Raw genomic sequence first — 110,786 nt, forward strand, 5'->3', positions numbered from 1 at the left:
TGTGGGGTCTCCCCATGTGAGAGTAGGTCATCGTCAAGCTTAAATTCCAAACCCCCTACTCGTGAAAACGGGTAGGGGGTTTGTTTTTGGGCCAAGAAAAGTGAGGCGAGGGCAGCGGTCTACATTAAATCTTCGCCTGAACAGCTCATCTATCTGTATTGAAAAGCTGTCCAAGCGAAATGCAGGGTTTAGCTAAGCCAGTTAACTTTGCTGAACTTGCCAAAGAAGTCTTCAGGCATCGAGACTACTTTCGAAACGCTGTAATCGAAGAACACAAACCCTGATTTTGCCATCGCTATCAAGCTGCCATCTGCTGGCCGAGTGATACGGAACGTGATATCGCCGCCGTATTTGTTGAAGTCCATTACCCCCACTTCAAACAGCAATTGATCGCGGGCGTGCGCTTCAGCTTTATAGGTTGTGGCGAGGTCGGTGACGATGATCCCGAGTCCCGTGCCATTGGTTTCTTGAATGCCGAAGTCAAACAAGAACCGCGCCCGCGCCTCCGAAATCATGGAAATCATTGAGTCGTTGCCCAAATGGTTTCCCGCATTGATATCGGTGACGCGAACGGTCAAATGTGTGCTGTAGCAGAACTGGTCTTCAGGGAATGCAAGGTGCAGGCGGGCCATTTCAGTCTCATAAGCGTTTGCGAAAGTAGAGCCAATTTTACGGCTGCATCGCGACCAATAGCAGCCTACCTGCAAATACAGCGATTATTGATGAACGCTGTTAAGCCAGTAAAACGTAACCCGGCCGCCTTCATCCGCAGGTCCATAGTTGTCCTGAATGTACGCGCCTGCCTTGAAATAAAAGCGCTGGTTGCCCCAGTAGCCGCTGAGTTGACGATAGTAGGAGCCGGTATCGTTATCTTTGCTTTGAACGCGTATAACGAGCTTTCCCGAAGGCGTGAGGCGTACGTCATAGCTGAACCGCTCATTCAGTTGCACATTCTCGGCAAGGAGGATGTTTTCCACCGTGCTGTCGCCAGGACGCTTACGCAGCAAAGCTTCCAGCCGGCCAACGCCTCTCAGATAGTGATACTGCAGTTTGAGCAGCGGATCATTCTGGGTGCCAGGCTGGTCGTCGCTATGAATTTGCCCAATCACTATTTTGCCTTTGCTAGGCACTTGGTTAACCGTGAGCACGGCACTGAGGTAGTTATCCGCAGTTTGGTACGGCCAATAGCTAAGCGTCCCGTCTGTCTGAGTTTCCCTCAGTTCGGCGCGGGGATAATGGGCGTCTTCGGTAGTCGATCCGGAAACCGGAACCCAGAAAGTGACGCTGCCATCGGAGTGGCGGCGAAAATACTGGCTTTGGTAACCGTTGTTGAGGCGGGCGGTGTCGATGGCTGTTGCAGATTCGGTGGCGGGTACGGCGAGGTTCCAGGTGGTCAGATCAATCATTAACTGTCCTTAACGCAAGGGAGGAAAGCCCCCCTTGGGTTACCCGCTCCAGGACAAGTTCAGCACAGCTGGATGAGCGGCTACGGTTATTCATCAGTAGCCGCTACGGGGTTTACGAATCGGCTTTCGCTTTGGCGAGCAGCCCATCAGCACGGAACATCGCTTTGATACCCCGCACAGCCTGGCGGATGCGGTCCTGGTTCTCGATCAGGGCGAAGCGCACATGATCGTCACCGTAATCGCCAAAACCCAGCCCAGGCGACACACACACCTTGGCCTCAGCCAACAGCTTTTTCGCAAACTCCAGCGAGCCGAGGCTGGCGTAGGGCTCCGGAATTTTTGCCCACACGTACATGGACGCCTTAGGGTTATCCACCATCCAGCCCGCCTCATGAAGGCCACGCACCAGTACATCGCGACGCTGCTGATAATTGGCGGTGATTTCGTGCACGCATGTCTGGTCGCCTTCCAGTGCAGCGATCGCCGCAACCTGCAGGGGTGTGAACGTGCCGTAGTCGTGGTAGCTCTTGATGCGGGCTAGGGCGTTCACCAATTCAGGATTGCCGACCATAAAGCCAATGCGCCAACCGGCCATGTTGTAGCTTTTGGACAGGGTGAAAAACTCCACGGCGATATCCTTAGCGCCGGGCACTTGCATGATCGATGGCGCTTTCCAGCCGTCATAGACGATGTCGGCGTAGGCCAGGTCGTGAACCACCAGCACGTTGTACTGCTTGGCCAGTGCGATGATGCGTTCGAAGAAGTCCAGCTCCACGCACTGCGCGGTAGGGTTAGAGGGGAATCCGATGATCAGCATTTTTGGTTTCGGAATACTTTCCCGAATGGCCCGCTCCACTTCAGCGAAGAAATCAACGCCGGGCACCAACGGTACCGAGCGCACCTGAGCGCCAGCGATCACCGCACCGTAAATATGAATCGGATAACTCGGGTTAGGCACCAACACCGTGTCGCCCTGATCCAGCGTGGCCAGCATCAGATGCGCCAAACCCTCTTTGGAACCAATGGTAACGATGGCTTCGTTTTCAGGGTCGATATCGACCTGATAACGGTCTTTGTACCAGCGCGAAATCGCCCGGCGCAGGCGCGGAATGCCGCGTGAAGTCGAGTAGCCATGCGTGTCTTCACGCTGAGCAACCTGTACGAGCTTCTCCACGATATGGGGCGGGGTGGCGCCATCCGGGTTGCCCATACTCAGGTCGATAATGTCTTCACCGCGGCGACGGGCCGCCATCTTCAGTTCAGCTGTGATGTTGAAAACATAAGGGGGGAGACGATCGATGCGCGCGAAACGGCGCGAAGCTTGTTCAGTCATGTGTTCCTCGAAGACGTAAGCGCCCGGAACCGTCCGAGCGACGTTGGCCAGTGCGCTGGCCAGTCGCGAAGATAAGTGGCGCCGTTACGCTTGTCGAGAGGGCTCGGGAAATTTCAACTGTCTGTACTGGAGCTCGGCTACGCGGAGGCGGAGATTTCTCAGCGTTCGAGCATCTGTTTTACCGAAGACTGCGGAATTTGCTGCATGCGTCCTTCGCTGTCCTCGAACTCCAGCATGCCAGTGTCCTCGTCCAGGTCTGGCTTGCCGTCGCTGGTGAGCATCTGGCCGTCAGTGGTGGTGATGATGTATTCGCTTGAGCAGCCGACCAGGCTGAGAACGCAAAACACGGCGAGAAACCAATGCTTCATGGTGATCCCCTTAGTAGGCGAGAGCGCGTCGCGGCGGCGCGCTACGGTTTTACCCTAGCAGCGCGAACGCGCCTCGCCAGCGCGGAGCCATAAAAAAGCCCCGCACTAGGCGGGGCTCTTTTTGAAGCGGCGTTTCGTTACGCTTGAACAACCGGAATCTGAGCGTTTGCGGCCGCATCGCGGAATTCCGCGATTTGGTCGAAGCTCAGGTAGCGGTAAACGTCGGCAGCCATGCTGTCGATGCTTGCGGCGTATTCCATGTACTCGGCAACGGTTGGCAACTTGCCGAGGATGGACGCCACAGCGGCCAATTCAGCGGATGCCAGGTACACGTTGGCGCCATCACCCAGGCGGTTCGGGAAGTTACGGGTCGAGGTCGACACAACGGTCGAGTTCGCCGCAACGCGTGCCTGGTTACCCATGCACAGCGAGCAACCCGGCATTTCCATGCGCGCGCCAGCCTTGCCGTAGATGCCGTAGTAGCCTTCTTCGGTGAGCTGATGAGCGTCCATCTTGGTCGGCGGCGACAGCCACAGACGAGTAGGAATCGAACCTTTGACCTTGTCGAGCAACTTGCCGGCAGCGCGGAAGTGGCCGATGTTGGTCATGCACGAACCGATGAACACTTCGTCGATCTTCTCGCCCTGAACGGTCGAGAGCAGACGGGCGTCGTCCGGGTCGTTTGGCGCGCAGAGCACAGGCTCTTTGATGTCGGCCAGGTCGATTTCGATGACTTCGGCGTACTCGGCATCGGCGTCGGCAGACAGCAATTCCGGGTTGGCCAGCCAGGCTTCCATCGCTTGAGCGCGACGTTCCATGGTGCGGGCATCGCCGTAGCCTTCGCTGATCATCCAGCGCAGCAGGGTGATGTTCGACTTCAGGTACTCAGCAATAGCTTTTTCCGGCAGCTTGATGGTGCAACCAGCAGCGGAGCGCTCGGCGGAGGCGTCGGACAGCTCGAAAGCCTGTTCAACGGTCAGCTCGTCCAGACCTTCGATTTCCAGGATGCGGCCGGAGAAGGCGTTGATCTTGCCCTTCTTCTCAACGGTCAGCAGACCTTTCTGGATGCCGTAGTAAGGAATCGCGTGTACCAGGTCACGCAGGGTGATGCCTGGTTGCAGCTTGCCCTTGAAACGAACCAGTACCGACTCCGGCATGTCCAGCGGCATTACGCCAGTGGCTGCGGCGAAGGCAACCAGGCCGGAACCGGCAGGGAACGAGATACCAATCGGGAAACGTGTGTGCGAGTCACCACCGGTGCCGACGGTGTCCGGCAGCAGCATACGGTTCAGCCAGCTGTGGATGATGCCGTCGCCAGGACGTAGCGACACGCCGCCACGGGTGCGGATGAAATCCGGCAGGGTGTGGTGGGTGGTGACGTCGATGGGTTTCGGGTAGGCAGCGGTGTGGCAGAAAGACTGCATCACCAGGTCAGCCGAGAAGCCAAGGCACGCCAGGTCTTTCAGTTCGTCACGGGTCATTGGACCGGTGGTGTCCTGAGAGCCGACGGTGGTCATTTTCGGTTCGCAGTAGGTGCCAGGACGGATGCCCTTGCCAACTGGCAGACCGCACGCCTTGCCGACCATTTTCTGCGCCAGGGTGTAACCCTTGCCGGTGTCGACCGGGGCTTCTGGCAGTTTGAACAGATCGGTTGGGCCCAGGCCCAGCTCGGCACGCGCTTTCTCGGTCAGGCCACGGCCCACGATCAGCGGAATACGGCCACCAGCGCGAACTTCATCCAGCAGAACCGGCGTTTTCAGTTCGAAGGTGGTCAGCACTTCATCGGTACCGTGCTTGCAGACTTTGCCAGCGTGCGGGTACAGGTCGATGACGTCGCCCATATGCATGTTCGATACGTCGAACTCGATAGGCAGTGCGCCGGCGTCTTCCATGGTGTTGTAGAAGATCGGAGCGATTTTCGAGCCGAAGCAGAAGCCACCGGCACGTTTGTTCGGTACGTACGGAATGTCGTCGCCGAAGAACCACAGCACCGAGTTGGTGGCGGATTTACGCGAAGAACCGGTACCCACCACGTCACCGACGTAGGCAATCGGGAAGCCTTCGCCGCGCATGGTTTCGATCTGCTTCATCGGGCCGATGGAGCCTTGCACGTCCGGAACGATGCCGTCACGAGCCATTTTCAGCATGGCCAGGGCGTGCAACGGAATGTCTGGACGAGACCAGGCATCAGGAGCAGGCGACAGGTCGTCGGTGTTGGTTTCGCCGGTTACTTTGAACACGCGCAGGCTGATTTTGTCAGCCAGGGTTGGGCGCTTCTGGAACCATTCGCCGTCAGCCCACGATTGCAGCACGCCTTTAGCGTGAGCGTTGCCGTTCTTGGCTTTTTCGGCCACGTCGTGGAACGCATCGAACATCAGCAGGGTGTGCTTGAGTTGTTCGGCAGCGGTAGGGGCGAGCTCGGCGTTATCCAGCAGCTCAACCATGGTGGCGATGTTGTAACCGCCTTGCATGGTGCCGAGCAGCTCAACGGCGCGTTGTTTGCTGATCAGCGGAGAAGTGGCTTCGCCTTTGGCGACAGCGGAGAGGAAACCGGCCTTCACGTAGGCAGCTTCGTCTACGCCTGGTGGTACGCGGTTGGTGATCAGGTCAACGAGGAATTCTTCCTCGCCTGCAGGCGGGTTTTTCAGCAGATCAACCAGGCCGGCAGTTTGTTCGGCGTTTAGCGGCTGGGGCACGATACCCTGAGCTGCACGCTCTGCAACGTGTTTGCGATAGGCTTCAAGCACAGTTATTACCCTCATCAGTGGTCCCATAGGGTTGTCCGGGACGCATCCAGAAGCTGCTTTCAAAGTTTTACGCCTGCAGGACGTTTAGATGAGGGCTGGCTGGACTACCGGCGAATCGTGGTAACCCAGCCAACTGCGTTCCTGCGGGATTAACTGTGCTCGTGACGCTTTGAAAACAGCTTCTAACGGACATCACGCCTAAGAATGGCCCGGCGATTCTACTGGAAAAGCGCAGTAAAGGTAAGACAAACCCCTACAACCTCCGGGGTGACCCCCTCTAGACAAAGGGCTAAGATGCCGGCCTGTTCCTGCCTTTCTGTCACCGTCTGCCTATGTCCAATCACCGCATAAAAACGCCCTGCGTCGGCCTGTGTTCCACCGTGTATGGGGATCTGGTCTGTCGCGGCTGTAAGCGTTTTCACCATGAAGTGGTGAATTGGAACCTGTATACCGATGAAGAAAAACGCGCCGTGTGGTTACGCCTGGAAATTCTTTTGGTTCAGGTGATGGCCGCCAAGGTCGACGTGTTTGACGCTGCGCGGTTGCGTCAGCAGCTTGAACAACGGCAGATCCGGTTTGTGCCTGAACAATCGGAATACTGCTGGGCCTACCAACTGATCGCCCGGGGCGCGCGAGTGATTAACCAGTTGGAGGCTTACGGCATGGTGCTGCTGCCCGAGTTTCGCGACTGGTCGCTGCCGGAACTGCGCGACGCCATCGACCGGGAATTCTTCCTTCTGTCCGAAGCCCACTACGACCGTTACATAGCGCCACGATTTCTACGCGAAGGCATCGAAAGCCGCGTGTGAAGGCGTAAAAAAAAGCCGTTAGCAGGCGGTTTCTGGCAGGGCGTCACTACTGGCGCGGTCAACGTTGCGCCACCAGCTCCTCCAAGTGCGCGATCACCGTGTCCGGTTTAAGTACCAGCACATCGCTCTCCAACTGATCCAGCACCACCTCGGCCGTGTTGCCAATCAGCGCGCCGGAAAGCCCGGTGCGTGCCACGGTGCCCATTACCGTAACGACGGCGCCGAGCTTTTTCGCCGTGAATGGAATCATCACATCGGCCGGCCCTTCCATGATGTGCAATTGCTCGTCACCGAAGCCGAATTCCTCTTGGAAGGTTTTGCACCGCTCGCGGTAGCGGGCTTCGATGGTTTCGCTCAGTTGAAACACCGGATCGGCCGAAGCCAGCATCGGCGAGGGGTGAGCATTGATGACGTGCAGGGTGGCTTTGGCCAGCCCGGCAATTTCAAAGGCGTGGTTGATGATGCTGGCATGCAACGCTCTGTGCTCACCGTCGCTATTCCCAACATCGACAGCGGCCAGGATGACTCCCTGTGTCCACGCCCGTTCGGTTTTCACCATCAGTACCGCGCAGGGCGCATACCGCAGCAGCTTCCAGTCTTCCGGCGTGAGAATGGCTTTTTTCAGCGGGCTGTCTGGGCGATGGTCTTTGATGATCAAGCCGCAGCCTTCGGCTTGCTGAACCTGGATAACCGTTTGGTGCAGGTTGTCATGCCAGGTTTGCTGGCTGGAGACGCTGTAACCCTCTTCACGCAAACCGTTGCCTAGAACGTCCAGCAAGCCGGAATGGTCGTGCTTCTTGTCGCATACCAATAGGTGCAGATGCGACTGGGTAACGCCGGCAATCAGCTTCGCGCGCTTCAGCGCGTGGCCTTCGGGATGGTCGGGTTCGATAATCACCAGAATGCTGCGAACGGCTTGCATGGTCGTGTCCTCACTGTCTATCGGCATGGTCGTGCGGCGGCACTATAGGTTTAGCTCAGCGCTGCGCTGAATGATGTGGATCAACCGTTTCCCACGCGCGTTACAGCGAACACCGCCGTATAATCCGCCGCCTGCCCAATTGCCCAGCCGTGATTTATGCCTGTTCTTCCTGAAATCGACGCCTTCCTGCTTTGCCCCACGCCCGCCAGTTGGGTGGAAGCGGCACTGAATAACCTCGATATTCTGTTGATCGACCACGCCAACAATGAAAAGAAGGCCGCCGGCTCGGCGTTCCAATTCATGTTCCAGTACAGCAACAAGCTGGACCTGCAGAACAAGATGTCCCGCCTGGCCCGCGAGGAGCTGCGTCATTTCGAGCAGGTGCTGGGCTTGATGAAAAAGCGCGGTATGCCGTGGTTCAACGTCGGCTCGGCGCGCTACGCCGGGGCACTGCGCAAGCTGATTCGAAACCACGAACCCTATCGCCTGACCGACTCGCTGCTGGTGGGCGCCATTGTAGAGGCCCGCTCCTGCGAGCGTTTCGCCGCCCTGGCGCCGCACTTGGACGAGGAGTTAGGCAAGTTCTACAGCAGCTTGCTCAAGTCCGAAGCGCGACATTTTCAGGACTACCTCAAGCTCGCCTACCAGTACGGCGACGAAGCGGACATTCAAGGCAAAATCGTTGAGATCGCAGAGAAAGAACGCGAGCTTATCGAAACTCCCGATCCTGACTTCCGCTTCCACAGCGGCGTTCCTGCTGCCGCTTAAGCGCGCCTTTTCCTCTCCGCTAATCAGAAGCCGCCCGAAAACCATCGGGCGCTTCGATGTTTCCTATCAGGAAATTCCGATAGTGGCCTAAGTATTTTCGTTGACTTTAACTGCCTAGGCAGTAAAGTGGACGCCACTACCTGCCTAGGCAGCTATCGGTGATTCCAATGTCCCATTACACCCCCGAAACTTTCGAATACGTGCGCATCGGCATGCTGGTGGGGCGCGCTGCGTTGCTCAAAGACCGCATTCTCGACAGCTACCTCGTGCCTCACGGCGTGACGGCCGCACAGTTCAAAGTGCTGATGATCATTTTGCAGGGCTACGACACCCCGGCCGAGTTGTGCCGCCATTTGTCCCTGGACAGCGGCTCGATGACGCGGATGCTTGACCGCCTTGAGCAGAAAAACCTGATCAGCCGCACCCGCAGCGAAAGCGACCGTCGCCAGGTGCGCTTGTCGTTGACGGATGAAGGCCGTGCCCTCAATGCGCTGCTACCGACCATTGGCGCCGCTGCCATGAACGACTTCACTGCCGCGCTGACGGCTGCCGAACTCGAAACGCTCGAAGGGCTGCTGAAAAAGATGTTGCTGGCAGCAGGCGACTCGATCGTGATTGAACGCCTCGGGGGTGACGCATGAACCGCTCCCTGAAAACCGGGTTCAGCCTGACGTTCGCCGCCCTGCTGTTGGCCGGCTGCGCTAACTATCGCGGTCTTAGCACCGAAGGCGAAAGCCTGGACGCGCAGACCTTGAAAGCGGGGCAGAGTCTGCAAGGCATCACCCTGTCACCGGCGGCCTGGCCGCAGCGCGATTGGTGGACGAGTCTTGGCGACAGCGAACTCGATGCGCTGATCAACGAGGCGCTTCGTGACAGCCCCGACATGCAAATCGCCAGCGCCCGGGCGCATCAGGCCAGTGCCGCCGCAATGGGCGCAGATGCCGCGCGCATGCCTAAAGTGAACGCCCAGGCCAGCGTCAGCCGTTCACGCCTGGCTCGCGACCAAGACCCGCTCGGGCAGGGCGGCGCTTACAGCACCTTGCGCAGCGCCCAGCTCGGCTTCGACTACAGCTTTGACCTGTGGGGCGGTGAGCGCGCCGCGTGGGAGTCGGCATTGGGCCAGGCCCGCGCTGCTGAAGTGGATCGCCAGGCCGCGTCGCTGACCCTCGCCGCCAACGTCGCCCGCGCCTACAGCGACTTGGGGCAGGCCTATATCGTTCGCGACCTCGCCCAGGAAGACGTGAAGCGCACGCAAGAAATGCTCGACCTCGGCCAGCGCCGCTTGCAGTCGGGTATCGACAGCGAATACCAGTACCAGCAAACCGAAAGCCTGGCGGCCAGCTCGCAAGAGCAACTGATCGACGCCGAAAAACGCCTACAAAGCGCCCGCGTGGCCATGGCCGTGTTGTTGGGCAAAGGGCCGGATCGGGGCAACGAGATCGCCCGTCCGGCGGTGCTGCAGCCCAGCGCCGTGGCGTTGCCGTCGTCGCTGCCGGCCGAGCTGCTGGGGCGGCGCCCCGACCTGGTCGCCGCGCGCTGGCGGGTTGAAGCGGCGAGCAAAAACATTGAGGCCGGCAAGGCGCAGTTCTACCCCAACCTGAACCTCACCGCGGCCGCTGGAACCCAGTCGTTGCTGGGCGACTCCCTGTTTGGCGCACCGAGTCGGTTCTTCAATATTGCCCCTGCCGTGTCCCTGCCGATTTTTGACGGTGGCCGTCTGCGCGCCGACCTGGACGGCCGCGACGCCGACTACGACCTGGCCGTCGCGCAGTACAACAAAAGCCTGATCGGTGCCCTCAACGATGTCAGCGACACCATCAATCAGCTTCAGGCCATTGCCCGCCAGATCGTCGCCCAGCAGCGCGCCACCGACGTGTCGCAGCAGTCGTACAACACGGCGGTACAGCGCTTCGGCTCGGGCATCGGCAATTACCTCGATGTATTGACCATCGAGCAGCAATTGCTCCAGTCGCAACGCCAGCTCGCCAGTCTGAATGCCGAGCAAATCGATTTGTCGATCCAACTGATGCAGGCCCTCGGCGGCGGTTACCAAGGCGAGCACCTCGCTGCGAGTACCGCCCCTCTGTCTGAACAAACAAGGTAATTGCCATGGCTACTCCTACCGCAACTTCCGAACAAACCAACGCCAATCCAGGCAAACGCAAAGCCCTGCTGTTGGGTTTGCTGGTCGTGGTTCTGGTGGCCTGCGCCGGCACGTGGGCCTGGTATCACTTGTATGGCCGTTTCAGCGTCGACACCGACGATGCCTACGTAAACGGCAACGTGGTCTCCGTTACGCCACTGGCCACTGGCACCGTGATTAGCATCGGTGCTGACGATGGCGACCTGGTGCAACAAGGCCAGGTGCTGGTCAAGTTCGACCCCAACGACGCCGAAGTCGCCCTGCAAAGTGCCGAAGCCAACCTGGCCCGCACCGTGCGCCAAGTGCGCGGTTTGTACAGCAATGTCGATGGCTTGAAAGCCCAGGTACTGGCGCAAAAAGCGGCGGTGCAAAAGGCTCAGGAGAACTTCAACCGCCGCAAAACCCTGGCAGCAAGCGGGGCGATTTCCCAGGAAGAACTGTCCCACGCCCGCGATGACCTGACCGCCGCACAAGGCTCCCTGAGCGATGCCCAGCAGCGCCTGAACACCAGCAGCGCCCTGGTCGACGACACCAGCGTGGCCTCGCACCCGGACGTTCAGGCCGCCGCCGCGCAGTTGCGCCAGGCGTTCCTGGAAAACGGGCGCACCACGCTGATCGCGCCGGTCACCGGTTATGTGGCCAAACGCACCGTGCAGCTGGGCCAGCGCGTGCAGCCGGGCACCGCGTTGATGGCCGTGATTCCGCTGGACCAGCTGTGGATCGACGCCAACTTCAAAGAAACCCAGTTGGCTGAGATGCGCATCGGCCAGGCCGTGCACATCACCTCCGACCTTTACGGCGACGACGTCACCTTCAGCGGCACCATCGACAGCCTCGGCGCCGGCACGGGCAGCGCGTTCGCCTTGCTGCCTGCGCAAAACGCCACCGGTAACTGGATCAAAATCGTGCAGCGCGTGCCGGTTCGTGTGGTGCTCAACCCCGAACAGCTGCGCGAGCATCCGCTGCGTATTGGTTTGTCGACACAAGTGGATGTCGATCTGCATGACCAAAGCGGCCCGGTGTTGGCGCAAAAAGCGCGGCAGCAGCCGGCCTTTGAAACGGACGTGTACCAGCAGCAACTGTCGCAGGCTGACGCGTTGATTCAGCAGCTGATTCAACAGAACAGCGCCGTGGCTAAAACCGCTCAGCGTTAATCGCCAGGCGTTGCGCCCGTCAGGAAAAGCCATGGATACCAAAGCGTCATTCACACCGCCCAGCCTGCTGCTCGCCACCATCGGCTTGTCGCTCGCCACCTTTATGCAGGTGCTCGACACCACTATCGCCAACGTGGCGTTGCCGACCATCTCCGGCAACCTGGGCGTCAGTGCGGAGCAGGGCACTTGGGTGATCACCTCGTTCGCGGTGAGCAACGCCATCGCGCTGCCGCTCACGGGCTGGCTGAGCCGGCGCTTTGGCGAGGTGAAGTTATTTCTGTGGGCCACGCTGCTGTTCGTGCTGGCCTCGTTTCTATGCGGTATTTCCCGCTCGATGCCTGAGCTGGTGGGTTTTCGCGTGCTGCAAGGCATCGTCGCCGGGCCGCTCTACCCAATGGCGCAGACGCTGCTGATCGCCATCTACCCGCCGTCTAAACGCGGCATGGCCATCGCTTTGCTGGCCATGGTCACGGTAGTGGCGCCAATTGCCGGGCCGATTCTGGGCGGCACCATTACCGACAGCTACAGCTGGCCGTGGATTTTCTTTATCAACGTGCCGATTGGTCTGTTCGCCGCGTTCGTGGTGCGTCAGCAACTGGCAGCGCGGCCGGTGGTTACCAGCCGCCAGCCCATGGACTATGTGGGCTTGATGGCGTTGATCGTGGGTGTCGGCGCCCTGCAAATCGTGCTCGACAAAGGCAACGACGCCGACTGGTTTGAATCGACTTTCATTATTGTCGGCACCGCGATTTCCGTGGTGGCGCTGGCCTTCTTTGTCATCTGGGAGATGACCGACGCCCATCCGGTGGTCAACCTGCGCTTGTTCGCCTACCGCAATTTTCGCTACGGCACGCTGGTATTGGTGCTCGGCTATGCCGCGTTCTTCGGCATCAACCTGATCTTGCCGCAGTGGTTGCAAACCCGGCTCGGCTACACCGCCACCTGGGCTGGCTTTGCCGCCGCGCCACTGGGAATACTGCCCGTGCTGCTGTCACCGTTCATAGGCAAGTACGGGCCGCGATTCGACATGCGCTTGCTGGCCGGTCTGGCATTTCTGGCCATGGGCTTGAGCTGCTTTATGCGTGCCGGCTTCAACACCGAGGTGGACTTCCAGCACATCGCTCTGGTGCAGCTGTTCATGGGCATAGGCGTTGCGCTGTTCTTTATGCCGACGTTGACGATTTTGCTGTCGGACTTGCCGCCGAATCAGATCGCCGACGGCTCGGGCTTGGCCACCTTTCTGCGCACGCTGGGCGGCAGCTTCGCGGCATCGCTCACCACGTGGATCTGGATCCGCCGCGCCGACCAGCACCATGCCTACATGACCGAAAGCATCAGCGTGTACGACCCCGCCACGCGTGAGGCCTTGCACAACCTCGGCGGCGCCGGTGCCCAGAGTTATGCGCAACTGGATCAGATGGTCACAAGCCAGGCGTACATGCTCTCGACCATCGACTACTTCACCTTGCTGGGCTGGATGTTCATGGGCCTGATTGTGATTGTCTGGCTGGCCAAGCCGCCGTTCACCGCTAAAGCCGGGCCAGAGGCCAGCGCCGGGCATTAACGGTATGTAGCGTGTAGGAGCGAGCTTGCTCGCGAAGCTGTTGATCTCAAGAGCTTCGCGAGCAAGCTCGCTCCTACGAGCGGTGGAAACGCTTCCGCTTGCCGCTGTCATCATTCATACATCAAAAATTAATTCCTCCGTCACGGAACTCGGGCAGTTTGCAAGCCTGCGTTTACCTCAGAGGAGTTGCCATGTTGTTTATCCAGTCGCGTTACATCAAACCCGTCGCCATTGCCTTGCTGGCCGCTGCCGTCAGCGCCTGCGCGAGCACCGCGCAGACGCCTGCCAAGCCTGCCGGCAAAGCGCCGGACGTAGCGCTGAACAACACCGATTGGTATCAGGTGCGTACCCAGAGCGAAGTCTATGTATTCGACGACTACGCGGTGTTCAGCCAGTTCTTGCAAACCGGCCAGGCTCCGGTGCTCAAGCCGTTGGAGAAGAAAGACAACTTCGGCCGCTCGGTCATTCTTGGCCTGAAAGCTGAAGACCAGAACCTGGCGCTCAAAGACGTCGCCGCTGCGCGTTTTCTCGACGTAAGCCTGGTGCCTGGCAACCCGTTCTACGGTGAAATTCGCAAGGACGGCATCATTTACGTGTTCGCCCGTTACGGCGACATGATGGACATGTACAAAACCGGCGAGCCAACCTTCAGCTACACCGAAATCGGTGGCGGCCCTAAAGGCGAGCGCGTGGTGTACGGCCTGATGAAAGAAGAAAGAAAGCCTGAGAAACAAATCGCTTTGTTCCACCAGAAATACCCGAAATAAGCGACGCGTTTAGCCACTAGGCGGCGTAAACAAAAACGGCAGCCCGAGGGCTGCCGTTTTTTATGGGCGCGGTAATTAACCGGCGACCAACACCCGAATGGCTTCCAGGCGCAGGGCCGCTTTGTCGAGCATGGCCAACCCTTGCTCGCACTGGCTGCGCAAGGTTTCCAGCTCGCTGTCGCGCACGTTGGGGTTCACTGCTTTCAGGGCGGTGAGGCGCGCCAGTTCTTCCTGGGTGTCGGCGGCCAGACGGCGTTTGGCTTCTTCAACGCGCTCAACGTGGCGGGGGCTGATTTTGCCTTCGGCCGAGTTGAGTTGCTGATTGAGGCTGTCGCGTTGCGCCTGCACAAACTTGTTGGCGCTGGCTCGCGGTACGGCTTCGAGTTGGTCGTTGAGTTTTTCAAACGAGACCTTGGCGGCCAGGTCGTTGCCACTGGCGTCGAGCAGGCAGCGCAGGGCGGCCGGCGGCAGGTAACGCCCAAGCTGCAGCACGCGCGGCGCCACGACTTCGCTCACATAGAGCAATTCGAGCAACACGGTGCCGGGCTTCAGCGCTTTGTTTTTGATCAGCGCGACGGCGGTGTTGCCCATCGAGCCGCTGCGCACCAGGTCCATACCGCCTTGCACCATCGGGTGTTCCCAGGTGAGGAACTGCATGTCTTCGCGGGACAACGCCTGGTTTCGGTCGTAGGTGATCGTCACGCCTTCGTCGTCGCCCAGGGGGAAGCTGGCGTCGAGCATTTTCTCGCTCGGGCGCAGTACCAAGGCGTTCTCGGAGTGGTCTTCGCTCTCGATGCCAAAGGCGTCGAACAGCTCTTCCATATAAATGGGCAGGGCGAATTCATCGTCTTGCTCGTGGATTGCTTCAACCAATGCCTGGCCTTCGCCGGAGCCGCTGGAGTTGAGTTCCAGCAGGCGGTCACGGCCGCTGTGCAGCTCGCTTTCAAGGCGAATGCGCTCGGCTTTGGCCTCGTCGACCAACACCTGCCAGTCGCCGTCGTCAGCGTTTTCCAGCATCGGCAGCAGGCGCGGTCCGAACTGATGTTGCAGGGCGTTGCCGGTGGGGCAGGTGGCCTGGAAGGCGTTCAGTGCCTGGTGGTACCACTGGAACAGACGCTCTTGAGGCGTGTTTTCCAGATACGGCACGTGCAGTTGAATGGTGTGTTTCTGGCCGATGCGGTCGAGGCGGCCGATGCGCTGCTCGAGCAGGTCCGGGTGGGCCGGCAGGTCGAACAGCACCAAGTGATGAGAGAACTGGAAGTTGCGGCCTTCACTGCCGATTTCCGAACAGATCAGCACCTGAGCGCCGAATTCTTCATCAGCGAAATAAGCCGCTGCCCGGTCGCGTTCCAGAATATTCATACCTTCATGGAACACCGTGGCCGGAATACCCGAGCGCACGCGCAGGGCGTCTTCGAGGTCCATGGCGGTTTCGGCGTGGGCGCAAATCACCAGCACCTTCACGCGCTTGAGCATTTTCAAGGTGTCGATCAGCCAATCGACGCGCGGGTCAAATTTCCACCAGCGCTCTTCTTCGCTCGCCTCAGGCTGGGCCTGGAAGCTGACTTCCGGATACAGGTCGGCGTGCTCGCCCACCGGCAGCTCCAGGTACAGATCCGGGCACGGCAGCGGGTACGGGTGCAGTTCGCGCTCCGGGAAACCTTGCACGGCAGCGCGGGTGTTGCGAAACAGCAAGCGGCCGGTGCCATGGCGGTCGAGCAGTTCACGCACCAGGCGGGCCGACGCTTCGATATCGCCGTCGGTGACAGCGGCGAGCAACGCTTCGCCTTCGGCACCGAGGAAGTCGCGGATGGTTTTGTGCGCAGCGGGCGACAGGCGACCCTGGTCGAGCAACTCCTGCACCGCTTCGGCAATCGGCTTGTAGTTGGCGCTTTCGGCGCGGAAAGCTTCCAGGTCGTGGAAGCGCGCCGGGTCGAGCAGGCGCAGGCGCGCGAAGTGGCTGTCCTGGCCGAGCTGTTCGGGCGTGGCGGTGAGCAGCAGTACGCCGGGAATCACTTCGGCCAATTGCTCAACAAGCCGGTACTGCGGGCTCGCTTGTTCCGGGTGCCAAACCAGGTGGTGCGCTTCGTCGACCACGAGCAAATCCCAGCCGGCAGCGAACAGCGCGTCTTGCGCTTTGTCGTCGTCGCACAGCCATTCCAGGGCGACCAGCGCCAACTGGCAATCTTCGAACGGGTTGCTGGCGTCGCTTTCAATAAAGCGCTCGGCATCGAACAGCGCGACGTCGAGGTTGAAGCGGCGGCGCATTTCCACCAGCCACTGATGCTGAAGGTTTTCCGGCACCAGAATCAGCACGCGGTTGGCGCGGCCAGACAGCAGCTGGCGGTGAATAACCAGGCCGGCTTCGATGGTTTTGCCCAGGCCCACTTCGTCGGCCAGCAATACGCGCGGGGCGATGCGGTCGGCCACTTCACGGGCGATATGCAACTGGTGCGCGATGGGTTGTGCACGCACGCCACCCAGGCCCCAGAGCGACGATTGCAGCTGGCGGCTGGTGTGTTCGAGCGTGTGGTAGCGCAGGGCGAACCAGGCGAGAGGGTCGATTTGGCCGGCAAACAGGCGGTCGCTGGCCAGACGGAATTGGATGAAGTTCGAGAGCTGCGTTTCCGGCAGCGTCACCGACTGATTCTGCGCATTTAGGCCGTGATAGACGAGTAGGCCGTCGACGTCGTCGACCTCCTGAACCGTCAGCTTCCAGCCTTCGAAATGGGTGATTTCATCGCCGGGCGAAAAACGTACGCGGGTCAGCGGCGCGTTGCGGGTGGCGTATTGGCGGGTCTCACCAGTGGCCGGGTAGAGCATGGTGAGCATGCGGCCGTCCTGCATCAGGACCGTGCCCAAGCCCAACTCCGCTTCGCTGTCACTAATCCAGCGTTGCCCCGGTTCATACTGCTGCGCCATGCCTGTCTCCCGCGGTGAAAAAGCCGGCTATGGTAACGGAACCCGGCGGCTCTGGCTAAAGGCGATCAACATCAACTGCTTACTGGCGCTTTGAACACCGCGCGCGGTACAGCGTCAAAAAGAGCATAAAGGCATATCTATATGCTAAAAGTGTAGCGATACGCCGCTAAAGTCGTCGATTTGATGGCCGAAAGCCTTGGTAAAGGCCCGCATTTTTTCCCGTGCCGAACCTGTCGGTCTTCAGAGGATAGCTAAACAATGCTTCCCCCGATTCCCCATAGCCTCGCTCCGGTTACCACCCAGCAGGATCCGGTCAAACCGGTTCCGGTGGTGCCTGCGGTAGCGCCCACCGAAAGCAGCGCCGAAGAAAGTCCGGTCGCGCTCGATAAGCGTCATCCGCAAGACGCCGAGGAGTTGCTGTGGGAAGAGCAGCGCCGGCGCCGTCAGCGTCGCGGCTACAGCGCCGCCGAGCTGGCCGAAGGGGAGGTGGCCGAGGAAGACCAGGACCTGATCGAGCAGTTGCCGCGTCAGGGTCTGTGGGTGGATGTGGAAGTGTAGCGGCACCAGCCTCTGCCGTTGCCCAACTGTTGCAGGACTGGTTTTGGACCTTTTCGATACCGCGCCGATTGCCCTTCCCAACGCCGATTTGCGTTACACGCCCGAGTGGGTCGACAAGCCCACGGCTGATCGCTGGCTCAACGAGTTGCTGACGCAAACGCCGTGGGAACAGCCGAGTGTGTTTATTCACGGTCAGCATTTTCCCGTGCCGCGCTTGCTCGCTTGGTATGGCGACAGCGATGCCCGTTACCGCTATTCCGGCATGACCCACGAGCCATTGCCGTGGACGCCGCTACTCGCCGACATTCGCGAGCGCGTGCAAACGGAAGTGGGCGAGCGCTTTAACGGGCTGCTCATCAACCATTACCGCGACGGCCAGGATTCAATGGGCTGGCACAGCGACAACGAAGCGGTGCTGGGGGTCAATCCCACCGTGGTGTCGCTGAACCTGGGCGGCGAGCGACGCTTTGACCTGCGCCGCGTCGGCAGCAGTCGTATCGAGCATTCGTTGATGCTTGAGCACGGTTCGCTACTGGTCATGGCCGGGCAGACGCAGCATTATTGGCAGCATCAGGTCGCCAAAACGCGCAAACCCTGCGCGCCGCGGCTTAACCTCACTTTTCGCCTTATTCGGTCCCAGCCATGAGCACTGACAGCAAGCTGATCGACTTTACCGCCGAGCGCGACAAACGCATCCACGACCTCAACGACAAGCGCTTGAACGAAGTGCGCCAGGCGTTCGAACAGGCGCTGCCGCTGACCCAGGCGAAAAAGAAAAAACCCAAGAACAAGCCAAAAAAGCCCTGATTGCTGCCCCCGCGTTGCTGTCGTCTGACAGCAACCACCGATTTTTCCCAACACGCCACGTTATTCGCCGTTGACCCAGATCAAGTTCGCTTCCGAATCGACTCCCTATCCTGTGTCTATTCTTTGCAGAACCTATGTTCAAACGAACATACCTGGAGGCTTCCATGTTTTTCGACGTAGCAGTATTCGCAGGTCTGGCCACAGTGGCGCTGATGTTCGCGTTTTTTGGTGGGATTGGTTGGTTCATCCGCAGTGACATCCGCAAGCACAAAGCACAGCAGTAAGCGGTCACTACGGTTTCACGGGCACGCAAGGCAATTTGGGCAACTTAGGTTGCCCTTTTTTTTGCCCGCGATTTGGTGTGCTGCGAATCCCGCTCGCACCATTCCCGTTTTCCAGCAGTCCCAGCTATGTTGAACCGTATCTCTTAAAAGGTTTTGCTTAGTGCGCGCTAATTTGCAGGCCTTTGTAGCGCCTGAAATCCCTGCGGTTAAATTTGCGATCAAAACGCTTCTGGGCGCCGGCCTGGCGTTGTGGTGCGCAATGCGTTTTGGTTTGGAGCAGCCGCAATGGGCGCTGATGACGGCGGTGATCGTCGCGCAGCCGTTGTCGGGCATGGTGGTTCAGAAAGGATTGGCGCGGTTGTGCGGCACGTTGGTGGGCACGGTGATGTCGGTGGTGGTGATGGCGCTTTTTGCGCAAACGCCCTGGCTGTTCCTGCTGGTGCTGGCGACCTGGCTGGGCATCTGCACGGCAGCGTCGACCTTGCTGCGCAGCGCGTGGGCGTATGCATTTGTGCTGGCCGGCTACACCGTGGTGATCATCGCGTTGCCCGCCATTGGCAACCCGCTGAATGTGTTCGACCAAGCCGTAGCGCGCTGCACGGAAATTTCGCTCGGCATTGTCTGCGCCACCGTAGTAAGCGCGCTGCTGTGGCCGCAGCGAGTCGAGCAGTTGTTGGCCAAGCAGGCGCGCGATGCCTGGCTCGCGGGGTTGCAGGCGTCAGGCGCGGCGCTCAATGGCGAGCGTCAGGAGCGGCAAGGGTTGCTGGGCGCGCTGGGTCGCATCGTTGCGGTAGACGCTCAGCGCGAGCACGCCTGGTTCGAGGGCAGTCGCGGGCGTCAACGGGCAGTGGCCTTGCGTGTGCTCAGCCGTGACTTACTCACCCAACTGCGCCTTGCACGCGGCGTGGCGCGGCAATGGCGGCAGCTGTCGCCAGCAGAAACCGAGCAGCTACGGCCGCTGTTGGATGAAGTGCAAGCGGCGCTGGCCGATCCGCACATACCGCAATTGCTTGAATTGCGCGAACGGCTGATTGCCGCCGCCGATGACGCCTCGCTGTCCACCGTTCAGCAATATTCCGTCGGCCGCCTGGCCTTGCTGGTGCGCCAAGTGCTGGCCGCGCATCAGGCGCTGGAGGCGGTTGAGCAGGGTGTAGCGCCGGATGATGCGCCGCGAGCCCTGTCCTGGCACCGCGACATTCAAATGGCGTCGTTGTATGGCTTTCGCAGCGGCGTGGCCTTTTTGCTCATCGCGGCGTTCTGGCTGGCCACTGGCTGGACCTCTGCCGCCGGTGGTCTGACCATGACCGCCGTGCTTTGCAGCCTGTTCGCCAACCGCGAAAACGCCACCCAAATCGGCCTCGGCTTTCTGCGCGGCGTGATCTATTCGTTGCCCGTGGCCTTTGTTGTCGGCCAACTGCTGCTGCCGGAATTAAGCGGTTTCCCACTGCTGTGCCTGGCCATGGGCGTGCCGCTGTTCTTCGCCTTGCTGGGCATGACCAAACCGGCCATCGCCGGCACCTGCACCTCGTTTGCGCTGCAATTTATCGTGCTGTGCGGGCCACAGAATCTGATGCGTTTTGACGTGTCGTCATTCCTCAATCAGGGCGTGGCCATCGTGCTGGGCGTGGGCTTTGCCGTGCAGATTTTCCGCGTGATCGACCTGCGCCATCCGGCCTGGCATGCGCAGCGGCTGTTGCGCGCCATGTTGGTGGACCTCAGCCGTTTGCCGCAGCGCCCGTTGGCCGGGGCCGAGAACTGGTTTGGTGGGCGCATGGCTGATCGTCTACTGCAATTGGCGCGGCATTATCCGGTGCTGCCGGCGCAATCGCGCAGCCGTTGGGATGACGGCATCAGTGGCTTGGATTTGGGTGATGAATTGCTGCACTTGCGGCGCTGCCTGGAAGTGGCCGCCGCGCCGGAGCTGCGCAAGGCCGAGCGGCGGTTTATGCGCGCCTTGGAGCCGGTGCTGCTTGAGGGGCCCGAAGCCCATTCGGTAACGGCGCTGGACGAACCGGCCGCCGAGCTGCAAGCAGCGCTGCGCGCGTCGGGCGCCAGCATCGACCGGCGCCTGGCGCAGGCGGCGTTATTGCAACTGCAATACAGCTGGCGCGTGTGGTGCGAACAGTCGGAACTCAACCCGTATACGCCGCCACAGGAGAGTGAACATGGGCTTGCGTGAGTGGGCGCTGGGCGGCGTATTGCTCAGCCCGTTTCTGTTGTATGCGCTGTTGGCGCTGTTGTGCACCGGGCTATTGCGCTTTGGCTTGCAGCGCATTGGCGCGGCGCGTTGGATTTGGCATGAGGCGTTGTTCGACACCGCCTTGTTTGTATGCGTACTGGCGGCCGTGGTTGCCGTAACCGGGCGCTGGTGAAGAGGAGGGCGGTATGCGTTCAACCCTGCGGGTGGTGATCACCCTGTGCCTGGTGGTGGTGGCGGTGTTCGCCGGCTACGACCTGTGGCGTTATTACATGCTCTCGCCCTGGACTCGCGATGCACGCGTGCGGGCAGACGTCGTGGTAATTGCCCCGGATGTGTCCGGTTGGGTGGTCGACCTCAAGGTGCACGACAACCAGTCGGTTAAAGCCGGCGACGTGTTGCTCAGCCTCGACCGTCAGCGCTACCAGGCGGCGCTGGATAAAGCGCAAGCCGTGGCCAACACCCGGCAACAACAATTGCGATTGCGCGAACATGAGGCCTCGCGTCGTGCTCAGCTTGGCCCACAAGCCATCAGCGCCGAGCTCAAGGAAAACGCCCTGATCACCGCCGACATTGCCCGGGGCTCGTACCGCGAAGCGCTGGCGGATGTGGCCGTCGCTGAGCTCAACCTGGCGCGCAGCGAATTGCGCGCACCGCGCACTGGGCAAATCACCAATTTGCGTCTGGCCCAAGGTAACTACGTTACCGCCGGGCAGCCAATGATGGCGCTGGTCGATGAGCAGTCGTTTTACGTTCAGGCCTACTTCGAAGAAACCAAGCTGCCGCGCATTCGCGTCGGCGCACCGGTGAAGGTGTGGTTGATGAGCGAGGGTCAGGCGCTGACCGGCCAGATTGAAAGCATCAGCCGCGGCATCACCGACCGCAACGCCATTCCCGATCAGCAGCTACTGGCCAATGTGGAGCCCACGTTCAACTGGGTGCGGCTGGCGCAGCGGATTCCCGTGCGCATCAAACTCGACCCGCTGCCCGCTGATGTTCAGCTGAGCGCCGGGATGACGGCGAGTGTGCGGGTGAGTGAGGAAGGGGAGGCGAGCGAGAAGCCTTAAAACGTGTGCCGGATTCGAGATTCTGGATCCCCGCCTGCGCGGGGATGACGGTGAAATTTGCGAAAACTCAGTCGTCCCCGCGCAGGCGGGGACCCAGAATCTCGCAGGAAACGCTTAACCGATCTGAATCGGCGGCAGCTCGGTCAATGTCACGGTCTGCTGCGAACGCGGCGCAAGAATCTCGGCCTCGCCGTCCACTACCAATTCATCACGCTGGTTGAACACACGAGTCGCCACGCGCACGCGGAATTTCGGCAGCTTTTCGAGAATTTCCAGGCGCACGGTCAGGGTGTCGCCTAGCTTCACCGGCAAGGTGAAGCGCATGGTCTGGCCCAGGTAGATAGTGCCCGGTCCAGGCAACTCGCACGCTACCGCCGCGCTGATCAGCGCACCGCTGAACATGCCATGGGCGATGCGCTCTTTGAACAGGGTGCCGGCTGCGTATTCAGCGTCCAGGTGCACCGGGTTGTGGTCGCCAGACACGGCGGCGAACAGTTGAATATCGCGCTCTTCGACCGTCTTGCTGTAGCTGGCGGTCTGGCCGACTGCGAGGGCTTCGTAGGGGGTATTGCTCATCTGGCTCATGCAGGCTCCTGGCTTTCGGGTTGGCTGCGGCGGCTATGGGTCAGGGTTTGATCCAGCCAACCGAGCAGGTCGGTTGTCACCTCGTCGCGGTTGGTCTCGTTGAGCAACTCGTGGCGGGCGTCCGGGTAAATTTTCAACAGCGTGTTCTTGTGGCCGGCTTCGCGCAGGGCGGCGGTCAGATGTTCCAGGCGCTTGCCTTCACTGACCGGGTCGCGGCTGCCGCCAATTACCAGCAAGGGCAAATCGGCGTCTATCTGCTTGAGTTGCGTCACCGGGGTGATCTGCTGCAAGCCTTCGAGCAGGTCGATCCAGAGTTGGTTGGTGCAACGAAAGCCGCACAGTGGATCGTTGATGTATTTGTCCACTTCCAACGGGTCGCGGCTCAGCCAATCGAATGAGGTGCGGTTGGGTTTGAACGCCTTGTTGAACGAGCCGAACGACAGGAAATCCAGCAGCGCGCTGCGCCCCGTCGCACCTTGGCGCCAGCGCTCGAAGCGGGCGATGGTCGCCGCCGCTTTGTAAAGGCCCACCGGCTGATAGTTCGAACCCGACAACACCGCGCCTTGCAGGCTGCAGCTGTGGTGCATGAGGTAGGCCTGGCCGATGTAACTGCCCATGCTGTGACCGAGCAGGAAAATCGGCACATTGGGGTGCTGTTGGCGAATGTGGTGGTTGAGGTTGGCCAGGTCGTTGACCACGCGCTGCCAGCCGTTGCTTTCCGCGTACATGCCCAACACGCCCCGCTGGGCCGTGCGGCCGTGGCCGCGTTGGTCGTGGGCATACAACTCGTAGCCGGCGGCTACCAATACTTCACCCAACCTTGCATAGCGCCCGCCATGCTCGGCCATGCCGTGCGACACCATGACCACCGCTTTGGGCGTGTGGTCGGCGTACCAACGGTTGACGAATAGCGGGGCGGCATCGCTGGCCGTAAGCCAGAAGTCGTCGTGAAGCATGGCAGTCCTCGTTCCTTGTCTGCATCCCTGGTCTGACCCTGACGGGCGTCCGGCCGGCGGTGACAAACGCGCTACATACGGTTACCGGGCGGTGGGGCATTGTAGAGCCAGCGTCAGGGCTTGTCCCAGCCCGGCGTCGTTTAGTCCGTCAGCACGAGTTGAGCAAGATTCACGTAATAAATGACGCTACCTCTGGTATTTGCGCTGTATGCCAGAACTGCTAAGTTCCCGTCAGCCCCAAATGCGCGGGCCAGACACTCTCAGGTAACGAGGATAAAAATAATGCAACCTGATTTCTGGAGCGACAAACGCCCGGCCGGCGTACCGAACGAGATTGACCTCGGCGCCTACAAGTCGGTCATCGAGGTGTTTGAGCGCTCCTGTAAGAAATACGCCGACCGGCCGGCGTTCTCCAACATGGGTGTAACGCTGACTTACGCTGAGCTGGATCGGTTGTCCGCCGCGTTCGCCGGCTACCTGCAAAAGCACACCGACCTCAAGCCTGGCGATCGCATCGCCGTGCAATTGCCCAACGTGCTGCATTACCCGATCGCCGTGTTTGGTGCCATGCGCGCCGGCCTCGTGGTGGTCAACACCAACCCGCTGTACACCGCGCGGGAAATGCGCCACCAGTTCAAAGACGCCGGCGTGCGCGCCCTGGTGTTCCTGAACATGTTCGGCAAGCTGGTGCAGGAAGTGCTGCCCGACACCGAAATCGAGTACCTGATCGAAGCCAAGATGGGCGACCTGCAACCGGCCCTCAAAGGCTGGCTGGTCAACACCGTGGTCAAGAACGTCAAGAAGCTGGTGCCTGACTACAACTTGCCGCAAGCCGTCGGTTTCAAAGAGGTGCTCAAGCAAGGCCGTGGCCAGCCGCTGAAACCGGTGAAGGTCGGTCTCGAAGACATCGCAGTGTTGCAATACACCGGCGGCACCACCGGTGTGGCCAAGGGCGCGATGCTCACCCACGGCAACCTGGTCGCCAACATGCAGCAAGTTGACGCCTGCCTGGCCCAGCATGGGCCGGATGGTCGTCCGCTGATGCAGCCAGGGCAGGAAGTGATGATCGCGCCGCTGCCGCTGTACCACATCTATGCCTTCACCGCGAACTGCATGTCGATGATGGTCAACGGCAACCACAACGTGCTGATCAGCAACCCGCGCGACATCGGTGCCTTTATTAAGGAACTGCAAAAGTGGCGCTTTTCGGCGCTGCTGGGGCTAAACACGTTGTTCGTGGCGCTGATGGATCACCCGGAATTCAAGAACGTCGACTTCTCGAATCTCAAAGTCACCAATTCCGGTGGTACCGCGCTGGTCAAAGCGACTGCCGAGCGCTGGCACGCCGTTACCGGTTGCACCGTGGTGGAAGGCTACGGTCTGACCGAAACCTCGCCGGTCGCCAGCACCAACCCCTACGGCGAAAAAGCGCGCCTGGGCACGGTCGGCATTCCGGTGCCAGGCACGGCGTTCAAAGTGGTGGATGACAACGGCGAAGAAGTGCCGTTGGGCGAACGTGGCGAGCTGTGCATCAAAGGCCCGCAAGTGATGAAAGGCTACTGGCAGCGCCCGGAAGCCACCGCCGAAGTGCTCGATGCCGAAGGCTGGTTGAAAACCGGCGACATCGCGGTCATCGACCCGGACGGCTTCACCCGCATCGTCGACCGCAAGAAGGACCTGATCATCGTCTCGGGCTTCAACGTGTACCCCAACGAGATCGAAGACGTGGTCATGGCTCATCCGAAAGTGCAGAGCTGCGCGGCCATTGGCGTGCCGGACGAGAAATCCGGCGAGGCGGTGAAGTTGTTTGTGGTGGCGCGTGAAGGTGGCTTGACCGCCGAAGAACTCAAGGCCTACTGCAAAGAGAACTTCACCGGCTACAAGATTCCCAAGCACATCGTGTTCAGAGAATCGCTGCCGATGACGCCGGTCGGCAAAATTCTGCGCCGCGAGCTGCGCGATATCGCCTGAAAACCTGAGCGTAAAGCCGCTAGTCGGCTTTAACCGGTTTTGTTTTAAACGTGACCGAAAGCCTGGCTTTCGGTCATTTTTTTGACCGGTGAGGCCATGTTTGGTGCTGTTCCCCTTCCTTTAAAGCTGCTAATCTCGGCGCGCTTTTTGGCCTGCCAGCACGGCTAAAACGTACGAAAATCACAAAAACATCCGTCATCGCGCGGTGAAGATTAGCTGTTGCTTAGGAGTGGGCTTCCATGATCGAAAATTTCTGGAAGGATAAGTACCCTGTTGGGGTTGCTGCCGAAATCAACCCCGATCAGTACCCGAATATTCAAACGGTGCTGAAACAGTCTTGCGAACGCTTCGCCAACAAGCTGGCCTTCAGCAACATGGGCAAGTCACTCACCTACGGTGAGATGTATGAGTTGTCAGGTGCTTTCGCCGCTTACCTGCAACAACACACCGACCTGCAGCCAGGCGACCGCATCGCCGTGCAGCTGCCCAACGTCTTGCAATACCCGGTGGTGGTTTTCGGCGCCATTCGTGCCGGCCTGGTGGTGGTTAACACCAACCCGCTTTACACCGCGCGGGAAATGGAACACCAATTCAACGACTCCGGCGCCAAAGCGCTGATCTGCCTGGCCAACATGGCGCACCTGGCGGAAACCGTGCTGCCAAAAACGGGCGTCAAGCACGTTATCGTTACGGAAGTCGGCGACATGCTTTCGCCGCTCAAACGCCTGCTGGTCAACAGCGTGGTCAAGTACGTGAAGAAGATGGTGCCGGCCTACAACCTGCCGAACGCCGTCAAACTCAACGACGCCCTGGCCAAAGGCCGTGGCCAGAAGGTCAACGAAGCCAACCCGCAAAGCAGCGACATCGCCGTGCTGCAGTACACCGGCGGCACTACCGGCGTGGCCAAAGGCGCGATGCTGACGCACCGCAACCTCATCGCCAACATGCTGCAAGTGAAGCAACTGATGGGCGCCAACCTCAATGAAGGTTGCGAGATCGTCATTGCACCGCTGCCGCTTTACCACATCTATGCGTTCACCTTTCACTGCATGGCCATGATGTTGCTGGGCGGCCATAACGTGCTGATCACCAACCCGCGCGACTTGCCGACCATGGTCAACGACCTGTCGAAATTCAAGTTCACTGGTTTTGTAGGCCTCAACACCTTGTTTGTTGCCCTGTGCCACAACGAAGGCTTCCGTCGCCTGAACTTCTCCTCGCTGAAACTCACCGTTTCCGGCGGCATGGCGCTGCAGCAAGCGGCGGCCGAGCGTTGGAAGGAAGTCACCGGTTGCGCCATTTGCGAAGGCTTCGGCATGACCGAAACCAGCCCGGTTGCCACCGTGAACCCGTTCAACGCCATTCAGTTGGGCACCATCGGCATTCCCTTGCCCTCCACCTTGTGCAAAGTCATCGACGATGAAGGCAAGGAGTTGGAAATCGGCGCGGTCGGCGAGCTGTGCGTCAAGGGCCCGCAAGTGATGAAAGGCTACTGGCAGCGCCAGGAAGCCACCGACGAAATTCTCGACAGCGAAGGCTGGCTGAAAACCGGTGACATCGGCCTGATTCAGGAAGACGGCTACCTGCGCATTGTCGACCGCAAGAAAGACATGATTCTGGTCTCGGGCTTCAACGTGTACCCCAATGAATTGGAAGATGTGCTCGCCACCTTGCCGGGTGTGATGCAGTGCGCCGCCATCGGCATTCCAGATGAGAAGTCGGGCGAAGCGATCAAGATTTTCGTGGTCGTGAAACCGGGCGCCAGCGTGACCAAAGAGCAAGTCATGGAGCACATGCGCGCTAACGTAACGGGCTACAAAGTGCCCAAGGCCGTTGAGTTCCGCGACGTGCTGCCGACCACCAACGTCGGCAAAATCCTGCGTCGTGAACTGCGCGATGAAGAGTTGAAAAAGCTCGGTAAAAAGTAAGTCCGCCGTGAATAAAAAAACGCCACCGCCCAGGTGGCGTTTTTGTTTGTGGCGGGTTTGTCCGGCTAAGGCGGGCTGGTGAGAAGGCATTGGGGTAGAAGGTAAATTCAGCAAGCCCCTGCCTACGATACTGTGTCGGCGTAGGAAATTTGCCTATCGCCTTGTTTGGATGTCATGGATCACTGGCGGACGTAGCGGGCATTCACCGATTGCTTTCGCGTTCAGGCTTGCGGCTTCGAATCTTTCGCGAGTTTGCCGATGAAAACGTTTCGTTTGCTCAAGGATGTGGCAGGGAGACTTTCCCGGCGTCAGGGACTTTCCAATCAGATTCTAGGGATCTGCACCGGACCGAAATTGGGACGACGAGACCTATGTGAACGCGCAGGAAAGCCCAGCCGCCGTTCGGCCAGGCGACGTCCATTCATGCCTGCGCTGGTGTTTTCCTTGCTTGGCTTCGGGGCTTGCTCTAATGCGCAGGCGGTTTGCAGTTATCCCGGCTTGGACGGGGGGTTTGGCGAAATAAAGTTGATGCAGGCGAGCGCGGACCTCTTGAACTACAAGTTCTGGTTTGAGGATTCAAAAAATCCGTACCCAAATGAAACCTTGATGATGTTGAAAGAAATACCCCTGAAGCCAAGCGGGTGCGACCAGGGAACATTTCCTGCCGAATTTACAAACAAAAGGCTGCGGATGGTGTATTTCCCACCCAGTAGCGCAACCGCGATCGGTAGCCGGTTTCGCATCCCGTCCACAAGCCAAGGGGTCGCATTCGATGTCGAGCTACTCGGAAAAGGGCCGTCTTTCGAAACGGGTGGCATCGAAATCGGGAGGAGCAAAGGAGCGGTGGTGGCGGGGGGCTCGCTCCCTATAACCAGAGCCTTCGATAACTTTGTGCTGAGAGTGTCGATGGTAAAAACGGGACCTTTCTCCGCGACGTCATCGAACCCGCACGGCCAATATCCCGTATCGATAAGGCTCGGCAGCGAACAGCTCGGTAGTTTTAAGTTTTATTCAGAAGATGGAACGACATCCACTCGGTACGAGGAAAGAATTGGCTTCCCTGACCAGCAGGTCGCTGCGGGACAACGGCTGCCCTGGATAGCCTATGCCGGAGCGCCAGCGTGCGGCTTTGTATCGGTTCCAAGCACTACTTCGACTATAAAACTGGCCGATGTAAGCCAGCAGCGGTTCAAAGCGGTTGGACCGATTGAGGACGGCGCCAAGACGCAGGACATGAAGTTTCGATGCTGGGGGGGACTTTCCACCAGGCCGATGGTCACGTTTGAGGCGACCTATCCGTTAGTCGGCGCCGTCGGTGTAGGCATGCAATCGGCTTCGAGCGATGTGGGCGTGCAGATATTCTTGGATGACCAGCCTGTGCCGCTAGGCAAAGAGCTGGGCATCGCTATTACCATGAACCCTTTTCCCAAAGATTTTGGAGTACCGGACCCGACTAGCAGCGGACACTTCTGTGTAACCAATTGCGGTTCCGATATGAGCGGGCCGCAGTGGCTGGATGGCAAGAGCGGGCTAGGCGAGGCGACGGCATCCTTTAGATTCAAGTACTACCAGACGACAACTAAAAAACCGGAGGTGCAGCAGGTGCTTGTGCCATTTTCGATCACGATTGATGTGCCGTAGGCGATAGGGCTGCTGGCAACCCAATGGGGCGCATCAATCGCGCACCAGCCCGCCTCATTCGCCTTTGCCAACAGACGGGGCAGATGTCGCTAACGCCGACCACCGGCAAAATCTGCGACAATCTGCCCCCGCCTTTTGACTGTTGCCGCCCCCCGATGACCGACGCCACGCCCTCCTTTGATGCCCTGCTGAAAAACCTTGATCAAGCCTTGGTCGCCGACCGTCATCGTTTGCGTCGCCAGCTGCATGAGTTGCGCAAAGCCGGGCACGCCGACGAAGGCAAGTTGGCGCACTGGCTGGAGCGCTTCCAGCAGAGCTGCGCCAAGGTCGAGGCGCGACGTCTTAGCGTGCCGGCGATGCGTTACGACGACAGCCTGCCCATCGCCGCCAAGCGCGATGAAATTAAAGCTGCGTTGGCCAAGCATCAGGTACTGATCATTGCCGGCGAGACCGGCTCGGGGAAAACCACGCAGTTGCCGAAAATCTGCCTGGAAATCGGTCGCGGGTTGCACGGCCTCATCGGCCACACCCAGCCACGGCGTTTGGCGGCGCGCAGCGTGGCGACGCGAGTGGCGGAAGAAATCGGAACACCGCTCGGTGAGCTGGTCGGTTATCAGGTGCGGTTTGAAGACCAGAGCAAAGACAGCTCACTGATCAAACTGATGACCGACGGTATCTTGTTGGCCGAAACCCAGCATGACCGGTACCTGGAAAAGTACGACACGCTGATCGTCGACGAAGCGCACGAACGCAGCCTGAACATCGACTTCCTGCTCGGCTACCTGAAAACGCTACTGCCGCGTCGTCCGGATCTGAAGGTGATCATCACCTCGGCGACCATCGACCTCGAACGCTTCTCCAAGCACTTCGACAACGCGCCGATTGTCGAGGTCTCGGGCCGCACCTTCCCGGTGGAAACCTGGTACCGGCCCTTGGTAGCAGAGGTTGACGAAGAGGGCGAGAGCCTGGTTGACGACCTAAGCGTCGACCAAGGCATTCTCGCCGCGCTGGACGAAATCGACGCGTTCGAGCGCAGCGAAGGCAAGCGCCCGGGCGATGTGCTGGTGTTCTTGCCGGGCGAGCGTGAAATTCGCGACTGCGCCGACATGCTGCGCAAAGCCAATTTGCGCTTCACTGAAGTGCTGCCGCTGTACGCGCGGCTGACGCCGGCCGAGCAGCAGAAGATTTTCGCGCCCATGGCTGGGCGCAAAATTGTGCTCGCCACCAACGTCGCGGAAACCTCACTCACCGTGCCCGGCATCCGCTATGTGATCGACAGCGGCACCGCGCGCATCAGCCGTTACAGCTACCGCGCCAAAGTGCAGCGTCTGCCCATAGAAGCGGTGTCGCAAGCCAGCGCCAACCAGCGCAAAGGCCGTTGCGGGCGGGTAGAGCCGGGCATTTGTGTGCGGCTTTACAGTGAAGAAGATTTCCTCGCACGCCCAGCCTTCACCGACCCGGAGATTCTGCGCACTAACTTGGCGGCGGTGATCTTGCAGATGCTGCACCTGCGCCTGGGCGAGATCGACGCGTTCCCCTTTATCGAGCCGCCGGATGGCAAAGCCATCAGCGACGGCTTCAACTTGCTGCAAGAACTGTCGGCGGTGAACCGTGAAGGCCAGCTGACGCCGATTGGTCGGCAATTGGCGCGCTTGCCCATCGACCCGCGCCTGGGCCGCATGGTGTTGGAAGCCGCCAAGTTGGGCAGCCTCGACGAATTGCTGATCGTCGCCAGCGCGTTGTCGGTGCAAGACCCACGCGAGCGGCCGATGGACCGCCAGCAAGCCGCCGACCAGGCCCACGCGCAGTGGAAGGATGTCGACTCCGACTTTGCCGCCCTGATCAACCTGTGGCGCGGCTTCGAGGAAAAGCGCCAGGAGCTGGGTTCCAACCCGCTGCGTAACTGGTGCCGGAAAAACTTCCTTAACTACCTGCGCCTGCGCGAATGGCGCGACGCTCACCGTCAACTGGTGCTGATCACCCGCGAACTCAAGCTGGCCCCCGACCGCGCCGCCGATTCGTCCCGCAAGAGCGAACCTGCCCGCGAAAGCGACGCCAAGCTCCACGCGAAAGCCAATCCGCCCGCCGGCAAAAACGCCGAATCCCTGGAAGCGGCGCAACGCGCCAAAGATTACGCCGCGGTACACAAAGCCATCCTCTGCGGCTTGCTCAGCCAGATCGGACAGAAAACCGAAGACGGCGACTATCTCGGCGCCCGTCAGCGGCGTTTCTGGATTCACCCGTCCAGCGTCATCGGCCGCAAAAAACCGCAATGGATCATGGCCGCCGAGCTGATGGAAACCACCAAGCTGTTCGCCCGCCAGGTGGCCAAAATCGAGCCGGACTGGATCGAGCCGCTGGCCGGTCACCTGATCAAGAAAAACCATTTCGAACCGCACTGGGAGAAACGCCGCGGGCAAGTGGTGGCGTTCGAACAGATCACCTTGTACGGCATGATTGTGGTTGGTCGCCGGCCCGTGCACTTCGGCCCGATCGAGCCGGTGGTGGCGCGTGAATTGTTTATCCGCGAAGGGTTGGTGCGCGGCGAGATTCAGTCGCGGACCAAGTGCCTGAAAGCCAACCAGGAACTGCTGGAGCTGTTCGACGAACTGGAAGCCAAGGCTCGCCGCCGCGACATTCTCGCCGACGAAGAAACCCTGTTCGCCTTCTATGACGCGCGCCTGCCTGCCGATATCTACCAAACCGCCACCTTCGACAGCTGGTACAAAACCGAAAGCGCGAAGAACCCGCAGCTGCTGATCATGCGCGAGGAAGACATCCTCGCCCGCGACGCCAGCGAAGTGACCGACGCGCAGTACCCCGATCACCTGCAACTGGGCGACCTGCGCCTGCCGCTGACCTACCACTTCGAGCCCAACCACCCGCGCGACGGCGTAACGCTGCGCGTGCCGGCACCGCTGCTGCCGCAAATTCCCGGCGAACGCTTGCAGTGGCTGGTGCCGGGGTTACTGGAAGCCAAGAGCATTGCGCTGGTGCGTGAGCTGCCGAAAGCGCTGCGCAAAAACTTTGTGCCGGTTCCCGACTTCGTCAAAGCCGCCTTGTCGCGCATCGCCTTCGGCCAGGGCTCGTTGGTTCAGGCATTGAGCGCCGAATTGCTCCGTATGACCGGTGTGCGAGTGTCGGAAGAGGCGTGGGCCGAGGCGGAGCAACAGGTAGAAAACCACCTGAAAATGAACCTGGAAGTGGTCGACGGGCAGGGCACGTTGCTTGGCGAAGGTCGCGACCTGGCCGAACTGACCGCGCGCTTTGCCGAAGCCAGCCAGGCCGCCTTGGCCATGGTTAAAACCGACAAGCAGCAAAAGCCGGTGGAAGCCAAGGTGTTCGCGCCCGTGGCGCAGACCACGCAGCAAAACATCGCCGGCCTGTCGATGACCGTGTACCCGGCGCTGGTGGAGGAGGGCGGCACGGTCAAAGAAGGCCGCTTCGCCACCGCTGCCGAAGCCGAATTCCAACACCGTCGCGCCTTGCAACGCTTGCTCCTGCAACAGCTCAGCGAGCCGGCGAAATTTCTGCGCAGCAAGTTGCCGGGCCTCACGGACCTGGGGCTGCTGTACCGCGACCTTGGCCGGGTCGATGGGTTGGTGGAAGACATTCTGCTGGCCAGCCTCGACACCTGCATTCTCGACGGCGAAAACCCCTTGCCCCGCGACGGCGTTGGCTTGCTGGCGCTGGCCGAGAAGAAACGTGGCGCCTGGGCCGAGCATGCCGAACGCCTGGCGCGCCTGGCCCTGGAAATTCTCAAGCTGTGGCACGGCTTGCAAAAGCGCTTCAAAGGGAAAATCGACCTGGCTCAAGCCGTCGCCCTCAACGACATCAAGGCGCAGCTAAGCCACTTGGTGTACCCAGGCTTCGTGCGCGAAACCCCGGCCGAATGGCTGAAGGAACTGCCGCGCTACCTGAAGGCCGTCGAACAACGCTTCGAAAAACTCGGCTCGCAATTGCAGAAAGACCGAGTGTGGAGCGGCGAGCTGGCTGGGTTGTGGGGGCAATACCAGGCCCGCGCCGACAAGCACGCGCAGGAAGGCAAGCGTGATCCACAGCTGGTGCTGTATCGCTGGATGCTGGAGGAATATCGGGTGTCGTTGTTTGCCCAGCAGCTGGGCACCAAGCTGGCGGTATCGGATAAACGCTTGGGTAAGCAGTGGGCGGCGGTGGAGGCATAAAGCGGCGTCGCAGCTTCCCCCCTCTCCCTAACCCTCTCCCCCGAGGGGCGAGGGGACTGATCGGTGTTCTTGCGGTAAACGCCGATGGGCTCCCCTCGCCCGTTTACGGGAGAGGGGCTGGGGGAGAGGGTACGCTTTTATTTGCGATTCACCGCCCGCGCCGCATGCAACACATCGGCACCAATCTCACCTTCAAACTGCTTCCACACCGGCAACATCGCCTCCCGCCAGGCCGCCTGTTCTGCCGGGGTCAGGGTGATGATTTTGGCTTTTCCGCCCGCGATCAACTGCTCGTAATCGCGCTGGTTATTGGCTTCGGCAGTCTGGTTAACCGACAGGGTGACCTCGTCCAGAATCGACTCCAACTCGGTGCGAATCTGGAACGGAATGCTGGTCCAGAACTTACTGTTGGTCACCACCATGTAGCTCAGCACGCCATGGTTGGTGATGGTCACGTACGGCTGCACTTTCTCGAATTTCTGCGAGACAAAGTTCGACCACGGGTTTTCCGTGCCCTGTACGGTGCCGCTTTCCAACGCCTTGTAGGTCTCGGCGAACGGCAGCTTCACGGTGGTGGCACCCAGGGCTGCGAATTGGGCTTCCAGCACGCTGGACGCTTGAATGCGGAAGGCCAGGCCTTTGGCATCGGTCGGGGTGTGAAGGGCTTTGTTAGCCGAGAGCTGCTTCATGCCGTTGGTCCAGAAGCCCAGGCCGTAGATGTTGCTGCTGTTCATCGAGCGCAGCAGTTCGCGGCTTTTTTCACGCTTGAGGAAACGGTCGACCGCTGCCTGATCGGTAAACAGGAACGGCAGGTCGAACACTTGCAGTCGCTTGGTGTACTTGTCGAATTTCGACAGCGACGGCGCCAGCATTTGCACACGGCCATCGGCCAGCGCGGCCAGTTCTTCGCCGTCGCCGAACAGCGCGGAGTTGGCGTACACCTCAACCTTCACTTTGCCGGCCAGGCGTTCTTCCACCAATTTTTTGAACAGCAAGGCGCCTTGGCCCTTGGGCGTACTTTCCGCCGACACGTGGGAAAACTTGATAACGATTGGGGCTGCATCTTCAGCCGTCGCCATTGAGGGGCTGATCGTCAGCAGCAAGGCGGCGAGCGCCAAAGACAGATACTTGAACATCGGTTTTCCTTAAATTCTGCCAAGCCAAAGAACCCGCCTCAGGCTTGTGGCCTGAACGGGGCATGCGTGTGTCGGATGTAGTCAGCGAGGGGCGATAAGTGCCGTCGCCTGCTCGGGGCAAGCGCGGATCGCCGTGCTGTTTATTATTGGTAGGGCCGCCATGACTGGTGGGCCAGGGTAGGACCGCCAGGTTTGCGAAGGGCGGGGATTTTTCCGTAAAGCGCCGCGCGCCGCAACCTGCGGTATGCCGAGGCGCTCGCAATTCTGAAAAATAGTGGGGTTTTCAGACGAGGGGCTGAGCCGGTATGGTTTGCCCTCAGCCCAACGGACGGAGAACCTAGATGAGCTTGCACGGCGACTACGACAACCAGAACATTTTCGCCCAGATCATTCGCGGCGACGCGCCCTGCTACAAACTCTACGAAGATGACGACGTGCTGGCGTTTCTCGACGTGTTCCCGCAGTCGTTCGGCCACACCTTGGTGATCCCCAAACGCTCGGCGGCGCGCAACATTCTGGAAGTCGATACCGGTGCGTTGGGCAAGGTTATGGCCGTGGTGCAAACACTCACCCGCGCGATCGTTGAGGAACTGGAACCGGCCGGCGTACAAATCGCCCAGTTCAACGGGGCGCCAGCCGGGCAGACGGTGTTTCACATTCATATGCATATCGTGCCGCGCTATGCCGGTGAAGGGCTGGGCGTTCACGCCAGCCAGAAGGCGGACGCGGCCGAGTTGCAGCAGTTACAAGCACGGTTGGTTGAGCGGCTTAACGGCTGATGCCTGCGACCCTATTGTCATTGAGCCACGCGCCCTACTAAACTTGCCGCCGGGCGCGACAGGGCGCCCGCTCTCGCAAAAGCCAGCCGCACCTGTCGTTCGGTTTCTTCCTTCGGATTTACCGCAACCTGAATCTCCACGCCGCAGCGAGAACGGCCACATTGGAAGAGGAAAGGTTTATGTGGTCTACATCCAACCCGTTGTCCCCCACCCATCGAAACAGCGACTTTCTGCGCAGCCACGCGCGGCGTCTGTTGCGGCACGCTCGTTCGGACAGCTTGAGCGTGGCGCTGCCCGTATTGCGCCGGCTGCACGCGGCGAAGCTTAGCGGTGGTTTGAGCGTGTCCGCGTTGCAGGCCAACCGCGCCAGTTTGCAGTTGAAAACGCTTTTGCGACTGTTGGCGGTGGAATTGGGCTACGCCGACTGGGCGGCCTGTAAAGCTGAAATCGACACACGCGAGGCGGCCTGCCTGGATCGCTATCGCCTGGATGCTGGCGCTTTCGGCGACTACGAAAAACACTGGTTCCCGGACCCGACTTCAGCGCGCGACTGGCAACGCGCGCATGGCGGGTATGTCGTGCAATACGGCGAGCAGGCGGTGGCCATCTTGCGACCGGCATAAGCGCCGAGTTTGGCGTTCCCGTTCGCGATTCTGGATCCCCGCCTGCGCGGGGATGACGGAGGTGGGTTGGAGGACTGACGTCATTCCCGCGAAGGCGGCGGTCCGACGACTCGGAATCCAAAATCGCAAACCCGGCGCGCCTCTACAGGCCACACCCCGTCCTACAGATGTTGCGTAAGCGCCGAGCTTGGCGTTCCCTTTCGCGATTCTGGATCCCCGCCTGCGCGGGGATGACGGAGGTGGATTGGAGGACACACGTCTTTCCCCAAGGCGGCGGTCCGACGACTCGGAATCGAGAATGGCAAAGCCGGCGCGCCTCTACAGGCCACACCTTGTTCTGTAAAAACGGCTTTACCGGCTTAGCCGAATTTCGCCAGGTTGGCACCCAACTCGCGCTCCATTTCCCCGTCCGTTTGCCCGCCGTTTTCCATCATCCATTGCACCCGCTCCAGTGTCGCTGGTGCATTCATGTCGGCGCCGAAGCGCTGCGATTCTTCTACCAAGGCCGCCTGCGGTGCGGCGCTCACCTGGTCGACCACTGCTTTGATATGGGCAATGCCCGCCGCTGGAAAACTGGCGATGCGTTGCGCCAGCGTCTCGCAATGGGCGCTGAGGTCCGAGTCGGGAACCGCGCGGTTGATCCAGCCGTAGCGTTCGGCAGTGTCGGCGTCGAAGTCGGCGCCGCCCAGGCAAATTTCCAGCGCGCGGCCGCGCCCAGCCAGTTGCGTCAAGCGCACCGTGCCGCCTGCGCCTGGCAGTAAGCCGACGGCTACTTCTGGCTGGCCCAATAGGGCGCGTTCGCGTGAGGCAAAGCGCATGTCCAGCGCTAACAAAAACTCACTGCCGGCCCCGCGCGCACGGCCGCGCAGTTCGCCGATGGTCACTTGCGGCAGGCGGCTAAAGCGGGTGAACAGGGCGCTCAGCAAACTGGCCTGGCCTTCGGGTAACGGCGGCGCGGGCTGGTGCAGTTGGCTGCCAAGGTCAAAGTGGGCAATGAAGAATTCAGGGTTGGCGCTGCGAAACAGCACCACGCGGGTCTCGCGGTCGGCTTCCAGACTTTTCGCCAGTTTCAGCAGGTCGATAATCACCTCGCGGTCCATCAGGTTGATGGGCGGGTGATCGAACTCGATGGTAGCCACGCCATTGGCGTCGCGGCGGGTGAGGGTGCGGTAGTCGCTCATGCTGGTCTCCTTGGGGATGGCAGCAGGTTGGCGCGGCGCGGGGCCGGGGCTCAAGGACTATCCAGTTGGGTGATGCCGGGCATAACGGGTGCGTGTGCTTGTGGGAGCGGCCGGGCGGCAGTCCGATCAGCCGCGATGCTTTTCGAGAGCATCGCGGCTAAAGCCACTCCCACAAGGTTTCCGGGTCAAGCCTATTGCAGGCTCTCGCGCAAATTGGCCACTTCGCCCGCCGTAACAGCCGGCGCGGCATTGCCCCAGGTGTTGCGTACGTAAGTCAGCACGTCGGCGACGTTTTCGTCCGTGAGGTTCCAGGCGAATGCCGGCATGGCGGGCCCTGTCGGTGCGGCTTCGGTGCCACCGGCACGGCTGCCGGCCAGTACCACGCGAATCAGCGAGGTCGGGTCGGTGCTGTTAACCAATGGCGCGGCGGCCAGTTTCGGGAACAGCGTTTTGATCCCTTCACCGTTTGGCACGTGGCAGGCGGAGCAGCGGTCGGCGTACAACGCTTTACCCGCCACCATCGCCGGGTCATCGGCCGCTATCGGCTGCGGCGCTGGCGACGGTTTCTGGCCGTCTTTGAGGTAAACCGCTACCGCCATCAGGTCTTCATCGGTCCAGTGCTGAGTCGAGTTTTCCACGGCCTCGGCCATCGGCCCGGAGGCGATGTCGAACCGGTTGGCACCGGTTTTCAGGTACTCGACGATGTCCTCGTTGCTCCACTGGCCAATGCCACTGTGCGGGTTGGAGGTGATGTCCGGGGCGATCCAGCCCTGCAAATCGCCACCGGCGAGGAACTGGTCATTGTCGTCACCGCCGATGATGTTTTTCGGCGTGTGGCAGGTGCCGCAGTGACCAAGACCTTCCACCAGGTACGCGCCTCGGTTCCATTGCGGCGTTTTTTCCGCGTTGGGCACGAATTCACCGGCGGTGAAGTTCAGCCAGTTCCAGCCAATGAGGCTGGTGCGCACGTTGAAGGGGAAGGGCAGTTGGTTGGTTTCGACCGGGTTGTTCACCGGCTCCAACGTCTGCAGGTACGCCCACAGGGCGCGGTTGTCTTCGCGCGTGACCTTGGTGTACGCGGTGAATGGCATGGCGCCGTACAGGCGTTTGCCGCGGCGGCTGTGGCCTTCGGACATCACGGCCTGGAAGTCGTCGAAATTCCAGTGGCCCAGGCCGGTTTCCGGGTCTGGCGTGATATTGGCGCCGACCAGTTTGCCGAACGGCGTTTCAATCGACACGCCACCGGAAAACGCCGGTTTGCCCGGCACGGTGTGGCAGGCAGTGCAGTCGCCGAGCACGGCCAGGTAGCGGCCTTTTTCCACCATGTTGTACGAGTCGGCGCCGGAGGCTGCGTGAACGCTGAGGCTCAGGCCGAACAGGGCAAAGGCGCCCAGGGAAATGAAAGTTTTCATACGCTGATCATCTCCCCAGGGCGTTTCAGGTACAGGCGGCGAATGGCGTCTGCTGCTTTGAAGGCCAGCGCGCCCACGGTGCCGGTGGGGTTGTAGCCGGGGTTCTGTGGGAAGGCGGAAGAGCCGACCACAAACAGGTTGGGCACGCCCCACACTTGCAGGTGCTTATTGACCGAGCTGTTTTTCGGGTCGGCGCCCATGATGAAACCACCGACGATGTGCGACGACTGATACGAGGTGTTCGACCACGGCCCTTTCCTCGGTGCCGGTACGAATTCACGCGGGTTCATGGCCTTCGCGATTTCCACCACTTTGTTGGTGCAGTACTGCGCCATCTTCAGGTCGTTTTCCGGGAAGTCGAAGGTGATGCGCAGCAGCGGTCGGCCGTGCGGGTCGGTGTAGTTCGGGTCCAGCGACAAGTAGTTATTGCGCGTGGTGTAGCTGCTGGCCTCGCAGCCGATGGACATGCTGCTCAGGTAGTTTTCCACCGTGGCTTTTTTCCACTTCGCGCCCCAGTTCGGGGTGCCCGGCGGCACGGGTCGTGAGTCGATGGGCGGCGCGCCAATCGGGGTGACGCGCGTGCTGCCGCCACCGACGAAGCCAAGCCCGGAGTGGTCGAAGTTGTCGTTGTTGAATTCGTCGATGCCCATACCGATGGCGCCGCCGCCGATAAACGGGTTGAAGTTCTTATCGTTGAAGAACATGCGCACGCTGTTGGCGGTTTGGTAGGCGAAATTGCGACCTGTGGTGCCGGTGTTGGCGATGGGGTTGTAGGGTTCGCCGATGCCGGAAAGCAGCATGAGCCGCACGTTTTCGAAGATGAACGCGGCGATCACCACGATCTCGGCCGGCTGTTCCCACTCTTCGCCGCTGGAGTCGACGTAAATGATGCCGGTGGCGCGGGTGCCGGTGCTGTCCATCACCACCTTGAGCACTTCGGAGTTGGTTTTGGCGGTGAAGTTGGGCTTGCGAATCAGCGCCGGTAGCACGTTGACGATGGCGCTGGCCTTGGAGTAGTTGGCGCAGCCGTAGTTGGTGCAGAAGCCGCAGAAGGTGCACGGCCCCATGGTGACGCCCAACTGGTTGGTGTAAGCCTGCGAGGCCAGTGCCGAGGGCACCGGGAACGGTTTGTAGCCAAGGTTTTTCGCGGTTTCAGCGAATAGCGTCGGTGCGTAGGTTTGCGCAGTGGGCGGGTTCGGGTATTCCTTGGAGCGGGCGCCCTCGAATGGGTTGCCGCCTTCGACCAAGGTGCCGTTGAGGTTGCCGGCTTTGCCGGACACGCCTGCCAACCGCTCGAAGGCGTCGTAGTGCGGCTCCATTTCTTCCCAGGTGGTGCCCCAATCTTGCAGGGTCAACTCGGCGGGCACTTCGTTGCCGTAGCGCTCTTTCAGGTGGCTGGCCAGGCGAAATTCTTCGGGCTGGAAGCGGAAGGTAATGCCGGCCCAGTGGTTACCGGCGCCGCCGGTGCCGTTGCCGGGGTGGAACGAGCCCCACACCCGCATCGGCAATGCCGTTTCCGACTCTTTGTTGCGCATGGTGCAAGTGTTTTGCTTGGTGCGCAGCATCAGCTCCTGGCGGCGGCTGTAGCGCAATTCGTCGGTGGCGTGGGCCAGGTTGAAATCGCTGGCGGTGTCGCGCCACGGGCCGCGTTCAAAGCCGATGACGTTAAGCCCGGTGTCTGCCAGTTCGTTCGCGATAATCGAGCCCGCCCAGCCGAGACCGACAACCACCACGTCGGTGGAAGGAAGTTTTTTAGCCATGATGAGTTAACCCTTTTTGTTCCAGGCGGAGCTGCCGATGATCGAGAGCGGGGTGAGATTCAGCTTCTGGTTATGCAGCCCCACGTAGTCGCGGTAGTCGTAGCGCGCGCCGGGGAAGCCGATCATTTTCCAGGCCACCATGTCGCGGTTGCCGCCGTAGATAGGGTCGGCAAAAAAGCCTTCCATGGTGTTGTCCAGCACTTGCTGGAAGAACGCCTTGGCTTCGATGCCTTCGAGCGTGATGGCGCCTTTTTCCAGGTCGACCAGCACCTTGTCGCGCTGCTCCGGTGGCAGCTCGCTGAATTTTTTCTGAAAGGTGGCCTGGCAATATTTGTCCAGCCCGGCCAGGCCGAGGCGATAACGCTCGCGTGGCACCAAGGGCGACTGGTCGGCCTGTGCGGGCGTGCCGGGGGTAAACGGGCCTTGCATATATAAGCGGCCGAAGTCGCCGTAGTCGCTCATCATCTGGCGGTCCATGAACACCACACAGCCGGCTTCTTTACCGCTGACGCTCAGTTCGTCAGCAGGAATCAGCTGCTCAACGATGGCCTCAAGCTCAACCACTTCCTCTGGCGTAAAAAATTGCCAACCCGGACTGTCGTAGTGCAGCGGGCCGTTGTGGTCGAAGGGCAGCCATTTGGGCGTGCCGATCACGGTGGCCGCCTGGGCGGTTGCGGCGGCGCCAATAGCCAGGGAGGTGGCGGAAGTTTTCAACAACTGCCGGCGGGTGAAGCCTTTGGATTGCTCAGTCATGCAGGGCTCCTGACGCAGCGCGCGCCTCGGGTGCTGGGTTACAGCTTGGTAGAGGCGGGCCTGCCGTTATCAGTTCACGGGTTTTTTGCGAGCCTGGCCATAGGGTCAGACGAGCGAAGCGAGGGTGCGAAAGGTGGCTGGTTGTGGCCCCGGATGCGGATTAACGGCAAGGCGTTATCCGCGGTCGTCTTGTCCGCGCGGATTTTTAGACTACGGTTCATTACAAATTGTTGCAGGTTTTATCCGCGTAAATATCTGTTGCGGCTGGGGTAACAATCCGCGTGCTAGACGCATTCCGACATTGTGTCCGCAGCTTCAAGGCGAGCCGCTTGAGCGGCCAGCAGCCCGGCGTAAAACAGCTGCACGGTTCCGCCGTACAAAGCGCTGGGCAGCAGATCGCCGGCGAAGTGATTGCAGTCACCGTTGGGCAAGGCCAGCACGGGACTGTGTTTTTTGTTGGTTAATAGAAGAAAGGTCGATTGGTGGGTGAAATCGAGCACCACGCACTTTCCGGTCCACCCGGTGTGCGCCACGGCGTTGCCAGCGGCCGGCAGCAGCACGCCGTAAATCAACTGCGTGCTGGCTGTTGGAACCTGGAAACCCAGGGCGTAGGTGGCGTCGGCGTTTAGCGTTTGGGTGAACAGCTGCACCGTCTGCGCCGAGCACAGGCGGTAATCGCCCAGGCTGCCGCCGTTGAGCAGCAGTTGGCTCAATACGCTGAGGTCGGCTGCGGTGGAAAACAGTCCAGCATGACCTGAGACCTGGCCCATGGCGTAGTAGGCCATTTCGTCATGCACCTCGCCTTGCAGCGTGTGGGTGCGAATGTTGGGAAACCAGACGTGTCCGTCACGGGTATTACCGCAGCGCTCCGTGGCTTCGAAGCGGTTTCGGTCGACGCCGCGTTCGCGCATTTTGTAGCCGGTGTCATGCAAGCCCAGCGGCGCATAGATGTGTTCGTGAACGTAGGCGTCTTGCGTCACGCCCGTGACGGTTTCGATGATCAAACCCAGCATCGCAAAGCCAACGTCGCTGTAGAGCGTCACGCTATCGGGCTCATGCCGTAGCGGCACCAGGGGCAGCAGCCAGCATGTTTGCGTGCGGCTCTGAGAGTAAAACGCGGCGGGCACTTGCTTGGGGTCGTAAAAATGAAAGGACGAGGGCAGGCCCGATCGATGCTGCAGCAAATGCCGCACCGTAACCTTTGCTTTGCTGCCGCCGGCGAAGGTCGGCAGGTAATGCGAGACAGGGGCGTCGATGCTCACCGCGCCTACGTCCACCAAGTGCATCAGCGCCAGCGTGGTGGAAAAGATTTTGGTCAGGGAGGCGAGGTCGAACAGGGTATCGGCGCGCATGGGCTCGGGTGTCGGCATCAGTGCCGTTTCGTTGTAGCGCCGCTGTTGACCGTGCGCCTCGAACAGCACCGGTCGGCCCTTGCAGTGGGCGGCGATCACCGCGCCGGGTAAACCGTTGGCGACGGAAAAGCGCAGCTCATTTTGAATTTTTTCCCGCCAGCTAGCGGGGTAATCGGCGTTGGCAGTCATGGGCGAGGCGCTCCGTCGGCAGTGGGAAGCCAGTCAACCATAGGGGCCGAGCGCTATTTAAGCTGACGCATCCGGCCGTTCCTGGTGCCTTTTCCGAAGACTGCCCTTGCTGTATCGGACGCGGTTGTGTGCCTTCTCGGCGGTGACGAACGTCTGCCGGTATCGCTGGGGATTTGTAGTCCTTTTCGGGCACAATAGCCGCCATTCCGATCAATAACGTTGCAAGAGGATCGACCGTGTATAACGTCGTCATCAGCGGTACCGGCCTATTTACCCCGGAAAACAGCATTTCGAACGATGAGCTGGTGGAGTCCTTTAATACTTACGTGCGGCAATTCAACGCCGACAACGCTGCCGCCATTGAACGCGGTGAAGTCGAGGCGCTGAGCGAGTCCAGCAGCGCTTTCATCGAAAAAGCCTCCGGCATCAAAAGCCGCTTTGTAATGAACAAAGAGGGCATTCTCGACCCGCAACGCATGACCCCGCGCCTGCCGGAACGCTCTAATGAAGAGTGGGGCATTCTCTGCCAGATGGGTGTGGCGGCGGCTGAACAAGCCTTGCAACGCGCCGGCAAAACCGCGGCGGATGTCGACGGTGTGATCGTTGCCTGCTCGAACCTGGAACGCGCCTACCCGGCCGTGGCCATTGAAGTGCAAGCCGCGCTGGGCATCACCGGCTTCGCCTATGACATGAACGTGGCGTGTTCGTCTGCCACCTTCGGCATTCAGGCCGCGACCCAGAACATCCAGCTGGGCCAGGCTCGCGCCATCCTCGTGGTGAGCCCGGAAATCTGCACCGGCCATTTGAATTTCCGCGACCGCGACAGCCACTTCATCTTTGGCGATGCCGCCACCGCCGTGCTGGTGGAACGTGCCGATCTGGCTACTTCGGCCTACCAGTTCGACGTCGTCAGCACCAAGCTGCTGACTCAGTTCTCCAACAACATCCGCAACAACTTCGGCTTCCTCAACCGCGCTGCGGAAGAGGGCATCGGCCAGCGCGACAAACTCTTCGTGCAGGAAGGCCGCAAGGTATTCCGTGACGTGTGCCCGATGGTGGCCGAGCTGGTGGGCGAGCACCTGGCCGCCAACGACATTCAGGTGTCTGACGTTAAACGCTTCTGGCTGCACCAGGCCAACCTGAGCATGAACCTGCTGATCACCAAAAAGCTGCTGGGCCGCGACGCTTTGCCGGACGAAGCACCGGTGATTCTCGATACCTATGCCAACACCAGCTCGGCTGGCTCGGTTATCGCCTTTCACAAAAATCAGGACGACTTGCCAAGCGGCACCCTGGGCGTGCTCAGCTCGTTCGGCGCCGGTTACTCCATTGGCAGCGTGATTCTGCGTAAGCATTGATGAGCGCGCCGCCCGACGCGCAGCTACTGCCACGCCTGCTGGCCGGCGACCAACTGGCCTTTCGCGAGTTGGTCGCCAGTTATCAGAGCGCGATGCGCGCGGTGGCCTATGCCATTGTCGGCAGCCGCAATGCCGATGAAGTGGTGCAAGACGCCTGGCTGGCGGTGGTGCGCAACCTGGCTGGTTTTCAGGGCCGTTCGAGTCTGAAAACCTGGCTGCTGACCATCACCGCCAACACCGCCAAAACCCGCCTTAAACACAACCGCCGCGAAGTACTGCTGGACGATATTCCATCGCCCCACGGCAGCATCGACGACAGCCGTTTCGCCGAAGACGGCCACTGGCTGCTGGCGCCGCACAACTGGCATCAGGATTCGCCGGAAGCGTTGCTCACCGAAGACGAGCTGCGCGAATGCCTGGAGAAAACCTTGGCGAGTCTGTCGGATTTGCAAGGCAGCGTGCTGAACCTGCGCGAACGGCAGGGCCTGGAGTTGGAGGAGATCTGTAATCTTCTCGACATCTCGCTCTCCAATGCACGGGTGCTGTTGCATCGCGCACGGCTCAAGGTGTTTGCCACCCTGGAGCATTTCGAGGAGACGGGGCATTGCTGACGTGTAAAGAACTGGTGGCCCATTCGAGTGATTTTCTCGACGGGCAATTGCGTCTGCGCTCACGCATTGCCGTGCGGCTGCACCTGGCCAGTTGCACCAACTGCCGCCGGTTTATTCGGCAGATGCGCCTTACCCGAGCGGTAATGCGCGACCTGCCAGAGGCGCCGATTCCTGACCTCGACAGCCTGGCGCAACGCTTGGCCGAGCTGCAACAAAAGGGCGAGTAAGCCTTCTATTTATACGGTGGCGAAGCGATCTTCCAGGTACTGCATGATCGCCTTGGATTCATACATCCACGTGGTGCCGCCGTTTTCTTCGATACGCAAGCACGGCACTTTGATCGCGCCGCCACCGGCCAATAGCGCTTGGCGGTGTTGCTCATTGTTCTTAGCGTCGCGCAGCTCAACCGGCAGATTCAGGCGGTGCATGGTGCGGCGGGTGCGTACGCAAAACGGGCACGCCTGGAACTGATACAGCGCCATGCCTGAGGTGGCCTGGGCGACTTGGGCTTGCGCCTCGGGCGTGCGCTTTTGTTTGCGCGGGCGGGTTATGAAGTCGATGAACACGATGAGCTGGCCCAAGCCAACCCGTAACGCTTTGATAAGCACCAGAACACCCTCAACGGCTGAAAATTCGAGGGCGGAGCTTACCTGAATGCGTGCGCCCTGGCCTTAGCCCGAGCGCATTTAGCCGCGCCGCCGATCAGGCGTGGGCTTCGCCGAAAAAGCGTTTGAACGAGCGCGACAGCCAGCCGCCGCTGTGTTTGTTGTCCACCAGGGCGTTGATATTGTTCTTCACCGTCTGGGCGTAGGCCTTGTCGTCGTTGCGGATGTGGTTGAACAACCAGCGTGACAACAGGTTGATCAGCTCCTGCGTCACGTCTTCGCCTGCGCGAAAACGCAAATTGAACTCGCTGACCCGGTCGGTAAAAATTTCATGCACGCGCTTGTGCGGGCGGGTAAAGGCATAGCCGGCTTCTTCCAGCAACGCTTCCTCGAAGGCGAAGTGCGAGAGCGTGTAGTCGACCAACTCGCTGAGCACCTCGCCGACTTCTTCGCGGCTGTGATTGTTTTCGTCGGCGTGAATCAGCTGGTTGATCATGGCGACGATGCGTTTGTGCTGATCGTCGATGATCTGAATGCCGGTGTTGAGGTCTTCCTGCCAGACTAAATAAGCCATGCGATTGCGTCCTTAGCGTGCTGCTCGACGGCGTGCGAGCGGATGCGCCAAGGCTAGTGAGGGGCTTTAGGAACGGGCCTGACTTACATCAAAGCCGATTACGTTTGTAGGAATTTTCCTAGAGATTTGCGAAGTACCACATGGCCGCGCTGTGAATTCGAGGCACAAAAAAACCGGCACAGTGGCCGGTTTTTTTCGTATGGCGTGGCTTAGCGAATCAAGCCCATGAACTCGCTCCGGGTGGCGGCGTTCTGGCGGAATTCGCCGAGCATTACCGACGTCACCATCGACGAATTCTGCTTCTCGACACCGCGCATCATCATGCACATGTGCTGCGCTTCGATCACCACGGCCACGCCCAAGGCGCCGGTGACGGTCTGCACCGCTTCAGCAATCTGGCGGCTAAGGTTTTCCTGAATTTGCAGGCGGCGGGCGTACATGTCGACGATGCGCGCCACTTTCGACAAGCCCAACACTTTGCCGCTAGGAATGTAGGCGACGTGGGCTTTGCCAATGAACGGCAGCAGGTGGTGTTCGCACAGCGAGTACAGCTCGATGTTCTTCACCAACACCATTTCGCTGTTGTCGGAGCTGAACAGGGCACCGTTGGTGACTTCTTCCAAGGTCTGTTCATAACCGCGGCAAAGATACTGCATGGCTTTGGCGGCACGCTTGGGCGTGTCGAGCAGGCCTTCGCGGGAAACGTCCTCACCCAGTTGGCTGAGGATCGCGGTGTAATTCTGTTCCAGAGACATGATCTACCTGTAAGGCATGGGGGCAGTAAGCAGAAGACGCAGGGTAGGGCGCGGCACCGCCGCTTGCAAGCACTCCATGAGAAGCGTCCTACTCGTCGCGGCCATCCATCATGGTGCGTTTGAGCAGCACGTAAATAGCGCCTGTGCCGCCGTGTTTCGCCAGGCACGAGGCAAAACCGAGCACGCCTTGGTGCTGACGCAGCCAGGTGTTGACGTGGCTTTTGATCATCGGCCGCTTGCCATCCATGCGCACCGCCTTGCCGTGGGTGACCCGTACGCAGCGGATTTCCAGCTTGTTGGCTTCGGCAAGGAATTCCCACAGCGTGTCGCGGGCCTTTTCGACGTTCATGCCGTGCAGGTCGAGACTGCCTTCGAAGCTGATCTGGCCCAGCTTGAGTTTGCGCATCTGGCCGTCTTGCACGCCGTCGCGCGCCCAGTACAGCGGGTCTTCGGCGCCGACGTCGATAACGAACTGGTCAGACAAACCATCAACACGAGTAACGCCTTCGGAAATGGTCGCGGCCTGGCGCAGGGCCTGCACACGGGCGCGGTCCGCTTTGGGTTTACCGGTTTCGGCACGGTCGTGCTGGAGAGGTTTGATGCCGCGAGTTTCGTTTTTGAAGAGGGAAAAGTCGTCGTCTTGCATGGGAGGTCTCCGCGAATGGGCCTAGTTTACCCATCCGTTCGCCACTTGGGGCGAACAACCCCCCAACGAATCAGTCGTGTTTTTTCATCAGGTGCGGAGCCAATGCCAGGTCGCTTGGGCGACGAAGACGGCGGCGGCAGCGGCGCCACGCGGCAATTCCGAGCCAGAGCAACACCAGGCCAAAGACCAGGATGACGGTGGCGCTGCCGGGCGTGTCGCTCAAACCGCCAAGGGCCGGTGGACGACCCAGCAGCGTGGCGGCGCCGGCCATGGCCAGCAAAATTCCGAGTACGGCGAACAGCGCCGAAAGGGCGGCCGCGAAGCGCCAGCGCCAGCTTCCGGGGCCGCGTGGGCGAAGGCGTCGGGCATCGAAACCATCAGACAATTTCATTCCGCTTTCCTTTCAGGGTGTCGGCGGTATGACCGGTGCACGGGGTCGAGGTTCACTCACCGGGCCGTCGTAAGTCGGCGGGCGCCCGGTTTGGCGTGGGAAACAGGCTTAGATTAACGCCTTGGCGTGGCTGACCAGCGCGGCGAAGTTGTCCGCCAGAATGGCCATTTCAGTGCGGTGCACCTCGGCGGCACTGATCACGCCTTCGCCGTACGGCAGGTCGCGCGTGGCGCAGGCGCTGTCGACCAAGGTGCAGCGGTAACCATAGTCTTTGCAGGCGCGCACAGTGGTGCTGATGCTGGAGTGGGTCATGAAGCCGCAAATGATCAGATCCAGGCGGCCGATGACTTCCAGGCGGCCGTGCAGGTCGGTGCCGGAAAAGGCATTTGGCAGGCGTTTTTCCACCACGGTTTCATTCGGAAGCGGCGCCAATTCGGGCATGAATCTTCCGCGTGGGCCTTGCGGATCGAGAAAGCCGCCGGGAACCCCCAGGTGCTTTACATGAACGATTGGCGTGCCATTGGCGCGGGCGGTTTCAAGCAGGCTGGCGATCTCCGCAATGGCGGCGTCCAGGCCGGGCAGGGGCATGGCGCCGCTGCGGTATTCCTCTTGCGCATCGATAATCAGCAGGCAGGCATTACTCAAACTGGCCGGCGGATAACTGCGGCCGGTGAGCTGGAGTAAGGTTTGCGGTTGGGACATGTCGTGGCTCCTGACAGACGCGAATGGGCGTCATTGTCACCCCACAGGCGGTGCGTGTGAACCATTTACTTGTACGTCTGTGCTATGGGCCGATTTTGCGCCGCGTGCGCCGATGGCAAGAAAGCGACCGAGCCGCCAGCGCCTTCGGCTAAACTGCCGGCCTCGACTTTGGAGATGCCGCTGTGACCGTTTCGACCTCCCGTTTGCGTACCCTGCGTGACCACATTCGCTGGGCTGTCAGCCGCTTTCATGCCGAAGAACTGTTCTTCGGCCATGGCACCGACAACGCCTGGGACGACGCGCGGCAGCTGGTGCTCGGCGCCGTGCACCTGCCGTGGGAAGTGGCCGACGCCTACCTCGACTGCCGCCTCGAAGACGACGAGCGCGACTACCTCCACTCCCTGCTCAAACAACGCATCGAAGAGCGCGTTCCCACTGCGTATCTGCTGGGCGAAGCCTGGTTCTGTGGCCTGCCATTTGTAGTGGATGAACGCGTGCTGATTCCGCGCTCGCCGATTGCCGAGCTGATTCAACAGCGCTTCAACCCCTGGCTGGCCGCCACGCCGGCACGCATTCTCGACCTGTGCACCGGCTCGGGCTGCATCGGCATTGCCTGCGCCTATGAGTTTGCTGGTGCTGAAGTGGTGTTGGCGGATCTGTCGTTCGAGGCGCTGGAAGTGGCGAACCAGAACATCGAACGCCATGGCCTCGATGAGCGGGTGTTCACCGTGCAAGGCGACGGTTTTGCCGGTTTGCCGGGGCAGCGTTTTGACCTGATCGTTTCCAACCCGCCTTATGTCGACGCCGAAGATTTCGCCGATATGCCCGCCGAATACCAGCACGAGCCTGAACTGGGCCTGGCCTGCGGCGACGACGGCCTGGACTTGGTGCGCCGCATGCTCGCCGAAGCGGCTGACCATTTGACCGAGCAGGGTTTACTGGTGGTGGAAGTGGGCAACAGCCAGGTGCATGTGGAAGCGCTGTACCCGGAAGTGGACTTCACCTGGGCCGAGTTCACCAACGGTGGGCATGGCGTGTTTTTGCTGACGGCGGAGCAGTGCCGGCGGCATCAGGGATTGTTTGCCGAGCGGGTTTGAAGTCCGCCTCTTACGCCTTGCGCGGTTTCGGACTTTTCCCCTCGCCCGCTTGCGGGAGAGGGTGCCCGAAGGGCGGGAGAGGGGCTTTTAGCTGAGACCGAGTCCGCCGCTGCCCTCACCCCCAGCCCCTCTCCCGCAAGCGGGCGAGGGGTGCAAAACCGTTGAGTTTGTTACCTCGACGCCATCCAAATAAACAACCCCGCCTGAAACACACAAAACGCCACTAAACACGCGATGGTGAACCGCTGGGTGCCTTCTTCGCGGCGCAGGCTGTCGATGCGCTGTTGTTGTTTGAGCAATTTGACGTCCTGCTCGCGCAGGCTGTGGTCGGCGTGTTCGAGCATGGCCGCCGCGTCCATCAGCTCGATGCTTTGCACTTTTTCCTTGTTCCAATCGCCGCGCAGGGAGCTCACGCGCGACGCGGAGTAGGTGGCTTTGGCTTGCTGGGCGTCGGCGTAGTCAATGTCGAAGCCTTGGGCCTTGAGAAAGTGGTCGCGACGCAAGCGGGCATCTTCGCTAAGCACGTCTTTTATCCCCAGCGCGCCGCCTTCCACGGTGTAGTGCGCGCAACGCTGTTGAGCCCAGGCGATGCCTTGGGCCAGCAGGAACCGGCCAAGGCCTCGGTTGATCGGTTCCAGGCGCATGCCTTTGTCCGGGCCGAAGCGCACTTCTTTACGCCGGTGGTCAATCCACACCTCCAGCACGTTGTCGCCCTTGCGGGTCATGATGCCGGGCAGGTTGATGGTCAGGCGCAGGAAACTCAGGTCGGCGCTATGGCGGGCCAGCCGCCCCAGTTGCACAAAGCGCAACGGGCGGCTGCCGGTGTAGCGGTCGGCGGGCAGGGGCGCCAAGCGCAGCAGGCGCAACTGGTCGTCGGGCAGGGCATTCCACGGGTGCGGAAGTGCCTCATTGACTTCGCTGACGGCGGTTTCTTCGGAGGACGTTTCCTCGGAAAGCGGCGCGGGTTGTTCGATGTCGGTGTCTGCCATGCGCGTGGTCCAAAGCCGTGGTTGCGGTACGCAGAAGCGTACTCGTCTGGGTTTCTATCGGCTATGGCGTGCGCCGCTTGAGGCTGGCGCAGTGCTACTAGTGAACGGCGAGCACGAAGTCGACCAAGCGGCTGGTCAGCTCGCGGGCCAGCGGCAGCTTTGGGTTGTTGTAGGACGCCAATTGCGCCTTCGGCTCGTTGGCGACGATGCGCAGCACATGGTTCATGCCCGCGATCACCACCAACTGCGCGTCCGGCTTGGCCGCCTTCAGGGCGTCGGCATCTTTCACTTCAACCTGCATGTCATGGCTGCCCTGCACGATCAGCGCCGGCATGGTCAGCCGCGCGAAGGCGCCGGCCGGGTCTTGCTGGAACAGTGAAATCAGGTACGGCTGCACGCTGGGGCGAAACAGCACCTGCAGCGCGTCGGGCACGTGGGGCACCCGTTCGCCGGCTTTGAGTTGGTCGATGGTCCACAGGCTTTGCGGCAGCAAGGCGGCGGGCTGGCGTTCGCGCAGTTGCTCTTTGATCACCTGATCGATGGGCCGCCCGGTGCCGGCAATCGACACCAGCGCATCAGCGCCGGCCTTAGGCGCGGCAAGGGTGGCAATCAGCGCACCTTCGCTATGGCCGATCAGCGTCAGGGTGGAAAAGCGTGGGTCTTGGCGAAGCTTGCTGCTCCAGCCCACCGCGTCTTGCACATATTTGTCGACACTTAGGTCGCGCTCATCCGGCGTAGCGGGGCGGCTGGCGGCGATGCCGCGTTTGTCGTAGCGCAGGCTGGCGATGCCGTTCTGCGCCAGGTTCTGCGCCAGCAGTTTTAGGCTGTCGTTATTGCCGCCTTCGGGGTTATTGCCGTTACGGTCGGTGGGTCCGGAGCCGGCAATCAGCAGCACAACGGGCACCGGCACGTCGGTTTTGGGCAGCAGCAAGGTGCCGTGCAGTTGGCCTTCGGCGGTGTCCAGCGTCAGCGGCCGTTGCAATACGGTGAACGATTGCGCCTGGCTCACGGCAGGCATCAGCAGGAACAGCAGCAGGGCAAGCGCGCGCGGCATAGGAGGGCTACATAGCGGGAGGTAGGCGTTTGGACGCAGCAGATGGAATAAGGTTCGAGGATGAACTGGTCCCGTGGCGCGGGTATACTCCTCGGCGCTTATTTTGGCTGATTTCGCGGAGCGCCCCTGCATGTCCGGCAACACCTACGGCAAGCTGTTCACTGTCACCACCGCTGGCGAAAGCCATGGCCCGGCCCTGGTTGCCATCGTTGACGGCTGCCCGCCCGGCCTGGCGCTTAGCGAAGCAGACCTGCAAATCGACCTCGACCGCCGCAAGCCCGGCACCAGCCGCCACACCACGCAGCGCCAGGAAGCCGACGAAGTTGAAATCGTCTCCGGCGTCTTCGAGGGCAAAACCACCGGCACGCCGATTGGCCTGTTGATCCGCAACACCGACCAGAAGTCCAAAGACTACTCGGCGATCAAAGACCTGTTCCGCCCGGCTCACGCCGATTACACCTACCACCACAAATACGGCGTACGCGACTACCGTGGCGGCGGCCGCAGCTCGGCGCGCGAAACCGCCATGCGCGTAGCAGCCGGCGCCATTGCCAAGAAAGTGCTGGCCGGTTTTGGCATTCAGGTGCGCGGTTACATGAGCCAACTCGGCCCCATCGAGATTCCGTTTCAAACCTGGGACAGCGTCGAAGACAACGCCTTCTTCTGCCCCAACCCCAGCAAAGTGCCGGAGCTGGAAGCCTATATGGACCAGCTGCGCCGTGATCAGGATTCGGTCGGCGCGAAAATCACCGTGGTTGCCGATGGCGTGATGCCTGGCCTGGGCGAGCCGATTTTCGACCGCCTGGATGCTGACCTGGCCCACGCGCTGATGAGCATCAATGCGGTGAAAGGCGTGGAAATCGGCGCCGGTTTCGCCTGTGTCGCCCAGCGCGGCACCGAGCACCGCGACGAGCTGACGCCGGAAGGTTTCCTCAGCAATAACGCCGGCGGCATTCTCGGTGGCATTTCTTCGGGCCAGCCAATCGTCGCGCACCTGGCGCTCAAACCCACCTCCAGCATCACCACGCCGGGCCGCTCGGTGGACGTCGCCGGCCAGCCGCAAGACGTCATCACCAAGGGCCGTCACGACCCATGCGTGGGCATTCGTGCCACGCCGATTGCTGAAGCGATGGTGGCCATCGTGTTGCTCGACCACCTGCTGCGTAACCGCGGTCAGAACGCCGACGTACACGTCAGCACCCCGGTGCTGGGCCAGCTGTGATTTCGCCTGTTGCCTTGGCGCCCGGTCTGGGCGCACTGGGCGTGGCGGGCTAGGCGTGATGGCCAGCCCACTGCCGTACTGGCGGTTATCCAGTTTCTACTTCTGCTACTTCGCCCTGCTTGGGGCCACCGCGCCGTTTCTAGCGCTGTACTTTCATCACTTGGGCTTCTCTGCGGCGCGCATCGGCGAGCTGGTGGCCATTCCCATGCTGATGCGCTGTGTGGCGCCAAATTTATGGGGCTGGATTGGTGACCGTACCGGTAAGCGTCTGGCCATCGTGCGCTTCGGCGCCGCCGCGACCTTGCTGTGTTTCAGCCTGATCTTCATCAGCAAAAGCTACGCCTGGCTGGCGCTGATCATGGCGCTGCACGCCTTCTTCTGGCACGCCGTGCTGCCGCAATTCGAAGTCATCACCCTGGCGCATTTGCGTGAGCAAGCGGCGCGCTATAGCCAGGTTCGGCTGTGGGGCAGCATCGGTTTTATTGTGTGTGTGGCGGCGCTGGGCAAGCTGTTCGAATGGCTGAGCCTGGATATTTATCCGTGGGCGCTGGTGGCCATCATGGCGGGGATCGTCGTCAGCAGTTACTGGGTGCCGAACGCGCAACCCTACGCGCGCGACAATCAGCTCAATGTCGGCGGTTTTCTCGCCCAACTGCGCCAGCCGGGCGTGTTGGCGTTTTACCTGTGCATCGGCCTGATGCAACTCAGCCATGGCCCGTATTACACCTTTCTCACCTTGCACCTCGAAGCGTTGGGGTATGCCCGTGGGTTTATCGGCCAGCTCTGGGCCTTGGGCGTGGTCGCCGAGGTGCTGATGTTTCTGGTGATGGTGCGCATTCTTCAGCGCTTCAGCTTGCGCCAGGTACTAACGGCCAGCTTCCTGTTGGCCGCCTTGCGCTGGCTGCTGTTGGGCAATTTTGCTGAGCACTTGCCTGTGCTGGTGCTGGCTCAGGTGCTGCACGCCGCCACGTTTGGCAGCTTTCACGCGGCGGCCATTCATTTCGTGCAGCGCAGCTTTGACGCCAATCAACAAGGCCAGGGCCAGGCGCTCTATGCCGCGCTGGCGGGAATCGGCGGCGCGTGCGGGGCGCTGTATTCGGGCTATAGCTGGAACAGCCTGGGCCCGGCGTGGACGTTTGCCCTCGCCAGTGTTGCGGCCACGGCGGCCGCCGTTATCATTGCGCTGCGTCTGCCAAGCGACAACGCCCGCGACGGCGCACAGCCACACACCGCATTGGAAGAGGAGCGGGCATGAGCCGGCAACAATTGGCCGACGAGATTATCGCGGCAGGACGTTTTTTATATGGTCGCGGTTGGTCGCCGGCCACCAGCAGCAACTACTCGGCGCGGCTCTCGGCCACCGAAGCGCTGCTCACGGTTTCGGGCAAGCACAAAGGCCAGCTAGGCCCAGACGATGTGCTGGCCACCGATCTGCACGGTAACTCGCTGGAACCCGGCAAAAAGCCCTCCGCCGAAACCTTGTTGCACACCCAGCTGTACCAATGGCGCGCCGATATTGGCGCGGTGCTGCACACCCATTCGGTCAACGCCACGGTGCTATCGCGCGCCACGCGCGCCAGCGAGCTGGTGTTCGAAGATTACGAGCTGCAAAAAGCCTTCAGTGGCATCACCACCCATGAATCGTGCGTGCGCGTGCCGATTTTCGACAACGACCAAGACATCGCCCGCCTGGCCGCCAAGGTTCAGCCCTGGCTCGAACAGCACCCCGACTGTGTCGGCTACCTGATTCGCGGCCACGGCCTGTACACCTGGGGCGCGCGCATGAGCGATGCCCTGCGCCAGATCGAAGCCTTCGAGTTCCTGTTCGAGTGCGAGCTGAAAATGCGCGCGCTCGGCCTCACGTCTACAGAGAGAACCGCGCCATGAGCAGCCTCAGTGTGTTTTCCGTCGCCACGCCGGACATCCCCAATAAAGTGCTCAACCACCTCGAAGACATCGCCAGCACCCTGGCGGCGGTCGGTGTGCGTTTCGAGCGCTGGCAAGCCGTGGCGCCGATCAAGCCGGGCGCCAGCCAGGACGACGTGATCGCCGCCTATAAGCCGCAAATCGACGCGCTGATGAACGAGCGCGGCTACGTCACCGTTGACGTCATCAGCCTCAACGCCGACCACCCGCAAAAAGCCGAGCTGCGCGCCAAGTTCCTCGACGAACACCAGCACGCTGAAGATGAAGTGCGCTTTTTCGTTGCCGGGCGCGGTTTGTTCACCCTGCACATCGATGACTACGTGTACGCCGTGCTTTGCGAAAAGAACGACCTCATCTCCGTGCCAGCCGGCACGCGGCACTGGTTCGACATGGGCGAGCACCCGCATTTCATCGCCATTCGCTTGTTCAACAACCCTGAGGGGTGGGTGGCGAATTTCACCGGCGAAGATATCGCCAGCCGGTTTCCGCGGTTGGAAGACTGACTGTCATTCACCTGATCCCAAACCCCTTCCACCGTCATCCCCGCGTGCGCGAGGATGACGGATGTTTTGTTGTAGATGTTTGATTCGAATTCGAAAGGACCCCCATCCCATGCCCATCAAAGCCATCCTCACCGACATCGAAGGCACCACCAGCGCGGTGAGTTTTGTCTTTGATGTGCTGTTCCCCTTCGCCGCCGAGCACTTGCCGGAGTTCGTTTTACTCAACGCCCAGCAACCGCAAGTGGCCGAGCAACTAAACGCGGTGCGCGAGCAAAGCGGCGAGCCGCAGGCCGATGTGGTGCGCGTGATCGACATTCTTTTGCAGTGGATCGCCGAAGACCGCAAGGCCACGCCGCTCAAGGCGCTGCAAGGCATGGTCTGGGCCGAAGGCTACAAAGCCGGCCTGCTCAAAGGTCATGTGTATCCCGATGCGGTTGAAGCCTTGAAGCGCTGGAAAGAGGAGGGCTACGCGCTGTACGTGTACTCATCCGGCTCGATTCAGGCGCAGCAGTTGATTTTCGGCTGTTCGGTCGCGGGCGATTTGTCGCCGCTGTTTTCCGGCTACTTCGACACCACCTCGGGGCCCAAGCGCGAGGCGCAGTCCTACCGCACCATCGTCGCCAGCATTGGCGTGCCAGCGCATGAAGTGCTGTTTCTGTCTGACATCGTTGAAGAGCTGGACGCGGCCCAGGCGGCCGGTTTGCAAACCTGCGGCCTGGCGCGTGAAGGCGGCGAATTGCGCGGGCATCAGACGCTGGCCAGCTTCGCGCTGATCGACCTCAACGCCTACTAACCGGCGCCGCCGCGACAAAGGCGGAACCTCGTCGCCCTCGCCAGGCTCTTTAGAGAACACCTGTCGCGACGGGAAACGCCATGTTTCTGGACTTCGATTACTACGCCTACCGCTACTGGTTTTTCGCCGCCCTGGCGTTGCTGGTCGCGCTGCACGTCTGGGCCGGCTACAACGTGGTGAAAAGCCCGTTGGCCCGGCAACTGAAAGTGCTGTGGATCAGCCTGCTGGTGCTGTTTCCACTGCTCGGTTTTTTCAATTGGTATGTCATGGGGCCGCGCGCCGCGGTGGCGCGCCGGCCCTAAGCGCGAGCGCAATCACAGTGATGGCACAAATCCTGAACCTAACCTGCGGCCGACTATCCTAGAAGAGCAATCCCACTAAGGAGTATCACCATGGGTTCTGGTTTTAACGGCCTGATCGGCCTGATCATTCTCGCGCTGGATATCTGGGCAATCATTAACGTGCTGAAAAGCGGCGCCGAGACCGGCATGAAAGTGCTGTGGGTGCTGTTGATCGTGCTGCTGCCGGTGCTGGGCCTGATTATTTGGGCGATCGCCGGGCCGCGCGGCAACGTGCGCATCTGACGCTGCATGCGCTACAGCAGCCAGGCACCCTCCAGTTGCAACAGCAACTGTTTGCGCTCCAGGCCACCGGCATAACCGGTGAGGGTGCCATTGCTGCCGATCACACGGTGGCAGGGAATGACCACGGCAATCGGGTTGGCGCCATTGGCGGCGCCCACCGCACGCACGGCTGACGGGCGTTCGATGCGCTGCGCCAGATCGGCATAACTGCAGGTGCGCCCGAACGGAATCGCCTGCAACGCCGTCCATACTTCCTGCTGAAACGGCGTGCCCAGCGGCGCCACGCGCAGCTGGAATTGCTGACGTCGACCGGCGAAATAGTCGTCCAACTGCCGACACACCTCATCCAGTTCCGCATCAGCGGCCTGCCAGTTTTCATTCAGTTCCCACGGCTGCGCGCCGTCCATGTGCAACAAGCGCAAGCCTTGCTCATCGCCGGCAATTAGCAGCGGACCGATGGGGCTGTCGTGGTAGCGGTAGTGCATCGGTCATTCCTCCGGTTCGGCGTAGCTTTGCCACAGGTACATGGCGGCGTAGGCGCGCCACGGTCGCCAGGCTTCGGCCTGGGCGGTGAGGGCGGGCGCGGTGATGCCGGCGCTGCCCCAGAGTTTGGCTTTGAGCAGCCCCAGGTCGCTGGCGGGAAAGGCATCCGCTACGCCAAAGGCCCGCAAGGCGATGTACTGCGCCGTCCATGGGCCGATGCCGGGCAGGGCGCGCAGGCGTTCGATCAAATCGTCGACGCCGTCATCGGCATGCAGCGCCAGGCGGCCATCACACACCGCGCGGGCGAAACCCTGCAACGTGGCGACCCGCTTGCCGGGCATGCCGATGCCCGCCAGGTCCGCCTCGGCGATGGCCTGTGGCGTGGGGAACAGGCGGTTCGGGCCGTCTGCTGGCGCGTCGGTCAGCTCGTCGCCCAGGCGTTTGACCAGACGGCCGACGATGGTCACCGCTGCTTTTACCGTCACCTGCTGGCCGACAATGGCGCGCACCGCTTGCTCGAACGGATCGAACGCGGTGGGAATGCGCAGCCCCGGGTAGCGCGCGACCAACGCTGCCAGTTGGGCATCCTGGCTCAGGTGGTGGGCGATCAGCGTTGTGTCCGTGTCCAGATCGAACATGCGCTGCACCCGCGCGCTGAGCAGGGGCGTTAAGGACGCGGCGGATGGGCTCACGGTCAGCTCAAGCGCGCCGTGTTCTGGCACATGGCGCAGCGCAAACCAGCCGCAAACATCGCCGACCCGAACGGTGCGCATGTAACCATCGGCGCTCACCCGCTCCATATCCGGCAGGCAGCGCAGGGCAAAGTAGGCGTGGAACTGCTGCCAATTCCACGGTGGCACATAAGGCAGGAGCAGGGGAGCGGTTGCTGTGTTCATGGCGATTACGATAGCGACTTGGCGGCGCGCCTGTCTCTCCCGTTCTTGCTGTTGAATTCGCTGCCGGGGCGGCTGCGAGAGAGGTTCGACCTGTCATGGCCGGCCACGTAGAATGCGCCGCTTGCCTGGAGCCGACGCGCTCCAGCCCCGATTTTTTCCGCGCCCGTTCAAGGCGCGGCGCAGAGGAGCAACGCCATGAGCGACTATCAGGAAACCCTCTACGAAGGCTACGGCCAACGTTTTCGCATGGACAAACTGCTGCACGAAGTGCGCACCGAGCATCAGCATCTGGTGATTTTCGAGAACCCGCGCATGGGCCGGGTCATGGCCCTGGACGGCGTGATTCAGACCACCGAAGCCGACGAATTCATCTACCACGAGATGCTCACCCATGTGCCGATCCTGGCCCACGGCGCCGCGCGCCGGGTGCTGATCATTGGCGGGGGCGACGGCGGCATGCTGCGCGAAGTGAGCAAACACCGCAGCGTCGAGCACATCACCATGGTCGAGATCGACGGCACGGTGGTGGACATGTGCAAAGAGTTTTTGCCTCGCCACTCCAATGGCGCCTATGACGATCCACGCTTGAACCTGGTGATCGATGACGGCATGCGCTTCGTTGCCACCACCACGGAAAAATTCGACGTGATCATTTCCGACTCCACCGACCCGATCGGCCCGGGCGAAGTGCTGTTCTCGGAAAACTTCTACCAAGCCTGCCGCCGCTGCCTGAACGAGGGCGGCATTCTGGTGACCCAGAACGGCACGCCCTTTATGCAGCTCGATGGCGTGCAAAACACGGCCGGGCGCATGAACGGCCTGTTCGCCGACTGGCATTTCTACACAGCGGCCGTGCCCACCTATATTGGCGGCGCCATGACCTTCGCCTGGGGCGCAACGCAACCGGGCCTGCGCGACCTGCCGCTGGACACCCTGCGCCAGCGCTTCGCCGCCAGTGCAATTGTGACCCGCTATTACAACCCCGACGTGCACCTGGGCGCCTTCGCCCTGCCGCAATACGTGCTGGAAGCCATCGGCAAGGCCGATAACGCCTGATCTTGCGCTGAACCCTGTAGGAGCGGCGTTAGCCGCGATGCGGTTAATGGCCAAAAAGCATCGCGGCTAAAGCCGCTCCTACAGGACCTCATCAGGCCGTTTCTAAACGAAATTTTCACATTCACTCGCTGAATATTCGCGGCTTCGCTTCTGGTGGGGCGGCGGAGTATTCTTCGTCACCCTTTTTTTCATGCACGTCTAACCAGTGAGTTTCGGACACATGGCACGATCGGACGCTCTGAGCAGTTCTTCCGTTTCTACGCGCGGCCCCTTTACGCTGAAAAGCCATTTGCTTTTCACCTTTTCCAGCGCCTTTGCGCTGTTGGTGATGTACACGCTGCTGCGCGTGGCGCTGCTGATATACAACCGCGAGCTGATCGGTCAGGACACCGTGGCGACCTTCGCCGAAGCCTTTTTCAACGGCATGCGCTTTGACCTGCGGGTGATTGTTTACGCCTGTGCGCCGTTGCTGATCGCGATCCTGATTCCGGCCGCCATGGCCCGTCGAGGCTGGATGCGCGTGTGGCTGACGTTCTTCGCCAGCGTCACGCTGTTCCTCGGCCTGACAGAGCTGGACTTCTACCGCGAGTTTCACCAGCGCCTGAACAGCCTGGTATTCCAATACTTCCAGGAAGACCCGAAAACCGTACTGAGCATGCTCTGGAACGGTTTCCCGGTTGGCCGCTATCTGCTGGCGTGGGCCGTGGCGACCTGGCTGTTGTGGAAGCTGTTCAAGGGCCTGGACCTGCTGAGCCGTCCCCGTGGCACCTCCACTTTGGCGGTTGGCACGGCGCAAAGCCGCACCTCGTGGCCGCTGCGCGGTGTGGCGTTCGTGTTGTGCCTGGTGCTCGCCGTACTGGCCGCCCGTGGCACCTTGAAGCAAGGCCCGCCGCTGCGCTGGGGCGACGCCTATACCACCGAGTCGATGTTCGCCAACCAACTGGGCCTCAACGGCACCTTGACCTTGGTGTCTGCGGCCTCGGCCAGTTTCTCGTCTCATCGTCAGAACGCCTGGAAATCCACCATGGCGGACGGCGATGCGCAGGAAATCGTGCGCAAAATGATCCTTACGCCCCACGACGTATTGGTCGATGCCGACAAGGCCGCGATCCGTCGTGACTTCACGCCGCCGGCCGATGGCACCTTGCCGGGTGTGAAAAACGTGGTGGTGATTCTGATGGAAAGCTTTGCCGGCCACTTCGTTGGCGCCTTGGGCAGCCCACTGAACATCACGCCGGAATTCGACAAGCTGGCCAAAGAGGGCGTGTTGTTTGACCGCTTCTTCTCCAACGGTACCCACACGCACCAGGGCATGTTCGCCACCATGGCGTGCTTCCCCAACCTGCCAAGCTTCGAGTATTTGATGCGCATGCCCGAGGGCAACCACAAATTCTCCGGTTTGCCGCAACTGCTCGATGCCCGCGACTTCGACAACCTGTACGTCTACAACGGCAACTTCCAGTGGGACAACCAGTCCGGATTCTTCAGCAACCAGGGCATGACCAACTTCATCGGCCGCGAAGACTTCGTCGACCCGGTGTTTATGGACCCGACCTGGGGCGTGTCCGACCAGGACATGTTCGACCGCGGCGCCAAAGAGCTGGCCACCAATTTTGGCCAGAAGCCGTTCTATGCGCTGCTGCAAACCCTGTCCAACCACACGCCGTACGCGTTGCCGGCCAACTTGCCGGTTGAACGGGTGAACACGGGCAGCAGCTCGGACGAGCACCTGACCGCCATGCGTTATTCGGATTGGGCGTTGGGCCAGTTCTTCGAAAAAGCGCGCAAGGCGCCGTACTTCAAAGACACCCTGTTTGTGATTGTTGGCGACCACGGTTTCGGCAGCGACGAACAACTGACCGAGATGGACCTGTTCCGCTTCAACGTGCCGCTGCTGCTGATCGGCCCAGGCATTCAGGAAAAATTCGGTCCGCTGCGCCACACCGTTGGCACCCAGATCGACATCGTGCCGACCATCATGGGTCGCCTCGGTGGTCAGGTTCGTCACCAATGCTGGGGCCGCGACCTGCTGACCCTGCCCGAAGGCGACCACGGCATCGGCGTGATCAAACCCTCGGGCGGCGAGCAGACCGTGGCTATCGTCACGCCCGAGCGCATCCTGATCCAACCCAAAGGCTTCGAGCCGCGCCTGTACGACTACCAGCTCGGCGCCAAAGCCAGCGCCACCCGCGTGCCGGGCGACATCGATCCTGAGCTGAAAAAGCAGCTGGAAGCCTTCCTGCAAACCGCCACCAAGAGCCTGCTGGACAACACCGCCGGGGTCGTGGACGGGATGCCGGACAAAGACCCGGATTGATCGCAAGTAGTTAATCCCCAGGCCAGGCCCAATCGCGGCTAAAGCCGCTCCCACAGAACTCAACCGTCCTGTGGGAGCGGCTTCAGCCGCGATGTTTTTTGCGCGATGCAATACCTGGTCGCGCCAGGCAAATCACCAAATCCTAGGCAAAAAAATAGGCGCCTTAAATGGCGCCCGGAGAATCAAACGATGCATAAGGTCTGAACAACGCCACCCGGCAAAGTTCAACCGTGCGTGGGCTTCAAACCTGTTTTCACGTTCTACCAACCAAAAGAAAGGGCACCCGAAGGTGCCCTAAAAAGATCTATGGAGTAAGTCCACTTTCTCTGAGTCAGCGGCTGTACGAATAGTTCCGCCAGCCCCGACGAAAGTTCTTCACTTGCCCGGCGTAAGCATCAGCCGTTTGGTGCCGTACACCTTGTCCAGATTCTGCGACTGGAACGGGAAGGTCATGTAGCGGCCCTTCAGCCACGCGTCGATGCCATCGGCATAGTGCGGGCTGGCGGGATTGCCCGATTGCCCGGTGCTGTTAAGGCCCATCATCGGCTCCGGCTGGGAGAAGTCGACGACGATGCGCATGGCCGGAATCAGCCAGGTATCGAAGTCTTTGCCCCAGTGGTACGCCGCCGCGTTCAGGGTGGTGTGGTCGCCGCCAGCCGCGTACGGACCACGGTCCAGATAACCCTTGATGGCATTCACCCCGGTGGCGTCGCTGCCGCTCATGTACTTGGCCATTTGCGTGGAGTCGGTGGCGAAGGTGTAGCTGTGCAGCTTGCCCCACTGCCAGGCCGCGCGGTCGGCGCCCAGTTTGCTTTCACACAGGGTGACGGCCGCCGCCAAGCTGCGCGCGAGGATGGTGGGTTTGTCTTCTTTTTGCGGCGTCTTCACGTCGTCCCAGAACGGGCTGTCTTCGCGGCCGAGCAAATGGTCGGCGGGGGCGGAGTAGGAGAGGTCGGTGGTATCGACCAGCGCCTTCCAGGCAGCGTTCGTGTCCGGGCCGAGCTCGTCGAGAAAAGTCTGGCGCATGCTTTCTTGCAGGAACGCTTCGTACAGCGCTGCGTCCGCCGAGGTCGCGCGCAAGTTGCCGTCGAACGCCATCAGGCGACTATAGGCTTCACGGGCTTTGGCGCGGTCGGCAGCGGGCAGGGCGTCGATGGCTTTTTTCAGTGGCTGGGCCATGCCCGGCGCTTCGAACATGCCTTGCAGCTTGGCCACGAACGGCGAGGTTTGGTCGTACTGCATGGCGATCATGCTTTTCGCGTCGTGCTTGCCGCTGCCGGCCAACTGGGCGATGCGCTCGCCACGTTCCGGGTAGTACCAGGAATTGGACAACTGCATGCCGTAGCCACGGGGAATGGTGCGTTGGTTGGCGGTGCCCAGCCAGCCTTGCGCGGGGTCCTGATCGTAGGGGTGCAGCATCGGGTCGGCATACCCGTCCCAGTCGTACTGACCATTCCAGCCAGGCGAGGGCAGCAGGCCCACACCGGCACGGCGGTTGGGGTAACGGCCGGTGACTTGCCAGCCAATATGCTGCGCGTCGGCAAACACCAAGTTCAGCGGGATGGCGCGAATCTCACGCGTGGCGTCGAAGGCTTGGTCCACCGACTGCGCGCGCGACAGGTTGAAGAACGCATCCAGGGTTTTGTCGCCATCAAGCGATGCGCTTTGCAGCGCCAGGCCGTAACCGCTGCTGATTTGCAGTGGCTGCAACATATGTTTGCGCTCGCCTAGCACGCTGTTGAGCAGCGGGCCGTGGCGGGTTTCATAAATGGCTTCGCGCACCGGGCGCTGGCCTTTGATAAAGAAGGTTTCCTGGCGCACCTTGGCGGCCACCCACTTGCCGTCGGCCTCGTACAGCACCTGGCTGCCCTGGCGTTTGATCTTCTCCAGGAACAGGTCCTGGTTGTCGCCCATGACCATGGTCATGCCCCACGCCAGCTTGCCGTTGAAGCCAGCGACCACGGCGGGTACACCGGCAATCGAGACGCCAGCGGCCTGGAATTTCGGCGAGCGGATTTGCACGTAGTTCCACGCCGAGGGCATGGAAATCGGCAGGTGGGTGTCATTGGCCAACAGGCTCTTGCCGCCTCGGCTGCGCTGCGGCGCGATGGCCCAGTTGTTGGACGCGGCAACGCCGAGCATATCCAGCCCGGCAATTTGTTCGGTTACCTTGCCGAGCGCGCCCAAGCCCTGAATCTGCCCGCTGAGCACCAAGCCCTTGAGCTTGTCGGCTTCCTCGAACGGCAGCGGTTCGTCGGGGTAGGTGGGCGTCAGCCAGGCGAGCTTGTCGCTGCCGACTTTCTGCGCCAGCGCCAGGGAGGCGATTTCTTCCTGCAGGTTTACCGACAAGCCGAAGTTCATCAGGCAGAAAATCAGCGCCGAATCTTCCGGCTTCCAATACGCCGGTTTCACCCCGGACTCGGCCAAGTCCATTGGCAGTTTGTTCTGGTAGCGGTACAGGTACGCGTTGACGCCGCGGGCGTAGACCTCGAAGAACTTCTTCATGCGCGGCGAGGCGTTTTTGTACAGCACCTCCGCGCTTTGCTTGAGGTTCACCGCGCGCATGAAGCGGTCGATTTCCAGCGCGCCCGGTCCGACCATTTCCGACAAACGTCCTTCGGCCATCAGCCGCATGCCCACCATCTGGCTCAGACGATCCCCGGCGTGCACATAGCCGAGGGCGAAGAGGGCGTCGTGGAAGGTGGTGGTTTCAATCAGCGGCATGCCCATGGCGTTGCGCCGGATCGACACGCTTTGCGCCAACCCTTTAACCGGCTGGATGCCGGTGGTGGGCGGCAGGCTGTCGGCGTAGTGGCTGTCGAGCCAACTCTGACACCCGCTGAGACTCACGGCGCCCACCAGGGCGGCGGCAGCTGTGAGACGCGTGAAGAATGGCGACGCCATGGTGTGAAGCTCCTGCAAGAATCAATAAAAAACGGCAGGCGCTACGTTAGTGAGGCGCCCGCCGCCGCGCAAGCGACCACGGGCGTTGGGCGGGCGTTATTTTTTCGGCTGCGGGTTGATGCGTTCGGCCAGGGCATAGGCCCGCACGGTTGCCGGCCGCGCCTTGATGGCGTTGAACCAGCGTTGCAGATTGGGGAAGTCGTCGAGGTTCTGCTGCTGGCGCTCATGGGGCACGATCCACGGGTAGCTGATCATGTCGGCAATGGTGTACGCGTCGCCGCAAATAAAGGTACGGCCTTCCAACTGCTTGTTCAGCACGCCATACAGCCGCGCGGTTTCATCCACATAGCGTTTCATCGCGTAGGGGATTTTTTCCGGCGCGAACATATTGAAGTGATGATTTTGCCCAGCCATCGGCCCCAGGCCGCCCATTTGCCAGAACACCCACTGCAGGCACTCCTGACGCCCGCGCAAATCGGCGGGAATAAACGCGCCGGTTTTCTCGGCCAGGTACAACAAAATCGCCCCCGACTCAAAAACCGACAGCGGCTCACCGCCGTCAGCGGGTTCGTCATCGACGATGGCGGGAATGCGGTTGTTGGGGGAAATTTTCAAAAAGTCCGGCGCGAACTGCTCGTTCTTCCCGATGTTGATCGGATGCACCTTATAAGGCAGCCCGGCCTCTTCCAAAAACAGCGAAATCTTGTGGCCGTTGGGCGTGGTCCAGTAATACAGATCGATCATCGGAAAGCTCCGTTAAGACGTGTAGTTAACTGACTGAAGGGAAGCGGGGAAGGTTCAGCACACAGCGCAGCGGCTGTGTTTTGCGTTTGCAGGGGATCGCGGCTGAAGCCGCTCCTACAAAATCATTTCCCCTGCCCTTGATCTTCAACAGGGACCGAAGCTCAAGATCGAGCGAGCTAGGTCTGGCAAGGCAAAAAAACGTTTTGAAGCGCAGTGGGCTGGAGCCCATGAGCATTTAAAACGTTTTTTTAACGCAGCCAGGCCGACGCGCAGCCGATCGGTTACTTACACCCCGTGGCACTTTTTGAATTTTTTCGTGCTCCCGCACGGGCACGGATCATTACGACCCACATCCTTCAACGCATTGCGCACCGGCTCCTGGTGCCCATGGTTGCAGTCCGGGCCATGCACGTGGCCGTGGTCGTGGTGATGATGGTCGTGATCATGATCGTGGTTGCAGTCAGGACCGTGGACGTGAGGTTCTTGGCTCATTGCAGGCTTACTCCGGAATAAAATCGCCGGGAATTATCTCGCCATTTCGTTCCAGGTGCACGCTCGCGCCGAACAACACGCCGGTTTCGGCCACGCCGTAGAAGCGGTAGCGGATCGGCTGGTCGTGTTTTTCCAGCATTTTTGCGATGGGCTTGAGGTTGCGCCAGAGGTTGGTGCGCAGCGGAATCTTGATGCGCCGGTGGCCGTTGGCCGGCACGGTGGCCCACACGTCAGACTCGCCGTCGGCCAGTTTGATGTCGTTGAGGTACAGGCTGAAGGTCATGCCACGAATGGGCAGGTCGCGGTCGTTGGGATTGTCGAGGCGCAAGTGCAGCAGAAATTCCTGCTCAACCAGTTTGGCTTTGATCACATCGACTTTTTGCAGCTGTACCGTGGGGTCTTGCAGGTCGCCGGCGAACCACGAGCAGCCGCCCAAGCCCGAAGCCAGGCTAAGCAAAAAAATGATGGCGATGTGTGTGCTGCGGATGGCGCGCTGCCGCATGGCGAACTCCCTAGTTGCCCGAGTGTGTCGCAAGCCGCAGGTTCCGGGCAACGTGTTGTTTATATAAAAAAATCTACGCCATACTTGATCGCGTGTGAAACGCGGACCCGCCTCGGACAGGCCGCCTCGGAAAGGAGTGTGACGATGAGCCGCTACGAGATTGCTTTCTCTGGACAACTGGTGCCAGGCGCCCAGTTGGACCTGGTGAAAGCCAATATGGCCAAGCTGTTCCAGGCCGATGCCCAGCGCATTGCCTTGCTGTTTTCCGGGCGCCGCCTGGTGATCAAGAACAACCTCGACGAAGCCGCCGCAGAAAAATACCGGGCTACCATCGAGCGTGCTGGTGCGGTGGTCGAGGTCTGCAACATGGACGTCGAAATCGAAGAAGTGGAAATGGCGCCGCCGCCGCCCTATGAGCCGCCAGCGCCAGCGCCAGCGCCCGCACCGGTCGCCGCCGCCAGCAGCACGGGCACGCCGAAACCTTTAGTCGTCGCCCCGCGTGACGAATACATGGCCGCGTTCAGCGACGTGGAGGCACCCGACTTCGGCATCGCGCCCGTCGGTGTCGATTTACAAGATCAGAAGCCAGAACCGGTGGCGCCGAAAGTAGACCTCAGCCAATTCAGCCTGGCGCCAGCGGGCAGCGATATGGGCCAGGCGAAAACCGCCCCGGCCGGGCCGCCGCCAGATATATCGCATTTGAAGTTGCAGGAATAAAAGCATCGAGGCTGAAGCCTCTCCCACATGAAATCGTCGCCCCTGTGGGAGAGGCTTCAGCCTCGATGGGTTGATCGTTACCTGCATCTGTTCAAACAAAACCCGCGCAACACTTCTTGAACTTCAAGCCACCGCCACACGGACACGGATCATTGCGCGTCGCCTTCAACGGCACCGTGCTGTCGATGAAGTACCAACGGCCGTCGTTCTGCACGAACCCTGATCGTTCCCGGTGCGCATGTTCGCCAGCGCCGTCGTGCCAGCGCGCGGTGAAGGTGACAAAGGCGTGCTCGGGTTTGCCACCGTGCACTTCGGCACTTTCCACTTCCAAGCCCAACCAGGTGCTTTGCGCGCTCCACACGTGCATGGCTTCGGTGTCGAGCGCGGCCTGTTGGGCGGGCAGGGTGGTGCTTTTGAGGTAGTCGATGCGGCCCAGCACATAGGCGCTGTAGCGCGAGCGCATGAGGGTTTCGGCGCTCGGTGCTGGCGTGCCGTCGTGGTAATGGCCGCAGCAGGCACTGAGCAAATTGCCGCTGCCGCAGGGGCAGGCGGTGTCGGGGGCTTGTGTTGTTGGCGAAGCAGGCATGAACGCTACCACCAGTACTTTCCAAAATTTTCCGGATTGGCCCAAAACTTCGCGTTGAGCCAGTCCGGCACCTGTTTGTACTCACGCAAGTCGTAGGTGAACAGGGTGAGAATCTGGGCGTCGCGCTGGAAGCGTTCGCTGGCTTGCAGGGCCAGCGCGAACAGATCGGTGTCGTGCAACCCGCAAGCGGGCAGGTCGACCAAAACGGCCAGGCGACTGGCATTGAGATTGCGAATGCCGCCCAGCAGTTCCAGGCCGGTGCGTTTGGGCAGGTGTTCCAGGCAGTCGGCAATCAACGCCAGGTCGAAGCGTTGCGCGGCCAATTCGGCAGGCAGCGGGCCCGCCGGGGCGAACGCGCACACGCTGTCAGGGTGGGCCTGTTGGAACGCTTGCACGGCGGGAAAATCGTTGGCACCGACTACCAGCAAACGGGCTGGCGCGTAGCGGTCCAGCAGGGCGGCAACAGCCTGTTGCGGGGTGCGCGCAGAAAAGCTTTCAGTCATCGAAAATCCTCGAACATGAGCGACAAGCCTAGCTTGCTGCAGCGATATGGCCTAGTGCTGGCGAATTCTAAAAGTGCCGTCTTTACTCCCTGAGTGTCGGTTTACGCCGATCCCATGAGGAGACTGTGCATATGAGCATTAAACGGACTGCAGTACCCCTGATTCTGTTGAGTACGTTGCTGACCGGCTGTGCCGGTTTACAGAAAACCGATTGGCCAACCTGTGCAGCGGTTGGTGGTGTAGGTGGAGCCGCGTTGGGCGCCATTGAAAGTTCGTCCTGGGCAGGCTGGGGCGCGTTAGGTGGTGCGGCGTTGGCCGCCGGTTATTGCTGGAGCCATGGCGACGGCGATGAAGACGGCGACGGCGTCCCAGACAGCCGCGACAAGTGCCCAGGCACGCCGCCGAACACGCGAGTGGATGCCAATGGCTGCCCACCGCCAGCGGTCGTCGAGGAAGTAGTTGAGAAAGTGGTAGTGGTTGAAGACGAAGTGATCGTAGTGCGCGATGTGCTGTTCGAGTTCGACTCGGCCAAGCTCACCGCCACCGACAAAACCAAACTCGACACCATCGCCACGCGCCTGAAAAGCGAAGCCCCGAACGCCAAGCTGACCGTCAGCGGGCACACCGACAGTGTCGGTTCGGATGCCTACAACCAGAAACTTTCCGAGCGCCGCGCGCAATCGGTGGCGGATTATCTGGTGGCCAATGGCGTGTCGCCTAACAACGTCGTAGACGTAGTAGGCGCCGGTGAAAGCATGCCCGTAGCGGACAACAAAACCGACGCGGGCCGTCAGTTGAACCGTCGCGTGGAAATCAAGATTCACCGCTAAACCCGTCGCTACCGTGTCCTGCCCTGCAGGGCACGGTAGGCGGACGTTCACCTTATCCAAGGCATTGTTCAGGTCAGAACAGGCCAAACGGCAATGGCGCAATAAATAATGCCAACCCTATTGCGCGGGGCTGGTCTTTACTTCTGGAGCCGGCACCCGCCGGCGACTCAGGAGACTAAAAAAAATGCCAACCCTATCCTTTCGGGTCACGGTACCCCTTCTTCTCTTGGTCAGCAGTGTTCTGTCTGGTTGCTCGTCGACTTCAAGTAACGGAGACGCCCCGCTTAACCAGGGAAATTGGCCCATTTGCACCGTGTTTGGTTTGATTTGCTATGCCTTGGATGGAGACGACGATTCAGACGGCGTACATGACCGTCGCGACGTCTGCGCCGACACCCCCGCCAACACCCCGGTAAACAATAGTGGCTGCCCACTGCCGCAATACCCCGCGGCAACCCCGGCACCGCCACCAGAACCAGCCCCCGAGCCCGCCAAGAACGAAACCATCGTACTGAGCGACGCCGGTGACGTGCTGTTTGCCTTCGACTCGGCCGAGCTGAGCGAAAGCGCGAAACACTCCCTGATGGAAATCAGCAAGCGCCTAACGGGTGCCAACCTGGTGAGTGTGCAGGTGGCCGGCCATACCGACAGCAAAGGCAGCGATGCGTACAACCAAAGCCTGTCGGAACGGCGCGCACAAAGCGTGGCCAACTTCCTGACGGCGCAAGGTATACCGGCGCAGAAACTGTCGATTGTCGGCTACGGCGAAAGCCAGCCGGTGGCGGATAACGCAAGTGACGAAGGCCGCGCACAGAACCGCCGCGTGGAGTTGCACGTCAGCCGCTAAGGCCGTTGCGTGCACCGAGAAGTAAAAAACGGAGGCCTGGTGCCTCCGTTTTTTTGCGCCGGTTTTTCATCGGTACGCTAGTGTCAGTCGCCCGCATGCGGTTAAGGTGCGCGACGAGAAAAAATAACAAGGGGACGGTGCAATGAAGGTGTTTTTGCAGGTGGGCAAGACCGCAGTGGCGGTATTTTGGTTGCTGGTGCTGGCCAACCTTGTGAGCCCGCTGAACAAACCTATGGACGTCTTGCTCAATGTGCTCGGCGGCGTGGTGCTACTGGCGCACGTAGTAGAGCTGGCCATCTTTGGCAATCGCTTGCGTGGCCTCGACAACCTCACCTCGCACCGTATCCAGGTGCTGCTGTTTGGCATCTTTCACCTCTACGGCGTCGCTCATCCGGAACCGGCCGCCGCGCTCGAACAGCCGGAGCCCGTGGCTGTTCCGGCTATTGAAGAACCGGGCAAAGCGGAGGTGGAACATGCATAAGCGTCTTCTCGCCGTCAGCGTACTGCCCCTGGTTTTACTCAGCGCCTTGGCCCAGGCCGACGTGGAAGTAAACGTTGCGCCCCACTCCCTGCTGCGTTTGCCGACCGCCACCAGCATTTTGGCTCTCGACCGACTCGACATCGCCGAGTCGGCCACCTTGTTCGTGCCACCCACCGTTAGCGAAATTCGTGTTGGCCACCTGCACATGGGCCGCGATGCGCACATCTCGGTTGCCCCAAGCGCTGAATCGTTTCGCCTGGAAGCGCGACATGCCGAGCTGGAAACCGGCAGCCACATCAGCGGCCGAGGCGCCAGCGGCAGTTTTGAAAAACCCGCCACGCCAGGCCGCAACCTGACCATTCGCCTGGAACAGGCCACCATTGGTGCGCTGACCATCGACGTGCGCGGCGGCATCGGTAGGCCGGGTTATCAAGGCCTGGAAGGCGCCGACGGCAAGCGGGGCGGTTGCATGTGGGGCCAGGCCGGGCGCGGTTACGACGGCCAGAACGGCGGCGATGGCCTGGCCGGCGCACCCGGCGGCCAGGTGCGCCTGGAAGTGCCGGCCAGCTTTGCCGAAAGCGCAGTGACCGTGAAGGTTGACGGTGGCCTGGGCGGCGCGGCGGGCGAAGCAGGCAAAGGCGGCAAGGGCGGGGCGTCGAAAGGCTGCCTGGTGTATCGCGCCGATGGCGCAGAACCAGGTCGCCCAGGCCAGCCGGGCCAGCCGGGCAGCGATGGGCCAGCGGGTAGTTTCAGTCTGATTCGTATCCAGTAAAACCCATCGCGAAAACCCATCGCGGCTAAAGCCGCTAGAACCTTTGGAAGCGGCTGGGCGGCATTCCGATTAGCCGCGATGCTTTTAAAAGCTCGCCCGCGTAGCCGCCACCGTCACCACCACAATCCCGATCAACAAGTTCAACCCCACCAACCGCCGGATCTTGCCGAGCACCTCGCCACCGGCCGGCCAGTCTTCAGCGGCCACCGCGCGCTTGAGCGCCGGAAGCTGCAGCGCCTGCACGCGGATAAACAACGCCAGCATCGCCAGGTACAAGCCCATCATCACCTGCACGTATTTAGGCGCCGTCTCAAAACCGCCAAAATGCAGCTGTAGCATGCCCACGCCGCTGATCGGTAATAGCAACACGCACAGCCAGACGAATAGAAAGAAACGGGGAAACACCGCGCTCCACAAGCGCAGCCGCGCCGGAGCTTCCAGTGCGCTGACGGCGGCCGGGCGCAGCACCATCCAGGCGAAGAACATGCCGCCTACCCAAACAACGGCAGCCAGAACATGCAGGGCGTAGAGCAGGGCATAAACAGTCATTCACAATCTCCGGTCGGCGGTTGGCAAAACGCGCGCTATCATAGCCCGCCAGTTTGACCACTGAAAATTTATCCAGCTCGCTTATCTCGCAGAACCCGCCATTGCTCAGTACTGAAATCAAGTCCCAGATCCAGGGCGCCTACTCCCGCTTTCTCGAAGCCAAAGGGCTCAAGCCTCGCTACGGCCAGCGTTTGATGATCGCCGAGATCGCCAAGGTATTAGGCACCATCAAGGTTGACGACGAAGGCCGGCGCAGCAGCGACGCCGCCGTGGTGGCGGTCGAGGCGGGCACCGGTACGGGTAAAACTGTGGCCTACAGCCTGGCCACCATTCCCCTGGCCAAAGCCGCCGGCAAACGCCTGGTCATCGCCACCGCGACCGTTGCCTTGCAAGAGCAGATCGTGTTCAAAGATCTGCCCGAGGTGATGCGCAACAGCGGCCTCAGTTTCACCTTTGCCTTGGCCAAGGGCCGGGGCCGCTACCTGTGTCTGTCCAAGCTCGACATCCTGATGCAGGAAGGCGAGTCGCAAAACGCCACCGCCGCGTTGTTTGCCGAAGAAGGCTTCAAGATCGAGGTCGACCAGGGCAACCAGAAGCTCTACACGCAAATGGTCGAAAAGCTCGCCGGCAACAAATGGGACGGCGATCGCGACAGCTGGTCCGAGGCATTGGAAGACGCCGACTGGGCGCGCCTGACCACCGATCACAGCCAATGCACGAATCGCCATTGTCCGAACTTTCAGACGTGCGCCTTCTACAAGGCTCGCGAGGGCATGGGCAAAGTCGACGTTATCGTCACCAACCACGACATGGTCCTGGCCGACCTGGCCCTCGGCGGCGGCGCCGTGCTGCCTGATCCTCGCGACACGCTGTACGTCTTCGACGAAGGCCATCACCTGCCCGACAAAGCCATCGGCCACTTCGCCCATTACACCCGTCTGCGTTCCACGGCAGATTGGCTGGAGCTGACGGCGAAGAATCTGACCAAGCTGCTGGCGCAAAACCCGCTGCCGGGTGACCTCGGTCGCCTGATCGAGCAGGTGCCGATTCTGGCCCGCGAGATTCGCACCCAGCAGCAATTCATGTTCAACGCCTGCGAACAATTGGCCGACTTCAAGGCCGGCGAAGACATGGAAGGCCGCGAGCGTCCGCGTCACCGCTTTGAAGGCGGCGTGGTGCCGGAGCATTTGACTGAGATGGGCGTGGAGCTGAAGAAAGGCTTCTCGCGCCTGACCGACCTGTTTACCGGCCTCACCGAGTTGCTGAAAAAGTCCATGGACGGCGAAGCGTCCATCGGCATCGCCAGTCATCAGGCCGAAGAGTGGTATCCGCTGTTTGGCAGCCTGCTGGCCCGCGCCCAGGGCAACTGGGAATTGTGGCTGGCCTTTACCGCCGAAGACCCGGAGAACAGCCCGCCCATGGCGCGTTGGCTGACCCTGGCCGAAGGCGGCGCGATGTTCGACATCGAAGTAAACGCCAGCCCGATCCTGGCCGCTGAAACCCTGCGGCGCAATTTGTGGAACGTCGCTTACGGCGCGCTGGTGACTTCCGCGACGCTGACGGCGCTGGGCACCTTCGACCGTTTTCGTATGCGTGCCGGCCTGCCGAAAGCGGCGGTGACGGCGGTGGTGCCGAGCCCGTTCCAGCACGCCGATGCCGGTGTGTTGCGCGTGCCCGATTTGAAGGCCGATCCGCGCGATGCCGCTGCCCACACGGCGGCGATCATCCGCGAGCTGCCGGGCTTGGTCGAAGGGTCGCGCGGCACGCTGGTGCTGTTCTCGTCACGCAAACAGATGCAGGACGTGTTCGACGGCCTGGACCGCGACTGGCGCAAGCGCGTGTTCATTCAGGGCAACCTGTCCAAGCAAGAAACCCTGAACAAGCACAAAGCGCGTGTCGACGACGGCGAAGCCAGCGTGTTGTTCGGGCTGGCCAGTTTTGCTGAAGGAGTCGACTTGCCCGGGGCCTATTGCGAGCACGTGGTGATCGCCAAAATTCCCTTCGCCGTGCCCGATGACCCGGTGGAAGCCGCACTCGCCGAGTGGATCGAAGCCCGCGGCGGTAACCCGTTTATGGAAATTGCCGTGCCCGATGCTTCACTGCGTTTGGTGCAAGCGTGCGGTCGTCTACTGCGCACCGAGGCGGATCGCGGCACTATTACGCTTTTGGATCGACGCGTTGTAACTCAACGCTATGGCAAGGCGATTCTTAACGCCTTGCCACCGTTTCGCCGAGAAATTTCATAAGACAGCATCAATTCTAAAGTCCGCTGTCTATTGGCTGGTTGTTCAGGAGAGCCCGTCACATGATCCGCCGTTCACTGCCCGGTATTTTCGCCTTGATGGTTACCGCGCCCCCGCTGGCGCTGGCCGCCGAGCAACAGACGCTATTCAATTTCGTCAGCCCCGCCGATGTGGTGCAGGTGCAGACCCAGAACGCCAACTTGCCCTCGCTGACCGCTGAACTGGCGGCCGAAAGCGAGCCGATGCGGCGGGTGACGTTCAATCCCGCCGACAACCCCAATCTGCGCCTGACTCCGCAAAGCGGCGTGTGGGATTGGTCCGAAGCCAATGTCATGACCCTGCGGATTCAGAACGCCATGGATTGGGCGCTGACCCTCGACATCCGCATGGAAAGCAGCGACGGCAAGGTGCTCACCAGCCGCGTTGCCCTGCCAGCCGGCCCGGCGCAGAACCTGTTGATTCCGTTGCACGCCACCTCGCCGCGTAGCCAAGGCATGCGGGCTGCGCCAGCGATGCCGTGGACCGTGGACGGCCAGCGGGTGATTCTGGCCGACACCGTTGAAGGTGATCTGGACCTGAGCAAGGTCACCGCCGTGGGCATTTATATGAGCCGTCCGGACGTGCCGCAAAGCATTCTGCTCGGCCGCTTCGGCGTACGCGAAGGCGACGAAACCGCCAAGCAGTTGTACACCGGCATCGTCGACGCCTATGGCCAATACACCCGTGGCCAGTGGCCGGAAAAAGTCGGCAGTGACGAGCAGCTCAAAGCCGCGGCGGCCAAAGAAACCGCGCAGCTGAAAAGCTGGCTGGAAAAACGCGGCGAAACCGACCAGTACGGCGGCTTGCTCGGCGGGCCGACCTTTGAAGCGTCGGGCTTCTTCCGCACGGAAAAACGCGATGGCCGCTGGTTTATGGTCACGCCCGAAGGCCACCCGTTCTATTCGCTCGGCGTGAATACCGTCAGCGCCGGCAACAGCGCGACGTATGTCGAAGGTCGCGAAAGCATGTTCACCGACCTGCCCAAAGAGGGCGATCCGCTGGCCGCTTACTACGGCGGCAGCAGCAGCCGTGCTGACACCGGCGCCGCCAAAGGTCGCAATTTCGACCAGGGCCGTTGGTTCGATTTCTACCGCGCCAACCTGCAACGTACCTGGCCGCAGCAGAAATGCGCCGAGCTTGCCGACAAGAGCACCGCGCAAGTGGTGAACGACGAAGAAAGCGAAGTGCCTGCCGACGTTGAAGCGAACGCGGCGAATACCACCAATACCGCCGAAACCGCCGCCGTAGCGCCAGTGGCTCCGCCGGTGGTTGCGCCGCCCGCAGCGCCTGCGGTGGCCGAAGAAATATGCGTGACCAAAAGCTTCGACACCGCGCGCTGGACCCAGAACACCCTGGACCGCCTGCAAGCGTGGGGCTTCAACACCGTCGGCAACTGGAGCGATCCATCGCTGGCGGCTGCCAAGCGCATGCCGTACACCTTGCCGCTGTCGATCAGCGGCGATTACAAAACCATCAGCACCGGCGTGGATTGGTGGGGCGGCATGCCTGACCCGTTCGACCCACGCTTCGCCATGGCGGCCGAGCGCGCGGTGGCCATCGCCACCCGTGACCATCGTGATGATCCGTGGCTAATCGGTTTCTTTGCCGACAACGAACTGGCCTGGGCCGGCCCGGCCAACGACCCGAACGCCCGCTACGCCCTGGCCTACGGCACCCTGAACCTGACCACCGACGTGCCGGCCAAGCGCGCGTTCCTGAAAATGCTGCGCGACAAGTACCGCAACCAGGACGGCCTCTCGAAAGCGTGGGGTATCGAACTGCCGGCGTGGGAATTGATGGAAGACCCAGGTTTCCAGGCGCCACGTCCGAATCCGGAGCACCCGGCGATCGAGCAGGACATGCAGCAGTTCCAGCGCCTGTTCGCCGACACCTACTTCAAGACCATCGACGATGCCTTGAACTGGCATGCGCCGAACCACCTGCTGCTGGGCGGTCGTTTCGCCGCCAGCAACCCGGAAGCCGTCGCCGCGTGCGCGCAGTATTGCGACGTGCTGAGCTTCAACTTCTACACCCAGGTGCCGCAGCACGGGTACGACTTCGCCGCGCTCAAAGCCTTGGATAAACCGATTCTGGTCACCGAGTTCCACTTCGGTTCGCGCGACCGTGGCCCGTTCTGGGGTGGCGTCAGCGAGGTGTACAACGAAGAGCAGCGCGGCCCGGCCTACGCCCATTTCGTTGAGGAAGCCGTGAAGGAACCGATGATTGTCGGCACCCACCTGTTCCAATACCTCGACCAACCGGTTACCGGCCGCCTGCTGGACGGCGAAAACGGCCACTTCGGTCTGGTGGCAATCACCGACCGGCCGTTTGAGGGCTTCGTTAAAGCTGTTCGCAAAGCCAACATCGAAGCGCTCAAGGGCGTGCTGAAACCGGTAGCCGTGGCCGCGCCAGCCGAACCCGCCGCGCCGGTTCCCGCCAAACCTGAGGGCGGCGCCAAAGCCAGCGACGGTAAAGGCGTGGGCAACGGCAAGGCGGAGGACGGCAAAGCCAGCCCGGCTGGCGCTGCTGGTCAAGGCTGAGGCATAGCCCGATTTTCGGATGGTTTCCTGCATGGGCGGGCGTTTGCACACTGAGCGGTGCGAACGCCTTTCCCGTTGCGTCTGCCTGAGGAGTTGAACGTGCAGCAAGTTCAAGGCTATTTCGATATCAAGTTTGAACAGGTGAAAGACGCCTTCGCGGCGCTGTTCACCGACCCGCAGGAGCGCGGTGGCGCCCTGTGTATTCAGATCGACGGCGAAACCGTGATCGACATCTGGTGCGGTACCGCCGACAAAGCCGGCGAGCAAGCCTGGAACACCGACACCATCGCCAACCTGTTTTCCTGCACCAAAACCTTTACCGCCGTTGCCGCGCTGCAGCTAGTGGGCGAGGGCAAGCTTTCGCTCGACGCCCCCGTGGCCACGGTGTGGCCTGAGTTTGCTGCCGCCGGCAAAGAACACATCACCTTGCGCCAACTGCTCAGCCACCGCGCCGGCTTGCCGGCGGTGCGCGAGATGCTGCCTGCGCAAGCGCTGTATGAATGGGACACCATGACCGCTGCCCTGGCCGCTGAAGCGCCCTGGTGGACGCCGGGCGAAGGCCACGGCTACGCCGCCATTACCTACGGTTGGCTGGTGGGCGAACTGTTGCGTCGGGTGGAAGGAAAAGGGCCGGGGGACTCGATTGTCGCCCGCATCGCCAAGCCGCTTGGCCTGGACTTCCACGTCGGCCTGGCCGATGAGGAGTTCTACCGCGTTGCGGAAATTTCCCGCGCCAAGGGCAACGTTGGCGACGCCTCGGCGCAGCGCTTGCTGAAAACCATGATGAGCGAGCCGGCGTCCATGACCACGCGCGCGTTTGCCAATCCACCGTCGATCATGACCAGCACCAACAAGCCGGAATGGCGCCGCATGCAACAGCCGGCCGCCAACGGTCACGGCAACGCCCGCAGCCTGGCCGGCTTCTACAGCGGTTTGCTCGATGGCCGCTTGCTCGACAGCGAATTGCTCGCCGAACTGACCCGCGAACACAGCGTGGGCGAGGACAAAACCCTGCTCACGCAAACGCGCTTCGGCCTGGGCTGCATGCTCGACCAACCGGATGTGCCGAACGCCACCTACGGCCTGGGCCCACGTGCCTTTGGTCATCCCGGCGCGGGAGGTTCTATCGGCTTTGCCGATCCTGCGTGTAAGGTTGCTTTCGGCTTCGTCACCAATTCCCTCGGGCCTTACGTCTTGATGGACCCACGGGCGCAGAAGTTGGCGCGCACGCTGGGTGAGTGCTTGTAGTTTTACCCCGTTGCACAGGCTGTTAAACGAAGCTGCTTACAGTGGGGGCGTGCCCTGTCAGGGAGGAGTGGGCTCGTCAATTGTGATCACCTTTGCCGCTGCACCGTTGCCATGGCTGTCCGCTAGAAACAGCCAGCTACGCGAGCCAGTCCGGCCATAGCGCTCTCCAAAGCAGAAAGCGTGGGCTGTGCGGTTCTTGAGTTTATTTTTTTGTGTTTTTTGAGGTTCCAATGTTTCCTACCAAGTCTGCTGCTGCTCTGGCGCTGTGCGCCGCTCTCGCTGGTTGTGCTTCTTCCCCTGAAAACGCCGACAAACCGTCCCCTTCTGCCAACGCCACCGTAGCTACCGCTGAAAAGCCTGCCTCGGGCGGTCATTGGTGGTGGCCGTTCGGCGATGACGACAAAGTCAAAAAAGCCGATGCCGTGGTCATGCCCGACCCGAAAATCACCCAGGCCTGGATGGACCAATACGAGCCGCGCCTGCGCACCGCGCTTGAGGGCAGCAAGTTCCAGTTGGAGCGTCGCGAAAACCTGCTGGTGGTTTCAGCGCCGGTGGATTCCTCGTTCAACCCAGACCGCCCAAGCATGCTGATGCCCGTTACGCTGGGGCCAATCAGCCGCGTTGCCAAGCTGGTGGAAAACGACAAGCAAGTCGCCGTGCTGATTCTTGGCCACGCCGATCCGTCGGGCGAAGAAGCGCGTAACCGCGAGCTGAGCCTGGACCGCGCTCGCGCCGTCACCGCCATCTTCCGCCTCAGCGGTTTGAAAAATGATCGCCTGATGGTGCGCGGTTTTGGCTCTGTTCTGCCGCGTGCTGCCAACGACAGCCCGGAAGGCCGCGCCCTGAACCGCCGCGTGGAAATCATGCTGACGCCGCAGGACACCATGAGTGCGCTGCTGGCCAAGTACAACCAGCCAGACCCGGTTCCGGCTGCGCAAACCCTGGTGAAAAACGACCCGATCCCGGCCGTGGCGCCAGCCAAAGCCAAGGGTAAAACCGCCGCTAAGCCAGCCGCCAAAGCTGCTGCCAAACCGGCTGCGAAGAAACCCGCTGCCAAGCCCGCCGTTGCCGCCAAGAAACCGGCCGCCAAACCGGCTGCCAAGGCCGCTGACAAGCCAAGTGCGGCGAAGCCGACCTCGGTCAAAGTGGCGCAAAATAATCCAGGGCAGGCTGCCAGTCCGGACAAGGCCGCTGAGGCGAAGAACTGAGCTGGGTGGTCTGTGTCCGCCGCTTGTTAACACTCAAGGAGCCGCGTGATGACCGCTAATTTGGCCGATATGCGCCGTGACTACACCCGCGACGGGCTCACCGAGGCGCAAGCCCCGGCCGAGCCTGTGGCGTTGTTCCAGCAATGGTTCGCCGATGCGCGCAGCACCGAGCAACTGCCGGTGGAAGCCAACGCCATGACCCTGGCCACCGTCGACGCCGACGGCCGCCCGCATTGCCGGGTGCTGCTGCTTAAAAGCGTCGATGAGCAGGGTTTTACCTTTTTCACCAACTACGAAAGCGCCAAGGGCAAGCAACTGGCGGCGCGTCCGTTCGCCGCCATGACCTTTTTCTGGCCGACCCTTGAGCGTCAGGTGCGCATTGAGGGGCGGGTGGAAAAAGTCAGCGCCGAAGAATCCGATGCCTACTTCCAAGTCCGTCCGCTGGGCAGTCGCCTGGGCGCATGGGCCTCGCCGCAAAGCCGGGTGATTGAAGACCGTGGCGAATTGGAAGCGCTGCTGGCCGAAACCGAACGGCGTTTTCTTGATTCCGCGCCTACCTGCCCGCCGCACTGGGGCGGTTATCGTCTGGTGCCAGAGCGCATCGAGTTTTGGCAGGGCCGCGCCAGCCGTTTGCATGATCGTTTGAACTATCGTCTAGACAACGGCATGTGGTCGCGTGAGCGTTTGGCGCCCTGATTTGGGCCGTTCAGCTCACCGAGGAACTAATCTTGTGCAGCGCCCGTGACATCGCCGTGAGCGGCGCTGTCTAATGGCCTGTCATCTCCCGGAGGTACCGTTATGCGTAAGTCTCTATTGTTAGTCGCGTCGTTCACGGTTGCGGCCCTGGCACTCACCGGTTGCCAGTCCAGTCTGACGGGCGACTCCTACTCGCGTGATGAAGCGCGCACCGTGCAAACCGTACGCATGGGCACTGTTGAATCGCTGCGTCCGGTCAAAATCGAAGGCACTAAAACGCCAATTGGCGCCGGTGCCGGTGCGGTGGTGGGTGGCGTCGCGGGTAGCACCGTCGGCGGCGGTCGCGGCAGCATCGTCGCGGCGGTGATCGGCGCTGTGGCCGGTGGGTTGTTGGGTTCGGTAACTGAAGAAGGCCTGACCCGCGCGCAAGGTGTGGAAATCACCGTTCGCGAAGACGACGGCAGCATGCGCGCCTATGTGCAGGAAGTGCAGGAAAACGAGATTTTCCGCGTCGGCGAGCGTGTTCGCATCATGAGCGTCAACGGCACCAGCCGCGTCGCGCACTGATTGCTGCGGCAATGAAGAGCCGGCCCTTGGGCCGGCTTTTTTGTGGGCGCCCAGATGACGGCCCCTCACCCCAGCCCTCTCCCGTAAACGGGAGAGGGGGCTTGAACGCGAACATCAGGAGCATCGGTGGTCGATTCCCCTCGCCCGTAAACGGGAGAGGGGCTAGGGGAGAGGGCCGCGCCCAACGCTGCTATAGAAGCCGTTTGGGCCGCGAATCCTCCGCCCCACGCTGCAACGTCCGATGCGTCGCCTGCACCAGCCAACAGGCCAAAATAAACGGCGCCGTCAGCTCTGGCAGCGCGAACGCCGCAAAGCCCGGTTGTAACGGCAACGCCAGCAAAATCCCCAGCACGATCACCGCCAGGTTGCGATACACCTGACTCAGCGCCATCCCGACCAACGCGCCGTTATAGCCATACAGCCCATTCAGCGCGTGTTCGGTATTCCAGCCCTGTTGCAGCGCCACGCCGAGCCCCACAGCCGAGCCGGCCACGGCCCACAGCGCCGCCCGCCGGCTGGCGAGAAACAGGCCGATCAACACCATGGCGCCCGCCAGCGGCTCGCCCAGAAAGATCACCTGACCGATGGCCTTTAACAACGCCGCGCCAAGCCCAGGCACGTCCAGCGTGACCACACTCGGCACCGTGGTTTGCAGCGGCGGCGTCAGGGTGTCGGGTAGCAAACTCAGCACCAGCCAGCTCAGCCCCACAAACGGTGCGGTAAAGGCCGGCAACCACTGACGTTGACGGCTGCCGCGCATCAGCCGATTCAGCACCAGGCTTGAAGCGCCAGCGCTGGCGATGATCAGCAACGGCAACAGCGCCGACCAGGCAAAACGGTTGCACAGCATCAAGCCCAGCAGCACGCCGTTATAGGTGTAGAGGCCGGCGTCGATATCGGCGAGCTCATAACCGCGACGGCGCGCAGCCAGCGTGGCAGCGAAACCGCCGAGCAGCGCACCGCCCAGCAAGTGCGGCGCGCCGATCGCAACCGCGAGCAAACACAGCGCGCCGAAGAAGGCGTGCTGTTGCAGAAAGATTTGGCTGCAGCCGTGGAGCAGGGCTTTGCCGTAGGTGAAGTGGGGCATGGTCGTTACGTCAGCCCCTGTAGGAGCGGCTTTAGCCGCGATGCTTTTAAATCAAAAGCATCGCGGCTAATCGGAATGCCGCCCAGCCGCTCCTACAGGGTTCCTTGGCTTAAAAAAAAAGGCGTTCGACGAGGGCACGACGAACGCCAAACTGGCATGAACCAGATGGGATTTTTGCCTTTTCCTGCCCGGCTTCCGGGTCGTCGGCCATGCGGCGTTGAGACCCTGCGTGCGCTGCTCACGTAGTTGACTACGCTGCGCTGCTGCGCAGGGTCTCGCCTTGCCTGGCTCTAGCCCCGAAACCCTCGTTTTTGCGAATAGTCAGGCTCAGAGAAGGGTTTCAATTCTCAAACTGTTGGTCGTCCCCGACTGCCCAAACGGCATCCCCGCCGTAATCACCACCGTATCCCCACGCTTGGCCATGTTGGTCGCCTGGGCGATTTCCAGTGCCGTGCTGGTGATTTCCTCGACCTTGCTGAGCCGCGCATTCACCACGGAGTAAATGCCCCACGCCACGGAGAGACGGCGGGCGGTCTGGATGTTGGGGGTCAGGCTGAGGATTGGCGCTTTCGGCCGCTCGCGGGAGGCGCGCAGGCTGGAGCTGCCGGATTCGGTGTAGTTGACCAACGCGGCCACCGGCAAAATGCCGCTGATGCGGCGAATGGCGCAGCTGATGGCGTCCGAGGCGGTGGCGTCGGCTTGCGGGCGGCTGACGTCGAGCTGGGCCTGGAAGTCCGGGCCGTTTTCAACCTGGCGGATGATTTTGCTCATCATGCTCACGGCTTCGAGCGGGTAATCGCCCGAGGCGGTTTCGGCCGACAGCATGACCGCGTCGGCACCTTCGGCCACGGCGTTGGCGACGTCGGTCACTTCGGCGCGGGTCGGGGCAGGGGAGAAGCGCATCGATTCCAACATCTGCGTGGCCACTACCACCGGTTTACCCAACTGGCGGCAGGTGCGGATGATGTCTTTCTGAATGCGCGGCACGTTCTCGGCTGGCACTTCCACGCCCAGATCGCCACGGGCCACCATGATCGCGTCGCACAGTTGGGCGATGGCTTCGAGGTGTTGCACGGCCGAGGGCTTTTCAATTTTCGCCATCAGAAAAGCTTTGCCCTGAATCAGCTCGCGGGCTTCGACGATGTCTTCCGGGCGCTGCACAAACGACAAGGCCACCCAATCCACGCCCAGTTGCAGGCCGAAGTCGAGGTCGATGCGGTCTTTTTTGGTCAGCGGGCTCAGTTGCAGCACGGCTTCCGGCACGTTCACGCCTTTGCGGTCCGACAGCTCGCCACCCGCGCTCACCAGGGTGTCGACCCCGGTGTTCTGCTTGCGCGTCACTTCCAGACGCAGGCGACCGTCGTCCAGCAGCAAGCTCATGCCTGGCTCCAGCGCCTCGATGATTTCCGGGTGGGGCAGGTTGACCCGGCGCTCATCACCCGGCGTGGTATCCAGATCGAGGCGGAACGCCTGGCCACGGTTCAGGTTGACCTTGCCGGCCGCGAATCGGCCCACGCGCAGCTTCGGCCCTTGCAGGTCCATAAGAATGCCGATCGGCGTGTTCAGCTGGCGCTCCACTTCGCGCACCCATTGATAGCGCTCGGCGTGGTCGGCGTGCTCGCCATGGCTGAAGTTGAGGCGGAACAGGTTGACCCCGGCTTCGACCAGATGCCGCACATCATCGACACCGTGCACGGCCGGGCCGAGGGTGGCGAGAATTTTTACTTTCTTGTCAGCGTTGGGTTTCTTTTCGTTAGGGCTAGGCAGGCTCATTGGGCAGGCTTCTCAAGAATCAGAATGGCGCGAAAATCGTTGACGTTGGTCCGCGTCGGGCCGGTGACGATCAGCTCGTCCAGGGCCGCGAAGTAGCCATAGCCGTTGTTGTTATCCAGCTCATCGCTGGCCGAAAGGTTCAACGCGGCGGCGCGGGCGTAGCTGCTGGGCGTCATCAGTGCGCCGGCATTGTCTTCGGAACCGTCGATGCCGTCGGTGTCGCCAGCCAGGGCATACACGCCGGGCAAGCCTTTGAGGCTTTCGGTCAGGCTCAGCAGAAACTCGGCGTTGCGTCCGCCACGGCCGTCACCGCGCACGGTCACCGTGGTTTCGCCGCCGGAAAGAATCACGCACGGCGGTTTGATTGGCTGGCCGTGCAGTTGAATTTGCCGGGCGATGCCGGCGTGCACCTTGGCCACTTCCCGCGCCTCGCCTTCCAGGTCGCCGAGAATCAGCACCGGCAAACCGGCGGCTTCAACCTTCGTGGCAGCGGCGTCGAGCGACTGCTGGGGCGTGGCGATCAATTGGAAATGGCTGCGCGCCAGGCACGGGTCGCCGGGTTTGACGGTTTCCGATTCCGGGCTGTTCAGCCAGTCGCGCACATTGGCGGGAATCTCGATGTTGTAACGCGCCAGAATCGCCAGCGCCTGCTGCGAAGTGGTGGGGTCGGCCACGGTCGGGCCGGAGGCAATCACCGTGGCTTCGTCGCCTGGCACATCGGAAATCGCGTAGGTGTACACGCTGGCCGGCCATGAAGCTTTTGCCAGGCGTCCGCCCTTGATGGCCGAGAGGTGCTTGCGCACGCAGTTCATCTCGCCAATGGTGGCGCCGGATTTGAGCAGCGCTTTGTTCAGTGCCTGTTTGTCTTGCAGGCTGATGCCGGCAGCGGGCAGGGCCAGCAGCGACGAGCCGCCACCGGACAGCAGGAAGATGACGCGGTCGCTTTCTTGCAGATTGCTCACCAACTCCAGCACACGGCGGGCGACGCGTTCACCGGCGTCGTCCGGCACTGGATGCGCGGCTTCCACCACTTCGATTTTCTGGCAGTTGGCGCCGTGCTCGTAGCGCGTCACCACCAGGCCAGACACCTCGCCCTGCCATTCGCGCTCCACCACTTCGGCCATGGCCGCCGCCGCCTTGCCGGCGCCAATGACAATCACGCGGCCGCTGCGGTCGGCGGGCAGGTGGTCGGCCAATACCTGGCGCGGGTGGGCGGCGTCGATGGCGGTGGCGAACAGGTCGCGCAGCAGACTTTTGGGGTCGAGGTTCATCAGCACTACTCCAACTCGTTTCTTGTTATGCGTGCAGGTCGATTGCAGTCCACAAACCTCGCTGTCCCTTTACGGGCACAAGGGCTGTGGACTGAAATCGACCCACCCGGCTTGCAGGCCGTGACACCGCTTACCGGGCAGGTCGAAAAGGGGCGTGGGTTGGAGCGGTCCGTTGGCGAACCAACGAGCGGGGGCCACGATGAGGATCACCAAGCGGACCGGCCCAACCCACGTATTGCTTAGTCCTTGCGAATCGAGAAGTTGGCCATGTGCTCCAGGCCTTTGATCAGCGCCGAGTGGTCCCAATTGCTGCCACCAATGGCGGCGCAGGTGCTGAACACTTGCTGGGCGTTGGCGGTGTTAGGCAGGTTCAGGCCCAGCTCTTTGGCGCCGGCCAGAGCGAGGTTGAGGTCTTTCTGGTGCAGGCTGATGCGGAAGCCTGGGTCGAAGGTGCCTTTGATCATGCGCTCGCCGTGTACTTCGAGAATTTTCGAGCCGGCGAAACCGCCCATCAGCGCTTCACGCACCTTGGCCGGATCGGCGCCGTTCTTGGCGGCGAACAGCAGGGCTTCGGCAACGGCCTGAATGTTCAGGGCAACGATGATCTGGTTGGCCACTTTGGCGGTCTGACCGTCGCCATTGCCGCCCACGCGGGTGATGTTTTTGCCCATGGCCTGGAACAGTGGCAGTACGCGTTCGAAGGCATTCGGGCAACCGCCGACCATGATCGACAGGGTGGCCGCCTTGGCGCCCACTTCACCGCCAGACACTGGGGCGTCGAGATACGCAGCGCCCGTGGCTTTGATTTTTTCGGCGAAGGCTTTGGTGGCGGTAGGGGAGATCGAGCTCATGTCGATGACCACTTTGCCGGCGCCAACGCCTTCGACCACGCCGTCTTTGCGGAACAGCACGTCTTCAACCTGTGGGGTATCCGGCACCATGATGATGATGAATTCGGATTCCTGCGCCACTTCCTTCGGGTTGGCCAGGCCAACGCCGTTGTCGCCCAGCAGGTCGGCCGGGGCTTTGTCGAAGTGCTCGGAGAAGAACAGGGTGTGACCTGCTTTTTGCAGGTTTTGGGCCATGGGTTTGCCCATGATGCCGGTGCCGATAAAACCGATTTTAGCCATGGGAATGCTCCTTAGATGGCGTTATGAGTCTTGAGCCAGCCGAGGCCGGCGGCGGTGGTGGTGGCAGGCTTGTATTCACAGCCAACCCAGCCCTGATACCCGATGCGGTCCAGGTGCTCGAACAGGAAGCGGTAGTTGATCTCGCCCGTGCCAGGCTCGTTGCGGCCAGGGTTGTCGGCCAACTGCACGTGGTTGATCACGGCCAGGTTGCCTTCCAGGCTGCGGGCCAGGTCACCTTCCATGATTTGCATGTGGTAGATGTCGTACTGCAGGAACAGGTTGCTGCTGGCAACTTTGTCGCGAATGGCCAGCGCCTGCTTGGTGGTGTTCAGGTAGAAGCCAGGAATGTCACGGGTGTTGATCATTTCCATGACCAGCTTGATACCGGCGGCTTGCAGCTTTTCAGCCGCGTACTTGAGGTTGTCTACGAAGGTTTGCTCAACCGTGGCGCAATCCGGACCTTGCGGACGGATGCCGGCCAGGCAGTTGATTTGCGTGTTGCCGAGTACCTTGGCGTAGGCGATGGCTTTGTCTACGCCGGCGCGGAATTCTTCTACGCGGTCCGGGTGGCAGGCGATGCCGCGCTCACCCTTGGCCCAGTCACCGGCCGGCAGGTTGAACAGCACCTGCTCAAGCTTGTGGGTGTTCAGGCGGGCTTTGATTTCTTCAGCGGCAAAGTCGTACGGAAACAGGTATTCAACGCCGCTGAAACCGGCTTGGGCGGCAGCGTCGAAACGGTCCAGGAAGTCCACTTCGGTGAACAACATGGATAGGTTGGCGGCAAAGCGTGGCATGGGGCACTCCTCGTCTGTTTGTCTCCCCTCTCCCGCTTGCGGGAGAGGGGCTGGGGGAGAGGGCTGGGGCAAACACAAAAGCCCCTCTCCCTAACCCTCTCCCGCAAGCGGGCGAGGGGACTGATCGGTGGTTGTTTCGCGGTCGCGCTTGTCTCCCCTCGCCCGCTCGCGGGAGAGGGGCTGGGGGAGAGGGCCGCTTTTAGTCCAGCAACGAAATCGCAGTCGGTGCATCCGAACCGGTCAGCGCCAGGTCTTCGAACTCGTTGACGGCATTGATCTCGGTGCCCATGGAGATGTTGGTCACGCGCTCCAGAATGATTTCCACCACCACCGGAACGCGGTGCTGTGCCATCAACTCTTGCGCTTGACGCAGGGCCGGTTGGATCTCGTTCGGCTCGAACACGCGAATGGCCTTGCAACCCAGGCCTTCGGCGACCGCGACGTGGTCGACGCCGTAACCGTTCAGCTCCGGTGCGTTGATGTTTTCGAAGGCCAGCTGCACGCAGTAGTCCATCTCGAAACCGCGCTGTGCCTGACGGATCAGACCCAGGTAGGAGTTGTTCACCACCACGTGGATGTACGGCAGGTTGAACTGCGCGCCCACGGCCAGCTCTTCGATCATGAACTGGAAGTCATAGTCGCCAGACAGCGCGACAACCTTGCGGCTCGGATCGGCTTTCACCACGCCCAGGGCAGCAGGAATGGTCCAGCCCAGCGGGCCGGCCTGGCCGCAGTTGATCCAGTGACGCGGCTTGTAGACGTGCAGGAACTGCGCGCCGGCAATCTGCGACAACCCGATGGTGCTGACGTAGCAGGTGTCTTTGCCGAAGGCTTCGTTCATTTCTTCGTACACGCGCTGCGGTTTGACCGGCACGTTGTCGAAGTGGGTTTTGCGCTGCAGGGTGCGTTTGCGCTGATGGCAGGAATCCAGCCAGGCGGCACGGTTTTTCAGCTTGCCCGCGGCTTTCCATTCCTTGGCCACGGTGATGAACATATCCAGCGCGGCACCGGCGTCGGAGACGATGCCCAAGTCCGGGTTGAACACGCGACCGATTTGCGTCGGCTCGATATCCACGTGGATAAAGCGGCGACCTTCGGTGTACACATCCACCGAACCGGTGTGGCGGTTAGCCCAACGGTTGCCGATACCGAACACCAGGTCCGATTCCAGCAGCGTGGCGTTGCCGTAGCGGTGCGAGGTTTGCAGACCGACCATGCCGACCATCAGCGGGTGATCGTCTGGAATGGTGCCCCAACCCATGAGGGTCGGAACTACCGGCACACCGACCAATTCGGCGAACTCCACCAGCTTGTCGCTGGCATCGGCGTTGATCACGCCACCGCCGGCTACCAGCAATGGGCGCTCGGCGTCGTTCAGCAGCGCCAGGGCTTTCTCGGCCTGGGCGCGGTTGGCGGCAGGGCGGCTCAGCGGCAGCGGTTGGTAAGCGTCGATATCGAATTCGATTTCGGCCATCTGCACGTCAAACGGCAGGTCGATCAGCACGGGGCCAGGGCGGCCGCTGCGCATTTCATAAAAGGCTTTCTGGAACGCGTACGGCACTTGGCCCGGTTCCATGACGGTGGTTGCCCACTTGGTCACTGGCTTGACGATGCTGGTGATATCGACGGCCTGGAAATCTTCCTTGTGCATACGGGCACGCGGCGCCTGGCCGGTGATGCACAGAATCGGGATGGAGTCGGCGCTGGCGCTGTACAGACCAGTGACCATGTCGGTGCCGGCAGGACCAGAGGTGCCGATGCACACACCGATGTTGCCCGCTTTGGTGCGGGTGTAACCCTCGGCCATGTGCGAAGCGCCTTCCACGTGGCGAGCCAGAACGTGGTCGATGCCGCCGACTTTTTTCAGCGAGGCGTACAGGGGGTTGATGGCGGCGCCGGGAATACCAAACGCGGTGTCGACGCCTTCGCGGCGCATAACGAGGACGGCTGCCTCGATTGCTCTCATTTTGGCCATTTGTTGTGCCTCTTTTGTTCTCAAATTGTATACAACTTGCTGTGGCGGATTCTATTCAGGCCATGACTTTAAGGTCAACATTTTTTCGCAGGCAAAGCGTGGCGAGGCGAAACAGATTTAAAACGCCTGTTTTAGCGCGGGTTTCAGCGGCGGCGTGGGATTGGGTGAAGGTGTATGTATACAAAAGTAGATAAGATTGTATCGATAGCTTGCGTTTTTTGTTTTGGCTGCGATAGTTAAGGCGTCTTTTGATTGCACCGCCGGGCGTGTTTGCTCGTGCCTGCGGTGTGTTCCGTACGCTTTCAATTACAAGAAGGGACTTACCCCATGAGCGCTTTAACCCTGCAACTCGCCACCCAGATCACCGAACAAGCCCAGTCCGCGGGCCGCGCGGCCTCGGCAGCGCCCCTGACCATTGCGGTGCTGGACGCTGGCGGGCATTTGATTTCGCTGCTGCGCGAAGACGGCTCAAGCATGCTTCGCCCGCAAATTGCCATCGGCAAAGCCTGGGGCGCGGTGGCACTCGGCAAGGCGTCGCGCCAAATCGCCAATGACGCGCAGCAACGGCCGAGTTTCATTGCGGCAGTGAACACGCTGGCCCAAGGCAACGTAATTCCCGCGCCCGGCGGCGTGCTGATTCGCGATGCGAACAATCAGGTGATTGGGGCGGTGGGGATTAGTGGGGATACGTCGGACATTGATGAGCAATGTGCCGTGAAGGGGGTGTTGGCGGCGGGGTTGCAGGCGGATATTGGGTAAGGAGGGTATTGGTTGATTAGGGAGCGGTGATTGGTCCGAAACTCTGGATCCCGAATCGTCGGACCGCCGCCTGCGCGGGGATGACGGAGTAATTTCAACGATCACCGTCATTCCCGCGAAAGCGGGAATCCAGAATCTCCGGCCGGGTACAGCACTGGACGTAACCGCAATTAACGTTTGTACAAAAAACCGCCCTTACCCAACCACCTTAACCTTAGCCCCAGCCCCCTCACTCACCTCACACCCCTTAATCACCATCCGAATAATCGTCTCGGCCGCCGCCTCATAGTCGGCGTCGTCGAGCTTGGCTTTACCCGTGACGATGGAAATCTGCCAGTCGAAGTCGGCATAGGTTTGCGTGGCCGCCCAGATGCTGAAGAGCAAATGGTGCGGGTCAACTTTGGCCATCAGGCCCTGGTCGATCCAGGCTTGAATGCAGCTGATGTTGTGCTTGGCCTGGGCGTTCAACTGCGCGGTTTGCTCGGCGGAAAGGTGCGGGGCGCCGTGCATGATTTCGCTGGCGAACACCTTCGAGGCGTAGGCCAGGTCGCGGGAAATGCGGATTTTCGAGCGGATGTAAGCGCGCAATACATCGGCGGGCAGACCGCCTTCGTTGAACGGCTGCGAAGCCTGCAACAACGGTTCGACGATGCTTTCCAGCACTTCGCGGTACAGGTTTTCTTTGGACTTGAAGTAGTAATACACGTTGGGCTTGGGCAAGCCCGCTTTGGCGGCGATGTCGCTGGTCTTGGTAGCGGCGAAGCCTTTGTCGGCGAACTCTTCGCTGGCTGCGCGCAGAATCAACTCTTTGTTGCGCTCACGGATACTGGTCATCTAAAGACTCTTTTGCTGTGGCACCGCATCGATGGGCTTGCTGAGTGGTCGGGCATGGTAGCACCGCGTTTGCGCGAGGCTCAATCATGCACAGGACGTAGGAGCGAGCTTGCTCGCGAACCCTGAAAACGTTGATGTGCGGGAGAACCCATTCGCTACCAAGGTAGCTCCTACAAAAACTCGAACTGACAAATTCTTGTATACGCGATCAGCATTTTTTGAGTACATTTCTGACTTCGTGGTCAGCTATTTCTTCCGTACCTTTTTCGGCTCCCTGAGCAGTTGGAGATCCGTCGTGTCCTTGCCGCATGCACCTGACGCCAGCCTGGTCGATCCCTTTGGACGGCGTATCACTTACCTGCGGTTGTCGGTTACCGACCGCTGCGATTTTCGCTGCACCTACTGCATGAGCGAAGACATGCAGTTCGCCCCGCGCGCGCAAATTCTTACCCTCGAAGAACTGTACGCCGTGGCCGACGCGTTTATCGGCTTGGGCGTTAAACGCATCCGCATCACCGGCGGCGAACCGCTGGTGCGCAAAGGCGTGGTGGGCTTGCTGCAACGCCTGGGCGCGCGCAGCGAGCTGGACGATCTCGCGATCACCACCAATGGTTCGCAGCTCGGCAGCATGGCCGGGCAACTGCGCGACGCCGGGGTCAAGCGCCTGAACATCAGCCTCGACTCGTTGCAGCGCGAGCGTTTTGCCGCCTTCACCCGCCGCGATGCGCTGGACCACGTGCTCGCCGGTATCGAGGCCGCGCGGGCGGCGGGCTTTGCGCGCATCAAGCTCAATTGCGTGGTGCAACGCGGGCGCAACGATGACGAAGTACACGACCTGGTGCAGTTCGCCGTTGAGCGCGGACTGGACGTCAGCTTTATCGAAGAAATGCCGTTGGGCTCGGTTACCAGTCATCAACGCGAGCAGACGTTTTGCTCCAGCGACCAGGTGCGCGCGTTGATCGAACAGCGCTTTGCACTGGTGCGCAGCAGCCGCGTTACCGGCGGGCCGTCGCGCTATTGGCAGGTGGTTGGTAGCGACACGCAGGTCGGCTTTATCTCGCCCCATAGCCACAACTTCTGCGGCGACTGCAACCGCGTGCGCGTGACCGCCGAGGGCAAGCTGGTGCTGTGCCTCGGCCACGAAGGCGCTCTCGATTTGAAAAGCCTGATGCGCGCCCACCCCGGCGACAGCGAGCGCTTGCGTCAGGCGCTGGTTAACGCCCTTCAACTGAAGCCCGAACGCCATCACTTCGACCAAGCCGAGCAGGTGCAAGTGCTGCGGTTTATGAGCATGACTGGCGGTTGAATTGCCCCGTTAGCGACGTCCCCTGTAGGAGCCAGCTTGCTGGCGAATTCGCCAGCAAGCTGGCTCCTACAGGGGAACGTTTTGCATCCTCCACAAAAACAAAAATAGGAAGACCGCTGTGAAACCGAAGTTCGTTTCCCTCGCCCTCACCGCGCTATTGGCCACCACCGCCCACGCCCAAACCTACGTGGTCGGCGTAGAAAACACGCCGTTCTTGCCGCACTACGCCACCGACAAACAGGGCAACTATTCCGGCTTTGCCCGGGAAGTGCTTGACCTGTTTGCCGCCAAAGCCGGCGTGCAGCTGGAGTACCGGCCGTTGCCCGTCGAGCGGTTGCTGCCGGCGTTGCTGCAGGGCGAAGTGGATTTCAAATACCCGGACAACAGCACCTGGGCGCACGAGCAGAAAGCCGGCAAAAACCTGCGCTATAGCCAGGCCGTGGTGAATTACGTCGACGGCGTGTTGGTGCCGCCCAAGCAGCAAGGGCAGGGCGTTGATGCATTGCAACGGTTGGCCATCGTCGACGGCTGGACGCCCTGGGCGTATCAGGCTCGTATCGAGGGCAAGCAGACGCGCCTGATTGAAGGCGAGGATTTGCCCGCGATGATCAAGCTGGCGCTGAAAAAACAAGCCGACGGCGCCTACTTCAACGTGGTGGTCGCCACCTATTACCTCGACAACATTCGCGCCCGTCCCGGTGCGTTGGTGTTCGACTCCAAACTGCCGTTCACGCGCGGCACGTTTCACTTGTCGAGCGGCAAACACCCCGAACTGATTCAGCGCTTCGACCAGTTCCTCGCCGAGCAACACGAGGCTATCGCTGCGCTTAAAGACAAGTACCAGGTCGAGGCCAATCTCGACTCGGAGTTCATGGGGCTGGAGCAGTGGAAAGTCGACTTTCTCAAGCGTCAGAAAGCCAAGCCGGTGGAGTAATCCAACAGCCCTGACAAGCGGTTAGACGCCGCGCCGCGCCTGCGTTTTAGCGCGGTTGTCGGTTGCCGCTTACGCGTACCGGTCGGCGAATGTCCTGAACCTTTACGCAACGGGTCACGTCCATTTTTGCGAGCGGTCGATAAAGCCCAAACGGGCACGTCGGCCAACAACCTGCAGCGTGACGCTGCTCGCCAAAAGAGGATTTTGACCATGGAAAGCAAAGACACTATCTCGGTACTCAACAACCTGATCGAGACCAGCAAAGACGGTGAGAAAGGCTTCCGTGAGTGCGCGAACGACGTTGAAAATGCCGAACTCAAAGGCTTGTTCAGCCAGCGCGCCGCGGAGTGTGCGGCTGCGGCCAGCGAGCTACAGCAACTGGTGCGCAGCCTGGGCGGCGACCCGGAAACCAGCACCAGCACCACAGGTGACCTGCACCGCGGCTGGGTGAACCTGAAAAGCGCACTCACCGGCCATAGCGAAACCGCCATTCTCAACGAATGCGAGCGCGGCGAAGACGTGGCCCTGAAGCACTACAACGAAGCGCTGGAAAAAGAGCTGCCGTCGAACGTACGCAGCATCGTTGAAAAACAACGCCAAGGCGTACAGCGCAACCACGACCAGGTGAAAGCCCTGCGCAACATGGCGCGTGCCAGCTAACACCGGCACAGCAGGTGGTCGTTAACTGGCGCTCATCCGTCGTCGGTTAACGTGAAAAGGGCGGGTCGCTGCATGCGACTCGCCCTTTTTTTAGATCAAAAGCTCGAGGCTAAAGCCTCTCCCACAAGAGCAAAAACGTCCTTGTAGGAGAGGCTTCAGCCTCGAGTTTTTAGCTTTCGGGATGACGAACAACTCTGCCTACCCAGCAGCCGTCCGCCACCCCGAAACCGGTTTAGAAGTGCACTTTCACCAGCAGGCTTGCGGTGTTCTGGTCGGTGCCATCCAAGATCTGGTCGCCGAGGAAACTGTCGTCGTCGATGCCGTACTTGTCTTTCCAGTAGTCGTACTCGATACCGACGTACAGCTGCTTTTCGCCCCAATGCAACGCTTTGCCCAAGTCGTATTTGATCTGTGGGTTGAAGTGCAGGTTGGCGTGGTACGTGCCGCGCGCGTTCTCGTCGTTGTCGACCACCCAGTCCATGAAACCGTCGATCAGGATGTCCGAGCCGCCGACTGGAATGGTGTAGCTCCACGCCGGGGTGATCTGCCAAACGTCATCGCCAGGGCGGTTGCCATCGGTTCGGCGGTTGTAGAAGTTGAGCTGGAAGAAGTCGAAGCCGGGGATGTTCAGGTCGAACGCCGGGCCTACCAGGTACGACTCCACATCGCCTTCGCCGAATTCGTAGGTGAAGGCCAGCAACACATCGTTGACCGGACCGAAGCCAATCTTCTCGCCGGTGATTTTGCTCAGCGAGAAACGCGGGCTGAATTCGCCGTAGTAGGTGTTGTTGCCAACGCCCGAGTCGGCTTTGCCGTTGTAGAAAATCTTGTCGATAAACAGGAAGTTGTCACCGTACTTCCAGCCGTCGGCGTGCTCGAAGGTGACGGTTTGCTGGATTTCAGGGTTGACCTTGAAATCCTGGCCATAGAGGTAGGTCAGGCTGTTGTTCTGCCATTGCAGCAGGTCATCCGCCAACGCAGCCTGGCTACCAGTGAACAGACCGGCAGACAGCGCGAGGCAGTGCGGCAAACGCTTCAGGTTCATGGGGTTTTCCTTGTTGTTTTTAGTGAGGGTAGTGCAGCTCTTGCAGCCCAGACACCGCACAACGCCCGACCCTGGCGAGGTGCGGACGCTGTGCAGCGTTTGAGTTGAACGGGGCGAGGCGGGCGCGTCAGCTTTGCAGGCTGGCTTTGGCCGCACGCGCCTGGTCGAGGGCGATGTCGTCGTCGCTAGGGTTTTGCATCACTTCGACAATCGACGCCTCGGGGTCGAACTCATGCTCGTCCACTTCGTCCAGGTACTCTTCCGGCAGGAAGATATTCAGCAGGATGGCGGCAAAGGCACCGACGGTAATCGGCGATTCGAAGATGTTATGCAGCGCGCTCGGCAACTCGCGCAGCACCTCCGGCACTGCCGCAACACCCAGGCCCAGGCCGAGCGAGATCGACACGATGAGCATGTTGCGACGGTGCAGACCGGCCTCGGAGAGAATCTTGATACCCGCCACCGCCACGGTGCCGAACATGATCAAGGTAGCGCCGCCGAGTACCGGTTTTGGCATCAGCTGCAACACCGCGCCCACTACCGGGAACAAACCCAACAGCACCAGCAGGGCGGCAATGAAGTACGCCACGTAGCGGCTGGCCACGCCGGTTAGCTGGATCACGCCGTTGTTCTGCGCGAACGTCACCATCGGCATGCTGTTGAACACAGCGGCCATCGCCGAGTTGAGGCCGTCGGCAAGCAGGCCCGACTTGATGCGGCGGATATACACCGGACCGCGCACCGGCTGCTGGGAAATCATCGAGTTGGCAGTGAGGTCGCCAGCAGCTTCCAGCGGCGTAATCAGGAAGATCACCGCGACGGGAATAAAGGCATACAGGTCAAACGAGAACCCGTACTTGAACGGCACCGGAATGCTGACGGCGGCGACGTCCGGCATGGCGGCGAAGTCGACCTTGCCCAAAGCCCACGCCACCACAAAGCCGATGCCCAGGCCAATGATAATGGCGGACAGGCGCAGAATCGGAATGTCGAACCGGTTCAACACCACGATGATCGCCAGCACCAGAAAGGCCAGGCCCAGGTTGCTCATGGCGCCGAGGTCTGCTGCACCGAAGCCGCCAGCCATGTCAGTAACGGCCACTTTGATCAGCGACAGGCCCATCAAGGTAATGATGGTGCCGGTCACCACCGGGGTGATCAGCTTGCGCAGCTTGCCAATGAACTGGCTGAGCGTGACTTCGATAAAGGCGGCGAAAAAGCACACGCCGAAAATCGTTGAGAGAATTTCATCGGTGCCGCCACCGCGCGACTTCACCATGAAACCGGCGCTGAGAATCACGCTGATAAAGGCGAAGCTGGTGCCTTGCAAGCACAACAGGCCAGAGCCTACCGGGCCGAAGCGCCGCGCCTGAATGAACGTACCCAGCCCAGAGACGAATAACGCCATGCTGATCAGGTACGGCACTTCACTCTGCAGGCCCAGGGCGCCGCCGATGATCAGGGTGGGGGTGATGATGCCAACGAAGCTGGCGAGAACGTGTTGCAGGGCGGCGAACAACGCGGCACTGAAATGCGGGCGGTCGTTGAGACCGTAGATGAGGTCCGAGCGGGTGGAGCTATCGGGTGTAGTCATAGTTGCGCCTGCCAATTGTTTTTATTCGGTCATGGGCTCACGAGGGTCAGTGACCCTCTGTCCGCCAGGATGAAAAATCTGTCTACCTGGTCAGAATGTGCCGATCATAATCACTTGTGGACAGGATGTGGAACAATTTTATTTAGGATTGTGCACAAAATTGATGGGCGGGCCAAAAGCGCGCGGCTGGCGAAAAGCCATGGTCGAGACGCAAGGAATCGAGGCTAAAGCCTCTCCCACAGTGACCGCTCGGACCTGTAGGAGAGGCTTTAGCCTCGATAAGCAGCGCAGGATTTAGCGGGCCGGGCGGCCCGCAAGTACGCGCAAGATGGCATTGAGCAACACACCATACAGCGGCACGAACAGCAGCAGGCTGATGGTCAGCTTCACGCCATAGTCGACCGTGGCGATTTCCACCCAGTGCTCGGCCATAAACGGGTTGCTGCTGTGCCAGAAGGCGACGGCGAAGAACACGAACGTGTCGAGCAGATTGCCGAAGATGGTCGACACCGTGGGCGCCACCCACCATTGGCGCAGTTGGCGCAAACGGTCGAATACCTGAATGTCGAGAATCTGCCCGAGGGCGTAGGCGAGGAAGCTGGCCAGCGAAATGCGCAGCACGAATTCGTTGAATTCCAGCAGCGCGTTTACGCCGCGAAAGCTGGCTTCCTGAAACAGCACCGAAACGATGTACGAGACCACCAGAGCCGGCACCATCACCTGAGCAATTACCAGGCGCGCCGGGCCTTTGCCGAGCAGGCGCACGGTGAGGTCGGTGGCCAGGAAAATAAACGGGAAACTGAACGCGCCCCACGTCGTGTGCCAGCCGAACAGGGTGATCGGCAGCTGCACCAGGTAGTTGCTGGCAATGATGATGACGATGTGGAACAGCACCAGAAACGTCAGCGCGCCACGCCGACGGTCGGCAGAAATCAGGGACATAAGCAGGACCTTTTTGATCGATGGGGTTAGGGAACCCATGGAAACGGCGCGCATTCTACCTGCTGCGCGCACCGTGTGCTTACTGGCGTCGAACTCGGATGATGGGTGGAGTTATGGCGCCGGAATGTCGGTGTGGTCGACTTCTACCGTGTGGCCAGGACCCAGTTCCATCAGCACGTAAAACTCGCCATCGGGGCGGGGGAAGGTGAAGCTCGAATCCTCGCCCAGCTTGCCGGTGATCAGTGGCTTTTCATCGTAGCCAATCACATCCAGCGCGGCGCCGGGCAGGGCGGTGCCGTCTGACAAACCGCCGTGGCAACGCACTTGCCCGTCGGCCACAGGCTGGCACTGGCAATACAGACCATGGGCTTGCGTGTTGGGGCTGAGGCTAAGTGCAAGGCTGGCGAGTAGCAAAGGCAGGGCGCGGTTCATGGGCGGGCTCCGGGTTGGCGTTCTAGCCAACTCACCAGTGAGGGCGAGGCGGTGGCGAGAGGGATGGCGGTCTGGTGCACGCTGCCGTCCCAGCCTTCGACGGTCAGCCACAACTCGCTGGCGGCCGTGGTGTTGCGCGGCACCACCACTTCGGCCATCAGCCGGTACGGGCTGCCCGACAGCAACGCGCCGGCGGTGCGCAAGCTGCGCGGTTTGCCGATGCGCAAGTAAGCCGCTTTTACCTGCGGCAAGCAGCGCTCACACAGCGCAACGGTGAATTCCTTCATGTTGCCGGCCTGGCCTTCGGCTTCCGGGTCGCCGATGTGCCACTCGGCCACACGGGCAGACCACGGGCCGACGGTGAACTCGCCGATGTCCCGCTCCCCCAGCCCTAATGTGCCGCGAAACATCGCTGCGTTTTGCAAGTAAGCGGGCATGAAACCCAGCGGAATCAACACCAGCAAAATATTCAGATGAAAGCGGTATTTGTGCCACAGGCGCTGCAGGGCTGGTTGGCGGCGTGGCGCAGTGATGGCTTTGTTCATGGCTGCACCTCCGACGCCGGGGTAAGCGTGGCGGCAGCATCCGGACGAACCCGCTGCGTTCGTTTGGCCAGGTTGGCGGTGGCTTGCACGGTGCGTTTACTCCAGATCAGCAAGCCGCTGAGCACCATCATGCTCAGCACCAAACCGAAGAAAAACCAGATCAGTTTGATCCATATCCCGCCGAAATCGCCGGTGTGCAGTGGGCGCATCGACTCGGTGACGAACTCCAGCGCGCTGCGGTCTTGCAGCAAATTGGCACCGGCTACCGCGCCGGTGTACGGGTTGATTTCGGCGGTTTGATACATCAACGGGTACCAGCCGCGCCCGCCCACGCTGTAATGGCTGAACGCGTCTTCGGGCATGGAGATAAAGCTGATGTCGAGGCCGGGAATTTGCGACGCGGCGATGGCGGTGATTTGATCCAGGCCCAATTGCGGCGGCGCCAGGCCGTCTGCGCTCACGGGTATGTCCTGGCGGGAGACAAAAGCGGGCGGGCCTTCGCTCGAGATCGAGATGTGCAAATCGGACAGCAGCGCCTCGATCAGGAACCAGGTGCCGGTGATGGAAATGACCGCGATAAACCAGATCGACCAGATGCCGCTCAGGCGATGGAAGTCGCCCCAGAAAATTCGCGCGCCCTGGTTAAAACGCAGGCGCGGGGTGAAGAAGCCTTTCCAGAAGCGCTTGTACACCACCAGCCCGGTGATCAACGACACCAGCATGGGCAAGCCAAGCAGCGATACCAAATACCAACCCCAGCTATAGCCATTGGTGAACGGCACCAGCCACCAGCCGTGCAGCGCGCGGGTGAAGGCGCTGAAGTCGAACGTCGGGCTGACGCCCTGAATCGCTCCGCTGTAAGGGTTGATATACAAGCGGTAGGTGCCGCCGCCAGGTTCGCTGACCTGAGCGGTAAGGGCGAAATGCGATTCGTCGGGGGTGGCCAACCATTCCACCGCCAGCTCTGGGCGCTCTTTGTGGATGGCGGCTAACACCTGGCCGTAGCTCAACGGCTGGGCGTCGTCGTTCGGTTGGCTGGCGCGGATGTCCGGGTTGGCCAGCCAGACAATTTCCTGACTGACCACCGCCAGCGTGCCGGTGACGCAAACGATCAGCAGGAAAAACCAGATGGGCAGAGCCAGCCAGCTGTGCACGAGAAACCAGGTTTTTGCGCGGGTTTTTTTCGACATAAACAGAAAGGGCTTAACTGGAGGAAAGGACCAGCGCTACACAGCGCTACGAAAACGCAGGGGCGGAAAGTCGTGGTTTCAGACGTCCCTATGTACAAGACGGATAGCGTGGGCAAAACCCGCACCGGCAGATGCAAGAAAATGTGTCCGGCGTGGCGACCCTGGAGCGGGACGGAAAAATTTTCGACCTATCGTCAGAATCTTTTGCGGTTTTTTGCCGGCTCATCCGTCTTGTTAATAAGGCGCCACATTTTTCCACGAGCGCCAGGGTCAAGGAGTGGCACATGAAACGAGTGAACAGACCGAACGAGGGCAGGGTGGCTCTGGCAATGGCGAGTGGATACGACGTGGCGATGTCTTTCAGCAAACGCGAGGTTCAACCATGAACCAACCTCAAATGGCGCGCCTGAGCAGCTTGCCCGCTCAACACAGTAACCAGCGCTTTAAACGCATCCTCGGCGCCGCCGGGCTGAAATGCAGCCAACCGCGACTGAAAATTCTCGACGTGCTGTGTGAAAGCACCGAGCGAGGCCAGACGCTGACCTTGCAGGAAATGCATGCGAGGCTGATCGACGCCGAAGTGCCGATCTCCCAGCTCTGCCTGAGCCAGGCCCTGCGCCGCATGTGGCAGGGCGGGCTGGTGTGTCGCAATGACGAGCACGGGTATGCGCTGGTAGCGGATGCGTTGGATGGTGCGCAGCAGCGCAGGGCGGGGTGAGGGCGTTTCTCGCCTGGGTTTGCTTCGCTTCTATTCGATGTAGCGGCAATCAGATTTTCTGCGGGGAAAGCGCAACCTGCTCAGCCTCCCCGTGTACGCGGGGATCCAGGCTCGATCAAGCGTACCGCAGCGGTGAATTTTTGACCCGTTTTTACTGACACCAGGGTTTAGCGAAACGGGTTGCAAGTACCGTCCGGCTTGCGATTCTGGATTCCCGCGTGCGCGGGGATGACGGCGATACGCAGACAAGCTGAGTACTTTCGAGACCTGGTTGCTCTCAGCGAACAATAAAAAAGGGATGCCAACTGGCATCCCTTTTTTTTACCGCGCTAAATCAGCGCGAAGGCTTAAACGAGCGGTTTGTTCTCGTTCTTGTCTTCTTCTTTCTTGGCGTCGTCTTTCTCGGAAAACTCGGCAACTTCTTCCTGCGCTGCCGGTAGCTCGGCGCTGGTTTCGTCAGCCTGGGTTTCCTCGACGTTGCTGTCAGCAATCACAGCCGGCTCAGCCACGTGCACCGGAGCAGGCTCGGCCGCGTCGTCCTGTTTGGCTTTTTCTTCTTCCACGGTGTGCTCAACATCGGCAATCGCGTGAGCGGTAATGCCAACGGGCTCGGCGGCGGCAACGGCGTCAACCACCGATGCCGATGCTTCTTGAGCTTCCTTAGCCAAGCGCTCGGCTTCACGCTGACGGCGACGCACTTCGCGTGGGTCGTTCGGCGCGCGGCCATTGCTGGTCACGACGGGAGCGGGCTCGGCTACCACTTCGGCAACTACGGCCACTTCCACTGCTTCAACTACAGGAGCCGGAGCGGTTTCAGCTGGAGCAGGAGCAGCCTCGGCGGCCGGAGCAGCTTCAACTACAACCGGTGCTTCGTAAGCCGGTGCTGGAGCGGCAGGCGCTTCGTTGACGCTCGCCTCTACAGACGTGGTGCCTTCAACGGCGCTGGCTTCAACCACGGCGGGTTCAGCTACAACCGGTTCAAATGCAGGCGCTTCAACGACCGCTTCAACCGCAGGTGCTTCAACCACTGCAACAGGTTCGCTGTGCTCGGTCGCGGCGGCTTGCGGCTCGCTTGCAGGCTCAACCGGTGCAGCTTCAGCGGTGTGCTGGTCTGCAACGATTTCGCTGACAGCCACGGCGGCGGCCGCGGCTACGGCAGTGGCCACTTCAGCGGTAGGCGCTTCGGTACGCGGCGCCTCAGCGTTGCCGCTGGCCTCTTCATTACCTTCTTCGCTGCCTTCGATGATGTTGCCGTTGGCATCACGCTGACGCTCACGACGGTTGCTGCGACGGCGCTGACCGCGCGAACGGCGACGTGGACGGTCACCGCCCTCGGCATGTTCCTGGTCGTCGTCGTGCTGCTCGTCGGTGTTCAGCAACTCTTCTTCGCTACCGGCGGCATCAGCAACAGGGCGCAGTTGGCGTTCTTCACGCGGCGCTCGCGGCTGACGCTCTTCGCGCGGTTTGCGCTCCACGCGCTCCTCGCTCGGCGTTTCCTGACCTTGTGCGTCCAACGGCTCACGCAGTTCGCGTTGTGGGCGATCTTCACGTGGGGCGCGGTCTTCACGCGGTGCACGGGGCTCACGCGGTTTGCGCTCTTCACGCGGGGCGCGAGGTGCGCGCTCTTCACGAGGAGCCTGGTCTTCACGGGGTTCGCGCGGCTCGCGGGCTTCACGAGGAGCACGTTCTTCACGCGGTTCGCGCGGTGCACGTTCTTCGCGTGGGCCACGGTCTTCGCGCGGCTTGCGCTCTTCGTCACGACGGCCGCCACGGTTGCGGTTCTGCTGCCGACCGTTACGACGCTCGTCGCTGCGCTGAGGGCGGTCGCCAGTGGTTTTCTTCTCGACAACAACCGGCTTTTCTTCTTCCTTGCCGGCGAACAGGCTGACCAGCGACTTCACCAGGCCACGGAACAGGCTTGGTTCAGCGGCAGGAGCAGGTTGCTCGCTAGCGGCAGGCGTCGGTGCAGCGCGTTGCGGGGTCGCTTTGATGGCGGCTTCCTGGCGAACCAGGGTGCGAGTCGCAGCTGTTTGCGCGACTTCTTCCACTTCAGCGGCAGCCATTTCGTAGCTCGACTGGGAGGTCTGAGCTTCAGGGCTATCGTCACGGATTCGCTGCACTTCGAAGTGCGGCGTTTCCAGATGGTCGTTCGGCAGAATGACGATGCGGGCGCGAGTGCGCAGTTCGATTTTGGTAATCGAGTTGCGCTTCTCGTTAAGCAGGAACGCAGCAACCGGAATCGGCACTTGGGCGCGAACTTCGGCAGTGCGGTCTTTCAGGGCCTCTTCTTCGATCAGACGCAGAATCGCCAGGGACAGGGACTCAACGTCACGGATGATGCCTTGACCGTTGCAACGCGGGCAGACAATACCGCTGCCTTCGGCAAGGGAAGGGCGCAGACGCTGACGGGACATTTCCAGCAGACCGAAGCGCGAGATGCGACCCACTTGAACACGGGCGCGATCTGCTTCGAGGCTTTCGCGGACTTTCTCTTCCACAGCGCGCTGATTTTTCGCAGGCGTCATGTCGATGAAGTCGATAACGATCAGGCCGCCGATATCACGCAGGCGCAGTTGGCGCGCGATTTCTTCAGCAGCTTCAAGGTTGGTTTGCAGCGCGGTTTCTTCGATGTCGCTGCCTTTGGTGGCGCGCGCCGAGTTGATGTCGATGGACACCAGGGCTTCGGTTGGATCGATGACGATGGAGCCGCCGGACGGCAACTTCACTTCACGCTGGAAGGCGGTTTCGATCTGGCTTTCGATCTGGAAACGGTTGAACAGCGGCACGCTGTCTTCGTACAGCTTGATCTTGCTGGCGTACTGCGGCATCACCTGGCGGATGAAGCTGAGGGCTTCTTCCTGGGCTTCGACGCTGTCGACCAATACTTCGCCGATGTCCTGGCGCAGGTAGTCGCGGATGGCGCGAATGATGACGTTGCTTTCTTGATAGATCAGGAATGGAGCGGAGCGGTCCAGCGATGCTTCTTTGATCGCGCTCCACAGTTGCAGCAGGTAATCGAGGTCCCACTGCATTTCTTCGCTGCTGCGGCCCAGGCCGGCAGTGCGCACGATCAGACCCATGTCGCTTGGCGCGACCAGACCATTCAAGGCTTCACGCAGCTCGTTACGCTCTTCGCCTTCGATGCGGCGCGAGATGCCACCGGCACGCGGGTTGTTAGGCATCAGAACCAGATAACGACCGGCCAGACTGATAAACGTAGTGAGGGCGGCGCCCTTGTTACCACGTTCTTCTTTTTCAACTTGAACGATAACTTCCTGACCTTCGCTCAACACTTCTTTAATGTTGACGCGGCCTTCAGGTGCTTTCTTGAAGTATTCGCGGGAAATTTCTTTGAGGGGCAAGAAGCCGTGGCGTTCGGAGCCGAAATCAACAAAAGCGGCTTCAAGGCTAGGTTCGATGCGGGTGATTTTGCCTTTGTAGATGTTGGCCTTTTTCTGCTCACGAGCGCCCGATTCAATATCGAGGTCGTAGAGTTTCTGACCATCTACCAGTGCGACACGCAACTCTTCAGGTTGAGTCGCGTTAATCAGCATTCTTTTCATGTAGTACCGTCGGTTTCCGGGCTGCCGGAAACGGCGTTCGGCACACACGACTCTCAGGGTCGGTGTCAGGGCTCGTCAGAAACGGTTGTAAGTCGTTCCATGTCTAACAACGCCGGCCAACGGGGCCGGGGTGGCGACAGACGTCTCCTGCTTGCTGTTGTGAAACAAGCACTTGGTCAGGAGGAGGAATCAACCATCGGTAGCGGACGAAATAACACGTCTTCTAAAGCTACGCAGTCCGAGGTTGTGCATCTCCACCCTACACGTATCGCTGAAAATCGGGTGCCGCTCGCAGAATCTGCAGCGGGTTGGCATTTACCGCTAACTTCCCCGAGGGCAGTTAGCGCGTCATGGCTCAAGGCGTTATTTCCGGAATATTCGTGGCCCTTTTCAGCCATCTATCTTTGAATATTCCGTGGGACGGCCTTACGTCCAGAATTACGTTGCACACGGGAGGGGCTTGCAAAGGTGGGCAAACATCCGCAACCGGGCCGCTTTTGGCGGCGTTCGGGACTATAGCAGCAATGATTAAGTGCTTCAAATCAATAAAAAATTGTTATGATCGCGGCCATGACAGAACCCACCCCTCCGACCTCCGGCGTCCAGCTGCTCGAGGTTGAACCGGAACTTGCCGGTCAGCGAATCGATAACTTTCTGCGCACTCGCCTCAAAGGAGTGCCGAAAACCTTGATTTACCGAATTTTGCGTAAAGGCGAAGTTCGCGTGAATAAAGGAAGGATCAAACCCGAATACAAATTGCAGGCAGGCGACATCGTTCGCGTGCCGCCTTTGCGCTTGTCCGAGCCTGATGAAGAAGTGCCGCTGGCCCAGGGGCTGCTGCAGCGTCTGGAAGCGTCGATTGTTTTCGAAGACAAAGCCCTGGTCGTGATTAACAAGCCGGCCGGCATCGCCGTTCACGGCGGCAGCGGTTTGAATTACGGGGTGATCGAGGCCTTCCGCCAGTTGCGCCCCGACTGTAAGGATCTTGAGTTGGTGCACCGGCTGGACCGCGACACCTCTGGCCTGCTGATGATTGCCAAGAAGCGCAGCATGCTGCGCCATCTGCATGAGGCGCTGCGCAAAGACGGCGTCGACAAGCGTTATATGGCCTTGGTGCGCGGGCATTGGGCGACCGCCAAGAAGCAAGTGAATGCGCCGCTACTCAAGAGCAACCTGCGTTCCGGCGAGCGCATGGTTGAAATCAACGAAGAAGGCAAAGAGGCGTTGACGCTGTTCCGCGTACTGCGCCGCTTCGGCGAATTCGCCACCTTGGTCGAGGCCAAGCCGGTAACTGGTCGCACTCATCAGATTCGTGTGCATGCCAAACATGCCGGGCATTGCATCGCAGGCGACTCCAAGTACGGCGACGATGATTTCACCCGAGAGATCCGCGACCTGGGTGGGAAGCGTCTGTTCCTGCACGCCTATGAATTACACGTGCCGCTGCCTGAAGGTGGCGTATTGAAGTTGGAAGCGCCGGTCGATGATATGTGGCGCAAAACCGTGGAGCGTTTGAGTGTCTGATTACCAGCTGCTGATCTTCGACTGGGACGGCACTCTGGTGAATTCCATCGGTCGTATCGTGGCAGCGCTGCACCAGGCCGCTCGCGAATGTGATTTGCCACCGCGCAGCGACACCGAGTTGAAAGCCATCATTGGCTTGGGTTTGCCCGAAGTCGTGGTGGCGCTGTATCCCGATCTAAAGGATGCAGATTTAGCTCATCGCTATCGCCGGTCTTATAGCGAGAACTACTTAAAGCTTGAATCAACGCCGTCTGCGCTGTTTCCCGGTGTGGCAGAGGCGATGGCGGCGTTTCGTGAGGCCGGGTATCAACTGGCGGTAGCGACCGGGAAAGGGCGGCACGGCCTTGATCGGGTGCTGGCCGATCAAGGTTGGAGCGAGTTTTTCGACATCACTCGCTGCGCCGACGAAACCGCCAGCAAGCCCGAACCGGTGATGCTGGAGCAGATTCTCGAGTTTTGCGGTGTGGCACCGGAGCGCGCGTTGATGGTAGGCGATTCGGTTTTTGACTTGGAAATGGCGCGCCGGGCCGGCATTGATTCAGTGGCTGTCGGGTACGGTGCGCAATCGCTGGAAACGCTGAGCCAGTGTGGTCCGCGACTGAAGATTGAACATTTTTCCGAGCTGCGCGCCTGGTTGGAATCGCGCGACGCTCGACCAACGCTAGGGACGAGTGAATATGTCGAACGAGTTGAATGACGACAAAAGCTGGAAGTTGTTGGAGAAAACCCTGCTCGCTAGCGTACAGGAGCAGCGTCGGGCTCGGCGCTGGGGCATTTTCTTCAAGGCTCTGACCTTTATTTATCTGTTTGGCGCCCTTGCCCTGTTTTCGCCGGCGCTGAATTTTTCCAAAAGCGGCGGCTCGCGCAGCGCGGCCCATACCGCAGTTATCGAAATTCGCGGAATGATTGCCGACCAGGAAGCAGCTAGTGCCGACAATATTGTCGGAAGCCTGCGCTCTGCTTTTGAGGATGCGAATACCAAGGGCATCGTCCTGCGTATCAACAGCCCAGGCGGCAGTCCGGTGCAGTCCGGCTATGTTTATGACGAAATCCGCCGTCTCCGCGGTGAGCACCCGGACATCAAGGTATACGCCGTAATTGCTGACTTGGGTGCCTCGGGTGCCTATTACATCGCCAGCGCCGCTGACGCGATTTATGCCGATAAGTCCAGCCTCGTGGGCTCGATTGGGGTGACAGCTGCTACGTTCGGTTTTGTCGGCACCATGGAAAAGCTCGGCGTTGATCGCCGTGTTTACACCTCAGGCGAGCACAAGGCATTTCTCGATCCGTTCCAGCCTCAGAAACCCCAGGAAACCGAGTTCTGGCAGGGCGTGCTGACCACCACGCACAAGCAATTCATCGCTGCCGTTAAGCAGGGTCGGGGTGACCGTTTGAAAGACGCTGAGCACCCGGAGCTGTTTTCCGGCTTGATTTGGAGTGGCGAGCAAGCGTTGCAGTTGGGCTTGATCGACGGCCTGGGCAATACCAGTTCGGTAGCGCGTGACGTGATCGGCGAGAAGGAATTGGTGGATTACACCGTGCAAGAAACGCCGTTCGACCGCTTCGCCAAGAAGTTGGGCGCCAGCGTGGCGGAACATGCCGCCATGTGGATGGGCTTTTCCGGGCCGACCTTGCGCTGATTGCTAACGCTGCTTGTGCATTAATCGCGGCTGAAGCCGCTCCTACAGTGACTTCGGTTTCCGTGGGAGCGGCTTCAGCCGCGATGCTTTTCAAGTCCTATATAAAGGAAGGCGTTAGGGGATGCTCACGCCTTCCTTCAGCAGCATGTCCACCAGGCGAATCAGCGGTAAGCCGATCAGGCTCGTCGCGTCGCTGCCTTCGGTGGCGCGGAAAAGGCTAACGCCCAGTCCTTCGGCCTTGAAGCTGCCGGCGCAGTCATACGGCTGCTCTGCTTCCAGATAACGCGTGATGCGCTCAGCGTCGAGCTCGCGAAAGTGCACCGTGAACGGCACGTGGTCGACCTGGCAGATTCCGCTTTCGCTATTGAGCAGGGCCAGTCCAGTAAGAAATGTCACGCTCTTACCGCTGGCGTTGCTGAGTTGGCGATGGGCGCGAGCGAAGTCGTGGGGTTTGCCGAGTACCTCATTACCTAGTACGGCCACTTGGTCTGAACCGATAATCAGGTGGTGCGGATAGCGCTCGGCAAGCGCCCTGGCTTTTTGTTCCGCCAGGCGCAGCACCAGAGCTTGGGGTGTTTCGTCGGGAAGGCGCGTTTCGTCGATATCCGGGCTCGCACATGTAAAGGGCAAGCGAAGTCGGGACAAGAGCTCGCGACGGTAGGCAGAGCTTGAGGCGAGGAGGAGCGAGGGCATGGCTATTCCTTTGTAATCGCTGCGATTCTACTCAGCCAACCCCTTGGCGCCCAGGCTGAATTTCCCTTTGACAGAGCAGGGGTGCATCCCTAGAATGCTGCGCCTATGTTGAATGGCCCGATTCCTCCTCACGTTGATCCGCGCAAACTGGCAGATCGTGGTGCCACCCTTGAAGGTGAGCTGCCGCTAGCCAGTTTGCAGCGTCTCTGCGATCCGCTTTCCGACGATGTCGGTGTCGTCCGTGCGAAGTTTGTTTTCGAACGCGATGAGCGCAGATCGCCAGTGATGCATAGCTCGATCGACGTTGAGGTCAAGATGGTTTGTCAGCGTTGTCTGGAGCTGGTCGCCCTGCCTATACACAGCGAGTGCAGTTACGCTGTGGTGAAAGAAGGTGGGAATACCCAGTCTGTGCCGCAAGGCTACGACGTGCTGGAATTGGGTGAGGATCCATTGGATCTGCCGGCGTTGATCGAGGAGGAGCTGTTGCTCGCCTTGCCCATCGTCCCTATGCATGATCCAGAAGATTGCCAGCAACCGGCAGGCCTTGAAGAGCCTGAACCGAGCGAGGACGAGGTATCGCGGTCCAACCCGTTCAGTGTATTGGCACAGTTAAAGCGTGACCCAAACGTTTAGGAGTTATTAATTATGGCTGTTCAGCAGAACAAAAAATCCCGCTCCGCACGCGACATGCGCCGTTCGCACGACGCTCTCGACGCTGCAACTCTCTCCGTAGAGAAGAGCACCGGTGAAGTTCACCTGCGTCACCACGTATCGCCAGAAGGCGTATACCGTGGCCGTAAAGTGATCGACAAGGGCGCTGACGAGTAATCCTTGTCCGCTCCGATCATCGCGATTGACGCAATGGGTGGGGACTTCGGTCCCCACAGCATTGTTCCAGCCTGCATCGCTTGCTTGGCTGAATTCCCCTCGTTACACCTGGTCCTCGTCGGCCAAACTTCCTTATTGAATGAACTCATCGCACGCCATCCCGGTTTCGATCGCGCTCGTCTGCATCTTGAGCACGCCAGCGAAGTGATTGCGATGGACGACCGTCCGGCCCAGGCGTTGCGCAGCAAGCCCGACTCTTCAATGCGCGTGGCGCTGGAGTTGGTGCGAGACGGTCGCGCGCAGGCGTGCGTCAGCGCAGGCAATACCGGCGCGCTGATGGCGTTGTCGCGTTACTTGTTGAAGACGCTGCCCGGTATCGACCGCCCGGCGATGATGACGGCCATACCAACCCAGCGCGGCCATTGCCAGTTGCTGGACCTGGGCGCAAACGTCGATTGCAGCGCTGAACATCTTTACCAGTTTGCCGTGATGGGCGCCGTAGCGGCCGAAGCGCTTGGTGTAGTGCGTCCTCGCATTGCGCTATTGAACGTGGGCACCGAAGACGTCAAAGGCAATCAGCAGGTGAAACTGGCGGCGAGTCTTTTGCAGCCGGTCGCTGAATTGAACTACATCGGTTTTATCGAGGGCGACGGCCTGTATCGTGGCGAGGCGGATGTAGTGGTTTGCGACGGTTTTGTTGGCAATATTCTGCTGAAATCTAGCGAGGGGCTGGCGTCGATGATCTCGGCGCGGATGGAAGCGCTGTTCAAGCAGAACCTCGGCTCTCGACTGATTGGATCGCTGGCGTTACCTGTCCTCAAACGGTTGCAAGGCGAACTTGCGCCCGCGCGGCATAACGGCGCCAGTTTTCTCGGTTTGCAGGCCATCGTGGTGAAAAGCCATGGCGCCGCTGGGCCTGAAGGGTTCGAAAGCGCCATTCGCCGAGCGGTCATGGAAGTACGCGAAGATCTACCCCAGCGCCTTCATGGGCGTCTCGAACATCTGTTGTTGTAATGCGTAACCGCCGATGTGACTGCAGTCGGTGGCCTGTCATCCAACTGTCAGTTTGTTAGGCACGACTTGCTCGTGCGTAATTCTCCCGACGATAAGACCATTAGGGACCGTTCAACATGTCTGCATCCCTCGCATTCGTCTTCCCAGGCCAAGGCTCACAGTCTCTGGGAATGCTGGCCGAGCATGGCGCACAGCAACCGCTGTTGCTTGATACCTTTGCCGAAGCTTCTGAAGCTTTGGGTTATGACCTCTGGGCGCTGACCCAGACAGGTCCAGAAGAAAACCTCAATCAAACCGACAAAACCCAGCCCGCCATTCTGGCCGCTTCGGTGGCGCTTTGGCGTGTCTGGCTGGCTGAATCCGGCGCGCGTCCGGCATTTGTCGCGGGTCATAGCTTGGGAGAGTACTCGGCCTTAGTCGCCGCTGGCAGCCTGGAATTCGCCGATGCGGTAAGGCTCGTTGAGCGCCGTGGCCAACTCATGCAGAAAGCAGTTCCGGCCGGGCAGGGTGGCATGGCTGCGATTCTCGGGCTCGAAGATGCCGACGTGCTGGCCGCTTGCGCTGAAGCGGCGCAGGGCGATGTGGTTAGCGCGGTGAACTTCAATGCGCCAGGCCAAGTGGTAATTGCCGGCTCGGCTGCAGCGGTGGAGCGCGCCATCGAGGCGTGCAAAGCCCGTGGCGCCAAGCGTGCAATGCCGTTGCCGGTCAGTGTGCCGTCGCACTGCGCATTAATGCGTCCAGCGGCCGAGCAGTTCGCCGAGTCGGTTACTGCTATCGCCTGGAAAGCGCCGCAAATTGCGTTGGTGCAAAACGTCAGCGCTGCGGTGGTCGACGACTTGGAAGTGCTCAAGCGCGACTTACTTGCCCAGCTTTACAACCCGGTTCGTTGGGTTGAGTCCATCGTGCGGCTGTCAGAGGCGGGCGTGACCCACTTGGTCGAATGCGGTCCTGGCAAAGTGTTGTCGGGCTTGAACAAGCGCTGCGTGAAAGGCATCAATACTTACAATCTCGACACCCCAGACGCCTACGCCGCCACCCGTGCGGCGCTGGCCTGATTAGGAGAAGCTTCCATGAATCTGCAAGGAAAGGTCGCGCTGGTCACCGGCGCCAGTCGTGGTATTGGGCAGGCCATCGCCCTTGAATTGGGCCGTCAGGGCGCAACCGTTGTGGGTACCGCTACGTCTGAATCGGGTGCTGGGAAAATTACCGAGTACTTCAAAGCCAACAACATCGAAGGCGCTGGGCTGGTCCTCAATGTTGGCAGTGACGAGTCGGTAGCCAGCGTGTTGGACGCCATTTCGAAGCAGTTCGGCGCACCGCTCATCGTCGTCAACAACGCTGGCATCACCCGCGACAACTTGATGCTGCGTATGAAAGATGAAGAGTGGCACGACGTTATCAACACCAATCTCAGCAGCCTGTATCGCGTCACCAAAGCGGTGCTGCGCGGTATGACCAAGGCGCGTTGGGGCAGAATTATCAATATCGGTTCGGTGGTGGGCGCCATGGGCAACGCCGGGCAGGTAAACTACGCGGCAGCCAAGGCCGGGCTGGAAGGTTTCAGTCGTGCATTGGCGCGTGAAGTAGGCTCGCGGGCGATTACCGTTAACTCGGTTGCGCCAGGTTTTATCGACACCGATATGACCCGCGAGCTGCCCGAAGCACAGCGTGAAGCGCTTCAGGCACAGATTCCGCTGGGCCGTTTGGGCCAGGCCGAAGAGATCGCTAACGTGGTGTCTTTCCTGGCTTCCGATGGCGCAGCTTACGTGACCGGGGCTACTATTCCCGTGAATGGCGGAATGTATATGAGTTGAATGTGACGCCGCCCTGCGGAAAACTGTCATACGAGCTGTCTAAAATCCGTTATAAAGCTGCAACTGGTTTATAGACATATCGTTGGAGTGATCCAGAAGGGCTACGGCATTCAGCTTGAAATGCGGAAAACCCTTTCTATACACTTACACACAGACCAGCTGCCTGGATTTGTTCATTAGGAGTGAAAACAAGGTATGAGCACCATCGAAGAACGCGTCAAGAAAATCGTTGCCGAGCAACTTGGCGTCAAGGAAGAGGAAGTAACCAACAGCGCTTCCTTCGTCGAAGACCTGGGTGCCGACTCTCTTGACACCGTTGAACTGGTGATGGCTCTGGAAGAGGAATTCGAAACCGAAATCCCGGACGAGCAAGCCGAAAAAATCACCACCGTTCAGGAAGCTATCGATTACGTTACCGCTCACGCGTAATAACCCGTAATCGTCGACTCCCGACCTGGAAAAGCCGCACTGCCCACAAGGCGTGCGGTTTTTCTTTAAGCGTCCGTCGGGCGCTGAGTAAACGCATAAGAGGAGATTGCTGTGTCGCGTAGACGCGTCGTGGTCACCGGTATGGGCATGTTGTCGCCCCTGGGTACCGATGTTCCAAGCAGCTGGCAGGGCATTTTGGCCGGCCAAAGCGGTATTGGCCTGATCGAGCATACGGACCTTTCTGCCTTTACCACCCGTATCGGTGGTTCGGTGAAAGGCTTCAACGTCGAGGAATACCTCTCGGCCAAAGATGCTCGCAAAATTGACCTGTTCATTCAGTACGGGCTCGCAGCCAGCTTTCAAGCGGTGCGTGATGCCGGGCTGGAAGTCACCGACGCCAACCGTGAGCGCATCGGCGTAGCCATGGGCTCAGGCATTGGCGGCCTGACCAACATTGAAAACAACTGCAAAGCCCTGTTCGACCAAGGCCCGCGGCGTATTTCACCGTTTTTTGTGCCGGGTTCGATCATCAATATGATTTCCGGGTTCCTGTCGATCCACCTGGGTTTGCAGGGGCCCAACTACGCCATCGCCACTGCCTGTACCACCGGTACGCATTGTATCGGCATGGCAGCGCGCAATATTGCCTACGGCGAAGCCGACGTGATGATTGCCGGCGGTGCTGAAATGGCCGCCTGCGGCCTGGGCATTGGCGGTTTTGCCGCCGCGCGGGCTATGTCGACCCGCAACGACGACCCGACCCGTGCTAGCCGTCCATGGGACAAAGGCCGTGACGGTTTCGTGCTTGCCGACGGCGCCGGTGCTCTGGTGCTCGAAGAACTGGAGCATGCCAAGGCGCGCGGCGCGCATATCTATGCTGAGCTGATCGGCTTCGGCATGAGCGGCGATGCTTATCACATGACGTCGCCGCCTGAAGACGGCGCTGGCGCCATGCGCTGCATTCGCAATGCCCTGCGCGATGCCAATGTCAACGCC

The 110,786-nt window shown here is 60.7% G+C and carries 106 protein-coding genes (1 of these 106 running past the window's edge); 59 read left to right on the forward strand and 47 right to left on the reverse strand.

Going from position 1 to position 110,786, the window contains the following annotated elements:
- Nucleotides 1–188 precede the first annotated feature (188 nt).
- The 5 genes from AC0IW7_RS04855 to acnB form a co-directional block, all read right to left on the reverse strand.
- The gene (locus tag AC0IW7_RS04855; protein WP_471816138.1) at nucleotides 189–632 is read right to left on the reverse strand and encodes a thioesterase family protein; all 444 of its coding nucleotides are present in this window, start codon (nucleotides 630–632) and stop codon (nucleotides 189–191) included.
- An 84-nt stretch (nucleotides 633–716) separates the two neighbouring features.
- A complete protein-coding gene (locus AC0IW7_RS04860; RefSeq protein WP_471816140.1) occupies nucleotides 717–1,406 on the reverse strand; it encodes a polysaccharide lyase family 7 protein in 690 nt (229 codons plus the stop codon).
- Nucleotides 1,407–1,518: 112 nt separating this feature from the next.
- Entirely contained in the window at nucleotides 1,519–2,739 is a 1,221-nt protein-coding gene (gene alaC, locus AC0IW7_RS04865; protein WP_471816142.1) for an alanine transaminase, read from the reverse strand.
- Nucleotides 2,740–2,897: 158 nt separating this feature from the next.
- On the reverse strand, nucleotides 2,898–3,107 hold the full coding sequence (locus AC0IW7_RS04870) for a YgdI/YgdR family lipoprotein (RefSeq protein ID WP_471816144.1): 210 nt from the start codon (nucleotides 3,105–3,107) through the stop codon (nucleotides 2,898–2,900).
- A 137-nt stretch (nucleotides 3,108–3,244) separates the two neighbouring features.
- Complete coding sequence (gene acnB, locus AC0IW7_RS04875) at nucleotides 3,245–5,854, reverse strand: bifunctional aconitate hydratase 2/2-methylisocitrate dehydratase (protein ID WP_463552173.1); 2,610 nt, start codon at nucleotides 5,852–5,854, stop codon at nucleotides 3,245–3,247.
- Nucleotides 5,855–6,186: 332 nt separating this feature from the next.
- On the opposite strand from acnB, the gene AC0IW7_RS04880 reads away from it, so the two are divergent.
- A complete protein-coding gene (locus AC0IW7_RS04880; RefSeq protein WP_471816146.1) occupies nucleotides 6,187–6,663 on the forward strand; it encodes a DUF1289 domain-containing protein in 477 nt (158 codons plus the stop codon).
- 58 nt (nucleotides 6,664–6,721) lie between these two features.
- On the opposite strand, the gene AC0IW7_RS04885 is transcribed toward AC0IW7_RS04880, so the two are convergent.
- Nucleotides 6,722–7,585, reverse strand: a complete 864-nt coding sequence (locus tag AC0IW7_RS04885) for a universal stress protein (RefSeq protein ID WP_471816148.1) — start codon at nucleotides 7,583–7,585, stop codon at nucleotides 6,722–6,724.
- A 156-nt stretch (nucleotides 7,586–7,741) separates the two neighbouring features.
- Here AC0IW7_RS04885 and AC0IW7_RS04890 point away from each other — a divergent pair, with 156 nt between their 5' ends.
- From AC0IW7_RS04890 to AC0IW7_RS04915, 6 genes are all read left to right on the forward strand, one after another.
- The gene (locus AC0IW7_RS04890; RefSeq protein WP_463551772.1) at nucleotides 7,742–8,353 is read left to right on the forward strand and encodes a MiaE family protein; all 612 of its coding nucleotides are present in this window, start codon (nucleotides 7,742–7,744) and stop codon (nucleotides 8,351–8,353) included.
- A 167-nt stretch (nucleotides 8,354–8,520) separates the two neighbouring features.
- Nucleotides 8,521–8,994: a MarR family winged helix-turn-helix transcriptional regulator gene (locus AC0IW7_RS04895; protein WP_471816150.1), complete on the forward strand. Its 474-nt coding sequence runs from the start codon at nucleotides 8,521–8,523 to the stop codon at nucleotides 8,992–8,994.
- On the forward strand, nucleotides 8,991–10,457 hold the full coding sequence (locus AC0IW7_RS04900; RefSeq protein ID WP_471816152.1) for an efflux transporter outer membrane subunit: 1,467 nt from the start codon (nucleotides 8,991–8,993) through the stop codon (nucleotides 10,455–10,457). Before AC0IW7_RS04895 ends, AC0IW7_RS04900 begins: the two co-directional genes overlap by 4 nt.
- A gap of 5 nt (nucleotides 10,458–10,462) precedes the next feature.
- Entirely contained in the window at nucleotides 10,463–11,650 is a 1,188-nt protein-coding gene (locus tag AC0IW7_RS04905; RefSeq protein WP_471816154.1) for an EmrA/EmrK family multidrug efflux transporter periplasmic adaptor subunit, read from the forward strand.
- A 31-nt stretch (nucleotides 11,651–11,681) separates the two neighbouring features.
- Nucleotides 11,682–13,214 (forward strand): DHA2 family efflux MFS transporter permease subunit, encoded by a 1,533-nt coding sequence (locus AC0IW7_RS04910; RefSeq protein WP_122496649.1) that lies wholly within the window; start codon nucleotides 11,682–11,684, stop codon nucleotides 13,212–13,214.
- A gap of 191 nt (nucleotides 13,215–13,405) precedes the next feature.
- Nucleotides 13,406–13,981 (forward strand): hypothetical protein, encoded by a 576-nt coding sequence (locus AC0IW7_RS04915; RefSeq protein WP_463382158.1) that lies wholly within the window; start codon nucleotides 13,406–13,408, stop codon nucleotides 13,979–13,981.
- Between the two features lie 75 nt (nucleotides 13,982–14,056).
- On the opposite strand, the gene rapA is transcribed toward AC0IW7_RS04915, so the two are convergent.
- Nucleotides 14,057–16,903, reverse strand: coding sequence for an RNA polymerase-associated protein RapA (gene rapA, locus AC0IW7_RS04920; RefSeq protein WP_471816156.1), 2,847 nt, complete (start codon nucleotides 16,901–16,903; stop codon nucleotides 14,057–14,059).
- Nucleotides 16,904–17,161: 258 nt separating this feature from the next.
- Between rapA and AC0IW7_RS04925 the strand changes: the two genes are divergently transcribed.
- The 7 genes from AC0IW7_RS04925 (at nucleotide 17,162) to AC0IW7_RS04955 (ending at nucleotide 21,816) form a co-directional block, all read left to right on the forward strand.
- A complete protein-coding gene (locus AC0IW7_RS04925; RefSeq protein ID WP_122496658.1) occupies nucleotides 17,162–17,461 on the forward strand; it encodes an aspartate-semialdehyde dehydrogenase in 300 nt (99 codons plus the stop codon).
- 43 nt (nucleotides 17,462–17,504) lie between these two features.
- On the forward strand, nucleotides 17,505–18,107 hold the full coding sequence (locus AC0IW7_RS04930; protein ID WP_471816157.1) for an alpha-ketoglutarate-dependent dioxygenase AlkB family protein: 603 nt from the start codon (nucleotides 17,505–17,507) through the stop codon (nucleotides 18,105–18,107).
- Nucleotides 18,104–18,268, forward strand: a complete 165-nt coding sequence (locus AC0IW7_RS04935) for a hypothetical protein (protein ID WP_163016694.1) — start codon at nucleotides 18,104–18,106, stop codon at nucleotides 18,266–18,268. The genes AC0IW7_RS04930 and AC0IW7_RS04935 overlap by 4 nt, the downstream gene beginning before the upstream one ends.
- 164 nt (nucleotides 18,269–18,432) lie before the next feature.
- Nucleotides 18,433–18,552: a cytochrome c oxidase subunit CcoM gene (ccoM, locus tag AC0IW7_RS04940; RefSeq protein WP_277342762.1), complete on the forward strand. Its 120-nt coding sequence runs from the start codon at nucleotides 18,433–18,435 to the stop codon at nucleotides 18,550–18,552.
- Nucleotides 18,553–18,712: 160 nt separating this feature from the next.
- Nucleotides 18,713–20,731 carry an FUSC family protein gene (locus tag AC0IW7_RS04945; RefSeq protein WP_471816159.1) on the forward strand — a complete coding sequence of 673 codons (2,019 nt, stop codon included), beginning with the start codon at nucleotides 18,713–18,715 and terminating at the stop codon, nucleotides 20,729–20,731.
- Nucleotides 20,718–20,924 (forward strand): DUF1656 domain-containing protein, encoded by a 207-nt coding sequence (locus AC0IW7_RS04950; protein WP_122496665.1) that lies wholly within the window; start codon nucleotides 20,718–20,720, stop codon nucleotides 20,922–20,924. Before AC0IW7_RS04945 ends, AC0IW7_RS04950 begins: the two co-directional genes overlap by 14 nt.
- A 13-nt stretch (nucleotides 20,925–20,937) precedes the next feature.
- Complete coding sequence (locus tag AC0IW7_RS04955; protein WP_463551778.1) at nucleotides 20,938–21,816, forward strand: efflux RND transporter periplasmic adaptor subunit; 879 nt, start codon at nucleotides 20,938–20,940, stop codon at nucleotides 21,814–21,816.
- 114 nt (nucleotides 21,817–21,930) lie between these two features.
- Here AC0IW7_RS04955 and AC0IW7_RS04960 read toward each other — a convergent pair whose 3' ends face one another.
- Together AC0IW7_RS04960 and AC0IW7_RS04965 are read right to left on the reverse strand one after the other, a co-directional pair.
- Nucleotides 21,931–22,401 (reverse strand): MaoC family dehydratase, encoded by a 471-nt coding sequence (locus AC0IW7_RS04960; protein ID WP_471816161.1) that lies wholly within the window; start codon nucleotides 22,399–22,401, stop codon nucleotides 21,931–21,933.
- Nucleotides 22,398–23,357 (reverse strand): alpha/beta hydrolase, encoded by a 960-nt coding sequence (locus tag AC0IW7_RS04965; protein WP_471816163.1) that lies wholly within the window; start codon nucleotides 23,355–23,357, stop codon nucleotides 22,398–22,400. Before AC0IW7_RS04965 ends, AC0IW7_RS04960 begins: the two co-directional genes overlap by 4 nt.
- Nucleotides 23,358–23,639: 282 nt before the next feature.
- Here AC0IW7_RS04965 and fadD2 point away from each other — a divergent pair, with 282 nt between their 5' ends.
- The 4 genes from fadD2 to hrpA all read left to right on the forward strand — a co-directional run bounded on the left by fadD2 (nucleotide 23,640) and on the right by hrpA (nucleotide 33,081).
- Nucleotides 23,640–25,328 (forward strand): long-chain-fatty-acid--CoA ligase FadD2, encoded by a 1,689-nt coding sequence (gene fadD2 / locus AC0IW7_RS04970; RefSeq protein WP_122496672.1) that lies wholly within the window; start codon nucleotides 23,640–23,642, stop codon nucleotides 25,326–25,328.
- 239 nt (nucleotides 25,329–25,567) lie between these two features.
- Complete coding sequence (fadD1, locus tag AC0IW7_RS04975) at nucleotides 25,568–27,256, forward strand: long-chain-fatty-acid--CoA ligase FadD1 (RefSeq protein ID WP_122496675.1); 1,689 nt, start codon at nucleotides 25,568–25,570, stop codon at nucleotides 27,254–27,256.
- 423 nt (nucleotides 27,257–27,679) lie between these two features.
- Entirely contained in the window at nucleotides 27,680–28,897 is a 1,218-nt protein-coding gene (locus AC0IW7_RS04980) for a hypothetical protein (RefSeq protein WP_471816165.1), read from the forward strand.
- Between the two features lie 155 nt (nucleotides 28,898–29,052).
- Nucleotides 29,053–33,081, forward strand: a complete 4,029-nt coding sequence (gene hrpA, locus AC0IW7_RS04985) for an ATP-dependent RNA helicase HrpA (RefSeq protein ID WP_471816167.1) — start codon at nucleotides 29,053–29,055, stop codon at nucleotides 33,079–33,081.
- A gap of 137 nt (nucleotides 33,082–33,218) precedes the next feature.
- Here the strand turns inward: hrpA and AC0IW7_RS04990 are convergent, their stop codons facing one another.
- Nucleotides 33,219–34,217: a TRAP transporter substrate-binding protein gene (locus AC0IW7_RS04990; RefSeq protein WP_471816169.1), complete on the reverse strand. Its 999-nt coding sequence runs from the start codon at nucleotides 34,215–34,217 to the stop codon at nucleotides 33,219–33,221.
- A gap of 341 nt (nucleotides 34,218–34,558) precedes the next feature.
- Here AC0IW7_RS04990 and AC0IW7_RS04995 point away from each other — a divergent pair, with 341 nt between their 5' ends.
- Nucleotides 34,559–34,996, forward strand: a complete 438-nt coding sequence (locus tag AC0IW7_RS04995) for an HIT family protein (protein ID WP_471816171.1) — start codon at nucleotides 34,559–34,561, stop codon at nucleotides 34,994–34,996.
- A gap of 179 nt (nucleotides 34,997–35,175) precedes the next feature.
- Nucleotides 35,176–35,619: a hypothetical protein gene (locus AC0IW7_RS05000; RefSeq protein WP_471816173.1), complete on the forward strand. Its 444-nt coding sequence runs from the start codon at nucleotides 35,176–35,178 to the stop codon at nucleotides 35,617–35,619.
- Nucleotides 35,620–35,978: 359 nt separating this feature from the next.
- Here the strand turns inward: AC0IW7_RS05000 and AC0IW7_RS05005 are convergent, their stop codons facing one another.
- The 5 genes from AC0IW7_RS05005 to AC0IW7_RS05025 all read right to left on the reverse strand — a co-directional run bounded on the left by AC0IW7_RS05005 (nucleotide 35,979) and on the right by AC0IW7_RS05025 (nucleotide 42,266).
- A complete protein-coding gene (locus tag AC0IW7_RS05005; RefSeq protein WP_471816175.1) occupies nucleotides 35,979–36,800 on the reverse strand; it encodes an enoyl-CoA hydratase/isomerase family protein in 822 nt (273 codons plus the stop codon).
- 191 nt (nucleotides 36,801–36,991) lie between these two features.
- Entirely contained in the window at nucleotides 36,992–38,212 is a 1,221-nt protein-coding gene (locus tag AC0IW7_RS05010) for a c-type cytochrome (protein ID WP_471816177.1), read from the reverse strand.
- On the reverse strand, nucleotides 38,209–39,972 hold the full coding sequence (locus tag AC0IW7_RS05015; protein WP_471816179.1) for a GMC family oxidoreductase: 1,764 nt from the start codon (nucleotides 39,970–39,972) through the stop codon (nucleotides 38,209–38,211). Before AC0IW7_RS05015 ends, AC0IW7_RS05010 begins: the two co-directional genes overlap by 4 nt.
- Nucleotides 39,973–39,978: 6 nt before the next feature.
- Nucleotides 39,979–40,725 (reverse strand): gluconate 2-dehydrogenase subunit 3 family protein, encoded by a 747-nt coding sequence (locus AC0IW7_RS05020; RefSeq protein WP_471816181.1) that lies wholly within the window; start codon nucleotides 40,723–40,725, stop codon nucleotides 39,979–39,981.
- A 284-nt stretch (nucleotides 40,726–41,009) separates the two neighbouring features.
- Nucleotides 41,010–42,266: a serine hydrolase gene (locus tag AC0IW7_RS05025; RefSeq protein WP_471816183.1), complete on the reverse strand. Its 1,257-nt coding sequence runs from the start codon at nucleotides 42,264–42,266 to the stop codon at nucleotides 41,010–41,012.
- 236 nt (nucleotides 42,267–42,502) lie between these two features.
- Here AC0IW7_RS05025 and AC0IW7_RS05030 point away from each other — a divergent pair, with 236 nt between their 5' ends.
- The 3 genes from AC0IW7_RS05030 to AC0IW7_RS05040 are packed head-to-tail and all read left to right on the forward strand — an operon-like array spanning nucleotide 42,503 to nucleotide 44,462.
- Complete coding sequence (locus tag AC0IW7_RS05030) at nucleotides 42,503–43,624, forward strand: beta-ketoacyl-ACP synthase III (protein WP_122496704.1); 1,122 nt, start codon at nucleotides 42,503–42,505, stop codon at nucleotides 43,622–43,624.
- Complete coding sequence (locus AC0IW7_RS05035; protein WP_463551788.1) at nucleotides 43,624–44,235, forward strand: RNA polymerase sigma factor; 612 nt, start codon at nucleotides 43,624–43,626, stop codon at nucleotides 44,233–44,235. Before AC0IW7_RS05030 ends, AC0IW7_RS05035 begins: the two co-directional genes overlap by 1 nt.
- Nucleotides 44,229–44,462 carry an anti-sigma factor family protein gene (locus tag AC0IW7_RS05040; RefSeq protein ID WP_471816185.1) on the forward strand — a complete coding sequence of 78 codons (234 nt, stop codon included), beginning with the start codon at nucleotides 44,229–44,231 and terminating at the stop codon, nucleotides 44,460–44,462. Before AC0IW7_RS05035 ends, AC0IW7_RS05040 begins: the two co-directional genes overlap by 7 nt.
- Before the next feature lie 9 nt (nucleotides 44,463–44,471).
- Here AC0IW7_RS05040 and AC0IW7_RS05045 read toward each other — a convergent pair whose 3' ends face one another.
- From AC0IW7_RS05045 to AC0IW7_RS05070, 6 genes are all read right to left on the reverse strand, one after another.
- The gene (locus AC0IW7_RS05045) at nucleotides 44,472–44,843 is read right to left on the reverse strand and encodes a glutathione S-transferase N-terminal domain-containing protein (RefSeq protein WP_122496713.1); all 372 of its coding nucleotides are present in this window, start codon (nucleotides 44,841–44,843) and stop codon (nucleotides 44,472–44,474) included.
- 94 nt (nucleotides 44,844–44,937) lie between these two features.
- The gene (locus tag AC0IW7_RS05050; RefSeq protein WP_471816187.1) at nucleotides 44,938–45,414 is read right to left on the reverse strand and encodes a bacteriohemerythrin; all 477 of its coding nucleotides are present in this window, start codon (nucleotides 45,412–45,414) and stop codon (nucleotides 44,938–44,940) included.
- Between the two features lie 209 nt (nucleotides 45,415–45,623).
- Nucleotides 45,624–46,169, reverse strand: coding sequence for a GTP cyclohydrolase I FolE (folE, locus tag AC0IW7_RS05055; RefSeq protein WP_122451324.1), 546 nt, complete (start codon nucleotides 46,167–46,169; stop codon nucleotides 45,624–45,626).
- Nucleotides 46,170–46,257: 88 nt separating this feature from the next.
- On the reverse strand, nucleotides 46,258–46,815 hold the full coding sequence (locus tag AC0IW7_RS05060) for a Smr/MutS family protein (RefSeq protein ID WP_463541592.1): 558 nt from the start codon (nucleotides 46,813–46,815) through the stop codon (nucleotides 46,258–46,260).
- Between the two features lie 70 nt (nucleotides 46,816–46,885).
- Nucleotides 46,886–47,206 carry a hypothetical protein gene (locus AC0IW7_RS05065; protein ID WP_471816189.1) on the reverse strand — a complete coding sequence of 107 codons (321 nt, stop codon included), beginning with the start codon at nucleotides 47,204–47,206 and terminating at the stop codon, nucleotides 46,886–46,888.
- A gap of 108 nt (nucleotides 47,207–47,314) precedes the next feature.
- Entirely contained in the window at nucleotides 47,315–47,908 is a 594-nt protein-coding gene (locus tag AC0IW7_RS05070) for a cysteine hydrolase family protein (RefSeq protein WP_471816191.1), read from the reverse strand.
- A gap of 182 nt (nucleotides 47,909–48,090) precedes the next feature.
- Between AC0IW7_RS05070 and prmB the strand changes: the two genes are divergently transcribed.
- Nucleotides 48,091–49,005, forward strand: a complete 915-nt coding sequence (gene prmB, locus AC0IW7_RS05075; protein ID WP_471816193.1) for a 50S ribosomal protein L3 N(5)-glutamine methyltransferase — start codon at nucleotides 48,091–48,093, stop codon at nucleotides 49,003–49,005.
- A gap of 170 nt (nucleotides 49,006–49,175) precedes the next feature.
- On the opposite strand, the gene AC0IW7_RS05080 is transcribed toward prmB, so the two are convergent.
- Nucleotides 49,176–49,994: a hypothetical protein gene (locus AC0IW7_RS05080; protein ID WP_471816195.1), complete on the reverse strand. Its 819-nt coding sequence runs from the start codon at nucleotides 49,992–49,994 to the stop codon at nucleotides 49,176–49,178.
- 97 nt (nucleotides 49,995–50,091) lie between these two features.
- Complete coding sequence (locus tag AC0IW7_RS05085; protein WP_471816197.1) at nucleotides 50,092–51,048, reverse strand: alpha/beta hydrolase; 957 nt, start codon at nucleotides 51,046–51,048, stop codon at nucleotides 50,092–50,094.
- 130 nt (nucleotides 51,049–51,178) lie between these two features.
- Here AC0IW7_RS05085 and aroC point away from each other — a divergent pair, with 130 nt between their 5' ends.
- The 7 genes from aroC (at nucleotide 51,179) to AC0IW7_RS05120 (ending at nucleotide 56,076) form a co-directional block, all read left to right on the forward strand.
- On the forward strand, nucleotides 51,179–52,270 hold the full coding sequence (gene aroC / locus AC0IW7_RS05090; protein ID WP_471816199.1) for a chorismate synthase: 1,092 nt from the start codon (nucleotides 51,179–51,181) through the stop codon (nucleotides 52,268–52,270).
- 58 nt (nucleotides 52,271–52,328) lie between these two features.
- Nucleotides 52,329–53,525 carry an MFS transporter gene (locus AC0IW7_RS05095; protein ID WP_471816200.1) on the forward strand — a complete coding sequence of 399 codons (1,197 nt, stop codon included), beginning with the start codon at nucleotides 52,329–52,331 and terminating at the stop codon, nucleotides 53,523–53,525.
- Entirely contained in the window at nucleotides 53,522–54,157 is a 636-nt protein-coding gene (locus tag AC0IW7_RS05100) for a methylthioribulose 1-phosphate dehydratase (RefSeq protein WP_471816202.1), read from the forward strand. Before AC0IW7_RS05095 ends, AC0IW7_RS05100 begins: the two co-directional genes overlap by 4 nt.
- A complete protein-coding gene (locus AC0IW7_RS05105; protein WP_471816204.1) occupies nucleotides 54,154–54,699 on the forward strand; it encodes a 1,2-dihydroxy-3-keto-5-methylthiopentene dioxygenase in 546 nt (181 codons plus the stop codon). Before AC0IW7_RS05100 ends, AC0IW7_RS05105 begins: the two co-directional genes overlap by 4 nt.
- 109 nt (nucleotides 54,700–54,808) lie before the next feature.
- On the forward strand, nucleotides 54,809–55,492 hold the full coding sequence (gene mtnC / locus AC0IW7_RS05110) for an acireductone synthase (RefSeq protein ID WP_471816205.1): 684 nt from the start codon (nucleotides 54,809–54,811) through the stop codon (nucleotides 55,490–55,492).
- 80 nt (nucleotides 55,493–55,572) lie between these two features.
- On the forward strand, nucleotides 55,573–55,794 hold the full coding sequence (locus tag AC0IW7_RS05115) for a hypothetical protein (protein WP_471816207.1): 222 nt from the start codon (nucleotides 55,573–55,575) through the stop codon (nucleotides 55,792–55,794).
- Nucleotides 55,795–55,884: 90 nt separating this feature from the next.
- Nucleotides 55,885–56,076 carry a PLDc N-terminal domain-containing protein gene (locus AC0IW7_RS05120; RefSeq protein WP_122451337.1) on the forward strand — a complete coding sequence of 64 codons (192 nt, stop codon included), beginning with the start codon at nucleotides 55,885–55,887 and terminating at the stop codon, nucleotides 56,074–56,076.
- A gap of 11 nt (nucleotides 56,077–56,087) precedes the next feature.
- On the opposite strand, the gene AC0IW7_RS05125 is transcribed toward AC0IW7_RS05120, so the two are convergent.
- Complete coding sequence (locus AC0IW7_RS05125) at nucleotides 56,088–56,561, reverse strand: methylated-DNA--[protein]-cysteine S-methyltransferase (RefSeq protein ID WP_463382184.1); 474 nt, start codon at nucleotides 56,559–56,561, stop codon at nucleotides 56,088–56,090.
- Nucleotides 56,562–56,564: 3 nt separating this feature from the next.
- Nucleotides 56,565–57,455 carry a DNA-3-methyladenine glycosylase family protein gene (locus tag AC0IW7_RS05130; protein WP_471816209.1) on the reverse strand — a complete coding sequence of 297 codons (891 nt, stop codon included), beginning with the start codon at nucleotides 57,453–57,455 and terminating at the stop codon, nucleotides 56,565–56,567.
- Nucleotides 57,456–57,650: 195 nt separating this feature from the next.
- Here AC0IW7_RS05130 and speE point away from each other — a divergent pair, with 195 nt between their 5' ends.
- Nucleotides 57,651–58,511 (forward strand): polyamine aminopropyltransferase, encoded by an 861-nt coding sequence (speE, locus tag AC0IW7_RS05135; RefSeq protein WP_463551801.1) that lies wholly within the window; start codon nucleotides 57,651–57,653, stop codon nucleotides 58,509–58,511.
- Nucleotides 58,512–58,731: 220 nt separating this feature from the next.
- Nucleotides 58,732–60,828: an LTA synthase family protein gene (locus AC0IW7_RS05140; protein WP_471816211.1), complete on the forward strand. Its 2,097-nt coding sequence runs from the start codon at nucleotides 58,732–58,734 to the stop codon at nucleotides 60,826–60,828.
- A 375-nt stretch (nucleotides 60,829–61,203) separates the two neighbouring features.
- Here the strand turns inward: AC0IW7_RS05140 and AC0IW7_RS05145 are convergent, their stop codons facing one another.
- The 4 genes from AC0IW7_RS05145 to AC0IW7_RS05160 all read right to left on the reverse strand — a co-directional run bounded on the left by AC0IW7_RS05145 (nucleotide 61,204) and on the right by AC0IW7_RS05160 (nucleotide 65,470).
- Complete coding sequence (locus AC0IW7_RS05145; RefSeq protein ID WP_471816213.1) at nucleotides 61,204–63,732, reverse strand: penicillin acylase family protein; 2,529 nt, start codon at nucleotides 63,730–63,732, stop codon at nucleotides 61,204–61,206.
- A 96-nt stretch (nucleotides 63,733–63,828) separates the two neighbouring features.
- Complete coding sequence (locus AC0IW7_RS05150) at nucleotides 63,829–64,476, reverse strand: glutathione binding-like protein (protein ID WP_471816215.1); 648 nt, start codon at nucleotides 64,474–64,476, stop codon at nucleotides 63,829–63,831.
- Between the two features lie 285 nt (nucleotides 64,477–64,761).
- Entirely contained in the window at nucleotides 64,762–64,968 is a 207-nt protein-coding gene (locus AC0IW7_RS05155) for an SEC-C metal-binding domain-containing protein (RefSeq protein ID WP_471816217.1), read from the reverse strand.
- A 7-nt stretch (nucleotides 64,969–64,975) separates the two neighbouring features.
- Complete coding sequence (locus AC0IW7_RS05160; RefSeq protein ID WP_122496747.1) at nucleotides 64,976–65,470, reverse strand: LEA type 2 family protein; 495 nt, start codon at nucleotides 65,468–65,470, stop codon at nucleotides 64,976–64,978.
- 144 nt (nucleotides 65,471–65,614) lie between these two features.
- Here AC0IW7_RS05160 and AC0IW7_RS05165 point away from each other — a divergent pair, with 144 nt between their 5' ends.
- Nucleotides 65,615–66,187 carry a hypothetical protein gene (locus tag AC0IW7_RS05165; protein ID WP_471816219.1) on the forward strand — a complete coding sequence of 191 codons (573 nt, stop codon included), beginning with the start codon at nucleotides 65,615–65,617 and terminating at the stop codon, nucleotides 66,185–66,187.
- A 91-nt stretch (nucleotides 66,188–66,278) separates the two neighbouring features.
- Here the strand turns inward: AC0IW7_RS05165 and AC0IW7_RS05170 are convergent, their stop codons facing one another.
- Nucleotides 66,279–66,773, reverse strand: coding sequence for a YchJ family protein (locus AC0IW7_RS05170; protein WP_471816221.1), 495 nt, complete (start codon nucleotides 66,771–66,773; stop codon nucleotides 66,279–66,281).
- A gap of 5 nt (nucleotides 66,774–66,778) precedes the next feature.
- On the reverse strand, nucleotides 66,779–67,276 hold the full coding sequence (locus tag AC0IW7_RS05175; RefSeq protein ID WP_471816223.1) for a DUF6231 family protein: 498 nt from the start codon (nucleotides 67,274–67,276) through the stop codon (nucleotides 66,779–66,781).
- A gap of 131 nt (nucleotides 67,277–67,407) precedes the next feature.
- On the opposite strand from AC0IW7_RS05175, the gene AC0IW7_RS05180 reads away from it, so the two are divergent.
- The 4 genes from AC0IW7_RS05180 (at nucleotide 67,408) to AC0IW7_RS05195 (ending at nucleotide 70,206) form a co-directional block, all read left to right on the forward strand.
- Nucleotides 67,408–68,106, forward strand: coding sequence for a PA1041 family peptidoglycan-binding anchor lipoprotein (locus AC0IW7_RS05180; protein WP_471816224.1), 699 nt, complete (start codon nucleotides 67,408–67,410; stop codon nucleotides 68,104–68,106).
- Between the two features lie 184 nt (nucleotides 68,107–68,290).
- Nucleotides 68,291–68,953: an OmpA family protein gene (locus AC0IW7_RS05185; protein WP_463541611.1), complete on the forward strand. Its 663-nt coding sequence runs from the start codon at nucleotides 68,291–68,293 to the stop codon at nucleotides 68,951–68,953.
- Nucleotides 68,954–69,095: 142 nt separating this feature from the next.
- On the forward strand, nucleotides 69,096–69,434 hold the full coding sequence (locus AC0IW7_RS05190; protein ID WP_471816226.1) for a DUF1145 domain-containing protein: 339 nt from the start codon (nucleotides 69,096–69,098) through the stop codon (nucleotides 69,432–69,434).
- Nucleotides 69,427–70,206, forward strand: a complete 780-nt coding sequence (locus tag AC0IW7_RS05195; RefSeq protein WP_471816228.1) for a collagen-like protein — start codon at nucleotides 69,427–69,429, stop codon at nucleotides 70,204–70,206. Before AC0IW7_RS05190 ends, AC0IW7_RS05195 begins: the two co-directional genes overlap by 8 nt.
- Nucleotides 70,207–70,290: 84 nt before the next feature.
- Here the strand turns inward: AC0IW7_RS05195 and AC0IW7_RS05200 are convergent, their stop codons facing one another.
- On the reverse strand, nucleotides 70,291–70,755 hold the full coding sequence (locus AC0IW7_RS05200) for a DUF2269 family protein (protein WP_463551809.1): 465 nt from the start codon (nucleotides 70,753–70,755) through the stop codon (nucleotides 70,291–70,293).
- Between the two features lie 101 nt (nucleotides 70,756–70,856).
- Between AC0IW7_RS05200 and dinG the strand changes: the two genes are divergently transcribed.
- From dinG to AC0IW7_RS05230, 6 genes are all read left to right on the forward strand, one after another.
- Nucleotides 70,857–73,001 carry an ATP-dependent DNA helicase DinG gene (gene dinG / locus AC0IW7_RS05205; RefSeq protein ID WP_122496763.1) on the forward strand — a complete coding sequence of 715 codons (2,145 nt, stop codon included), beginning with the start codon at nucleotides 70,857–70,859 and terminating at the stop codon, nucleotides 72,999–73,001.
- Between the two features lie 59 nt (nucleotides 73,002–73,060).
- Nucleotides 73,061–75,577: a beta-agarase gene (locus AC0IW7_RS05210; RefSeq protein WP_471816230.1), complete on the forward strand. Its 2,517-nt coding sequence runs from the start codon at nucleotides 73,061–73,063 to the stop codon at nucleotides 75,575–75,577.
- A 99-nt stretch (nucleotides 75,578–75,676) separates the two neighbouring features.
- Nucleotides 75,677–76,825, forward strand: coding sequence for a serine hydrolase domain-containing protein (locus AC0IW7_RS05215; RefSeq protein WP_471816232.1), 1,149 nt, complete (start codon nucleotides 75,677–75,679; stop codon nucleotides 76,823–76,825).
- A gap of 230 nt (nucleotides 76,826–77,055) precedes the next feature.
- Entirely contained in the window at nucleotides 77,056–78,033 is a 978-nt protein-coding gene (locus tag AC0IW7_RS05220) for an OmpA family protein (RefSeq protein ID WP_471816233.1), read from the forward strand.
- A gap of 48 nt (nucleotides 78,034–78,081) precedes the next feature.
- Nucleotides 78,082–78,729: a pyridoxamine 5'-phosphate oxidase gene (gene pdxH, locus AC0IW7_RS05225; RefSeq protein ID WP_463382200.1), complete on the forward strand. Its 648-nt coding sequence runs from the start codon at nucleotides 78,082–78,084 to the stop codon at nucleotides 78,727–78,729.
- Between the two features lie 102 nt (nucleotides 78,730–78,831).
- On the forward strand, nucleotides 78,832–79,296 hold the full coding sequence (locus AC0IW7_RS05230) for a glycine zipper 2TM domain-containing protein (protein WP_122451358.1): 465 nt from the start codon (nucleotides 78,832–78,834) through the stop codon (nucleotides 79,294–79,296).
- A gap of 190 nt (nucleotides 79,297–79,486) precedes the next feature.
- On the opposite strand, the gene AC0IW7_RS05235 is transcribed toward AC0IW7_RS05230, so the two are convergent.
- From AC0IW7_RS05235 to gcl, 6 genes are all read right to left on the reverse strand, one after another.
- A complete protein-coding gene (locus AC0IW7_RS05235) occupies nucleotides 79,487–80,383 on the reverse strand; it encodes an urea transporter (protein ID WP_471816236.1) in 897 nt (298 codons plus the stop codon).
- A gap of 327 nt (nucleotides 80,384–80,710) precedes the next feature.
- Nucleotides 80,711–82,156, reverse strand: a complete 1,446-nt coding sequence (gene pyk / locus AC0IW7_RS05240) for a pyruvate kinase (RefSeq protein WP_471816237.1) — start codon at nucleotides 82,154–82,156, stop codon at nucleotides 80,711–80,713.
- Nucleotides 82,153–83,427 carry a glycerate kinase type-2 family protein gene (locus AC0IW7_RS05245; protein ID WP_471816239.1) on the reverse strand — a complete coding sequence of 425 codons (1,275 nt, stop codon included), beginning with the start codon at nucleotides 83,425–83,427 and terminating at the stop codon, nucleotides 82,153–82,155. The genes pyk and AC0IW7_RS05245 overlap by 4 nt, the downstream gene beginning before the upstream one ends.
- A 239-nt stretch (nucleotides 83,428–83,666) precedes the next feature.
- Complete coding sequence (locus AC0IW7_RS05250) at nucleotides 83,667–84,557, reverse strand: 2-hydroxy-3-oxopropionate reductase (protein WP_122451362.1); 891 nt, start codon at nucleotides 84,555–84,557, stop codon at nucleotides 83,667–83,669.
- Between the two features lie 11 nt (nucleotides 84,558–84,568).
- A complete protein-coding gene (hyi, locus tag AC0IW7_RS05255; RefSeq protein ID WP_471816240.1) occupies nucleotides 84,569–85,351 on the reverse strand; it encodes a hydroxypyruvate isomerase in 783 nt (260 codons plus the stop codon).
- A gap of 199 nt (nucleotides 85,352–85,550) precedes the next feature.
- Nucleotides 85,551–87,326, reverse strand: a complete 1,776-nt coding sequence (gene gcl, locus AC0IW7_RS05260; RefSeq protein ID WP_463551817.1) for a glyoxylate carboligase — start codon at nucleotides 87,324–87,326, stop codon at nucleotides 85,551–85,553.
- Nucleotides 87,327–87,653: 327 nt separating this feature from the next.
- On the opposite strand from gcl, the gene AC0IW7_RS05265 reads away from it, so the two are divergent.
- Complete coding sequence (locus AC0IW7_RS05265) at nucleotides 87,654–88,085, forward strand: GlcG/HbpS family heme-binding protein (protein WP_122496786.1); 432 nt, start codon at nucleotides 87,654–87,656, stop codon at nucleotides 88,083–88,085.
- 195 nt (nucleotides 88,086–88,280) lie between these two features.
- Here AC0IW7_RS05265 and AC0IW7_RS05270 read toward each other — a convergent pair whose 3' ends face one another.
- A complete protein-coding gene (locus AC0IW7_RS05270) occupies nucleotides 88,281–88,919 on the reverse strand; it encodes a TetR/AcrR family transcriptional regulator (protein WP_122496788.1) in 639 nt (212 codons plus the stop codon).
- Nucleotides 88,920–89,220: 301 nt separating this feature from the next.
- Between AC0IW7_RS05270 and moaA the strand changes: the two genes are divergently transcribed.
- From moaA to AC0IW7_RS05285, 3 genes are all read left to right on the forward strand, one after another.
- Complete coding sequence (moaA, locus tag AC0IW7_RS05275; protein ID WP_471816565.1) at nucleotides 89,221–90,225, forward strand: GTP 3',8-cyclase MoaA; 1,005 nt, start codon at nucleotides 89,221–89,223, stop codon at nucleotides 90,223–90,225.
- 118 nt (nucleotides 90,226–90,343) lie between these two features.
- Complete coding sequence (locus AC0IW7_RS05280; RefSeq protein WP_471816242.1) at nucleotides 90,344–91,159, forward strand: substrate-binding periplasmic protein; 816 nt, start codon at nucleotides 90,344–90,346, stop codon at nucleotides 91,157–91,159.
- A 210-nt stretch (nucleotides 91,160–91,369) separates the two neighbouring features.
- Nucleotides 91,370–91,819, forward strand: a complete 450-nt coding sequence (locus AC0IW7_RS05285) for a PA2169 family four-helix-bundle protein (RefSeq protein ID WP_122496790.1) — start codon at nucleotides 91,370–91,372, stop codon at nucleotides 91,817–91,819.
- Between the two features lie 232 nt (nucleotides 91,820–92,051).
- On the opposite strand, the gene AC0IW7_RS05290 is transcribed toward AC0IW7_RS05285, so the two are convergent.
- The 6 genes from AC0IW7_RS05290 to AC0IW7_RS05315 form a co-directional block, all read right to left on the reverse strand.
- Entirely contained in the window at nucleotides 92,052–92,864 is an 813-nt protein-coding gene (locus AC0IW7_RS05290) for an outer membrane protein OmpK (protein WP_471816244.1), read from the reverse strand.
- A 127-nt stretch (nucleotides 92,865–92,991) separates the two neighbouring features.
- On the reverse strand, nucleotides 92,992–94,458 hold the full coding sequence (locus AC0IW7_RS05295) for a nucleobase:cation symporter-2 family protein (protein WP_471816246.1): 1,467 nt from the start codon (nucleotides 94,456–94,458) through the stop codon (nucleotides 92,992–92,994).
- Nucleotides 94,459–94,752: 294 nt separating this feature from the next.
- Nucleotides 94,753–95,400, reverse strand: coding sequence for a 7-cyano-7-deazaguanine/7-aminomethyl-7-deazaguanine transporter (locus AC0IW7_RS05300; protein WP_463382209.1), 648 nt, complete (start codon nucleotides 95,398–95,400; stop codon nucleotides 94,753–94,755).
- A 111-nt stretch (nucleotides 95,401–95,511) separates the two neighbouring features.
- Nucleotides 95,512–95,832 (reverse strand): hypothetical protein, encoded by a 321-nt coding sequence (locus AC0IW7_RS05305; protein ID WP_471816248.1) that lies wholly within the window; start codon nucleotides 95,830–95,832, stop codon nucleotides 95,512–95,514.
- Nucleotides 95,829–96,377, reverse strand: coding sequence for a thiamine pyrophosphate-binding protein (locus AC0IW7_RS05310; RefSeq protein ID WP_471816249.1), 549 nt, complete (start codon nucleotides 96,375–96,377; stop codon nucleotides 95,829–95,831). Before AC0IW7_RS05310 ends, AC0IW7_RS05305 begins: the two co-directional genes overlap by 4 nt.
- Nucleotides 96,374–97,567 (reverse strand): PepSY-associated TM helix domain-containing protein, encoded by a 1,194-nt coding sequence (locus AC0IW7_RS05315; protein WP_471816251.1) that lies wholly within the window; start codon nucleotides 97,565–97,567, stop codon nucleotides 96,374–96,376. The genes AC0IW7_RS05310 and AC0IW7_RS05315 overlap by 4 nt, the downstream gene beginning before the upstream one ends.
- Nucleotides 97,568–97,949: 382 nt before the next feature.
- Here AC0IW7_RS05315 and AC0IW7_RS05320 point away from each other — a divergent pair, with 382 nt between their 5' ends.
- The gene (locus AC0IW7_RS05320) at nucleotides 97,950–98,285 is read left to right on the forward strand and encodes a hypothetical protein (protein WP_463382212.1); all 336 of its coding nucleotides are present in this window, start codon (nucleotides 97,950–97,952) and stop codon (nucleotides 98,283–98,285) included.
- 347 nt (nucleotides 98,286–98,632) lie between these two features.
- Here AC0IW7_RS05320 and rne read toward each other — a convergent pair whose 3' ends face one another.
- Nucleotides 98,633–101,848, reverse strand: a complete 3,216-nt coding sequence (rne, locus tag AC0IW7_RS05325) for a ribonuclease E (protein ID WP_471816253.1) — start codon at nucleotides 101,846–101,848, stop codon at nucleotides 98,633–98,635.
- Nucleotides 101,849–102,418: 570 nt separating this feature from the next.
- Between rne and rluC the strand changes: the two genes are divergently transcribed.
- Genes rluC through AC0IW7_RS05340 form a run of 3 tightly spaced genes read left to right on the forward strand, consistent with a single transcriptional unit; the run spans nucleotide 102,419 to nucleotide 105,012 of the window.
- Nucleotides 102,419–103,372, forward strand: a complete 954-nt coding sequence (gene rluC / locus AC0IW7_RS05330; protein WP_471816255.1) for a 23S rRNA pseudouridine(955/2504/2580) synthase RluC — start codon at nucleotides 102,419–102,421, stop codon at nucleotides 103,370–103,372.
- Nucleotides 103,365–104,069, forward strand: a complete 705-nt coding sequence (locus tag AC0IW7_RS05335; RefSeq protein ID WP_471816257.1) for an HAD-IA family hydrolase — start codon at nucleotides 103,365–103,367, stop codon at nucleotides 104,067–104,069. The genes rluC and AC0IW7_RS05335 overlap by 8 nt, the downstream gene beginning before the upstream one ends.
- Complete coding sequence (locus AC0IW7_RS05340) at nucleotides 104,050–105,012, forward strand: S49 family peptidase (protein WP_122496810.1); 963 nt, start codon at nucleotides 104,050–104,052, stop codon at nucleotides 105,010–105,012. Before AC0IW7_RS05335 ends, AC0IW7_RS05340 begins: the two co-directional genes overlap by 20 nt.
- A 114-nt stretch (nucleotides 105,013–105,126) precedes the next feature.
- On the opposite strand, the gene AC0IW7_RS05345 is transcribed toward AC0IW7_RS05340, so the two are convergent.
- On the reverse strand, nucleotides 105,127–105,705 hold the full coding sequence (locus AC0IW7_RS05345; protein WP_471816259.1) for a Maf family protein: 579 nt from the start codon (nucleotides 105,703–105,705) through the stop codon (nucleotides 105,127–105,129).
- 105 nt (nucleotides 105,706–105,810) lie between these two features.
- On the opposite strand from AC0IW7_RS05345, the gene AC0IW7_RS05350 reads away from it, so the two are divergent.
- The 7 genes from AC0IW7_RS05350 to fabF form a co-directional block, all read left to right on the forward strand.
- The gene (locus AC0IW7_RS05350; RefSeq protein WP_463382218.1) at nucleotides 105,811–106,338 is read left to right on the forward strand and encodes a YceD family protein; all 528 of its coding nucleotides are present in this window, start codon (nucleotides 105,811–105,813) and stop codon (nucleotides 106,336–106,338) included.
- Nucleotides 106,339–106,350: 12 nt separating this feature from the next.
- Nucleotides 106,351–106,533: a 50S ribosomal protein L32 gene (gene rpmF / locus AC0IW7_RS05355; RefSeq protein ID WP_108097406.1), complete on the forward strand. Its 183-nt coding sequence runs from the start codon at nucleotides 106,351–106,353 to the stop codon at nucleotides 106,531–106,533.
- Nucleotides 106,534–106,536: 3 nt separating this feature from the next.
- The gene (gene plsX / locus AC0IW7_RS05360) at nucleotides 106,537–107,547 is read left to right on the forward strand and encodes a phosphate acyltransferase PlsX (protein ID WP_471816262.1); all 1,011 of its coding nucleotides are present in this window, start codon (nucleotides 106,537–106,539) and stop codon (nucleotides 107,545–107,547) included.
- A 116-nt stretch (nucleotides 107,548–107,663) separates the two neighbouring features.
- Nucleotides 107,664–108,602 carry an ACP S-malonyltransferase gene (gene fabD, locus AC0IW7_RS05365; RefSeq protein WP_471816264.1) on the forward strand — a complete coding sequence of 313 codons (939 nt, stop codon included), beginning with the start codon at nucleotides 107,664–107,666 and terminating at the stop codon, nucleotides 108,600–108,602.
- A 15-nt stretch (nucleotides 108,603–108,617) separates the two neighbouring features.
- The gene (fabG, locus tag AC0IW7_RS05370) at nucleotides 108,618–109,361 is read left to right on the forward strand and encodes a 3-oxoacyl-ACP reductase FabG (RefSeq protein WP_471816266.1); all 744 of its coding nucleotides are present in this window, start codon (nucleotides 108,618–108,620) and stop codon (nucleotides 109,359–109,361) included.
- Between the two features lie 195 nt (nucleotides 109,362–109,556).
- Complete coding sequence (gene acpP, locus AC0IW7_RS05375; RefSeq protein WP_058066290.1) at nucleotides 109,557–109,790, forward strand: acyl carrier protein; 234 nt, start codon at nucleotides 109,557–109,559, stop codon at nucleotides 109,788–109,790.
- A 111-nt stretch (nucleotides 109,791–109,901) separates the two neighbouring features.
- Nucleotides 109,902–110,786 carry the 5' portion of a beta-ketoacyl-ACP synthase II gene (gene fabF, locus AC0IW7_RS05380; RefSeq protein ID WP_471816269.1) on the forward strand. It continues 360 nt past the right edge of the window, so the window shows 885 of its 1,245 coding nt (coding positions 1–885); its start codon is at nucleotides 109,902–109,904; its stop codon lies beyond the right edge, outside the window.

This window comes from Pseudomonas sp. AC229 (genome assembly GCF_979254655.1).

What these genes read in the sequence shown, in the direction of transcription:
- AC0IW7_RS04855 (WP_471816138.1), bottom strand. Translation starts at nt 632, where the DNA reads ATGGCCCGCCTGCACCTTGCATTCCCTGAAGACCAGTTCTGCTACAGC.
- AC0IW7_RS04860 (WP_471816140.1), bottom strand. Translation starts at nt 1,406, where the DNA reads ATGATTGATCTGACCACCTGGAACCTCGCCGTACCCGCCACCGAATCT.
- alaC (WP_471816142.1), bottom strand. Translation starts at nt 2,739, where the DNA reads ATGACTGAACAAGCTTCGCGCCGTTTCGCGCGCATCGATCGTCTCCCC.
- AC0IW7_RS04870 (WP_471816144.1), bottom strand. Translation starts at nt 3,107, where the DNA reads ATGAAGCATTGGTTTCTCGCCGTGTTTTGCGTTCTCAGCCTGGTCGGC.
- AC0IW7_RS04880 (WP_471816146.1), top strand. Translation starts at nt 6,187, where the DNA reads ATGTCCAATCACCGCATAAAAACGCCCTGCGTCGGCCTGTGTTCCACC.
- AC0IW7_RS04885 (WP_471816148.1), bottom strand. Translation starts at nt 7,585, where the DNA reads ATGCAAGCCGTTCGCAGCATTCTGGTGATTATCGAACCCGACCATCCC.
- AC0IW7_RS04890 (WP_463551772.1), top strand. Translation starts at nt 7,742, where the DNA reads ATGCCTGTTCTTCCTGAAATCGACGCCTTCCTGCTTTGCCCCACGCCC.
- AC0IW7_RS04895 (WP_471816150.1), top strand. Translation starts at nt 8,521, where the DNA reads ATGTCCCATTACACCCCCGAAACTTTCGAATACGTGCGCATCGGCATG.
- AC0IW7_RS04900 (WP_471816152.1), top strand. Translation starts at nt 8,991, where the DNA reads ATGAACCGCTCCCTGAAAACCGGGTTCAGCCTGACGTTCGCCGCCCTG.
- AC0IW7_RS04905 (WP_471816154.1), top strand. Translation starts at nt 10,463, where the DNA reads ATGGCTACTCCTACCGCAACTTCCGAACAAACCAACGCCAATCCAGGC.
- AC0IW7_RS04910 (WP_122496649.1), top strand. Translation starts at nt 11,682, where the DNA reads ATGGATACCAAAGCGTCATTCACACCGCCCAGCCTGCTGCTCGCCACC.
- AC0IW7_RS04915 (WP_463382158.1), top strand. Translation starts at nt 13,406, where the DNA reads ATGTTGTTTATCCAGTCGCGTTACATCAAACCCGTCGCCATTGCCTTG.
- rapA (WP_471816156.1), bottom strand. Translation starts at nt 16,903, where the DNA reads ATGGCGCAGCAGTATGAACCGGGGCAACGCTGGATTAGTGACAGCGAA.
- AC0IW7_RS04925 (WP_122496658.1), top strand. Translation starts at nt 17,162, where the DNA reads ATGCTTCCCCCGATTCCCCATAGCCTCGCTCCGGTTACCACCCAGCAG.
- AC0IW7_RS04935 (WP_163016694.1), top strand. Translation starts at nt 18,104, where the DNA reads ATGAGCACTGACAGCAAGCTGATCGACTTTACCGCCGAGCGCGACAAA.
- ccoM (WP_277342762.1), top strand. Translation starts at nt 18,433, where the DNA reads ATGTTTTTCGACGTAGCAGTATTCGCAGGTCTGGCCACAGTGGCGCTG.
- AC0IW7_RS04950 (WP_122496665.1), top strand. Translation starts at nt 20,718, where the DNA reads ATGGGCTTGCGTGAGTGGGCGCTGGGCGGCGTATTGCTCAGCCCGTTT.
- AC0IW7_RS04955 (WP_463551778.1), top strand. Translation starts at nt 20,938, where the DNA reads ATGCGTTCAACCCTGCGGGTGGTGATCACCCTGTGCCTGGTGGTGGTG.
- AC0IW7_RS04960 (WP_471816161.1), bottom strand. Translation starts at nt 22,401, where the DNA reads ATGAGCCAGATGAGCAATACCCCCTACGAAGCCCTCGCAGTCGGCCAG.
- AC0IW7_RS04965 (WP_471816163.1), bottom strand. Translation starts at nt 23,357, where the DNA reads ATGCTTCACGACGACTTCTGGCTTACGGCCAGCGATGCCGCCCCGCTA.
- fadD2 (WP_122496672.1), top strand. Translation starts at nt 23,640, where the DNA reads ATGCAACCTGATTTCTGGAGCGACAAACGCCCGGCCGGCGTACCGAAC.
- fadD1 (WP_122496675.1), top strand. Translation starts at nt 25,568, where the DNA reads ATGATCGAAAATTTCTGGAAGGATAAGTACCCTGTTGGGGTTGCTGCC.
- AC0IW7_RS04980 (WP_471816165.1), top strand. Translation starts at nt 27,680, where the DNA reads ATGCCTGCGCTGGTGTTTTCCTTGCTTGGCTTCGGGGCTTGCTCTAAT.
- hrpA (WP_471816167.1), top strand. Translation starts at nt 29,053, where the DNA reads ATGACCGACGCCACGCCCTCCTTTGATGCCCTGCTGAAAAACCTTGAT.
- AC0IW7_RS04990 (WP_471816169.1), bottom strand. Translation starts at nt 34,217, where the DNA reads ATGTTCAAGTATCTGTCTTTGGCGCTCGCCGCCTTGCTGCTGACGATC.
- AC0IW7_RS04995 (WP_471816171.1), top strand. Translation starts at nt 34,559, where the DNA reads ATGAGCTTGCACGGCGACTACGACAACCAGAACATTTTCGCCCAGATC.
- AC0IW7_RS05000 (WP_471816173.1), top strand. Translation starts at nt 35,176, where the DNA reads ATGTGGTCTACATCCAACCCGTTGTCCCCCACCCATCGAAACAGCGAC.
- AC0IW7_RS05005 (WP_471816175.1), bottom strand. Translation starts at nt 36,800, where the DNA reads ATGAGCGACTACCGCACCCTCACCCGCCGCGACGCCAATGGCGTGGCT.
- AC0IW7_RS05010 (WP_471816177.1), bottom strand. Translation starts at nt 38,212, where the DNA reads ATGAAAACTTTCATTTCCCTGGGCGCCTTTGCCCTGTTCGGCCTGAGC.
- AC0IW7_RS05015 (WP_471816179.1), bottom strand. Translation starts at nt 39,972, where the DNA reads ATGGCTAAAAAACTTCCTTCCACCGACGTGGTGGTTGTCGGTCTCGGC.
- AC0IW7_RS05020 (WP_471816181.1), bottom strand. Translation starts at nt 40,725, where the DNA reads ATGACTGAGCAATCCAAAGGCTTCACCCGCCGGCAGTTGTTGAAAACT.
- AC0IW7_RS05025 (WP_471816183.1), bottom strand. Translation starts at nt 42,266, where the DNA reads ATGACTGCCAACGCCGATTACCCCGCTAGCTGGCGGGAAAAAATTCAA.
- AC0IW7_RS05035 (WP_463551788.1), top strand. Translation starts at nt 43,624, where the DNA reads ATGAGCGCGCCGCCCGACGCGCAGCTACTGCCACGCCTGCTGGCCGGC.
- AC0IW7_RS05050 (WP_471816187.1), bottom strand. Translation starts at nt 45,414, where the DNA reads ATGGCTTATTTAGTCTGGCAGGAAGACCTCAACACCGGCATTCAGATC.
- folE (WP_122451324.1), bottom strand. Translation starts at nt 46,169, where the DNA reads ATGTCTCTGGAACAGAATTACACCGCGATCCTCAGCCAACTGGGTGAG.
- AC0IW7_RS05060 (WP_463541592.1), bottom strand. Translation starts at nt 46,815, where the DNA reads ATGCAAGACGACGACTTTTCCCTCTTCAAAAACGAAACTCGCGGCATC.
- AC0IW7_RS05065 (WP_471816189.1), bottom strand. Translation starts at nt 47,206, where the DNA reads ATGAAATTGTCTGATGGTTTCGATGCCCGACGCCTTCGCCCACGCGGC.
- AC0IW7_RS05070 (WP_471816191.1), bottom strand. Translation starts at nt 47,908, where the DNA reads ATGTCCCAACCGCAAACCTTACTCCAGCTCACCGGCCGCAGTTATCCG.
- AC0IW7_RS05080 (WP_471816195.1), bottom strand. Translation starts at nt 49,994, where the DNA reads ATGGCAGACACCGACATCGAACAACCCGCGCCGCTTTCCGAGGAAACG.
- AC0IW7_RS05085 (WP_471816197.1), bottom strand. Translation starts at nt 51,048, where the DNA reads ATGCCGCGCGCGCTTGCCCTGCTGCTGTTCCTGCTGATGCCTGCCGTG.
- aroC (WP_471816199.1), top strand. Translation starts at nt 51,179, where the DNA reads ATGTCCGGCAACACCTACGGCAAGCTGTTCACTGTCACCACCGCTGGC.
- AC0IW7_RS05095 (WP_471816200.1), top strand. Translation starts at nt 52,329, where the DNA reads ATGGCCAGCCCACTGCCGTACTGGCGGTTATCCAGTTTCTACTTCTGC.
- AC0IW7_RS05100 (WP_471816202.1), top strand. Translation starts at nt 53,522, where the DNA reads ATGAGCCGGCAACAATTGGCCGACGAGATTATCGCGGCAGGACGTTTT.
- AC0IW7_RS05105 (WP_471816204.1), top strand. Translation starts at nt 54,154, where the DNA reads ATGAGCAGCCTCAGTGTGTTTTCCGTCGCCACGCCGGACATCCCCAAT.
- mtnC (WP_471816205.1), top strand. Translation starts at nt 54,809, where the DNA reads ATGCCCATCAAAGCCATCCTCACCGACATCGAAGGCACCACCAGCGCG.
- AC0IW7_RS05115 (WP_471816207.1), top strand. Translation starts at nt 55,573, where the DNA reads ATGTTTCTGGACTTCGATTACTACGCCTACCGCTACTGGTTTTTCGCC.
- AC0IW7_RS05120 (WP_122451337.1), top strand. Translation starts at nt 55,885, where the DNA reads ATGGGTTCTGGTTTTAACGGCCTGATCGGCCTGATCATTCTCGCGCTG.
- AC0IW7_RS05125 (WP_463382184.1), bottom strand. Translation starts at nt 56,561, where the DNA reads ATGCACTACCGCTACCACGACAGCCCCATCGGTCCGCTGCTAATTGCC.
- AC0IW7_RS05130 (WP_471816209.1), bottom strand. Translation starts at nt 57,455, where the DNA reads ATGAACACAGCAACCGCTCCCCTGCTCCTGCCTTATGTGCCACCGTGG.
- speE (WP_463551801.1), top strand. Translation starts at nt 57,651, where the DNA reads ATGAGCGACTATCAGGAAACCCTCTACGAAGGCTACGGCCAACGTTTT.
- AC0IW7_RS05140 (WP_471816211.1), top strand. Translation starts at nt 58,732, where the DNA reads ATGGCACGATCGGACGCTCTGAGCAGTTCTTCCGTTTCTACGCGCGGC.
- AC0IW7_RS05145 (WP_471816213.1), bottom strand. Translation starts at nt 63,732, where the DNA reads ATGGCGTCGCCATTCTTCACGCGTCTCACAGCTGCCGCCGCCCTGGTG.
- AC0IW7_RS05150 (WP_471816215.1), bottom strand. Translation starts at nt 64,476, where the DNA reads ATGATCGATCTGTATTACTGGACCACGCCCAACGGCCACAAGATTTCG.
- AC0IW7_RS05155 (WP_471816217.1), bottom strand. Translation starts at nt 64,968, where the DNA reads ATGAGCCAAGAACCTCACGTCCACGGTCCTGACTGCAACCACGATCAT.
- AC0IW7_RS05160 (WP_122496747.1), bottom strand. Translation starts at nt 65,470, where the DNA reads ATGCGGCAGCGCGCCATCCGCAGCACACACATCGCCATCATTTTTTTG.
- AC0IW7_RS05165 (WP_471816219.1), top strand. Translation starts at nt 65,615, where the DNA reads ATGAGCCGCTACGAGATTGCTTTCTCTGGACAACTGGTGCCAGGCGCC.
- AC0IW7_RS05170 (WP_471816221.1), bottom strand. Translation starts at nt 66,773, where the DNA reads ATGCCTGCTTCGCCAACAACACAAGCCCCCGACACCGCCTGCCCCTGC.
- AC0IW7_RS05175 (WP_471816223.1), bottom strand. Translation starts at nt 67,276, where the DNA reads ATGACTGAAAGCTTTTCTGCGCGCACCCCGCAACAGGCTGTTGCCGCC.
- AC0IW7_RS05180 (WP_471816224.1), top strand. Translation starts at nt 67,408, where the DNA reads ATGAGCATTAAACGGACTGCAGTACCCCTGATTCTGTTGAGTACGTTG.
- AC0IW7_RS05185 (WP_463541611.1), top strand. Translation starts at nt 68,291, where the DNA reads ATGCCAACCCTATCCTTTCGGGTCACGGTACCCCTTCTTCTCTTGGTC.
- AC0IW7_RS05190 (WP_471816226.1), top strand. Translation starts at nt 69,096, where the DNA reads ATGAAGGTGTTTTTGCAGGTGGGCAAGACCGCAGTGGCGGTATTTTGG.
- AC0IW7_RS05195 (WP_471816228.1), top strand. Translation starts at nt 69,427, where the DNA reads ATGCATAAGCGTCTTCTCGCCGTCAGCGTACTGCCCCTGGTTTTACTC.
- AC0IW7_RS05200 (WP_463551809.1), bottom strand. Translation starts at nt 70,755, where the DNA reads ATGACTGTTTATGCCCTGCTCTACGCCCTGCATGTTCTGGCTGCCGTT.
- AC0IW7_RS05210 (WP_471816230.1), top strand. Translation starts at nt 73,061, where the DNA reads ATGATCCGCCGTTCACTGCCCGGTATTTTCGCCTTGATGGTTACCGCG.
- AC0IW7_RS05220 (WP_471816233.1), top strand. Translation starts at nt 77,056, where the DNA reads ATGTTTCCTACCAAGTCTGCTGCTGCTCTGGCGCTGTGCGCCGCTCTC.
- pdxH (WP_463382200.1), top strand. Translation starts at nt 78,082, where the DNA reads ATGACCGCTAATTTGGCCGATATGCGCCGTGACTACACCCGCGACGGG.
- AC0IW7_RS05230 (WP_122451358.1), top strand. Translation starts at nt 78,832, where the DNA reads ATGCGTAAGTCTCTATTGTTAGTCGCGTCGTTCACGGTTGCGGCCCTG.
- AC0IW7_RS05235 (WP_471816236.1), bottom strand. Translation starts at nt 80,383, where the DNA reads ATGCCCCACTTCACCTACGGCAAAGCCCTGCTCCACGGCTGCAGCCAA.
- pyk (WP_471816237.1), bottom strand. Translation starts at nt 82,156, where the DNA reads ATGAGCCTGCCTAGCCCTAACGAAAAGAAACCCAACGCTGACAAGAAA.
- AC0IW7_RS05245 (WP_471816239.1), bottom strand. Translation starts at nt 83,427, where the DNA reads ATGAACCTCGACCCCAAAAGTCTGCTGCGCGACCTGTTCGCCACCGCC.
- AC0IW7_RS05250 (WP_122451362.1), bottom strand. Translation starts at nt 84,557, where the DNA reads ATGGCTAAAATCGGTTTTATCGGCACCGGCATCATGGGCAAACCCATG.
- hyi (WP_471816240.1), bottom strand. Translation starts at nt 85,351, where the DNA reads ATGCCACGCTTTGCCGCCAACCTATCCATGTTGTTCACCGAAGTGGAC.
- gcl (WP_463551817.1), bottom strand. Translation starts at nt 87,326, where the DNA reads ATGGCCAAAATGAGAGCAATCGAGGCAGCCGTCCTCGTTATGCGCCGC.
- AC0IW7_RS05265 (WP_122496786.1), top strand. Translation starts at nt 87,654, where the DNA reads ATGAGCGCTTTAACCCTGCAACTCGCCACCCAGATCACCGAACAAGCC.
- AC0IW7_RS05270 (WP_122496788.1), bottom strand. Translation starts at nt 88,919, where the DNA reads ATGACCAGTATCCGTGAGCGCAACAAAGAGTTGATTCTGCGCGCAGCC.
- AC0IW7_RS05285 (WP_122496790.1), top strand. Translation starts at nt 91,370, where the DNA reads ATGGAAAGCAAAGACACTATCTCGGTACTCAACAACCTGATCGAGACC.
- AC0IW7_RS05290 (WP_471816244.1), bottom strand. Translation starts at nt 92,864, where the DNA reads ATGAACCTGAAGCGTTTGCCGCACTGCCTCGCGCTGTCTGCCGGTCTG.
- AC0IW7_RS05295 (WP_471816246.1), bottom strand. Translation starts at nt 94,458, where the DNA reads ATGACTACACCCGATAGCTCCACCCGCTCGGACCTCATCTACGGTCTC.
- AC0IW7_RS05300 (WP_463382209.1), bottom strand. Translation starts at nt 95,400, where the DNA reads ATGTCCCTGATTTCTGCCGACCGTCGGCGTGGCGCGCTGACGTTTCTG.
- AC0IW7_RS05305 (WP_471816248.1), bottom strand. Translation starts at nt 95,832, where the DNA reads ATGAACCGCGCCCTGCCTTTGCTACTCGCCAGCCTTGCACTTAGCCTC.
- AC0IW7_RS05310 (WP_471816249.1), bottom strand. Translation starts at nt 96,377, where the DNA reads ATGAACAAAGCCATCACTGCGCCACGCCGCCAACCAGCCCTGCAGCGC.
- AC0IW7_RS05315 (WP_471816251.1), bottom strand. Translation starts at nt 97,567, where the DNA reads ATGTCGAAAAAAACCCGCGCAAAAACCTGGTTTCTCGTGCACAGCTGG.
- AC0IW7_RS05320 (WP_463382212.1), top strand. Translation starts at nt 97,950, where the DNA reads ATGAACCAACCTCAAATGGCGCGCCTGAGCAGCTTGCCCGCTCAACAC.
- rne (WP_471816253.1), bottom strand. Translation starts at nt 101,848, where the DNA reads ATGAAAAGAATGCTGATTAACGCGACTCAACCTGAAGAGTTGCGTGTC.
- rluC (WP_471816255.1), top strand. Translation starts at nt 102,419, where the DNA reads ATGACAGAACCCACCCCTCCGACCTCCGGCGTCCAGCTGCTCGAGGTT.
- AC0IW7_RS05340 (WP_122496810.1), top strand. Translation starts at nt 104,050, where the DNA reads ATGTCGAACGAGTTGAATGACGACAAAAGCTGGAAGTTGTTGGAGAAA.
- AC0IW7_RS05345 (WP_471816259.1), bottom strand. Translation starts at nt 105,705, where the DNA reads ATGCCCTCGCTCCTCCTCGCCTCAAGCTCTGCCTACCGTCGCGAGCTC.
- AC0IW7_RS05350 (WP_463382218.1), top strand. Translation starts at nt 105,811, where the DNA reads ATGTTGAATGGCCCGATTCCTCCTCACGTTGATCCGCGCAAACTGGCA.
- rpmF (WP_108097406.1), top strand. Translation starts at nt 106,351, where the DNA reads ATGGCTGTTCAGCAGAACAAAAAATCCCGCTCCGCACGCGACATGCGC.
- fabD (WP_471816264.1), top strand. Translation starts at nt 107,664, where the DNA reads ATGTCTGCATCCCTCGCATTCGTCTTCCCAGGCCAAGGCTCACAGTCT.
- fabG (WP_471816266.1), top strand. Translation starts at nt 108,618, where the DNA reads ATGAATCTGCAAGGAAAGGTCGCGCTGGTCACCGGCGCCAGTCGTGGT.
- acpP (WP_058066290.1), top strand. Translation starts at nt 109,557, where the DNA reads ATGAGCACCATCGAAGAACGCGTCAAGAAAATCGTTGCCGAGCAACTT.